The 110,645-nt window shown below is 61.6% G+C and carries 111 protein-coding genes, 1 tRNA gene and 1 riboswitch (1 of these 113 running past the window's edge); of the genes, 62 read left to right on the forward strand and 50 right to left on the reverse strand.

Annotated elements, in window-relative coordinates; all coding sequences use genetic code 11:
• Nucleotides 1-1,063, forward strand: a 1,063-nt coding sequence (locus RWK44_RS26540) for a PhoX family protein (RefSeq protein ID WP_316029614.1), incomplete at its 5' end; no start/stop codon positions are given.
• A gap of 354 nt (nt 1,064-1,417) precedes the next feature.
• Here the strand turns inward: RWK44_RS26540 and RWK44_RS26545 are convergent.
• The 5 genes from RWK44_RS26545 to RWK44_RS26565 all read right to left on the reverse strand — a co-directional run bounded on the left by RWK44_RS26545 (nt 1,418) and on the right by RWK44_RS26565 (nt 3,997).
• Nucleotides 1,418-2,002 (reverse strand): class I SAM-dependent methyltransferase, encoded by a 585-nt coding sequence (locus RWK44_RS26545; protein ID WP_077978712.1) that lies wholly within the window; start codon nt 2,000-2,002, stop codon nt 1,418-1,420.
• A complete protein-coding gene (locus RWK44_RS26550; RefSeq protein ID WP_011652706.1) occupies nt 1,992-2,327 on the reverse strand; it encodes a type II toxin-antitoxin system RelE/ParE family toxin in 336 nt (111 codons plus the stop codon). Before RWK44_RS26550 ends, RWK44_RS26545 begins: the two co-directional genes overlap by 11 nt.
• On the reverse strand, nt 2,311-2,562 hold the full coding sequence (locus RWK44_RS26555) for a ribbon-helix-helix domain-containing protein (protein WP_026158760.1): 252 nt from the start codon (nt 2,560-2,562) through the stop codon (nt 2,311-2,313). Before RWK44_RS26555 ends, RWK44_RS26550 begins: the two co-directional genes overlap by 17 nt.
• Nucleotides 2,563-2,680: 118 nt before the next feature.
• Complete coding sequence (locus RWK44_RS26560) at nt 2,681-2,857, reverse strand: type II toxin-antitoxin system VapC family toxin (protein ID WP_245503928.1); 177 nt, start codon at nt 2,855-2,857, stop codon at nt 2,681-2,683.
• A 39-nt stretch (nt 2,858-2,896) separates the two neighbouring features.
• Complete coding sequence (locus RWK44_RS26565) at nt 2,897-3,997, reverse strand: branched-chain amino acid aminotransferase (protein ID WP_131666352.1); 1,101 nt, start codon at nt 3,995-3,997, stop codon at nt 2,897-2,899.
• 205 nt (nt 3,998-4,202) lie between these two features.
• Between RWK44_RS26565 and RWK44_RS26570 the strand changes: the two genes are divergently transcribed.
• On the forward strand, nt 4,203-5,423 hold the full coding sequence (locus tag RWK44_RS26570) for an aminotransferase-like domain-containing protein (protein ID WP_222012024.1): 1,221 nt from the start codon (nt 4,203-4,205) through the stop codon (nt 5,421-5,423).
• Nucleotides 5,424-5,725: 302 nt separating this feature from the next.
• Here RWK44_RS26570 and RWK44_RS26575 read toward each other — a convergent pair whose 3' ends face one another.
• From RWK44_RS26575 to RWK44_RS26585, 3 genes are all read right to left on the reverse strand, one after another.
• Nucleotides 5,726-6,769, reverse strand: coding sequence for a DUF2278 family protein (locus RWK44_RS26575; RefSeq protein ID WP_131666350.1), 1,044 nt, complete (start codon nt 6,767-6,769; stop codon nt 5,726-5,728).
• Nucleotides 6,770-6,867: 98 nt separating this feature from the next.
• Nucleotides 6,868-7,926, reverse strand: a complete 1,059-nt coding sequence (locus RWK44_RS26580; RefSeq protein WP_316029615.1) for an aldo/keto reductase — start codon at nt 7,924-7,926, stop codon at nt 6,868-6,870.
• Nucleotides 7,927-8,141: 215 nt separating this feature from the next.
• Complete coding sequence (locus RWK44_RS26585; protein WP_131666348.1) at nt 8,142-8,612, reverse strand: MarR family winged helix-turn-helix transcriptional regulator; 471 nt, start codon at nt 8,610-8,612, stop codon at nt 8,142-8,144.
• Nucleotides 8,613-8,842: 230 nt separating this feature from the next.
• On the opposite strand from RWK44_RS26585, the gene RWK44_RS26590 reads away from it, so the two are divergent.
• From RWK44_RS26590 to RWK44_RS26635, 10 genes are all read left to right on the forward strand, one after another.
• Entirely contained in the window at nt 8,843-9,610 is a 768-nt protein-coding gene (locus RWK44_RS26590) for an alpha/beta fold hydrolase (RefSeq protein WP_131666347.1), read from the forward strand.
• Between the two features lie 192 nt (nt 9,611-9,802).
• Nucleotides 9,803-10,780: an ABC transporter substrate-binding protein gene (locus tag RWK44_RS26595; RefSeq protein WP_020050723.1), complete on the forward strand. Its 978-nt coding sequence runs from the start codon at nt 9,803-9,805 to the stop codon at nt 10,778-10,780.
• 7 nt (nt 10,781-10,787) lie between these two features.
• A complete protein-coding gene (locus RWK44_RS26600) occupies nt 10,788-12,482 on the forward strand; it encodes an ABC transporter permease (protein WP_025395201.1) in 1,695 nt (564 codons plus the stop codon).
• The gene (locus RWK44_RS26605; RefSeq protein WP_131666345.1) at nt 12,470-13,489 is read left to right on the forward strand and encodes an ABC transporter ATP-binding protein; all 1,020 of its coding nucleotides are present in this window, start codon (nt 12,470-12,472) and stop codon (nt 13,487-13,489) included. The genes RWK44_RS26600 and RWK44_RS26605 overlap by 13 nt, the downstream gene beginning before the upstream one ends.
• Before the next feature lie 179 nt (nt 13,490-13,668).
• Nucleotides 13,669-14,778: an endonuclease/exonuclease/phosphatase family protein gene (locus RWK44_RS26610; RefSeq protein WP_131639414.1), complete on the forward strand. Its 1,110-nt coding sequence runs from the start codon at nt 13,669-13,671 to the stop codon at nt 14,776-14,778.
• Nucleotides 14,775-15,548: an NUDIX hydrolase gene (locus RWK44_RS26615; RefSeq protein WP_131666344.1), complete on the forward strand. Its 774-nt coding sequence runs from the start codon at nt 14,775-14,777 to the stop codon at nt 15,546-15,548. The genes RWK44_RS26610 and RWK44_RS26615 overlap by 4 nt, the downstream gene beginning before the upstream one ends.
• Nucleotides 15,549-15,713: 165 nt before the next feature.
• Nucleotides 15,714-16,625 carry a PhzF family phenazine biosynthesis protein gene (locus RWK44_RS26620; protein ID WP_316029616.1) on the forward strand — a complete coding sequence of 304 codons (912 nt, stop codon included), beginning with the start codon at nt 15,714-15,716 and terminating at the stop codon, nt 16,623-16,625.
• Between the two features lie 327 nt (nt 16,626-16,952).
• Nucleotides 16,953-17,028 (forward strand) — tRNA-Lys (locus RWK44_RS26625).
• A 155-nt stretch (nt 17,029-17,183) separates the two neighbouring features.
• A complete protein-coding gene (locus RWK44_RS26630) occupies nt 17,184-17,480 on the forward strand; it encodes a hypothetical protein (protein WP_020050710.1) in 297 nt (98 codons plus the stop codon).
• A 204-nt stretch (nt 17,481-17,684) separates the two neighbouring features.
• A complete protein-coding gene (locus tag RWK44_RS26635; protein ID WP_017961165.1) occupies nt 17,685-17,987 on the forward strand; it encodes a hypothetical protein in 303 nt (100 codons plus the stop codon).
• A 241-nt stretch (nt 17,988-18,228) separates the two neighbouring features.
• On the opposite strand, the gene RWK44_RS26640 is transcribed toward RWK44_RS26635, so the two are convergent.
• The gene (locus tag RWK44_RS26640) at nt 18,229-18,537 is read right to left on the reverse strand and encodes a hypothetical protein (RefSeq protein WP_003541169.1); all 309 of its coding nucleotides are present in this window, start codon (nt 18,535-18,537) and stop codon (nt 18,229-18,231) included.
• 383 nt (nt 18,538-18,920) lie between these two features.
• On the opposite strand from RWK44_RS26640, the gene RWK44_RS26645 reads away from it, so the two are divergent.
• Both RWK44_RS26645 and chrA read left to right on the forward strand, forming a co-directional pair.
• Nucleotides 18,921-19,736, forward strand: coding sequence for a chromate resistance protein ChrB domain-containing protein (locus tag RWK44_RS26645; protein WP_222000800.1), 816 nt, complete (start codon nt 18,921-18,923; stop codon nt 19,734-19,736).
• Between the two features lies 1 nt (nt 19,737).
• Nucleotides 19,738-21,159, forward strand: a complete 1,422-nt coding sequence (gene chrA / locus RWK44_RS26650) for a chromate efflux transporter (RefSeq protein ID WP_316029617.1) — start codon at nt 19,738-19,740, stop codon at nt 21,157-21,159.
• A gap of 13 nt (nt 21,160-21,172) precedes the next feature.
• Here chrA and RWK44_RS26655 read toward each other — a convergent pair whose 3' ends face one another.
• Both RWK44_RS26655 and RWK44_RS26660 read right to left on the reverse strand, forming a co-directional pair.
• Nucleotides 21,173-22,504: a hemolysin family protein gene (locus RWK44_RS26655; RefSeq protein WP_316029618.1), complete on the reverse strand. Its 1,332-nt coding sequence runs from the start codon at nt 22,502-22,504 to the stop codon at nt 21,173-21,175.
• Nucleotides 22,505-22,746: 242 nt separating this feature from the next.
• Nucleotides 22,747-23,130, reverse strand: a complete 384-nt coding sequence (locus RWK44_RS26660; protein WP_012758163.1) for a VOC family protein — start codon at nt 23,128-23,130, stop codon at nt 22,747-22,749.
• A gap of 474 nt (nt 23,131-23,604) precedes the next feature.
• On the opposite strand from RWK44_RS26660, the gene RWK44_RS26665 reads away from it, so the two are divergent.
• Nucleotides 23,605-23,931 (forward strand): RcnB family protein, encoded by a 327-nt coding sequence (locus RWK44_RS26665; protein WP_316029619.1) that lies wholly within the window; start codon nt 23,605-23,607, stop codon nt 23,929-23,931.
• A gap of 279 nt (nt 23,932-24,210) precedes the next feature.
• Here the strand turns inward: RWK44_RS26665 and RWK44_RS26670 are convergent, their stop codons facing one another.
• The 3 genes from RWK44_RS26670 to RWK44_RS26680 form a co-directional block, all read right to left on the reverse strand.
• Nucleotides 24,211-24,390: a hypothetical protein gene (locus RWK44_RS26670; RefSeq protein ID WP_221942344.1), complete on the reverse strand. Its 180-nt coding sequence runs from the start codon at nt 24,388-24,390 to the stop codon at nt 24,211-24,213.
• Complete coding sequence (gene zigA / locus RWK44_RS26675; protein WP_316029620.1) at nt 24,387-25,592, reverse strand: zinc metallochaperone GTPase ZigA; 1,206 nt, start codon at nt 25,590-25,592, stop codon at nt 24,387-24,389. Before zigA ends, RWK44_RS26670 begins: the two co-directional genes overlap by 4 nt.
• 146 nt (nt 25,593-25,738) lie before the next feature.
• A complete protein-coding gene (locus RWK44_RS26680; RefSeq protein WP_316029655.1) occupies nt 25,739-26,782 on the reverse strand; it encodes a zinc ABC transporter substrate-binding protein in 1,044 nt (347 codons plus the stop codon).
• A 101-nt stretch (nt 26,783-26,883) separates the two neighbouring features.
• Between RWK44_RS26680 and RWK44_RS26685 the strand changes: the two genes are divergently transcribed.
• The 6 genes from RWK44_RS26685 to RWK44_RS26710 all read left to right on the forward strand — a co-directional run bounded on the left by RWK44_RS26685 (nt 26,884) and on the right by RWK44_RS26710 (nt 31,709).
• Nucleotides 26,884-27,795: a metal ABC transporter ATP-binding protein gene (locus tag RWK44_RS26685; protein WP_316029621.1), complete on the forward strand. Its 912-nt coding sequence runs from the start codon at nt 26,884-26,886 to the stop codon at nt 27,793-27,795.
• Nucleotides 27,788-28,603, forward strand: coding sequence for a zinc ABC transporter permease subunit ZnuB (gene znuB / locus RWK44_RS26690; RefSeq protein WP_020050700.1), 816 nt, complete (start codon nt 27,788-27,790; stop codon nt 28,601-28,603). The genes RWK44_RS26685 and znuB overlap by 8 nt, the downstream gene beginning before the upstream one ends.
• On the forward strand, nt 28,600-28,998 hold the full coding sequence (locus RWK44_RS26695; RefSeq protein WP_011652680.1) for a Fur family transcriptional regulator: 399 nt from the start codon (nt 28,600-28,602) through the stop codon (nt 28,996-28,998). Before znuB ends, RWK44_RS26695 begins: the two co-directional genes overlap by 4 nt.
• 334 nt (nt 28,999-29,332) lie before the next feature.
• On the forward strand, nt 29,333-30,328 hold the full coding sequence (locus RWK44_RS26700; protein WP_316029622.1) for a hypothetical protein: 996 nt from the start codon (nt 29,333-29,335) through the stop codon (nt 30,326-30,328).
• A 317-nt stretch (nt 30,329-30,645) separates the two neighbouring features.
• The gene (locus RWK44_RS26705) at nt 30,646-31,221 is read left to right on the forward strand and encodes a transglutaminase-like cysteine peptidase (RefSeq protein WP_132610085.1); all 576 of its coding nucleotides are present in this window, start codon (nt 30,646-30,648) and stop codon (nt 31,219-31,221) included.
• Nucleotides 31,222-31,310: 89 nt separating this feature from the next.
• On the forward strand, nt 31,311-31,709 hold the full coding sequence (locus RWK44_RS26710) for an ester cyclase (RefSeq protein ID WP_077978688.1): 399 nt from the start codon (nt 31,311-31,313) through the stop codon (nt 31,707-31,709).
• A 29-nt stretch (nt 31,710-31,738) separates the two neighbouring features.
• Here the strand turns inward: RWK44_RS26710 and RWK44_RS26715 are convergent, their stop codons facing one another.
• Entirely contained in the window at nt 31,739-32,095 is a 357-nt protein-coding gene (locus RWK44_RS26715; RefSeq protein ID WP_077979237.1) for a hypothetical protein, read from the reverse strand.
• 440 nt (nt 32,096-32,535) lie between these two features.
• Between RWK44_RS26715 and RWK44_RS26720 the strand changes: the two genes are divergently transcribed.
• Nucleotides 32,536-32,937: a hypothetical protein gene (locus RWK44_RS26720; RefSeq protein WP_032992104.1), complete on the forward strand. Its 402-nt coding sequence runs from the start codon at nt 32,536-32,538 to the stop codon at nt 32,935-32,937.
• An 89-nt stretch (nt 32,938-33,026) separates the two neighbouring features.
• On the forward strand, nt 33,027-33,734 hold the full coding sequence (locus RWK44_RS26725; RefSeq protein ID WP_183594419.1) for a methyltransferase family protein: 708 nt from the start codon (nt 33,027-33,029) through the stop codon (nt 33,732-33,734).
• A gap of 40 nt (nt 33,735-33,774) precedes the next feature.
• Here RWK44_RS26725 and RWK44_RS26730 read toward each other — a convergent pair whose 3' ends face one another.
• Both RWK44_RS26730 and RWK44_RS26735 read right to left on the reverse strand, forming a co-directional pair.
• Nucleotides 33,775-34,305 (reverse strand): gamma carbonic anhydrase family protein, encoded by a 531-nt coding sequence (locus tag RWK44_RS26730; protein ID WP_131643000.1) that lies wholly within the window; start codon nt 34,303-34,305, stop codon nt 33,775-33,777.
• Between the two features lie 10 nt (nt 34,306-34,315).
• Nucleotides 34,316-35,011 carry a fumarylacetoacetate hydrolase family protein gene (locus RWK44_RS26735; RefSeq protein ID WP_316029623.1) on the reverse strand — a complete coding sequence of 232 codons (696 nt, stop codon included), beginning with the start codon at nt 35,009-35,011 and terminating at the stop codon, nt 34,316-34,318.
• 284 nt (nt 35,012-35,295) lie between these two features.
• On the opposite strand from RWK44_RS26735, the gene RWK44_RS26740 reads away from it, so the two are divergent.
• Nucleotides 35,296-36,048 carry a nucleotidyltransferase domain-containing protein gene (locus tag RWK44_RS26740; protein ID WP_316029624.1) on the forward strand — a complete coding sequence of 251 codons (753 nt, stop codon included), beginning with the start codon at nt 35,296-35,298 and terminating at the stop codon, nt 36,046-36,048.
• A 31-nt stretch (nt 36,049-36,079) separates the two neighbouring features.
• Here the strand turns inward: RWK44_RS26740 and RWK44_RS26745 are convergent, their stop codons facing one another.
• Nucleotides 36,080-38,062 carry an adenylate/guanylate cyclase domain-containing protein gene (locus RWK44_RS26745; protein WP_316029625.1) on the reverse strand — a complete coding sequence of 661 codons (1,983 nt, stop codon included), beginning with the start codon at nt 38,060-38,062 and terminating at the stop codon, nt 36,080-36,082.
• Nucleotides 38,062-41,820 carry a FecR domain-containing protein gene (locus tag RWK44_RS26750; RefSeq protein ID WP_316029626.1) on the reverse strand — a complete coding sequence of 1,253 codons (3,759 nt, stop codon included), beginning with the start codon at nt 41,818-41,820 and terminating at the stop codon, nt 38,062-38,064. The genes RWK44_RS26745 and RWK44_RS26750 overlap by 1 nt, the downstream gene beginning before the upstream one ends.
• Before the next feature lie 130 nt (nt 41,821-41,950).
• Between RWK44_RS26750 and RWK44_RS26755 the strand changes: the two genes are divergently transcribed.
• Nucleotides 41,951-42,490, forward strand: a complete 540-nt coding sequence (locus RWK44_RS26755) for a Pycsar system effector family protein (RefSeq protein WP_131643004.1) — start codon at nt 41,951-41,953, stop codon at nt 42,488-42,490.
• An 80-nt stretch (nt 42,491-42,570) separates the two neighbouring features.
• Here RWK44_RS26755 and RWK44_RS26760 read toward each other — a convergent pair whose 3' ends face one another.
• Both RWK44_RS26760 and RWK44_RS26765 read right to left on the reverse strand, forming a co-directional pair.
• Nucleotides 42,571-43,059 (reverse strand): RidA family protein, encoded by a 489-nt coding sequence (locus RWK44_RS26760; RefSeq protein WP_131643005.1) that lies wholly within the window; start codon nt 43,057-43,059, stop codon nt 42,571-42,573.
• Entirely contained in the window at nt 43,053-43,778 is a 726-nt protein-coding gene (locus RWK44_RS26765; RefSeq protein ID WP_131643006.1) for an SDR family NAD(P)-dependent oxidoreductase, read from the reverse strand. Before RWK44_RS26765 ends, RWK44_RS26760 begins: the two co-directional genes overlap by 7 nt.
• A 191-nt stretch (nt 43,779-43,969) precedes the next feature.
• Here RWK44_RS26765 and RWK44_RS26770 point away from each other — a divergent pair, with 191 nt between their 5' ends.
• Nucleotides 43,970-44,872, forward strand: a complete 903-nt coding sequence (locus RWK44_RS26770) for a LysR family transcriptional regulator (protein ID WP_131663768.1) — start codon at nt 43,970-43,972, stop codon at nt 44,870-44,872.
• Between the two features lie 112 nt (nt 44,873-44,984).
• Nucleotides 44,985-45,761, forward strand: a complete 777-nt coding sequence (locus RWK44_RS26775) for a DUF1194 domain-containing protein (RefSeq protein WP_131643008.1) — start codon at nt 44,985-44,987, stop codon at nt 45,759-45,761.
• 8 nt (nt 45,762-45,769) lie between these two features.
• On the opposite strand, the gene ampC is transcribed toward RWK44_RS26775, so the two are convergent.
• Nucleotides 45,770-46,927 (reverse strand): class C beta-lactamase, encoded by a 1,158-nt coding sequence (gene ampC, locus RWK44_RS26780; protein ID WP_131663767.1) that lies wholly within the window; start codon nt 46,925-46,927, stop codon nt 45,770-45,772.
• Between the two features lie 123 nt (nt 46,928-47,050).
• Between ampC and RWK44_RS26785 the strand changes: the two genes are divergently transcribed.
• Nucleotides 47,051-47,935: a LysR family transcriptional regulator gene (locus tag RWK44_RS26785; RefSeq protein WP_316029627.1), complete on the forward strand. Its 885-nt coding sequence runs from the start codon at nt 47,051-47,053 to the stop codon at nt 47,933-47,935.
• Nucleotides 47,936-48,037: 102 nt separating this feature from the next.
• Here RWK44_RS26785 and RWK44_RS26790 read toward each other — a convergent pair whose 3' ends face one another.
• Nucleotides 48,038-48,406, reverse strand: a complete 369-nt coding sequence (locus RWK44_RS26790; RefSeq protein ID WP_206103079.1) for an antibiotic biosynthesis monooxygenase family protein — start codon at nt 48,404-48,406, stop codon at nt 48,038-48,040.
• Nucleotides 48,407-48,504: 98 nt separating this feature from the next.
• On the opposite strand from RWK44_RS26790, the gene RWK44_RS26795 reads away from it, so the two are divergent.
• Together RWK44_RS26795 and RWK44_RS26800 are read left to right on the forward strand one after the other, a co-directional pair.
• Nucleotides 48,505-48,981 (forward strand): MarR family winged helix-turn-helix transcriptional regulator, encoded by a 477-nt coding sequence (locus tag RWK44_RS26795; protein ID WP_131663766.1) that lies wholly within the window; start codon nt 48,505-48,507, stop codon nt 48,979-48,981.
• Entirely contained in the window at nt 48,962-49,495 is a 534-nt protein-coding gene (locus RWK44_RS26800) for a cytochrome b (protein ID WP_131663765.1), read from the forward strand. Before RWK44_RS26795 ends, RWK44_RS26800 begins: the two co-directional genes overlap by 20 nt.
• A 205-nt stretch (nt 49,496-49,700) precedes the next feature.
• Here the strand turns inward: RWK44_RS26800 and RWK44_RS26805 are convergent, their stop codons facing one another.
• Both RWK44_RS26805 and RWK44_RS26810 read right to left on the reverse strand, forming a co-directional pair.
• The gene (locus RWK44_RS26805; protein ID WP_131663764.1) at nt 49,701-50,390 is read right to left on the reverse strand and encodes a VOC family protein; all 690 of its coding nucleotides are present in this window, start codon (nt 50,388-50,390) and stop codon (nt 49,701-49,703) included.
• A gap of 238 nt (nt 50,391-50,628) precedes the next feature.
• On the reverse strand, nt 50,629-51,063 hold the full coding sequence (locus tag RWK44_RS26810; RefSeq protein ID WP_131663763.1) for a 6,7-dimethyl-8-ribityllumazine synthase: 435 nt from the start codon (nt 51,061-51,063) through the stop codon (nt 50,629-50,631).
• A 78-nt stretch (nt 51,064-51,141) separates the two neighbouring features.
• A riboswitch (FMN riboswitch) is annotated at nt 51,142-51,284 on the reverse strand.
• Between the two features lie 246 nt (nt 51,285-51,530).
• Between RWK44_RS26810 and RWK44_RS26815 the strand changes: the two genes are divergently transcribed.
• Both RWK44_RS26815 and RWK44_RS26820 read left to right on the forward strand, forming a co-directional pair.
• The gene (locus tag RWK44_RS26815; protein ID WP_020050677.1) at nt 51,531-51,977 is read left to right on the forward strand and encodes an SRPBCC family protein; all 447 of its coding nucleotides are present in this window, start codon (nt 51,531-51,533) and stop codon (nt 51,975-51,977) included.
• Nucleotides 51,978-52,151: 174 nt separating this feature from the next.
• Nucleotides 52,152-52,460: a GCG_CRPN prefix-to-repeats domain-containing protein gene (locus tag RWK44_RS26820; RefSeq protein WP_131643014.1), complete on the forward strand. Its 309-nt coding sequence runs from the start codon at nt 52,152-52,154 to the stop codon at nt 52,458-52,460.
• A gap of 114 nt (nt 52,461-52,574) precedes the next feature.
• Here RWK44_RS26820 and RWK44_RS26825 read toward each other — a convergent pair whose 3' ends face one another.
• Nucleotides 52,575-52,799, reverse strand: coding sequence for a hypothetical protein (locus RWK44_RS26825; RefSeq protein WP_131643015.1), 225 nt, complete (start codon nt 52,797-52,799; stop codon nt 52,575-52,577).
• 216 nt (nt 52,800-53,015) lie between these two features.
• On the opposite strand from RWK44_RS26825, the gene RWK44_RS26830 reads away from it, so the two are divergent.
• The 5 genes from RWK44_RS26830 (at nt 53,016) to RWK44_RS26850 (ending at nt 58,129) form a co-directional block, all read left to right on the forward strand.
• Nucleotides 53,016-54,119, forward strand: a complete 1,104-nt coding sequence (locus RWK44_RS26830) for an adenylate/guanylate cyclase domain-containing protein (RefSeq protein ID WP_131663762.1) — start codon at nt 53,016-53,018, stop codon at nt 54,117-54,119.
• Nucleotides 54,120-54,275: 156 nt separating this feature from the next.
• Nucleotides 54,276-55,244 (forward strand): ABC transporter substrate-binding protein, encoded by a 969-nt coding sequence (locus RWK44_RS26835; protein WP_222000776.1) that lies wholly within the window; start codon nt 54,276-54,278, stop codon nt 55,242-55,244.
• 19 nt (nt 55,245-55,263) lie between these two features.
• Nucleotides 55,264-56,268, forward strand: a complete 1,005-nt coding sequence (locus RWK44_RS26840; RefSeq protein ID WP_316029628.1) for a FecCD family ABC transporter permease — start codon at nt 55,264-55,266, stop codon at nt 56,266-56,268.
• A complete protein-coding gene (locus RWK44_RS26845; RefSeq protein ID WP_131643019.1) occupies nt 56,265-57,302 on the forward strand; it encodes a FecCD family ABC transporter permease in 1,038 nt (345 codons plus the stop codon). Before RWK44_RS26840 ends, RWK44_RS26845 begins: the two co-directional genes overlap by 4 nt.
• 8 nt (nt 57,303-57,310) lie before the next feature.
• On the forward strand, nt 57,311-58,129 hold the full coding sequence (locus RWK44_RS26850) for an ABC transporter ATP-binding protein (RefSeq protein WP_131663759.1): 819 nt from the start codon (nt 57,311-57,313) through the stop codon (nt 58,127-58,129).
• Here the strand turns inward: RWK44_RS26850 and RWK44_RS26855 are convergent.
• Nucleotides 58,110-58,793: a class I SAM-dependent methyltransferase gene (locus RWK44_RS26855; RefSeq protein ID WP_131663758.1), complete on the reverse strand. Its 684-nt coding sequence runs from the start codon at nt 58,791-58,793 to the stop codon at nt 58,110-58,112. The genes RWK44_RS26850 and RWK44_RS26855 overlap by 20 nt on opposite strands.
• Nucleotides 58,794-58,951: 158 nt before the next feature.
• Between RWK44_RS26855 and RWK44_RS26860 the strand changes: the two genes are divergently transcribed.
• Nucleotides 58,952-59,602, forward strand: coding sequence for a winged helix-turn-helix domain-containing protein (locus RWK44_RS26860; protein WP_131663757.1), 651 nt, complete (start codon nt 58,952-58,954; stop codon nt 59,600-59,602).
• Nucleotides 59,599-60,825 (forward strand): MFS transporter, encoded by a 1,227-nt coding sequence (locus RWK44_RS26865; RefSeq protein ID WP_131663756.1) that lies wholly within the window; start codon nt 59,599-59,601, stop codon nt 60,823-60,825. The genes RWK44_RS26860 and RWK44_RS26865 overlap by 4 nt, the downstream gene beginning before the upstream one ends.
• A gap of 11 nt (nt 60,826-60,836) precedes the next feature.
• Here the strand turns inward: RWK44_RS26865 and RWK44_RS26870 are convergent, their stop codons facing one another.
• Both RWK44_RS26870 and RWK44_RS26875 read right to left on the reverse strand, forming a co-directional pair.
• Complete coding sequence (locus RWK44_RS26870; protein ID WP_131663755.1) at nt 60,837-61,736, reverse strand: LysR family transcriptional regulator; 900 nt, start codon at nt 61,734-61,736, stop codon at nt 60,837-60,839.
• A gap of 276 nt (nt 61,737-62,012) precedes the next feature.
• Complete coding sequence (locus tag RWK44_RS26875; protein WP_131663754.1) at nt 62,013-62,936, reverse strand: phytanoyl-CoA dioxygenase family protein; 924 nt, start codon at nt 62,934-62,936, stop codon at nt 62,013-62,015.
• A gap of 97 nt (nt 62,937-63,033) precedes the next feature.
• On the opposite strand from RWK44_RS26875, the gene RWK44_RS26880 reads away from it, so the two are divergent.
• Genes RWK44_RS26880 through RWK44_RS26890 form a run of 3 tightly spaced genes read left to right on the forward strand, consistent with a single transcriptional unit; the run spans nt 63,034 to nt 65,610 of the window.
• On the forward strand, nt 63,034-63,858 hold the full coding sequence (locus tag RWK44_RS26880; RefSeq protein WP_316029629.1) for a helix-turn-helix transcriptional regulator: 825 nt from the start codon (nt 63,034-63,036) through the stop codon (nt 63,856-63,858).
• Nucleotides 63,773-65,164 (forward strand): AI-2E family transporter, encoded by a 1,392-nt coding sequence (locus RWK44_RS26885; RefSeq protein ID WP_246644890.1) that lies wholly within the window; start codon nt 63,773-63,775, stop codon nt 65,162-65,164. Before RWK44_RS26880 ends, RWK44_RS26885 begins: the two co-directional genes overlap by 86 nt.
• Nucleotides 65,161-65,610 carry a potassium channel family protein gene (locus RWK44_RS26890; RefSeq protein ID WP_316029630.1) on the forward strand — a complete coding sequence of 150 codons (450 nt, stop codon included), beginning with the start codon at nt 65,161-65,163 and terminating at the stop codon, nt 65,608-65,610. The genes RWK44_RS26885 and RWK44_RS26890 overlap by 4 nt, the downstream gene beginning before the upstream one ends.
• 40 nt (nt 65,611-65,650) lie before the next feature.
• Here the strand turns inward: RWK44_RS26890 and RWK44_RS26895 are convergent, their stop codons facing one another.
• The 4 genes from RWK44_RS26895 to RWK44_RS26910 all read right to left on the reverse strand — a co-directional run bounded on the left by RWK44_RS26895 (nt 65,651) and on the right by RWK44_RS26910 (nt 69,887).
• Entirely contained in the window at nt 65,651-66,673 is a 1,023-nt protein-coding gene (locus tag RWK44_RS26895) for an LLM class flavin-dependent oxidoreductase (protein ID WP_131663751.1), read from the reverse strand.
• Nucleotides 66,674-66,770: 97 nt separating this feature from the next.
• Nucleotides 66,771-67,652 carry a transglutaminase-like domain-containing protein gene (locus tag RWK44_RS26900; protein WP_131663786.1) on the reverse strand — a complete coding sequence of 294 codons (882 nt, stop codon included), beginning with the start codon at nt 67,650-67,652 and terminating at the stop codon, nt 66,771-66,773.
• A gap of 83 nt (nt 67,653-67,735) precedes the next feature.
• Nucleotides 67,736-68,449, reverse strand: a complete 714-nt coding sequence (locus RWK44_RS26905; RefSeq protein ID WP_168259884.1) for a DNA helicase — start codon at nt 68,447-68,449, stop codon at nt 67,736-67,738.
• 286 nt (nt 68,450-68,735) lie between these two features.
• A complete protein-coding gene (locus RWK44_RS26910) occupies nt 68,736-69,887 on the reverse strand; it encodes an ROK family transcriptional regulator (RefSeq protein ID WP_168287147.1) in 1,152 nt (383 codons plus the stop codon).
• Nucleotides 69,888-70,094: 207 nt separating this feature from the next.
• On the opposite strand from RWK44_RS26910, the gene RWK44_RS26915 reads away from it, so the two are divergent.
• The 7 genes from RWK44_RS26915 to RWK44_RS26945 all read left to right on the forward strand — a co-directional run bounded on the left by RWK44_RS26915 (nt 70,095) and on the right by RWK44_RS26945 (nt 77,206).
• Nucleotides 70,095-71,402, forward strand: coding sequence for an extracellular solute-binding protein (locus tag RWK44_RS26915; RefSeq protein ID WP_168287146.1), 1,308 nt, complete (start codon nt 70,095-70,097; stop codon nt 71,400-71,402).
• Nucleotides 71,403-71,533: 131 nt separating this feature from the next.
• The gene (locus RWK44_RS26920; protein WP_017961110.1) at nt 71,534-72,424 is read left to right on the forward strand and encodes a carbohydrate ABC transporter permease; all 891 of its coding nucleotides are present in this window, start codon (nt 71,534-71,536) and stop codon (nt 72,422-72,424) included.
• Nucleotides 72,425-72,428: 4 nt separating this feature from the next.
• Nucleotides 72,429-73,346 carry an ABC transporter permease subunit gene (locus tag RWK44_RS26925; protein ID WP_316029631.1) on the forward strand — a complete coding sequence of 306 codons (918 nt, stop codon included), beginning with the start codon at nt 72,429-72,431 and terminating at the stop codon, nt 73,344-73,346.
• 2 nt (nt 73,347-73,348) lie between these two features.
• Complete coding sequence (locus RWK44_RS26930) at nt 73,349-74,455, forward strand: ABC transporter ATP-binding protein (protein ID WP_131643034.1); 1,107 nt, start codon at nt 73,349-73,351, stop codon at nt 74,453-74,455.
• A gap of 10 nt (nt 74,456-74,465) precedes the next feature.
• A complete protein-coding gene (locus RWK44_RS26935) occupies nt 74,466-75,296 on the forward strand; it encodes a glycerophosphodiester phosphodiesterase family protein (RefSeq protein ID WP_316029632.1) in 831 nt (276 codons plus the stop codon).
• On the forward strand, nt 75,293-76,123 hold the full coding sequence (locus RWK44_RS26940; RefSeq protein WP_168287143.1) for an inositol monophosphatase family protein: 831 nt from the start codon (nt 75,293-75,295) through the stop codon (nt 76,121-76,123). The genes RWK44_RS26935 and RWK44_RS26940 overlap by 4 nt, the downstream gene beginning before the upstream one ends.
• Nucleotides 76,124-76,564: 441 nt before the next feature.
• Nucleotides 76,565-77,206 carry a metallophosphoesterase family protein gene (locus tag RWK44_RS26945; RefSeq protein WP_131642779.1) on the forward strand — a complete coding sequence of 214 codons (642 nt, stop codon included), beginning with the start codon at nt 76,565-76,567 and terminating at the stop codon, nt 77,204-77,206.
• A 296-nt stretch (nt 77,207-77,502) separates the two neighbouring features.
• On the opposite strand, the gene RWK44_RS26950 is transcribed toward RWK44_RS26945, so the two are convergent.
• Both RWK44_RS26950 and RWK44_RS26955 read right to left on the reverse strand, forming a co-directional pair.
• Complete coding sequence (locus tag RWK44_RS26950; RefSeq protein WP_316029633.1) at nt 77,503-77,850, reverse strand: hypothetical protein; 348 nt, start codon at nt 77,848-77,850, stop codon at nt 77,503-77,505.
• A gap of 5 nt (nt 77,851-77,855) precedes the next feature.
• Nucleotides 77,856-78,653, reverse strand: coding sequence for a DUF899 domain-containing protein (locus tag RWK44_RS26955; protein ID WP_316029634.1), 798 nt, complete (start codon nt 78,651-78,653; stop codon nt 77,856-77,858).
• A gap of 119 nt (nt 78,654-78,772) precedes the next feature.
• Between RWK44_RS26955 and RWK44_RS26960 the strand changes: the two genes are divergently transcribed.
• The 3 genes from RWK44_RS26960 to RWK44_RS26970 all read left to right on the forward strand — a co-directional run bounded on the left by RWK44_RS26960 (nt 78,773) and on the right by RWK44_RS26970 (nt 81,811).
• Nucleotides 78,773-79,993 (forward strand): helix-turn-helix domain-containing protein, encoded by a 1,221-nt coding sequence (locus tag RWK44_RS26960; protein WP_316029635.1) that lies wholly within the window; start codon nt 78,773-78,775, stop codon nt 79,991-79,993.
• 40 nt (nt 79,994-80,033) lie between these two features.
• Nucleotides 80,034-80,690, forward strand: a complete 657-nt coding sequence (locus RWK44_RS26965) for a Vgb family protein (RefSeq protein WP_316029636.1) — start codon at nt 80,034-80,036, stop codon at nt 80,688-80,690.
• A 206-nt stretch (nt 80,691-80,896) separates the two neighbouring features.
• Entirely contained in the window at nt 80,897-81,811 is a 915-nt protein-coding gene (locus RWK44_RS26970) for a phosphotriesterase family protein (RefSeq protein ID WP_131642776.1), read from the forward strand.
• A gap of 55 nt (nt 81,812-81,866) precedes the next feature.
• Here RWK44_RS26970 and RWK44_RS26975 read toward each other — a convergent pair whose 3' ends face one another.
• Both RWK44_RS26975 and RWK44_RS26980 read right to left on the reverse strand, forming a co-directional pair.
• Nucleotides 81,867-82,721 (reverse strand): alpha/beta fold hydrolase, encoded by an 855-nt coding sequence (locus RWK44_RS26975; protein ID WP_316029637.1) that lies wholly within the window; start codon nt 82,719-82,721, stop codon nt 81,867-81,869.
• On the reverse strand, nt 82,718-83,299 hold the full coding sequence (locus RWK44_RS26980) for a glutathione S-transferase N-terminal domain-containing protein (protein ID WP_131642774.1): 582 nt from the start codon (nt 83,297-83,299) through the stop codon (nt 82,718-82,720). Before RWK44_RS26980 ends, RWK44_RS26975 begins: the two co-directional genes overlap by 4 nt.
• 318 nt (nt 83,300-83,617) lie before the next feature.
• Between RWK44_RS26980 and RWK44_RS26985 the strand changes: the two genes are divergently transcribed.
• Nucleotides 83,618-86,497 carry a helix-turn-helix transcriptional regulator gene (locus RWK44_RS26985; RefSeq protein ID WP_168287138.1) on the forward strand — a complete coding sequence of 960 codons (2,880 nt, stop codon included), beginning with the start codon at nt 83,618-83,620 and terminating at the stop codon, nt 86,495-86,497.
• Between the two features lie 171 nt (nt 86,498-86,668).
• Here RWK44_RS26985 and RWK44_RS26990 read toward each other — a convergent pair whose 3' ends face one another.
• Complete coding sequence (locus tag RWK44_RS26990; RefSeq protein ID WP_316029638.1) at nt 86,669-87,205, reverse strand: GNAT family N-acetyltransferase; 537 nt, start codon at nt 87,203-87,205, stop codon at nt 86,669-86,671.
• 135 nt (nt 87,206-87,340) lie between these two features.
• Between RWK44_RS26990 and RWK44_RS26995 the strand changes: the two genes are divergently transcribed.
• Both RWK44_RS26995 and RWK44_RS27000 read left to right on the forward strand, forming a co-directional pair.
• Entirely contained in the window at nt 87,341-89,038 is a 1,698-nt protein-coding gene (locus RWK44_RS26995; protein ID WP_316029639.1) for a sensor histidine kinase, read from the forward strand.
• Between the two features lie 9 nt (nt 89,039-89,047).
• Nucleotides 89,048-89,449 carry a response regulator gene (locus RWK44_RS27000; protein ID WP_003560657.1) on the forward strand — a complete coding sequence of 134 codons (402 nt, stop codon included), beginning with the start codon at nt 89,048-89,050 and terminating at the stop codon, nt 89,447-89,449.
• A 240-nt stretch (nt 89,450-89,689) separates the two neighbouring features.
• Here the strand turns inward: RWK44_RS27000 and RWK44_RS27005 are convergent, their stop codons facing one another.
• Nucleotides 89,690-91,099: an aminotransferase-like domain-containing protein gene (locus tag RWK44_RS27005; protein ID WP_316029640.1), complete on the reverse strand. Its 1,410-nt coding sequence runs from the start codon at nt 91,097-91,099 to the stop codon at nt 89,690-89,692.
• Nucleotides 91,100-91,187: 88 nt separating this feature from the next.
• Between RWK44_RS27005 and RWK44_RS27010 the strand changes: the two genes are divergently transcribed.
• The gene (locus tag RWK44_RS27010; RefSeq protein WP_221948941.1) at nt 91,188-92,051 is read left to right on the forward strand and encodes a DMT family transporter; all 864 of its coding nucleotides are present in this window, start codon (nt 91,188-91,190) and stop codon (nt 92,049-92,051) included.
• Between the two features lie 191 nt (nt 92,052-92,242).
• On the opposite strand, the gene RWK44_RS27015 is transcribed toward RWK44_RS27010, so the two are convergent.
• On the reverse strand, nt 92,243-92,578 hold the full coding sequence (locus RWK44_RS27015) for an antibiotic biosynthesis monooxygenase family protein (protein ID WP_062943321.1): 336 nt from the start codon (nt 92,576-92,578) through the stop codon (nt 92,243-92,245).
• A gap of 452 nt (nt 92,579-93,030) precedes the next feature.
• On the opposite strand from RWK44_RS27015, the gene RWK44_RS27020 reads away from it, so the two are divergent.
• Nucleotides 93,031-93,768 (forward strand): phosphotransferase family protein, encoded by a 738-nt coding sequence (locus RWK44_RS27020; protein ID WP_316029641.1) that lies wholly within the window; start codon nt 93,031-93,033, stop codon nt 93,766-93,768.
• 77 nt (nt 93,769-93,845) lie between these two features.
• On the opposite strand, the gene RWK44_RS27025 is transcribed toward RWK44_RS27020, so the two are convergent.
• The 3 genes from RWK44_RS27025 to RWK44_RS27035 all read right to left on the reverse strand — a co-directional run bounded on the left by RWK44_RS27025 (nt 93,846) and on the right by RWK44_RS27035 (nt 96,625).
• Nucleotides 93,846-94,373: a cupin domain-containing protein gene (locus RWK44_RS27025; protein ID WP_316029642.1), complete on the reverse strand. Its 528-nt coding sequence runs from the start codon at nt 94,371-94,373 to the stop codon at nt 93,846-93,848.
• A gap of 290 nt (nt 94,374-94,663) precedes the next feature.
• Nucleotides 94,664-95,050 (reverse strand): cupin domain-containing protein, encoded by a 387-nt coding sequence (locus tag RWK44_RS27030; RefSeq protein ID WP_027668673.1) that lies wholly within the window; start codon nt 95,048-95,050, stop codon nt 94,664-94,666.
• Nucleotides 95,051-95,407: 357 nt separating this feature from the next.
• Nucleotides 95,408-96,625 (reverse strand): ROK family protein, encoded by a 1,218-nt coding sequence (locus RWK44_RS27035; protein ID WP_316029643.1) that lies wholly within the window; start codon nt 96,623-96,625, stop codon nt 95,408-95,410.
• A gap of 197 nt (nt 96,626-96,822) precedes the next feature.
• Between RWK44_RS27035 and RWK44_RS27040 the strand changes: the two genes are divergently transcribed.
• From RWK44_RS27040 to RWK44_RS27060, 5 genes are all read left to right on the forward strand, one after another.
• A complete protein-coding gene (locus tag RWK44_RS27040; RefSeq protein WP_131663727.1) occupies nt 96,823-98,097 on the forward strand; it encodes an ABC transporter substrate-binding protein in 1,275 nt (424 codons plus the stop codon).
• 256 nt (nt 98,098-98,353) lie between these two features.
• Nucleotides 98,354-99,238: a carbohydrate ABC transporter permease gene (locus RWK44_RS27045; RefSeq protein ID WP_027668894.1), complete on the forward strand. Its 885-nt coding sequence runs from the start codon at nt 98,354-98,356 to the stop codon at nt 99,236-99,238.
• The gene (locus RWK44_RS27050; RefSeq protein ID WP_131663726.1) at nt 99,238-100,089 is read left to right on the forward strand and encodes a carbohydrate ABC transporter permease; all 852 of its coding nucleotides are present in this window, start codon (nt 99,238-99,240) and stop codon (nt 100,087-100,089) included. The genes RWK44_RS27045 and RWK44_RS27050 overlap by 1 nt, the downstream gene beginning before the upstream one ends.
• Nucleotides 100,090-100,147: 58 nt before the next feature.
• Entirely contained in the window at nt 100,148-101,293 is a 1,146-nt protein-coding gene (locus tag RWK44_RS27055; protein ID WP_131663725.1) for an ABC transporter ATP-binding protein, read from the forward strand.
• Nucleotides 101,294-101,310: 17 nt separating this feature from the next.
• The gene (locus tag RWK44_RS27060) at nt 101,311-103,488 is read left to right on the forward strand and encodes a beta-galactosidase (protein ID WP_221997840.1); all 2,178 of its coding nucleotides are present in this window, start codon (nt 101,311-101,313) and stop codon (nt 103,486-103,488) included.
• Nucleotides 103,489-103,657: 169 nt separating this feature from the next.
• On the opposite strand, the gene RWK44_RS27065 is transcribed toward RWK44_RS27060, so the two are convergent.
• The 7 genes from RWK44_RS27065 to RWK44_RS27095 all read right to left on the reverse strand — a co-directional run.
• Nucleotides 103,658-104,305 (reverse strand): hypothetical protein, encoded by a 648-nt coding sequence (locus RWK44_RS27065; protein WP_168285163.1) that lies wholly within the window; start codon nt 104,303-104,305, stop codon nt 103,658-103,660.
• Between the two features lie 279 nt (nt 104,306-104,584).
• Nucleotides 104,585-104,923 carry a slr1659 superfamily regulator gene (locus tag RWK44_RS27070; RefSeq protein WP_131663722.1) on the reverse strand — a complete coding sequence of 113 codons (339 nt, stop codon included), beginning with the start codon at nt 104,921-104,923 and terminating at the stop codon, nt 104,585-104,587.
• Nucleotides 104,924-104,930: 7 nt separating this feature from the next.
• Nucleotides 104,931-105,491, reverse strand: a complete 561-nt coding sequence (locus RWK44_RS27075; protein WP_131663721.1) for a slr1658 superfamily regulator — start codon at nt 105,489-105,491, stop codon at nt 104,931-104,933.
• A 3-nt stretch (nt 105,492-105,494) separates the two neighbouring features.
• Nucleotides 105,495-107,852 carry a SpoIIE family protein phosphatase gene (locus RWK44_RS27080; RefSeq protein WP_206116997.1) on the reverse strand — a complete coding sequence of 786 codons (2,358 nt, stop codon included), beginning with the start codon at nt 107,850-107,852 and terminating at the stop codon, nt 105,495-105,497.
• Nucleotides 107,852-109,024, reverse strand: a complete 1,173-nt coding sequence (locus RWK44_RS27085) for a class I SAM-dependent methyltransferase (RefSeq protein WP_221997841.1) — start codon at nt 109,022-109,024, stop codon at nt 107,852-107,854. Before RWK44_RS27085 ends, RWK44_RS27080 begins: the two co-directional genes overlap by 1 nt.
• Nucleotides 109,021-109,512, reverse strand: coding sequence for a hypothetical protein (locus RWK44_RS27090; RefSeq protein WP_131663718.1), 492 nt, complete (start codon nt 109,510-109,512; stop codon nt 109,021-109,023). The genes RWK44_RS27085 and RWK44_RS27090 overlap by 4 nt, the downstream gene beginning before the upstream one ends.
• Before the next feature lie 67 nt (nt 109,513-109,579).
• Nucleotides 109,580-110,645, reverse strand: the 3' portion of a protein-coding gene (locus tag RWK44_RS27095) for a putative bifunctional diguanylate cyclase/phosphodiesterase (RefSeq protein WP_131663717.1). Its footprint extends 581 nt past the window's final position; only the last 1,066 of its 1,647 coding nucleotides appear in the window; its start codon lies off the right edge, out of view; its stop codon occupies nt 109,580-109,582.

Below are 110,645 nucleotides of genomic sequence, written 5' to 3' on the forward strand. Positions count from 1 at the left end.
TTCCAAGGAGCCGAACGAGCCGAACCGTTTCGGCTGGATCGTCGAGGTCGACGTCATGGACCCGACGTCGGCGCCGAAGAAGCGAACCGCGCTCGGCCGCACCAAACACGAGGGCGCCGAGTCGATCGTCGCCAAGAACGGCAAGGTCGTCTTCTATCTCGGCGACGACGAGCGCTTCGACTACGTCTACAAGTTCGTGACATCAGCAGCGTTCAACCCGAATGATCGCGCCGCCAACATGAACCTGCTCGACAGCGGCACGCTTCATGTCGCCAAGTTCAACGAGGACGGCACCATGCAGTGGCTGCCGCTGGTCTTCGGCCAGGGTCCGCTGACGGCGGAAAACGGTTTCACCAGCCAGGCTGACGTGCTGATCGAATGTCGTCGCGCCGGTGACGCGCTCGGCGCCACCAAGATGGACCGCCCGGAAGACGTCCAGCCGAACAGCGTCAACGGCAAGGTCTATGTCATGCTGACCAACAACACCCGCCGCAAGGCCGACCAGGTGGATGCCGCAAATCCGCGCGCGGAAAACGCCTTCGGCCACATCATCGAGATCTCTGAAAACGACGGCGATTTCACTGCCACATCGGGCAAGTGGGAAGTGCTCCTGAAGTGCGGCGATCCCTCGGTTGCGGCCGTCGGTGCGACCTTCTCCACCGAAACGACCAAGAACGGCTGGTTCGGCATGCCCGACAACTGCGCCGTCGATGCTGCCGGCCGCCTCTGGGTTTCGACCGACGGCAACAACAACAAGGCCACCGGCCGCACCGACGGTCTGTGGGCCGTCGATACGGAAGGGGCGGCGCGCGCCACTTCGAAGCTGTTCTTCCGCGTGCCGGTCGGCGCCGAAATGTGCGGCCCGCTTTTCACGCCGGACGACGAGACCGCCTTCGTCGCCGTGCAGCATCCCGCCGATGGCGGCGAGGACTGGCCGGGCCATGGCCGCCCGTCCTATTACGAGGACCTTTCGACCCGCTGGCCGGACTTCAAGCCCGACATGCCAGTGCGGCCTGCGGTCGTCGCCATCACCAAGGTTGGCGGTGGCAAGATTGCCGTCTGACGGTTGAACACGGAGGCTGCCACCTCGCTGTAAATGCCCTCTGGCGGCCGTGGATGAGCCCATCTTCCGGCCGCCTGTCGCCGCGCCCGTATGTGCGTTATGTAGCTCTCATTTTGAGCACGGGCGTGGCCGTCGTATCGGTGGGAAACTCAAGGTCATCCCGACCCATTGAGAAGTAGCCTGCTATGGATGCAGGGTTTCTTGAAGCACGGTTTGGATTTCAGATAGCAGCCGCAAAAATTGACGGGGCAAAGCGAGACATAGACCTCCGTCAACTGCAGAGAAATCCGCCTCTACGAATAAGATCATGATCTCAACCGGGAATGGACGCTCAGCCCGGAAAGCAAGCAGCCTCTACCGATGCGCCATCACCGTGATCCACCGTGTCGGCTCACCGTCATAACCGCCGCCGTCGTTTTCCTCGATGGTGATGTCACGCCAGCCGCCTTTTGTCAGAAGCGCCAACAGTCCGTCGGCAGAGGGATAGTTGTAATAGCGGCCGAAGCCGTCATGGCCCTCCGCTTCCCCTGCCTTGAAGGTCGCGTGAATGATGCCGCCCGTCCTCAGCGCGCGCCGGATGCGGGCGAAGACGTCGGGCAGCTCAGATCTTGGAACATGGAGAAGGCTTGCATGCGCCCAGACGCCGTCGAAGGCGCTGTCGGCGTCGAGCTCCTGGAACAGCATGACCCTCACCGGCCTGCCGATCAGCGCCTCCGCTTGTCTTGCAAGCTCGGTCGAGCCATCCGTCGGCGTCACGTCGAAACCGTGCGCTAGCATGTAGGCGCTGTCCTGCCCGCCGCCGCAGCCGAGCTCGAGGATTGCCGCACCCGGCGCAAGCCCGGCGAGGAAGCCATCGAGCTGCTTCGGCAGGCTGCGCACCCGCTTGGCGTATGTCTCGGCATTTTCCTCATAGAAGGCGGAGGTGCGGTCAAGAGGCATGCTGTTCGGCCGATCGCGGGCGTCGGTTGGATTGGAGATGTCTTTCAGGAAGCCGGTCGGCGTCGATGATGTCAATGACGACAATCCCTTCCGACGTCACCCGGTAGAAGGCGACGTGGCGCATGTGGAGGAGGCGGCGAAGGCCAGCGCCGAGTTCGTCGCACTCTTCTCCCATGGAGGGAGCATGCGAAAGAAGCACGAAAATCCTGTCCCAGTCGAGAAGATAGGCGTCTGCCTGCGCCTCGCCGAAATTGAGGCAAGCATATTCGTCGATGCCCGATAGCACGGAGTACGCGGTTCGGGTCAGCCTATAGGTGGTTGTCACGCAGCTTTGCCTTCGTTTCCGACAGGATGTCGGGAATGCGTCGCTCGCTCGGGCCGCTTTCCTCAGCCTGTCTCAGAATGTTGCGCAGTTCTTCGTCGTCAAGCTTATGATGGAGCTGATCCTTCAGAACAAGCTCCGCCAGGAATGCGTCGGCACTGCTGTATCTACCGCTTGCGACACGGTTTTCGACGTATTCCGCCAGATTATCCGGAAGCGAGATCGTCATTTTCGCCATTGGATTCGGTGCCGCCTGCACATGCCGGTTATCAGCCATTCCAGATGCCAGATTATCATTTCCCAGTTTGTGATAGAAGCGTTGTGCCGCGCCGTCGAGGGCTTGGGTCACATGCGGATCAGTCTTTTTTATCGATATAGATGACGCGTTCGAGACCCTTGAAATGGGCGTCGCAGGTCAGGATATCGGCATCGTGGCACTCCGCGGTGGCGAGTTTATGAATTGCCGCGGCGAGGGCGGAATAGATCGTCAGCCCGACGGCTTTTCTGGGCGAGGCGGAGGCGGTGTCCACCAAGCCGGTGTGACGCCGCCATTCGCGTGAAGCGTCGGGAGTTCAGGCCGGAATAAGGCGCGTCCAGCCGCGCTCATCGTTGGTTACGCCTTTCTGCAGACTGACGAGTTGCTGGCGCAGTTCGCTGGTCAACTTACCGGTCTGTCCGTCTCCGACCAGAAACTCGCCGCCGGCATGTCGAACCAGGCCGATGCCCGCCAGGACCGCGGCAGTGCCGCAAGCGAAGGCTTCGACGAGCTTGCCGCTGGTTGCGTCCTGCCGCCATTCTTCGAAGGAGTACGGACGCTGCTCGACGCGCAAGCCCTTTTCTTCGGCGAGCACGATCACCGAGGCCCGGGTGATACCCGGCAGGATCGTGCCGCCAAGAGGCGGGGTGACCACCGATCCGTCATTCATGACGAAGAAGACGTTCATGCCGCCGAGTTCCTCGACCCAGCGATGCTCGGCTGCATCAAGGAAGACGACCTGATCGCAATCCTTCTTCGCGGCTTCCGCTTGCGCCACGAGGCTGGCTGCGTAGTTTCCGCCGCATTTTGCAGCACCGGTGCCACCGGCGGCAGCACGGGTGTATTCGGTCTCGACCCATAGGGAGACCGCCTTCGCTCCGCCTTTGAAGTAGGCGCCGACCGGAGAGGCGATGATGCAGAAGACATACTCCTGAGCCGGACGAACGCCGAGAAACGCCTCGTTGGCGAACATGAAGGGGCGAAGGTAAAGACTGGCGTCGCCGGATGGAATCCAGGCCTTGTCAACGCGGACCAGTTCTTCGACCGCCTTCAAGAAGAGTTCTTCGGGCACAGGAGGCATCGCCATGCGGGTCGCCGACTGCGCGAAGCGGCGGGCGTTTTCTTCGGGCCGAAAGAGCAGAATCCGGCCATCGTCTGCCTTGTAGGCTTTCATGCCTTCGAAAATTTCCTGAGCATAGTGCAGCACGGCGCTCGCAGGATCGAGCTCCAGAGGACGCCTCGGCGTAACCTTGGCATCGTGCCAACCCTTGTCGGCAGTCCATCGTGCCAGGACCATATGATCCGTGAAGACCTTGCCGAAGCCGGGCGTCTCCAGTGCCTGGATGCGATCGGCGTCCGAGACGGGAGACTTGTGCAGTTCGATTTTGATTTCAGGAGAGGTCGTCGTAGCGGTCATTGCTGGCACCTTGGTAGTACATTGAATAGTGGCGGCGACACTACCGCCGCCGGGCTGGTCTTGGAAAGGCCTGAATCAGCCGGTTTCGGCATCGATCAGAGGAATCATCGCTTTCTTGTCACCATGACAAGAAAATAGGTCAGTATTATTGACATAATTCCGGCGGCATGGTTTGTCGGCGGTATAGAAAATATGAGGAAACTCCATGCTGAACTGGGACACCATGATTGCGTCGCGCTCGTCGCGCATGCGCGCATCCGAGATCCGCGAGCTCTTGAAGCTTCTCGACCGGCCGGACATCATCTCATTTGCCGGCGGCATTCCGGATCCGGCGCTCTTTCCCGATCAGGAATTCAAGCAGGCCTATGCCGATATCTTCGACGGCGCCGCCGTCAACGCGGCGCTGCAATATTCGGTCAGCGAAGGCTACAAGCCGCTGCGCGAATGGCTGGTCGGGCAGATGGCGGCTCTCGCCATCCCCTGCGAACTCGACAACGTTTTCATCGTGTCCGGTTCGCAGCAGGGCCTCGATTATCTCGGCAAACTCTTCCTGTCGCCTGATGACACCGCACTCGTGACATGGCCGACCTATCTCGGCGCGCTGCAGGCCTTCAATGCCTATGAACCGGTCTACGACCAGCTGACGCCGAACGGCAACCGGACGCCCGAGTCCTACCGTGCGTCCGCTTCCGCTGCCGGCGGCAAGGTAAAGTTCGCCTATCTCTCCACTGACTTCTCCAATCCGACCGGCGAGACCGTCGATCTTGACGGCCGCAAGAAGGTCCTGGCGCTGGCGGAAGATCTCGACATCGCCGTCATCGAGGATGCGGCCTACCAGTCGCTGCGTTACGACGGCGATCCGATCCCGCCGATCCTGGCGCTGGAGATAGCCGAGAAGGGCCATATCAACGATACGCGCACGATCTATTGCGGCAGCTTCTCGAAGACGCTGGCGCCCGGCCTTCGCGTCGGCTTCATCGTCGCCAATGCGCCCGTCATCCGCAAGCTGGTGCTGATGAAGCAGGCGGCCGACCTGCATTCTTCGACGATCAACCAGATGGCGATATCAGATGTCGCCGAGCGCGGCTTCGATGCGCAGGTCGCCAAGATCAAGGGCGCCTATAGCCAACGCCGCGACTGCATGCTGACCGCACTTGAGAAATACATGCCGGAAGGCACCAGCTGGACGAAGCCGGAGGGCGGCATGTTCATCTGGATCACGCTGCCGGAGGGCATGGACGGCGCCAAGTTGCTGGCGAAATCGCTCGAAACCGCCAAGGTCGCCTTCGTGCCCGGCAAGGCGTTCTTCGCCGATGGTTCCGGCGCCAACACCTTCCGCCTCAGCTTCTCCTGCGCCAACGAGCAGATGATCGAGGACGGCATAGGCCGCCTGAGCGCGCTGATCTCGGCCGAGATCGGTAGCTGAGCGTGAGAGGTTGAGGAGAGGGCGTGCCGTGCGGCCCTTCATCCGACCCTTCAGGCCACCTTCTCCCCGCTGGGGAGAAGAAGAAGCAAGCCGTAAGCTCTCGCTTCCATGACGAACGCTTTCGAGGAGGCGAGGCGTCGCCACAAATCTCTTCTCCCCAGCGGGGAGAAGGTGGCGGCAGCCGGTTGAGGGGTGAGCGGCAGAGCCGCGAATGCACGGAGCGCAAGCGAAGGGCAACATGTGGGATATGCCATGCAGCTCCCTGGACTTCCCGTTTTGCAAAACAGCAGGCAGGGCGCCGATCAGAAGATCGTCGTCCAGCCTTCGTTCGCCGTCTCGCTCTTGCCGTAACCGACCCGATCGGCGACGGCGCCGTCGGCGTTGCGCAGGATGATGTCGCCGCCCCGGTTGGCAAGCTGCGGGCCGCCGGCTGCGGCATCGAGCGCTATGGTGCGCAGCTCGCCTGCGCTAAGCGATCCCGACAGCGTCTGGGTTCTGCCGTTTTCGTCCTCCAGCTTCCAGCCTTCGAGCGATGCCTCCATGTCGGAGCGGTTGATGATCGTCACCGTTTCGGCCTCGGTGCCGCCTTCGCCGTTGACCGGGTTGATCAGCGCGGCGACGATGCGCAGCGACGAGGCGACGATCGGCTGCGGCCGGCGTGTGCCTTCGCCGCGGCCCTGGCCGCCGCGGTTCTCCGAAACGGGATGGCCGGTCGCCGCATCGGTGTTCCAGTTCTGGGACTGGAAGCAGAGGAAGATCGCCGCCCATTCGTCGGTATCGTTGAAATGGACGAGCAGCGCGCCGTCCTGGTTCGGCCCATTGGTGGCCTTGAAGCTGCCGCCGTCGCCCTGGTTCATGTGGATGTCGTGGATGCCGTTGCCAGGCTCGAAATCGAAATATTGGTCGGGCTTGTTATGCTCGGGGCCCCAGGCCTCGCCGAAGGCATAGAAATGGATGTCGGGATCGGCAATGCCTTCCTCGACGATCGGTTCGATGAATTCCCTGAGATCGTTCTTCGGGCCGGAAAGCTGGAAGGGCGCGACATTCATGTCCTCGCGCTCGATCAGCCCGCCGCGGACGTAGTCGATCGCAAGCTCCGGACGGTCCTTGCGGATGTCGGTCAGGCCCATCGGCAGGGCTTCGAGCGCGTCCGTCAGTGCCGGATGCTTGAAATCGACGATATTGGCGTAGAGGAGGTCGTGCGGTGACATCTTCGAGCGGACGTTCAGCGCGATGCGGTAGCTGACGCCGTCCGCCTCGATGCGGATCTCGATATGGGGATCGTTGTCGTCATCAAGGGCGAGTGCGCTCGCCGTACCCTTCAGGACCTTGTAGTTCTTCAGCATGGAAACCCTCGCTGCGGTGGCGGGATCTCATGGTAGCACGGTGAAAGTGCATCTTTTGTGACGCATATCTTTCACCGTGCAAGGGAGGAGCGCCGACGCTATTGCTGAAGATGCGGTCCGAAAAGCTCGAGATCGGCTTCACCAAGCCTGTCGCTCACCGTGTTCAGCTGGTGCCAGTAGGGATAGATCACCGGCGGCAGGCTGACCGCGTCGAGGCGCTTGCGCTCCTCGTCCGTGAGCTTCAGCTCGGCGGCTGCGATGTTGTCGCGGAACTGGGCTTCGGTGCGGCCGCCGATGATGACCGACGTCACCGCCTTGCGGCCGATCAGCCAGGCGAGCGCCACCTGTGCGGCGGAAACGCCGCGTTCCTCACCGATCGCGACCAGCGTCTCGACGATATTCCAGAGGCGGTTCTCGTCGCGGATCGGCGGTTCGGTCCAGCCGGCGAACTGGCGCGTACCTTCGGGCGCTGCCTGGTTGCGGCGATGCTTGCCGGAGAGCAGGCCGCCGGCGAGCGGGCTCCAGACCAGCACGCCGAGGCCCTGGTCGATCGAGATTGGCAGCAGCTCGTATTCGGCGTCGCGGGCTTCCAGCGTATAGTGGATTTGCTGGCTCACGAAGCGCTGGTACCTGTGCTCGTTGGCGATGCCGAGCGCCTTCATGATGTGCCAGCCGGAATAATTCGAGCAGCCGACATAACGCACCTTGCCCTGTCTGATCAGGGTGTCGAGCGCTTCCATCGTCTCTTCGAGCGGCGTCTGGCCGTCCCATTCATGCACTTGGTACAGGTCGATGACATCGGTCTTCAGGCGCTTGAGGCTCGCCTCGCATTCGCGGATCAGGTGGTAGCGCGACAGACCCTGGTCGTTCGGGCCGTCGCCCATGCTGAAGCGGGCCTTGGTGGCGAGCAACACGCCTTGCGGCCGCTTACCGCAGAGCACGTCACCGATGATGTTTTCGCATTCGCCTGATGAATAGGCGTTGGCGGTGTCGATCAGGTTGATGCCGGCATCGATGCACATATCGATCATCTTTTTCGCCTCGGAGGTGCCGAGATCGCCGACCATCTTCGCCCAACCGACGCCGCCGAAGGTCATCGTGCCCATGGTCAATGTGGAAATCTTCAGGCCGGAACGGCCAAGCAAACGATATTCCATTGGAACTCCTCCTTTAAACGAGACTGACGTACTTCAACGCTCCGAGATGGCAATGGCGGCGTGTTCGCGAGGCTTAGGTAAAGATTCCTGAGCGCCGGCATCTTCCGGTCATGTGGCGGCTATGGCCGATCACGAGCCGGGCGGCAGATCGTACAATATGTCATCGGCTTGTCGACGGAAATCGTCTTGGCGCAGTCGACGCGCCGGAGGCCGCATCAGCTCTCGTGCTTGTCCTTGTTGTGAATATTGTCGCGAAGCGAAGCAATCGTGTCCCGAATCTTGTTGACAGTCTCGGCGTCGAGACCGACGGCCTTGCCGATGCAGTCGAACACATGAGTGGCACGGCTCTTGAGAGCCAGTCCCTTCTTCGTCAGGCGCAAGAGCACCTGGCGCTCATCAGCGGGATTTCGGTTGCGTGTGACGAGCCCAACATTTTCCAGCCGCTTCAGCAGCGGCGTGAGGGTGCTGGAGTCGAGAAAAAGCGTCCCGCCGAGATCCTTCACCGTGCGTTCGTCGCGCGCCCACAAAGCCGTCATGACAAGGAATTGCGGATAGGTGAGTTCCAGCTCGTCGAGCAGGGGACGGTAAAGCTGGTTAAAGACGTGGCTTGCCGAATAGATCGAAAAGCAAAGCATTTCATCGATCTTGGGCACGTCAGCGAGATCATTTGATCTGGTTTCTTTCATCACGCTCTCCTTTGATCTCAATATAATTTGTGCGCGATCTATTTGCAAGCTATTGACTCGGCAAGTGAGGCGGCCTAATTAGATAGCGTACAAAGAAATCGCTCACAAAGTATACGCCAAACACGGAAAGCTGCAGAGGTTTGCTGCGTCAACGGATGCGCAAGCACATGAATCCCTTGTGGCTCCCGATTCGGTTCCTTTGAAACTCAACCGACGAAAGGAAATGACCAATGTTCAAGTTTGCTGCTGCCGTCGCCCTGGCAGGCGCTCTTCTTTCCGGTGCTGCTGTTGCCCAGCCGGCCAAGCCGACCGTTGTCCTCGTCCATGGCGCCTTTGCCGATTCATCCAGTTGGAACGGCGTCGTTGAAATCCTGCGCAAGGATGGCTTTTCTGTCGTGGCAGCGGCCAATCCGCTGCGTAGCGTTGCGAATGACGCTGCCTATGTCTCCGACGTGGTCGGCAGCATCGCCGGCCCCGTGGTCCTCGTCGGCCATTCCTATGGCGGCCAGGTCATTTCGACCGCGGCCAACGGCCACGACAACGTCAAGTCGCTGGTCTATGTCGCGGCCTTCGCCCCTGATGCAGGGGAATCGGTTGCCGATCTTGCCGGCAAGTTTCCGGGCGGCACGCTGAGCGGAGCGCTGGCGGCCCCGGTAAAGCTCAGCACCGGCGGTGTCGATCTCTATATCGACCAGGCGAAGTTCCATGATCAGTTCGCCAGCGACGTGCCGGCCGAGCAGGCGGCCCTGATGGCGGCTGCCCAACGTCCAGTCACCGAGGACGCCCTGACCGACAAATCCGGCGAACCCGCCTGGAAGAAGCTGCCGTCGTGGTTTGTCTACGGCACCGGCGACAAGAACATCCCGGCCGCAGCCCTAGGCTTCATGGCCGAGCGGGCAGGCTCCAAGCGGACCGTGGTGGTCGATGGCGCCTCCCACGTCGTGATGGTGTCGCATCCCGAGAAGGTGGCTGAACTGATCGAAGAAGCTGCAAAGTAGTATTCGATCCGAGGGGCCACGGCGTGTGAGCGCCGTGGTCGGCCGCTGCGGAGGTTTTGTCCGCGCATGGCGAGGTCACGACCGGTCGATGGGAAAGCTGTGGCGCGGGGCGTGGACCAACCGCGGCGCCCTGTCACATCTCTGTCAACGACCCCTAATAAGGGAGGGGTATCGAAATCGAGGACCCCTCCCATGAAAACGATCGTCTCCGCCGCAGCACTTGTCGCCGCGAGCCTCTTTGCCATTCCGGCTTCGGCCGCAAACCTGGTTCTCTACACCAGCCAGCCGAACGAAGACGCGCAGGCGACGGTCGATGGCTTCATGGCCGCCAATCCCGATATCAAGGTCGACTGGGTACGCGACGGCACGCCGAAGATCATGGCGAAACTCCAGGCCGAGATCCAGGCCGGCAACCCGGTCGCCGACATTCTCCTCATTGCCGACATGGTGACGCTGGAGCGCCTCAAGGAAGACGGCAAGCTCTTGGCCTACAAGTCGCCGGAAGCCGCAGGGTACGACGCCGCCCTTTATGACGCCGACGGCTATTACTACTCCACCAAGCTGATCACCACCGGCATCATGTACAATACCTCGGCCGCGATGAAACCTGCGAGCTGGAAGGACCTGACGAAGCCGGAAGCCAAGGGCCTCGTCACCATGCCGAGCCCGCTTGCCTCGGGTGCGGCCCTCATCCACGCCCAGACGCTTGCGGCCGTTCCGGGACTCGGCTGGGACTTCTACAAGTCGCTTGCGGAAAACGGCGCGATTGCAGCCGGTGGCAACGGCGCCGTGCTGAAGTCGGTCGCCTCGGGCGAAAAGGCCTATGGCATGGTCGTTGACTACATGCCGATCCGCGAGAAGGCCAAGGGCGCGCCCGTCGAGTTCGTATTCCCGAGCGAAGGCGTTTCGGCCGTCACCGAGCCTGTCGGCATCCTCGCCAGCACCAAAAATGCCGATGCCGCCAGGAAATTCGTCGATTACGTGCTCTCCGAAACGGGCCAGGAAGGCTTCCTGAAGCTCGGCTACATCCCGGCCCGTAACGGCATGAAGCTGCCGGAAGGCTTTCCGGCGCGCGACACCATCAAGGTCCTGCCGATCAAGGCGGCCGAAGCATTGAAGAATACCGACCAGGATCTCAAGACCTTCTCGGGCATCTACGGCTCGAACTGATCCTTTCATGTACGGATACATCAAAACCGGAAACAGCCAGCCCGCCTGGCTGTTTCCTTTTGTCGTCATCATCGTCCTGATCCTCAGCGTGCTGCCGCTCGCCCGCCTCGCCTTGGTCGGAATGGCGGCCTTCGCCGATGGCGGCGTGATTGATGTTTTGAGCGAGGCGTCGCTGTGGTCGGCGACCTATTACACCGTCGTCACCGCCATCCTGGGCACGATCATCTCGCTCGTCATCGGCTGCCTCTTTGCCTTCCTGCTGACGCTGACCGATATCCGCGCCAAGGGGCTGCTCAGCTTCTTCTTCGTGCTGCCGATGATGATTCCGCCGCAAGTGACGGCGCTTGCCTGGGTGCAGATGTCCGGCCCCTCCAGCCCGTTGCTGAAGGCGCTGCACATCGCCCCGCCACTCGGTTCGCCGCAGCCGCTCTATTCGGTGGGTGGCATCGCGCTGCTCTATGGCGTGCAGCATGCGCCGCTGGTCTATCTGGCGCTCCGAGCCGGGCTGATGACGCTGCCGCGCGATGGCGTCGAAGCCGCACGGCTTTCCGGCGCTTCCAGCTTGCAGGTGTTCCGCGATATCATCTTGCCGCTGTCGCTGCCCGGCATCATTGCGGGTGCGGCGATCTCCTTCGTCTCCTGCACCGGCAATTTCGGCATTCCCGCCATTCTCGGCATTCCGGCCTCGATTTTCACGCTGCCGACGTTGATCTTCACCAAGTTCTCCGCCTTCACCAGCCGCACCTTCGGTGATGTCGCCGTGCTCTCGGCGATCATCGCCATCATCTCGGTCGTCGGGCTGATAATACAGGACCGGGCGTTGCGCGGCCGCGACTACCGCGTCATCGGCTTATCTGGAGCGAGTGCGGCCTTCGAGCTCGGCGCCTGGCGCCTTGCTTTCACACCGCTCGTCTGGGCGATCCTGTTCTTCATGCTGGCAGCACCCTTCTTCGCGCTGGTCGCCGGCGCGCTGGTGCCGGCCTATGGCGTGCCGCTCACCTTCAAGACCATGTCGCTGCATGCCTTTGAGGAGATCCTGTTCCGGCAGGCGGTGACGCGCACGGCCTTTATCAATTCGCTGTCGCTCGCCGGAGCCACAGCGCTTGGTCTCCTCGTGGTGACGGTGCTTGCGGCCTACGCGCTGACGCGGCGCAGGGATGCGGCTTCCCGCATTGTCTCCAGTCTGATCGAGATACCCTATTCGCTGCCCGGCATCGTCATGGCGGTCTGCTTCATCCTGGTGTTCGCAGCACCGATCCCGATCCTCCACCTGTCGCTCTATGGCACGATATGGATCATCCTGATCGCCTATTTCTCCTCGTTCTTCGCCGTCAGCCTAAAACCAGTGGTCAGCGCCTTCCACCAGCTCGATCCGGCTCTGGAAGAGGCGGCGCGGCTTTCCGGCGCCGGCTTCTTCCGCCGGCTTGCCGATATCATCGTGCCGCTGATTGCGCCGGCCGCCGGCGCCTCCGTTATTCTTGTCTTTCTGATTGCCTGCAACGAGCTGACGATCTCGGCGCTGCTCTGGTCGGCGGGCACCCAGACGCTCGGTGTCGCCATCTACAATCTCGACGACAGCGGCAGTTCCGATCTCGCCTCGGCGCTTTCGGTGCTCGTCGTCCTCATGGTCGTCGTGCTCATGCTGCTGCTCGAACTTCTGGCGAAACGCCTGCCGAAAGGAGTGGTCCCATGGCGAGGTTGATCCTCAACCAGCTCGGCAAGGATTTCGGTACCGGGCGCGCTGCCGTCAGCGGCTTTTCGCTCGATGTGCGCGAGGGCGGCTTCCTGGCGTTGCTCGGGCCTTCCGGTTGCGGCAAGACGACAGTGCTGCGGATGATCGCCGGTTTCGAGACGCCGAGCGACGGCTCGATCCATCTCGGCGAGAGATTGCTTGCCGATGCCGCACAGTCGCTGCCGCCGGAAAAGCGCAACATGGCGATGGTGTTTCAGTCCTACGCGCTGTGGCCGCATATGAGTGTTGCCGACAATGTCGGCTATCCTCTCAAAGTGCGCGGCATCTCGGGCGAAGCCTACCAGGCGAAGGTGCGCGATGCGCTCGGCACCGTCAGGCTCGCCGACTACGCCGAACGGCGCCCGGCCGAGCTTTCCGGCGGCCAGCGACAGCGCGTGGCGCTTGCCCGCTGCCTGGTGACATCGCCTGACGTCGTGCTGCTTGACGAGCCGCTTGCCAATCTCGACCGGCACCTGAAACAGGAGATGGAGGAGACTTTTCGCGAGTTCCACCAGCGCTCGGGCGCGACGATGATCTACGTCACCCACGACCAGAGCGAGGCGATGGCACTCGCGACCGACGTCGCCGTCATGTCGGAAGGGCGGCTGCTGCAGGTGGCGGCGCCCGCCGAGATCTACGCGCGGCCTGAAGGGCGCATCGTCGGCGGCTTGATCGGGCGCGGCGCGATCCTGACACTGTCGGTAATGGGCGGCGAACGCCAGCTGGAATGGGATGAACTGCAGGATGCGCTCCAGGCCACCAATATCGATGGCACCGATATCCTCGTGCGGCCGGAGGATGTGATCATCGGCGGCGAGGGGGCTCCGGCAACCGTCGAATCCGCGCTTTTCGAGGGCGAGCGTTATGCTGCGAAACTGACGCTCGGCAACGGCCAGACGCTGCGCGCCTTCAGCCGCGTCCCTGTCGTGCCCGGTGAAGTCGTACACATCGTCATCCGCGCCGGGTGGCGGCTTTGAGAGGTCTAAAGCATGTCGCGCAAAAGTGGCCGCGGCTGCGGGAAAATGTCAGCGGCCTAAGTCACAGGCAATCACGTCCGAGGCTTCGAAAGCCACGGCCATTCGCACTTTTCTTGCGGCATCCATCTTTTCCTCCTGCTTCTACTGGTTAAGGTACTGCCCGCAACCGGACTCATTCCATGTCGTTTCGCCTCGCCACCTTCAATGTCGAAAACCTGCTTACTCGTTTCGATTTCACCGGCTTCCGCAACCAGCTGCGCCAAGACCGCGTCATCAAGCTTTTCGAAGTGTCGAGCGAGGGCGTCTACCAGCAGCTCGAGCAGGCGCGGGTAGTCGCCGCGACCGACGACACAAGGCAGATGACGGCGCTGGCTATCGCCGATGCGGATGCCGATATCCTCTGCCTGCAGGAAATCGACAACATGGCCGCCCTTCAGGCCTTCGAATACGGCTACCTCTTCCGCATGGTTGGAAACGGCTACCGGCAGAAATTCCTGGTCGAGGGCAATGACGGCCGCGGCATCGATGTTGCCGTCGTCATGCGCGAGGAAACGCGCGACGGCCAGAAGATCGAGCTGCGGGATATCAGAAGCCATGCGATGACGACCTATCGCGATCTCGATCTCTTCAATGAGGAGCTGATGCTCACCAACCGCATCGACGACAAGATCTTCAAGCGCGACTGCCTGGAGCTTGACCTTCTGATCGGCGGCCGGCCGTTTTCGCTCTACGTCGTGCATTTCAAGTCGATGGGCAATCCGCGCGACGGGCTGGACGGGCGGCAATCGACCATGCCGATCCGCCGCGCCGAGGCGCGCGCCGTGCGCCGCATCATCGAGGATCGCTTCAGTGCGGAGCAAGCCGGTACGAAGAGCTTCGCCATCTGCGGAGACATGAACGATTATCAGGAGCGTGTCGATGTCATCGGCCGCCGGGGCACCGGCTATCGCTTCGAATATCAGAACGAGACCGAAAGCGCGCTCGACGTTTTCAGTCGCGACGGCTTTGCCGAAAATGTCGTGCGCCGCCGCGACCCCCTCGACCGCTGGACGCTTTATCACGCGCGCGGGCCACAGGAGCAGTGGCTTTGCCAACTCGACTATCTCTGGCTTTCGCCAGCACTTGCCGCCCATAATGCCGGCCGCCTGCCCGAAATCATCCGCAGCGGCCAGCCCTACCGCACCGTCTTCCCGCCGGGGCAGGAGGTGGAGCGTTATCCGCGCACCGGCTGGGACAGGCCGAAGGCGTCCGATCACTGCCCCGTCGTCATGACACTGGATCTCCCATGAATGCAAATTTGAACGCGAATTTCACCAACATCAATTTTTCCGATGATTTCGCCGGCTGGCCGCCGGAGGCGACGATCTTTCCGATTGCCGGCGTGGATCTGCGCATTCTGCCCGGTCCCCATCCCCTCGTCGCCGCCGAAGAAGCGGCGATCCGGGAGAATTGGGTCAGGGAGACCGCTGCCAATCCGGCGCTGTTCGACGGGCGCATGGTGTTCCAGCGGTTGGTATCGCTCGGTGAAGACGGGATTGCCGGCGAGGGCCACGTCATTCCCTTTTCCGCTTTCATGTGGTGGCGCCGGCAGCCGCAGCGCCAGGGCGGCATTCACATCTTCGCCTATCCGGTGCTCGAGACCTCCGACGGCGCACTGGTGGCGATCCGCATGGGCGCCCATACCGCCAATCCCGGCCAGGTCTATTTCGCCGCCGGCTCGCTGGAGCCGGAGGATATCGTCGAGGGGCGCTGCGACATCGAGACGAACATGCGCCGCGAAGTCCACGAGGAGACCGGGCTCGATCTTGCCGAATCCGTCGCGGGTGAGGGGCTGTTCGCCACCCATAACAAGCGCACGGTGACGCTGCTGCGGCTATTCCGCTTCGACATGACGGCGGACGAGATGATCGAGCGGATCGAGCGGCATATGCTCGTCGCCGAGGATCAGGAGATCGCGGGTGCGGTGGCGATCCGCTCGGCCGATCCCTCCGCCCATGCCTATAACATCGCCATGTTGCCCGTGATCGACTGGTATTTCGGTAAGGCCGAGCGGAGTTGATGTATGCCGCCCAAAGCCATGTAGCGTTTCGGGATAACGACACGCATCACGTAAAGATCGAAAGCGCGTTGTGTGAATCCGGTTGACGTGACGCGTTTTAGCGCCTTGCACTCGCTCGCGTGGTCGGGCAGGTTGGCGGCGCGATGACGATTCAAGGAGGCCGATGTGGCGCGAAGCTACAGCGTCTATGACGTGTTCACCGATCGAAAGCTTGCGGGCAATCCGCTGGCGGTGATCTTCGACGGAGACGATCTCAGCGACGAGGCGATGCAGGCGATCACCCGGGAGATCAATCTCTCCGAAACGGTCTTCGTGCAGCCTTCGACCAATCCCGCCTATGCGGCGAAGCTCAGGATCTTCACGCCGGGGCGCGAACTGCCCTTTGCCGGCCATCCGACGGTCGGTACGGCGGTGGCGCTGGCCGAACGGGCGCATGGTGCTGCTACGCGCGATCTTGTCTCGGTGCTCGAGGAAAATGTCGGGCCGGTGCGCTGCGCGGTGCGGCTGAGAGAGGGGGAGGCGAGTTTTGCCGAATTCGACCTGCCGCGCAAATCGCAGCCGGCCATCATGCCGCTCGACAAGCTCGGCATCGCCGATGCGCTATCGCTGAAGGTGACCGAGATCGGCTTCGAAAATCATGTGCCCTCCGTCTGGAGCGCCGGCGTTCCCTTCCTGCTCATTCCGGTGCACGATGTCGGAGCCACGCAGCGGGTGGAATTCGATCCGCAACTCTGGGAAAAAATCGTGCCCTTCGTCGACGGCGCGCTTGCCTCGGCCTATGTCTATTGCCGCGGCGGCGTCAACCACGTGGCGAAGTTCCATGCGCGCATGTTCGCAAGCGGCATGGGCATCGCCGAAGATCCGGCCACCGGCTCGGCGGCGGCCGCACTCTCCGGTGCGATCCACCATTTCGACCGGCTGACGGACGGGCATCACCCGATCATGATCGAGCAGGGCGTCGAGATGGGCCGGCCGTCCTTCATCCACCTGCATATCGATGTCGACGGCGGGATAATCTCCAACGCGCGGATCGGCGGCCAGGCAGTGCGGCTGGCCAGCGGCACGCTCGACCTTTGATTTCGTTAAAGCGCGTCGCGTCAATCCGGATTCATGCGACGCGCTTTAAGTCTTTGTTTTATGCAAGTCGTTATCCCAAAACCGCTGCGCACTTTTGGGCGACATGTATTGGAGCGCCGCGCCCAAGGACGCGCTAAGCGACGCTCTATCACTTTGAATCTGCGCATAATCCTTTCCGAAAATCGATTCCGATTTTCGGGGTAATGGGCTGAATTTCAGCCAAACCGAAAAATCTTCGCGATTAACCAAAGAAATTTCGGCTATGCGCTGGACAAGGCTGCCGATCCTGTTTATACGCCCCGTCACACCGCGCAGCCAAGCGCGAACGGGTGATTAGCTCAGTTGGTAGAGCAGCTGACTCTTAATCAGCGGGTCGTAGGTTCGAGCCCTACATCACCCACCAAATTTCTTGAAAAGATTGATATATTCGAATTCAGGCCGGATTTTCCGGCCTGCCGGAAACTGTTCTCGAAGCGAGCGGCATGGTTCGCGCTGTCCGCGGGACTGGCCGCGTCGGTCCGTGCGCCCTATCTCCCTCTCGCGTATCGGGAGGGGGCTATGAGAAGCGTTATTTTTGCCGTCGCATTGTCTCTGCCGTTGCCTGCCTTTGCCGCAGGCGTCATGAACGTCAAAGCGAGCGAGCATAGCTGCAGTGAGCTTACGCAGATCATCCGCCAGAACAAAAAGGTCTTTGTCCGCGTCGGTTTCGGCGGCCGCAGTTTCCGCTATCCGCCCGCCCAATGCAGCATGGGCGATAAGCGCACCACGACCAGTTTGCGCGATGCGCTGGGAAAGCAGTGCATCCTTGACTATTCCTGCGTCTTCGACCCTGCGTCGCCCTATAACTTTCCCTAGCGCATCGCGCTTTCCGAAAATCGTTCTTTGTGTGTCCCTCAATCGCCGCCGCTCAGTCTCATGCCTGCGAGCCAGAGGCCTGCGACGATGAAAAACGAGAGGTAAAAAGGCAGAGCTGTGCTCAGTGTATAATTGCGGCGGTTCCCGCACTGGCGGCACGCGGTGCGATGCCCTACCTTCGCTCTCTCTCATTCAGGAGTTTCCATGAAAAGCGTTGTTCTGGCCGTCGCACTGTTGTTTCCGTCCGTCGCTCTTGCCGCGGAGGCGGTGGAGGTCAATGCCAGGGATCACAATTGCGAAGAGCTTGCGCAGATCATCCGCAAGGACAAGGCGGTTTTTGTGCGCATGGGCTTTGGCGGCCGCAGCTTCCGTTATCCGCCGGCCAGATGCAATCTCGGCGACAAGTACGACACCGCGAGAGTGAGGGATGCCAATGGCAAGCTTTGCCTCCTCGACTACGAGTGCGTGTACGATCCGCAGTCCTTCTATAATAGGATTCCCAAATAATATTCTGATCCAGGCGTTGCCGGTAGCCTGTTCGGCATGGATGACGAGGTCAAGAAAAAAGGCCGGGCGAAACTCGCACCGACCTTCCTCGATCAGTCTCGATAACGGCTGCCAGTACCTCCGTCGTCAGCCGTCAGAGACAGATTTAGTATCCCTTAAATAGGGTTTGCTTAAAAATCTTCAAGAGCTCGCAGCCGAGAGGAAGCCGGCACTGGGTCGGCTTCTTCTGACCGGGCAGCGATTACTGCTGTGCAGGGGCAGCCGGCGGGGTGGCCGGTGCTGGTGCCGGTGCAGGCGTTGCGCTGTTGTCGGTCGGAGCGATCGGCTTGGCCGGCGCCGGCTCTGATTGGGTCGTGGAGGCTGTCGTGTCCGGGGATGTGCCGGGGGTGCTCCACTGCGAATAGGCGAATGCAGCGACAGCGATCACGGCCAATGCAGCGACCCAGACAACCCACGTATTACTGCTGCGCGCGCTCGGCGTGGTGCGCAGATCCAGATTTGGGTTCAGCGGGCGGTTCGGGTCGTTGGCATTATTGGGGTCGTACGTCATGGTACTTTCTCCTCTTTCGGTGACAGAAGAATGCCGAAGTGGGCATTTTGTTCCGTTCTGGGCCGAAGCGCTTGTGCTGATTGGGTTTTCGTACTCATTATTCTCGCTTTACTGGCGCTCCGCGCATTCGCGGGCTTTGTCGCTCACACCCCTTGCTCATCTGCTTGGGGACGACCAGCAGGGACCCGGCAGTAGAGCTGCCGGCTGATCGGGTGCGTTGGTGGATGGCAGCCCGCCGGTGCGGACGGCAGCCGCCTGGGCGCAATGCGCTTGACACCACGGGGTCTGTTTGCGAATGATTTCTGCATGGGGTCGCGATCACCCCACGAGGCGTCATGCTGAAGAATCGCGTCCAGTAAAACCGATCAACGGAGGGACGCGTCATGCCGTCATTTCTAGAAATCTCACCTGAAAAGCTCAGCCGTCTCATCGGGACACCTGGGGCTCCCATGATTATCGACGTGCGCACGGAGGAGGACTTCGCGCTCGATCCGCGCCTGGTGCCGGGCTCGATCCGGCGCGCCCATGCCGGCGTCGCGTCTTGGGTTGGCAGTGTCGATGCCGAAGCCGTGGTCGTGGTATGCCAGAGAGGCGGCAAGCTCAGTCATGGTGTTGCCGCCTATCTCCGCCATGCCGGGCTCGACGCGGAAAGCCTCGAAGGTGGCTTCGAGGCGTGGATCGCGGGCGGACCGGCCGTGCCCGATGCAAAGCTGCCGCAACGCGACGCTGAAGAGCGCACCGTCTGGGTGACGCGCGCACGGCCGAAGATCGATCGTATCGCTTGTCCTTGGTTGATCCGGCGCTTCGTCGATCCGAACGCCGTGTTCCTGTTCGTGCCGGCGCCTGACGTTTTAGCCGTCAGCGAGCGCTTCGCGGCGACGCCCTTCGATATCGAAGACGTGTTCTGGAGCCATCGCGGCGAACTCTGCACCTTTGATGTCATGGTCGAGGAGTTCGGGCTGGCATCGGAGCCGCTCCTGCGCCTGGCGCGGATCGTCAGGGCAGCGGATACCGCAAGGCTCGATCTGGCGCCCGAGGCGGCGGGCCTGCTGGCTGCCTCGCTCGGCCTCTCCAGGATGTATTCCGACGATCTGGAACAGCTCGAGGCCGGGATGCTTCTCTACGACGCCTTCTTCCGCTGGTGCCGCGATGCGACCGAGGAAACCCACAATTGGCCGGCGCCGAAGAAGAGAGCATGAGATGGTCGAGATGACGGATAATGCGCCCAGTGGCAAAATGGCAGAGGAAGACGCGGGAGAGGGGCATCATCACGGCGTCTCGTTTGGTGATGCCTTCAGGGTGTGGCTGCGCGTCGCCGCCCTGAGCTTCGGCGGCCCTGCCGGCCAGATCGCCGTCATGCACCGGATCATCGTCGACGAGAAGCGATGGATCGGTGAGCACCGTTTTCTGCATGCGCTGAACTATTGCATGCTGCTTCCCGGACCCGAGGCGCAGCAGCTCGCCATCTATATCGGCTGGCTGATGCATCGGACAGTGGGCGGTCTCGTCGCCGGCCTGCTGTTCGTACTGCCTGGGTTCCTGTCGATCCTCTGTCTCAGCTATATCTACGCGGCTTACGGCAACGTCGCCATCGTCGCCGGCCTATTCTTCGGGCTGAAGGCGGCGGTGCTCGCTGTCGTCGTGCAGGCCGTCATTCGCATCGGCAGCCGCGCGCTCAAGAATCGCGTCATGGTCAGTATCGCGGCCGCGGCCTTCATCGCCATCTTCTTTCTCCATGTCCCGTTCCCGCTGATCGTACTTGCCGCCGGCATTATCGGTTTTTTCGGCGGCCGGGCCGGGATCGCCGCCTTCAGGACTGGTGGCGGACACAAGGCGGGCAGCGGGGCGGTGTTGTCGGATGCCGATTCAGTGCTGGGCGAGGACATACCGGCGCATGCTCGTCCAAACCTCGCTTGGTCGTTGCGCATGTCGAGCGTGTTGCTTGCCCTCTGGCTCGTCCCGGTCGCCGGGCTCTATGCATTCGTCGGGCCGGACAGCGTCTTTGCCGAAATCGGTCTGTTCTTCAGCAAGATGGCCGTCGTCACCTTCGGCGGGGCCTATGCCGTGCTTGCCTATGTCGCACAGGAGGCCGTGCAGCATTTCGGCTGGCTGAAACCCGGCGAGATGCTCGATGGTCTCGGCATGGCCGAGACGACGCCGGGACCGCTGATCATGGTCGTGCAGTTCGTCGGCTTCATGGGCGCCTACCGCGATCCCGGATCGCTGGATCCCATGTTAGCCGCCACGCTGGCGGCGATGCTGACGACGTGGGTCACCTTCGTGCCCTGTTTTCTCTGGATCTTCCTCGGTGCGCCGTTCATCGAAAAACTGCGCGGCAACATCGCGCTCGCCGGCGCGATGTCGGCCATAACAGCGGCGGTGGTTGGGGTCATCCTCAACCTCGCGATCTGGTTTGCCCTGCACACGCTGTTTGCCGAGGTTGCGACCGTCCAGCTTGGCGGCTTGCGGCTCGATATTCCCGTGCTGCAATCGGCCGTGCCGGCGGCAATGGCGCTGTCTGCCGCCGCGGCGATAGCGATCTTCCGCTTCAAGGCTTCCGTCATCGCGACGCTGCTAGCCTGCGCAGCCGCGGGAATGCTCTGGACGCTGGCGGTGAACTAGAGCATTTCCGGCTTTAGGCCTCCGCCCCATCCATGGAAATGCGCGTCGCGAGCATCTTGTCGATGCGCATGCCGTCCATGTCGAGCACCTCGAAGCGCCAGTTGTCGAAGACAAAGGTTTCGCCGGCTTCGGGGATGTGCTGAAGTTGATGCAGCGCGAAGCCCGCCAGCGTATGGAAATCGGCATCCGGACGATCGCGCAGGCCGAGCCGTTCGAAGGCGTCGAAGGCCGGCATCATCGCATCGATCAACAGCGACCCGTCTTCCCTGACGACGATATCGGGCTCTTCGTTGGACCCCGGCAGATCGCCGGCGATGGCTTCGAGCAGGTCTGTCTGGGTGACGATGCCTTCGAGACTGCCATATTCGTCGATGACGATCGCGAGGCGAACGGGTGAGGCCTTGAAACTGTCGAGCACGCGGACGACCGAGGTGCCCTCATGCAGCACCAGCGGCTGCTTGATCACCTCCATCGGCCGGACCTTGCCGCCGTCGAGAACCTGATCGAGAAGGTCCTTCTTCAACACCATGCCGATTGGCTCGTCGATTGAGCCGCGGGCGACCAGCAATTGTTCGTGGCTGCATTCGCGGATGGTCTTCAGGATTTCGGCCTCGCTGTCGTCGGCGTCGAACCATTCGATATCGAGACGCGGCGTCATGATGTCGGAGATCGGCCTGTCGCCGATGTTGAAAACCCGCTCGACGAGCTGCTGCTGCACGTGGTTGAGAAGGCCGGCCTCCTGGCTCTCGGCAACGAGCAGCTTGAGCTCCTGCGGCGAATGGAACGACGATTCCCCGGTTCCGGCGCGAAGACCGACGCCTCGCAGCACCATGTTGCCCATGCCGTTCAGGACAAAGATCGCCGGCTTGAACAGCACCAGGAACAGACCGAGCGGGCGCACCACGGCAAGCGAAGTGGCCTCGCTGCGCTGAAGTGCCAGGCTCTTCGGCGCGAGCTCGCCGAGCACGATATGAAGTGCTGTGATAATGACGAAGGCGATGACGACGGCAACAGTATGCGCGCCCGCCGTCGCCCATTGCCCGGGCAGCCAGGACAGCAGCGGCTCGATCAGGTGGGCAAGCGCCGGTTCTCCAACCCAGCCGAGGGCGAGCGACGAGATGGTGATGCCGAGCTGGGTGGCTGCAAGGTTGGAGTCGAGATTGTCGACGGCGCGCTGAAGTGCCGAGGCGTTCATGCGGCCTGCCGCAGCGAGTTCGGCGACGCGGCTACGCCTGACCGACACCAGGGCGAATTCGGCGGCAACGAAGAAGCCATTGGCGGCGACAAGAAGAAACACGGCTAGTATCCCAACATAGTCGGAGAGCCCGCCGGCGGAATCGGACATGTTTTCCCTGCCTTCGAATTGATGGGAATCCGAAACTACACGCTCGCACACCGGTGGCAAGGCGTTCCGGCTAGTCCTGGGGCGAGAGATGCCGAAGCCGGGCTGCGTAATCGGAAATACTGCGTCGGTTTGCTATGCTGGCCGCAAAATGCGTGGCAAACCGCATGACCGGGATCATACGTGCGGTTCATCGATGCGAAGCGTAAAACGCGTGGTGAACCGCATGACCGACGTCGCCTCGTTCACCTCTTGGGCGCTTCGAAGAGTTCGATCGGGTTTCCAGCCGGATCATCGAGCAGGATCTGCTTGCCGCCGATGCCCTGCACGATCTCGTTGCGGAAGCGCGCACCGGCTTGGCGCAGTGCGGTGACTTTCGCCTCCAGATCTCCGACCTCGATCTGGATACGATTCCATCCGCCAGGCTCCGGTTTTCGCCCGTCGGGCATTGCTTGAGATGCTCCGCCCGGTCCCGTCATGCCGCTGACGAACAGACGAAACCCGTCCCTGGTCAGGATGGCGAAACTCGGTGCGGGACGAAGCGCGACGGAGAAGCCGAGATGTCTCGTGTAGAATTCCACCGCGGCGTCGACGTCGTCGACGATATAGCGCATGCTGATACCGGGCATGTTTTCCTCCATTGTTGTCTTGGTCTGATCGTCCCCTCACCAGATATGCAGAACTCCTGTGCCCAAGATACGTCGCTTCGAAACTCGATTATGCGCCCGTTTCAAGTTTTTTTATGCATCTCGTTATGCCAAATCGCTGAGCACCTGCCGCCGTCAGCAGCAGGACATCCCTCCACGACGGCGCCTTCCAGGCGATGAGCACCGGGGGCGTCGCCCAACCTCATCCTCAGATGCTCGGCAAATATCTTTTCTTCGGTCATGCTTTGAGGTGCTGCCAAAAGGACGAAACTGACCGGCGGCGCCGATGCCTCGTCTATGGCGACGAAATATTCGTCACAGTGCATAAGTTTAATCTAAAATATAAGCGTCTTCCCCTAGCTATTGGATTTCATTACAAAAGTTTAATTTTTATTTCAGTTTCGGTTCATCTTTTCGGCCCTAGTTTGGTCTCGTGCCCAACATGAGGAACCCCACATGAAAAAGATTCTTGCAGCTCTTCTTTCCGCTTCCTTCCTTCTTGCCCCGATGGTTGTTTCCCAGGCCAGCGCCGACGATTATCGCCGTCCGCCTGTCGTCGTGCAGAAGAAGGTGGTCGTCAAGAAGACGGTCGTCCGGTCGCATTGGAAAAAGGGATACCGCGTCAATGCCAGCGAGCGTCGCCGGTTCTCCGATGTCAACGACTACCGCCGCTACCGTCTCGCGCCTCCGCCGCGCGGGTATCGCTGGGTGCGGGCCGATAACGATTACCTGCTGATCGGCGTCACCAGCGGCGTCATCTCCAGCATTATTGCCGGTCGCTGATCGGCGGATGGATGAGAAGAGGGCGGCTTCGGCCGCCTTTTTGACTCTGGGGCGGCAAGCGCCTCCGTCTCGGATAAGATCGTCGCTCTCTGTCCTCCCTCATTCCTGTGCTCGTCACAGGAATCCAGCCACGGCGCGTCTGCGCCGTGAATGTTTCCTCTGAACGAAGTGGTCTCTCGCGCCCAAGGGCTTGGGCGCACTGGATTCCTGTGACGAGCACAGGAATGAGGGAGGGTGAGGGGACGTTCCCGCCAGACTCGCGGTGTCGATTATGATCACTTAGTCCTGCCGACGCAATGCTACCACCCGTTCAGCAATGATGCCGAGAAAACCTCTTGGTCTTCCGACTTCAGCGTCGGTATCCTCCTCATGCGTAAACGGATGAAGCCCTTCGATCGGCGGCAGCGGTTCGCATTCGGTACAGACGCAGAGAGTGCGTTTGATTGCCTTGGCCGTCATGCCGCCTGCCTGTTCCAGCTGGCGAAGGGGTCGGGCAGGTTGCGCCAGCGCTCCGGCGCAAACACCGTGCTGTCGACCAGACAGGAGTCGAGTTCCTTCCTGATCCAGGCTTCGTCCATCGGATCGGCGCCGATGAAGACGATTTCCTGGCGGCGGTCGCCCCAGACGGGGTCGAGATAGGGGCCGATGGCGGGCATGAAGGCCGGCTCCTCAGGCCATTGTTCGCGGGGTACGGCCGCCCACCAGAGGCCCATCTTGCCGGTGCGCACGATCGCGCCCGCCTGGCTGATTTCGCCGACATGGTGCGGGCGCGTCGCCAGCCAGAAGAAGCCCTTCGTGCGCACCACGCCTGGCCATGTCCGATCGAGGAAGGCCTGCAGCTTTGCCGGATGGAAGGGCCGCTTCTCGCGATAGACGAAGGAGCGAATGCCATATTCCTCGGTCTCCGGCACGTGATCGCGGAAACCGTGCAGTTCCTTGTACCAGAGCGGATGGGTTTCGGCCTTGTCGATATCGAAGCGGCCGGTGCCGAGCACGTCTTTCAGGACGATCTTGCCGAAATCCGCCTCGATCAGCTTCGCATCCGGGTTGAGGCCGGTGATGATCTTGCGCGCGGCGTCGCGCTCTTCCTTGGTTGCCGTGCCGATCTTGTTCAGCACCACGACGTCGGCGAATTCGATCTGTTCGACCAGCAGGTCGACGATGGTTCTGTTGTCGCCGTCGCCGGCCGTTTCTCCGCGGTCGGCGAGGAAATCGGCCGAGGCATAATCGGCAAGAAGATTGGCGGCGTCGACGACGGTTACCATGGTGTCGAGCCTTGCGACGTCGGAAAGGCTTTGGCCATTCTCGTCGCGAAATTCGAAGGTGGTGGCAACGGGCAGGGGCTCAGCGATGCCGGTCGATTCGATCAAGAGGTAGTCGAAGCGGCCCTGATCGGCGAGCTGGCGCACCTCCTTCAGCAGATCGTCGCGCAGCGTGCAGCAGATGCAGCCATTGGTCATCTCGGCGAGCTGTTCCTCGGTGCGGGAGAGATTGGCGCCGCCGTCGCGCACCAGGGCGGCATCGATATTCACCTCGCTCATGTCGTTGACGATAACCGCGACGCGTAAGCCTTCGCGATTGCTCAGCACGTGGTTGAGCAGCGTCGTCTTGCCGGCGCCGAGGAAGCCTGAAAGCACCGTGACGGGAAGTCTAATGTCCATGGGAACCTCATCAGAGTCTTATTAATGTTATATCATTACATTTGACGATCCGAAAAAAGGCGGAACCGGGTTGTCCGCCTTTTTCCGCCTCAGCTCTCCCTTGAGCGTCGCGTGTCCGGCAGGACGCGCGGAGCAGCGCATGTGAGTCATGCGCTGGAGAGGCAGTCCTTCATGTTGTTGGCGATGCCGCGCATGAGGTTGAAGTAGAGATCGGGACCGGCCTTCAGCGTGGCAGCCTCCGGATCGAGCACGCCTGACTTGGCGCTCGTGCCCTCGATGACGACACCGATGAGGCGCGGCTCGAACTGCGGTTCGGCAAAGACGCAGGTGGCGCCGAGTTCGCCGACCTTGCGGTGGATTTCCGAGACGCGCTCGGCGCCGGGAATGGTTTCCGGGCTGACGGTGATCGAGCCGGAGACGCGGATGCCGTAGCGGTGCTCGAAATACTGGTAGGCGTCGTGGAAAACGATGAAGGGCTTGTCCTTGACGGGAGCGACCATGCCCTTGATCTCGGTATCGAGCGCATCCAGCTTGTCGTCCAGCGCCTTGGCGTTGCCCTGATAGGTCAGAGCATTGGCAGGATCGGCGGCGACCAGTGTCGTGGTGATCATGGCCGCCATGGCCTTGGCATTCATCGGGTCGAGCCAGAGATGGGTGTCGAATGCGCCGTGGTCGTGGTCGTCGCGCCCATGGTCATGGTCAGCTTCGGCGCCATGCGCGGCTTCGGCCTCATGGTGAGCGGAAGCACTTTCGTGCTCCGGGGCGTCATCATGCGGCTCGAAGGCGCCGCCTTCGCGGAAGGGCAGCTTGACGAGACCAGGCGCGTCGTCGAGGGCGGCGATGTTGGCATCCCGGCCCAACGCCTGCAGCGGCTTTTCGAGGAAGGCCTCGAGGCCGGGGCCGACCCAGAAGATTACCTTGGCGTCCTGCAGGGCGCGGGCATTCGATGGCTTTAGATTGTAGGTATGCGGAGAGGCGGCGCCATCGACGATCAATTCGGGTTCGCTGACACCCTGCATGATCGCTGAAACCAGCGAATGGATCGGCTTGATCGAGGTGACGACGACGGGTGCATCGGCTGCCTGCATGGCTCCGGCAAAGAGCAGTGCCGGGATCGCCAGCGCCGGGATCGCCGCCATCGGGATTACGGAGGCCGGCATTTTAAGGACAAGCCCCTTCGCACGTTTCATCATATGCTCCGCTTGAATTGCGATTGTTATGTTATTACATCAATTGCGTTATGCTATAACGTGTGCAATAGCAGGACGCAACAGCACTTTCGGAAAATTTGATGCTCTCTCCCGCAAAGACCCCCGCTGGTATCAGGGCCGAACCGCTGGTTTCGCTTGAAGATGTCGGCATTCTGCGCAACGGCCGCTGGCTGGTGCGCGGCGTCGACTTTTCCGTCGCGCGCGGCGAGATCGTCACGCTCATCGGGCCGAACGGCTCGGGCAAATCGACCAGCGCCAAGGCGGCAATCGGTGTGTTGAGGCCTGATGAGGGCAGGGTGGAGCGCAAGCCAGGCCTCAAGGTCGGCTATGTCCCGCAGAAACTGTCGATCGACTGGACGCTGCCGCTTTCGGTGCGCCGGCTGATGACGCTGACAGGACCGCTGCCAGAACGCGATATGCTCTCGGCGCTCGAATCCGCCGGCATGGCGCATATGCTCGATGCCGAGGTCCAGCACCTCTCCGGCGGCGAATTCCAGCGGGCGCTGATGGCCCGGGCGATTGCCCGCAAGCCCGATCTGCTGGTCCTCGACGAGCCGGTGCAGGGGGTCGATTTTTCCGGCGAGATCGCCCTCTACGACCTGATCAAGTCGATCCGCAATGCGACGGGCTGCGGCATACTGCTGATCTCGCACGACCTGCATGTCGTCATGGCCGAAACCGATACGGTCATCTGCCTCAACGGACATGTCTGCTGCCGCGGCACGCCTGAATCCGTCAGCCGCAGCCCGGAATATGTGCGCCTGTTCGGCAGCCGGGCGGCGCAGACGCTGGCCGTCTACAGCCATCACCACGATCATACGCACTTGCCGGACGGCCGGGTGCAACATGCCGACGGCACGGTAACCGATCATTGCCACGCCGACGACGGCCATCACGCGCACGAGCATGGGCATGCCGGTCATGAACATAGTCACGATCATCCCGACCATGCCCATCCGCACGCGCATGAAGCGGGAGAGCGCCATGTTTGACGATTTCTTCGTGCGCGCCATCCTTGCCGGCGTCGGTCTGGCGCTGACGACGGGGCCGCTCGGCTGCTTCATCATCTGGCGGCGCATGGCCTATTTTGGCGATACGATCGCCCATTCGGCGCTGCTCGGTGTGGCGCTGTCGTTGCTCTTCGAACTCAACCTGACACTGGCTGTCTTCGCCGTCGCCGCCCTCGTGTCGGTGCTGCTGCTCTTCCTGCAGAAGCGCCAGGCGCTGTCGGCCGATGCGCTGCTCGGCATCCTCTCGCATGCGACACTGGCGATCGGCCTCGTCATGGTCGCCTTCATGAGCTGGGTGCGGATCGATCTCATCGCCTTTCTGTTCGGCGATATTCTTGCCGTTTCCACCACCGACATCGCACTGATCTGGGGCGGCGGGCTGTTCGTGCTCGTGGCAATGGCCTGGCTCTGGCGGCCGCTCTTGGCTGCGACCGTCAATGCCGAGCTCGCCGAGGCCGAGGGGCTGAAGCCGGAGCGGGCGCGGCTGTTCTTCATGCTGCTGATGGCCGTCGTCATTGCCATTGCCATGAAGATCGTCGGCATCATGCTGATCACCTCGCTGCTGATCATACCGGCGGCTGCGGCGCGGCGCTTCTCACCGACGCCGGAGATCATGGCAGTGCTCGCCTCGCTGATCGGGGCGGCGGCCGTCGTTGGCGGTCTGTTCGGCTCGCTCACCTACGATACGCCCTCCGGCCCCTCGATCGTGGTCGCGGCGCTGATCCTCTTCATGCTCAGCCTGCTTCCCGTCAGGCGACACCGCGCGGTCATGCAAGGACAAGGCTCATGACGACACCGCAATTGACCAAGAACCAGTCGCTGGTCTTCGATGTGCTTGAAAAGGCCGAAGGGCCGCTCAGCGCCTATACCATTCTCGACAAGCTGCGCGACCACGGTTTTCGCGCGCCCCTGCAGGTCTACCGGGCGCTGGAGAAGCTGCTCGAATATGGCGTGGTGCACCGGCTCGAAAGCATCAACTCCTTCGTCGCCTGCGCCCATCCGGGCGACGACTGCCACAGTCACGGCATCGTCGCCTTCGCCATTTGCGAAAGCTGCGGCCAGGTGACGGAGTTCCACGACCACGAGGTCGACCACCGACTGATGGAATGGGTGCGCGGGCAGAAGTTCAAGCCTGAAAAGACGACGATCGAGATCCGCGGATTGTGCGAGGCCTGCGCGGCGTAAGCTTCTTCGCATTCGCTAGACGATCGCCTCGCGCTCACTAAAGGGGTCGTCGTCATCAAAGTCGCGGGCGCGGATTTGGTCGTTCCCCCTTTTCGCCGGCTTCTTTGCATTCTTACGGTATCGTATTCCGTTTTCACGGATGCCGCTCGGCGTCGACGGCCATATCTGTTGGGACATGAGCTGCCAAGGTGCTCGCTGGAAGCGATGCTATAGCCCACATGGGCGACCGCGATGGCTGAGCCCGCAGGGGTCCCGGACTGTATTAGACGCCCATTGATACACAAAGCGGCGATCAAAAAGGTGAGGCCGGTTACCCGGCCTCACGTCCATTTTCATGTCGCCGATCAAGTTAGTTCGGTTTAGATTCCGACCCGCCCTTGCCCGAACCGTTATTGCCACCGTTGTCGCCGCCGCCGCCATTGTCGCCGCCATGGCCGCCACCGTTGCCGCCGCCATTGTCGCCGCCATGGCCGCCACCGTTGCCGCCGCCATTGTCGCCGCCATGGCCGCCACCGTTGCCGCCGCCATTGTCGCCACCATTGCCGCCGCCGTTGCCGCCACCATTGCCGCCGCCGTTGCCGCCACCGTTGCCGCCACCATGGTCGCCGCCGTTGCCGCCGCCGTTGCCGCCGCCGTTGCCGCCACCATGGCCGCCGCCGTTGCCGCCGCCGTTGCCGCCACCATTGCCGCCGCCGTTGCCGCCACCATGGCCGCCGCCATTGCCGCCACCGTTGCCGCCGCCATTGCCGCCGCCGTTGCCGCCGCCGTTGCCGCCACCATGGCCGCCACCGTTGCCGCCGCCATTGCCGCCACCATGGCCGCCGCCATTGCCGCCGCCGTTGCCGCCGCCGTTGCCGCCACCATGGCCGCCACCGTTGCCGCCGCCATTGCCGCCACCATGGCCGCCGCCGTTGCCGCCACCATGGCCGCCGCCGTTGCCGCCACCATGGCCGCCGCCATTGCCGCCACCATTGCCGCCACCGTTGCCGCCACCATGGCCGCCGCCGTTGCCGCCACCATGGCCGCCACCGTTGCCGCCGCCATTGCCGCCACCGTTGCCGCCGCCGTTGCCGCCGCCATTGCCGCCGCCGTTGTCGCCACCGTTGCCGCCGCCGTTGCCGCCGCCGTTGTCGCCGCCGTTGTCGCCACCGTTGCCGCCGCCGTTGTCGCCACCATTGCCGCCACCGTTGCCGCCGCCGCTATTCCCGTTGCTGGCGACGGAGCCGGTGCTGGACGTCTTCTGGCCGCCGCCAATGTCTCGGCTGCCGCGATCCTTATCGTTCGGACTAAACTTGTTATCGGCACGAATTGCTTTGGTCGGCATGCATAGTCTGTATTCGAGTGTGCCGCGAACTGCGGCCTTGCAATTAACGACTGCCGGGGCTGCCGTTGCCAAGCTGCTGCTTGCCAGAAGGGAAGCAATGGCGATGCTAAATTTCGCGGCTCTGCTGATCATTTCAATCGTCTCCCAAGGTTAACTAAATGTTAACTGGGAGAACTCTTACACTAACGATCAATTAACATGAAGAATAGATAATGGTTAATCTGTCTCATTCATCAAATAGAGTTAAAATCGCAAGTATAAAATTTTACTAAATTTTTATTAAGCCTATGTTATCGTCTCGCAACAACTAAAGGGAATCGGCTATGAAGCGCGTCTTTTCGCTTGCTGCCTTTTTATTCATTCTTCTGCAATTTCAAGCTGTTGCGGGATCATCACTTCCTGTGACGCGAAGCATCGGCGCACCCGTGGGATTCGCCGCAGCCTGCGCCAAGTACAAGTGGCTGTGCGGCAGGATGGCGGCGCAACAGCTGAATGATCAGACAGGAATAGCGCTTCTTCAAAAGGTCAATCGCGCCGTAAATGGACGTATCATTCCCGCGGAAGATCGCCCGTCTTCCCGAAATAAGGATATTTGGTCTCTGCCGGTTGCCGGCCGTGGCGACTGTGAGGACTACGCTCTTCAGAAGATGAAGGACCTGATCGAAGCTGGTTTTCCATCGAACAGGTTGGCGCTTTCCGTGGTGATTGGACCGCAGGATCAAAACCACGTCGTTCTCATTGCCCGGACGGACGGCGGCGATTATGTGCTCGACAATCTGACCAGCGCGGTGAGGCTCTGGCGCACCACAGGCTATACGTTTCTGGCCACCCAGGATTTCCAATCGCGAACGGGCTGGCGCGTGACGCTTGCTGGTCCCCGTGCAGGCGAATTCTCTTGAACTGAAACTCTCGAGGCGGCGCGTTCGCTGCTGGCAAGTGCTGATCCCGGCGCTATCTTTGCCTGAGAAACCAAGCCGGGGGCGATCGCGTGACGAAAACCGAACTCGCGGAGATATACCGCGGCTACATCGCCTGCCTGAACAGGCAGGACTGGCACAATCTCGGGCAGTTCGTCGGCGACGATGCGGTTCATAACGGCCGGCGGCTCGGGCTGCCGGGTTATGTCGGCATGCTCGAGCAGGACTTCGATGAGATTCCCGATCTCTATTTCAAGGTGCTGATGCTGCTTTGCGATCCCCCATACATCGCCTGCCGGCTCGGCTTCGATTGCAGGCCAAAGGCAAAATTCCTCGGCCTCGATGTGAACGGCAGGCGCCTTTCCTTCACCGAGAACGTCATCTACGAATTTCGCGGCGGCAAGATCGTCGAGGTCTGGTCGGTCATCGATAAGTCGGCGATCGAAGCCCGGCTTGCGGGCTCGAATTGACGGCGCGGACGGTTTCCGGTCTGCGTCGATCAGATGATGGCGACGCGCTCGCCGAAGGGTGTGTCGTCGTCGAAATTCCGGGTGCCGATCCGATCGCTTTCACCTGACAAGACCGGCTGTTCCGCCTGTTCGCCGGCCTCTTCCCCGTCGTCCGATGCCGCATGCCCGTGCCGCTTTTGCGGATGCTCCTCGTTTTCGACGATCAGATCCGCGTGCGGGATGAGACCTTTTGCGGCCTTCTTCGCTGCCAACTGATCGGCCGTGATCTGCGACTGGCGGGCGGCGACCCAGGCATTGTCTGGTTCGGAGCCGATCGAGGTGCTGGTGCCGACCTTGGTGGGTTCGGACGCGGCGGTGGCGGAGATGGGGTTGATCGCGTCGACCATGATGCTCTCCTGCTGGAACGGGATCATTTTAGGTCCGGTCGACCTAAAGCCTGAATCCTGTTCTAAATTAAAGAGTAGAGCATGATGTCATCCGAAAACCGCTTACACTTTTCGGCATCATGCTCATGGCGAACCGGCGAACCAGCCGCCCGCTTCCCGGGATGAAAACGGCGCGGTCTTCGGGCCGATCAGGGAGACATATCGAGCCCGCGCCGAAAAACACAAGGGGACATTGACGTGACTGCCACTTCGGACAATGACGAAATCGGTGGCAGGTTGCGGGAAATTCGACGAAGAATTGTGTGCACAAGGGGTGCTCGGCGCGTGGTTAATGTAAGAATCGGAAACACTTTGTGACTAAGTGTCTCCAAAAGCTGCGTTTTTTGACTTGCTGCGCGCGAAGACATGACGGATATTGTTTAAACGTTGAGGAAGCCGTCATGATTAGAATGATTGAAAACCCTGCCGAACTGGCTGGCGAAGATATCACCGGCAAATATATTCTCCGGAGGCTGAACTATCACTGGTTCGCCTACGGCAAGGCGGCTATCGTGACCGCCTGCAAGGGAACGATCCTGCAGCTCGAGCGGGAAGAGACGGTCTATTCCGAGCGTTGGGGACGTCGCGCCTATACGGGCGCCGGCAGGCGTTATCCCGGCGGCATCTGTCCGATTTCTGCGGTCGCCTGCGTTTGCGATACGCCTGATGACGTCAATGCCGTCATTCAGCTGGATGTCGAAGCGCAGGACGAATTCTATCAGCTGATCGCCAAGGCCGAGGCCAGGGTTCAGGCTCTTGCCTCATCCTCACGAAACAGCCAGTTTCTCGAAGCCGCCGAGTAAGGCGATTTTTTTTATGAAATCCGCCATGCGCAGCATCCTTCTGCGCGTCCAAGAGGACGCTCGGCGCCGTAATGGAACGGAGAGCGATCATGACGCAGCGGGACACTCGGCCCGGTCACTCATTCGCCGCGGCGCCGTCGCTCGGATCGCTCGCCATCACCATTGCCGTGATGTTTGTAGCGCTGTTCTGGCCGGCCGGCACGCTCGACTGGCCGCGCGGCTGGATTTTTCTCGGCCTGTTCCTTGTGCTGACTGCTGTCGCAATCATCTGGATCTGGCGGACGAATCCGGAGTTGTTTGCGGCGCGCAGCCGATACCAGAAGGGTACCAAATCCTGGGACGCCGTGGTGGCGACGCTGACGATCATTCTCTTTGCTGCCATTCTTCCGGTCGGCGCATTCGATGACGGACGTTTCCACTGGGCGCCGCAGCCCGATTGGGTCGTCTTTATCGGCTATCTCCTGATGACATCAGGTTATCTCGGCCTGACCTGGGCGCAATCGGTCAACCGGCATTTCGAGCCGACGGTGCGCATTCAGACCAACCGCGACCACAAGGTGATCGACACCGGACCCTACGCCGTAATCCGCCATCCCGGGTACGCAACCGCCATCGTGCTCAGCGCCGGCATGGCGCTGTCGCTTGGATCGCTCTACGCGCTGATCCCCGCCGGCCTGCTCGTCGTCGTCCTGTTCGGCCGCACGCTCGGCGAGGAAGCCGAACTGCGCAAGGGCCTCGAAGGTTATGCGGAGTACATGGAGCGTGTGCGGTGGCGCTGGATTCCGGGAGTCTGGTGAGCGGAGAGGGTGCTTCGCCACCCGCCGCCGACTTATCCGATCACCCGATCTGCCTGAGATCCCTGGCGAAGCGTTGCCAGTTGGCGACGTAGTTTTCTGCCGAGCGGCGGATGCCCTCGACCGCCGCTTCGTCGAGCTGGCGCACGACCCGCGCCGGTGCCCCGACGATCAGCGAGTTGTCGGGGAATTGCTTGCCTTCGGTCACCAGAGCATTGGCGCCGACGAGGCAGTTGTTGCCGATCTTCGCACCATTCAGGATGGTGGCGCCCATGCCGATCAGCACGTTGTTGCCGATGGTGCAGCCATGAAGGATGGCGTGGTGGCCGATGGTGCAGCCGTTTCCGATCGTCAGCGGGAAGCCCATGTCCGTATGGGCCATCACGCCTTCCTGGATGTTGGTGCCTTCGCCGACGCTGATCGGCTCGTTGTCGCCGCGCAGCACGGCGCCGAACCAGATGCCGACATTCTCGCCGAGTTCGATTTGGCCGATGATGCTGGCATCCGGGGCGATCCAATAGAGGCCGGCAGCGGGCAGTTTCGGCGTCGCTCCGCCAAGCGCGTAGACGGGCATGGCTCTCTCCTCAGACGACCTCGATCGACAGCGTGGCGACGCCGTCGATGCCGCAAGTGATGCGATCGCCCCTGGCCACCGCGCCGACGCCGGCGGGCGTGCCGGTCATGATGATATCGCCGGCTGCGAGAGTGAAGAGCTTCGACAGCTCGGCGATGATCTCCGGCACCTTCCAGATCATCTGGTTGAGATCGCCGTCCTGCACGCGCTTGCCGTTCTGTTCCAGCCAAATCGTCGCCTGCGCGGGGTGGCCGAGGCGGCTGGCCGGAACGATTGGGGAGATAGGGGCGGAATGTTCGAAGGCCTTGCCGACCTCCCAGGGACGACCAAGCTTCTTTGCCTCGCCCTGGAGGTCGCGGCGGGTGAAATCGATGCCGACGGCATAGCCATAGACGCAGTCGAGCGCGTCCACGGCCTCGATGTTTGCGCCGCCTGATTTCAGCGCCAGCACGCATTCCACCTCGTAATGCACGTCGTTCGACAGCGACGGATAGGGAAAGGCCTTGCCCGCCGGCAGCAGGTTGTCGGCATTCTTCTGGAAGAAGAAGGGCGGCTCGCGGCTGGGATCATGCCCCATCTCGATCGCATGGTCGGCATAGTTTCGCCCGACGCAATAGACGCGGCGCACCGGAAAACGCTCGGCGCTGCTTTCGACCGGCAACAACACCGGTTGCGGAAGCGGGATGACGGTGGCGGGATCGGACATTGGCGGGCTCTTCCTGTTTCGAATCTTGATGCATCTTAGACGCAAAACATCGCGCCGGGAAAGCCGTCCTTGGCGTCCGGCTTCGGTGCATTGACGCTATCGCGGCTGCGCGTTAACCTTAGCCATGAGCAGGATTTTTACAGTTTCGACGACGTCTACCACCACCGCGTCGCGGTGGGTGGTAGACGCGTGAATTGAATTCCGTTCATTGCTGCTGAAACCAACCCGCCGGAAACGAGCGGGTTTTTTGTTCCCGCCTGTGCCCCGTATTCGAGGACGAGATCGTGGACGATATCCAGAAACATGTTCTTGCGGAGCGGGCGCTGGCCGTCGCCCGCCACTGCATCGCCAGCCGCTATGCCGGAGCTGCATTCGCCTATGTCGCCGGCTCCATCATGCGCGGCGAAGGCACCGTCCTTTCGGATATCGATCTGGTCGTGGTGTTCCCGTCGCTCCAAAGAGCCTGGCGGGAGTCGTTCAGCGCGGATGGGTTTCCGGTCGAAGCCTTTGTCCACGATCCGCAGACGCTGGCGCATTACCTCCATCAGGACGTAGACAGCGGCTATCCCATCATGGCCAACATGGTCGCGACAGGCTGTATAGTGGGATCGGATATCGACAGCGCGCACGTCATCCAGGCCAAGGCGGCAAGTATGCTGGCGGCAGGACCGAAACCTCTTGCCGGGGCAGACTACGACATGCTGCGCTATCAGGTCAGCGATTTGGTCGACGATCTGCGCGGAACGCGCCCGCCCGAAGAGATCGCCGTCATCGCCGCACTTCTCTACCAGAAGCTCGCCAATCTGATTCTGCTCGGACGCGGCGCATGGTCCGGCCGCGGAAAATGGGCGCCGCGCCTCATGAAGAAGCTCGATGCGCAATTGGCAGCCGAATTCGACGCGGCATTCAAACTGGCGGCAGCGGGCGACGGCGCCCGGTTGCTGGCTTTGGCCGATCGGGAGCTTGCCTTGCATGGCGGCCGTTATTTCGAGGGGTTCAGACAGGACGCGCCGCTGGAAGCGCGCCGCCTGGGATAGTATCGATTTGCGTTGACTGCGTTCTGCGCGGTTATTCCTCGCCGGACTCGACCAGCGCCTCCCGGACGATCACGTAATAGGGGGCAAGCTCGGGAATATCGGCGGCCAGCCTGTCGAAGGCGGGGTCGGATGGCGCAAGGGTGCCGGCGTATTTCGCCGCGATGAAGGCCTGGTGGGCGGCAAGGGCTTCGGCTTCGGCCCTGTGCACGACGGTATAGACCGGCGAAGGTACGGTGCGACCTTTGACGATGATGCGATCGAGCTCGACGACCGTGTAGGTGCCGGCGACCAGCCTTGCGGTCTCCTCGCCGAGCAGCAGGGCCACGCCATAATTCTTCGAGGCGCCTTCGAGGCGGGAGGCAAGATTGACGCTGTCGCCGAGGCAGGAATAGTCGAAGCGGCGGGTCGAGCCCATATTGCCGACGATGCATTCGCCGGTGTTGATGCCGACGCCCATCTTCAATACATGCGGCCTGCCGCCGCGCATCGCCGCCTCCCGCTCCAGCTCACGGTTCAGGCTCGATATCGCTGCCTGCATCGCGAGCGAGGCTTTGACGGCGTGCAGGGCATGATCGGGATCGTCGAGCGGCGCGTTCCAGAAGGCCATAATGCAATCGCCCATATATTTGTCGATCGTGCCGCCATGATCCATCACCACGTCGGAAAGCGGCGTCAGCAGCCGGTTGATCAGGCCGGTCAGCTGCTCCGGATCATCCTTCAAGGTCTCGGCGATGGTGGTGAACCCACGCACATCGGAAAACAACACCGACAGCGTGCGCCGCTCGCCGCCGAGCTTCAGCTGCGAGGGATCCTGCGACAGGCGCCGGACGAGATCGGGCGAGATATATTGTGCGAAGGCGCGGATGATCTGGCGCTTGTTGCGGCGCTCTTCGGCGTAGTCGAAGGCGGCTTGGCCGAAGACGACCGAGATATAGGCGACCGTCGGCCCGAGCGGCGCGACGAAGATATGGGCAAGCCGGATACCGGCAAAGCTGAGGGCCGCGAAGGCGAGAAGGGCAGCTGCGCTGGTCACGATCGTCAGCCATCCCGTCGAGCGCCAGACGGTGGCGGCGGCAAGCAGGACCGATATGAGGATACAGGCGGCCACCACCGGGAGGCGAGCTTCTTCGATCGACAGGCCACGGCGGATATTGTCGTAGATCGTCGCTTGGATTTCGACGCCCGAGGTCAACGTGCCGGTGTGGACGGTATAGGACGTGGCAAAGGCATCGACGCCGCCCTTATCGATCACCGGCGCGTTCTGCAGGCTGAGGCCAACGAGCACGACGCGACCCTTGAAATAATCCGGCGGCAGAAGATGTGCGGGATCGAGCGCCTGGTAATAGGAGACCGTGGGATAGGAGCGGGCCGGGCCGAATGATTGGATAAGCTGGCCCGCCGGCAGGGTTGCCGAAATCGTTCCAGACGCTTTCGCCAGCGTTGCGGCAAACCCGTCCTCATAGGCCGGAATCCGCCGGAAAGTGCCATCGCCGCCAAGATCGACGGAGGCAATGCCGGTCTTCGCTCCCGCTTCGGTCAGTTGCTGCAGCGGGGTGACGCGGATGAGTTGCGTGGCTTGCGGCGTCTCGATCAACGTCTCGTCGCCGGCAAGGACGACATCCGGGCCGACGGCGTTAGTGATCGCGTTGTCGTTCTCCGGGGTCGAGGGTTCTGCCAGGATGATGTCGAGGCCGATGACGCGGGCGCCGGCGGCGCGCAACTGGGTTACTAGTTGGGCATGAAGGCTGCGCGGCCAGGGCCATTGCGCGTTGATATCGGCAAGCGACGGTTCGTCGATCGCGACGATGACGGGTCCGCCGGGTGGCGGGCGGGGATCGTCGACGGTCGAGAGATAGTCGAAGCTTCTGAGCTCCAGCAGCGACCAGGCGGGCAGGCGCGACAGAAACGAGATGGCGATCAGGACGGTAAGCGACAGCACCAGCAGACGGAGGCGGCGGCTTTCGGCCTGCCCGCGGGCCGGTCTGACCTGCCGAGGCTTTTTCTGCGCCCGCATCAGAAGCGGACTTTGAGCGTGCCCTTGAAGGCGCGGCCCCAGCCGGGCACGCCGGGGGTGATCTCGAACTCCTCGTCGAGCAGGTTATAGGCGGCTGCCTCCAGCTCGATGCGCTTGTCGAACGGTTCCCAGACCAGGTGGGCGTCGAGGCTCCAGTAATCGTCGAGCTTGGTGCCGAGATCGTCGCCGTCGCGCTCGCCGATATAATTGGCCGCCACCGTCGCCTTGACCTTGGCTTCATTGACCCAGGTCAGTGCGATCTGGCCGGAATTCTTCGGGATGAACGGCAGGGAACCGCCGTAATTCGGTTCCAGCGGGTCCTTGTTCTCCGATTCCATGTAGGCGTAAGTGGCGGAGAGGCCGAAACCGTAGCCGAGCGCGACGTTGGCAGTCACGGCGGCGCGGTCGACGCTGCCGCGCGACAGCGGCAGGCTGTCGGCCGCCGGAAGCGAGATCAGCGGAAAGTCAATCGAGAAATCATGCAGTTCCTGGTGCTGGTATTCGACCGAGGTGAAGAAACGGTCGGTCCACTCGGCGTCCCATTGCAGCGCGACTGTATCGCTATAACCTTCGATGCCCACCGAATACTGGTTGGTCTGCAGGCCGAGGATGCCGACCGGGGCGAGAGTGGGAACGCCGGTTTCCACGCTCTGGCGCATGAAGGCAGCACGCAGCCAGTGGTTCTGGACCGGCGCCCAGGCAACGCCGAAACGTGGCTCTAGCCGGCTGACATCGACACCGTCGCCCGTCAGTTGCGTGCCGAACAGCGCATATTCTGCCTTCAGATCGGGTGTAATCTCGTGCAGGACGTCCACATAAGCGCGGCCGATGTCGATCGTGTTGCTCAGGGTATTGGGACCATCGATGATTTCCGGAAGGATGAGCAGACGCGGAAAGAGTTCATGAAGGCGTGAGGAGGTGGTCGTGCTGGCATCGATCCAGCCGCGCTCGATGCCGTACCGCCAGGTCAGCGGGCCTGTATCGATAGAGTGATTGAGAGCCCAGATGTAAGTTTCCGAGCTTGTGTCCTCGGTTGCATCGAGGAACGGAATGATATCGGGATCGCGCAAACCTAGAACAGGCGCATCATCAACCCTCAGGAAATTGTCCGTCTGCGATTTTCTTTGGGAATAGAAAAACGCGCCGTTCAGGATGTTGTCATAGCTGAAGGTGTGGCTCCAGCCGATACCGGCATTCGTTAACTCGCTCTCATTGTAGCGGTCGGAGAATTGCGATGAGATCGACGTTGGAATGCCGGCGCCGAGAGCGTTCAGAAAATCCGTCAAGGCGCTGCCTTGCGAAAGAGCGTTCAGCGCTCCGTCGCTCTTGGCGTGGTTGACGAAGGCCACCACGCGATCGTCCGGCGTGATCGTCGCGGTGAGATAGCCGTTGCCGCTGAGGATCTTGTTGTCGGTGGAGAAGCCGCCGAAGTCCGTGTAGTTGCCGTCACGCGCAATCTCTTCCCAGTTGAGGTTGCCGTAGAAGCTGATCGGGATCGTCGCGTTCGAATAGCCCTGGATTTCGGCTTCGCCGATACGCCTCGTATGGCCGTCGACACTGTTGATGCCGCCGCCGAGCGAGCCTTCGATGAAGGGCACGTCAAACAGGGTTACCGAGCGTGAGCGGCCGGAAAGCATGTGCGGCGAAAGCAGCAGGCCCTGGATGAAGGATGAGTAGCTTGACGCGTTGCCGCGGTTTTGGATGATATTGTCGTCGCTGAAGCTGGTCGCGTTGACGAAAGGAAAGATGCTGCCCTTGATCGACTGATCGATATAACCGGTGCCGTTGAAAGGATCGAAGACGGCATCGCCGTAATAGCGGCCCCAGGCATCCAATCCTTGCAGGCGGAAGGCGTCGTTCAGTGTCGAACCGGCGCTCGCATTGGCGCCGAGGCCGCTGTAATCGCCGCCGCGGGCGCGCGAGCGGCGCAGGAATTCTTGCGCGTTGCGGATCGCGCCATCCGCATCGTAGTCGTCGATATCGATCGCGGTGCGGAAGGACGAGATAACAGGATCGTCATCGTCGAGGCGGTCGGCGTTGTCGAGCGCCTGTTCGGACGGAAGCCGGTCGCCCTTTTCGTAATGGGCGGCCGCAAGCATGAACTGCGATTGCGAATGCGCGGGATTGGCGGTGCTGGCGGCGAGCAGATCTGCCAGCGCCTTGTCGCGCTCGCCGGTCTGCAGGTAATAGCGGCCGCGAGCAAGCAGGGCGTGATCGAAGGACGGATCGAGAGCGATCGCGGTGTCGATCTCGCGCTTGGCTTCCTTCATGCGCGCCTGATCGAGATAGAGGATTGCGAGGTTCGCGTGCAGCAGCGGGTCCTGCGGATCGAGCTCGATCGCCTTCTTGAACGCCTTTTCCGCTTCGCCATTGGCATCGCGCGAGCTTTGCAGCAGGCCGAGAGAATTCAGTGTGCCTGATGCGCCGGGGGCAAGCGCGATGGCGCGGTTCAGGTCCGCAAGCGCGCCGTTGATATCGCTTTCATAGGTCGCCTTGTAGCCGGCACGGGCCGACAGCGCCATCGGATGATCGGGGTCGAGCGACAGCGAGCGCTCTATCGCTTCCTTCATCTGCTCACGGTCGTCGGTGAGCTCCGCCAACTGGGCGCGAACCGCCGGCAGGGTCGGATCATCGGGATAACGCTGCTCCGCTTTCTTTATGATATCGAGCGCTGCGCGCGGGTTTTTTAGGAAGCCTGTCGTATAGGCCTCCATGATCGCGCCATAGGGGCCAGTGGTGTTGGCCGGCGGCTGTTCGGCATGGGCGGGGTCGGCCAGTGAACGGGCGAAATATCCGCCATATTGAGCCATGTTGCGGCGTGTCGGGTCGAGGTGCGGCAGGGCCTTCTGAAAGAGCTTGGCGGCATCGCCATAACGCTTTTCCGAGCCGGCGATGGTGGCGTCGATCAGGTCGACACGCGCCTGCTGGGCTGTCGTCAGTTTGCGATCGCGGATATTCTTCAGCGTTGCGGCTGCAGCATGGCGTCCGTCGAAGGCGCTCTGCACTTCGGCAAGTTCAAGCCAGTCTTCGGTGGTGCGGCGCTCCGGCGGCAGCGCCAGCAGGCGGCGGCGTTCCGTCGCCATGCGGTCGGCCCGCAGCGGCGAAGTCGGCATCAGGTCGAAGCCGTCGCGCAGGTCCAGATAGAAGAGCATCTGTTCGCGGTCATCGGGATTGACGCTGATGATCTTGGTCGGCGCCTGGCCAATGGTGGCGACCGCTCCTTCGCCCTCGTTCACCTCGACGCTGCCCTGCGGGTTGCTGAGCGCCACGCGGCCTTCGAGCACGATCATCGAGGTCTTGGCGCCCTCGACGGTCATCGTCCAGTCCGTGCCGCGGATGGCGGCGGCGGCGGCCGGTGTTTCCACCGTCAGGCCCTGGCCACCGCGCTCGGCGCGTGCCCAGATGGTGCCGGATTGGAGATTGAGTACGGTATCGCCGCCGGCAGCCATCTTCTTGACCTGAAGCGAGGAATTGCGGCCGAGGCGGACCTGAGTGTGATCGGAAAAAACGATGGCGAGCTGGCCGTTGGCATTGGTGCGCAGCACGTCGCCGGTCAAAAGATCCTGATTGATATCGACGACGCGCCAGTCCGACACGTCGATGAAGCGGACTTCCTCGCCGATCTTGCGGGCGATGACGGAGCCGGCGACCGGCGTGGCACGCGGCACGGGATCGGCCATCGCCGGCAGCCCGAAACCGGGCACGGCAAAAGCCAGCGCCATCCCGACGCGACAGATGTTACTGGAATAACCCCGCATGTCCTCGACCCCATACCCCGCTCCCCCTTTGTCCGTGTAGAGTGGAAAAGTCAAGCATGTTGCACACGTGTTCTTGCTTTCGTCGCGAAGTGTAATATCAGGGAAACACTTTAGGGTATGGAGTATTCAGGTGAGCGAATTCGAAAATGCCACTGAGGTTATGCTGAGCAAGCCCTCGAGCGGGGACGTCAGCACCGAGTATTTCGATCATATCAAGAAAATCAACGACATATTTTATGATCAGATCAAGATATCCGACCAAAAGGCCGCCTATATCTTTACTTTCATGCTCGCTTTTCTGGTAAGCTCCAGCGAGGTGAGGGCCGTGTTCAGCCTGACGCGTTACACCGGCGGCACACCGGGCAGCATGCTCTTTTCCGGCCTGCTTGCGGCAGCCTCGGTCTTCTCGATCCTGTCGGCAATTCTTGTCGTGCTGCCGCGGCGTCTCGGCACCTCCACCTCGCTATTCTGGGGCGCCTGGCCTGATCATCGCGATATGTTCTTCGAGGCCGCGCTACGCCGTGACGAGCGCTACCTCTTCGACCAGTATCTCGAAAACGCCAACATTCTATCGGCCATCGCTCGCAACAAATACCGCTGCGTCACCTTCGCGTTTCGTGGGCTGATGGTAAGCGTGATCGCCTATGTGCTGCTGTTGATTGCTGTGTGAGGGAGTAAGCGGCGAACCAGCGAACGCTCTGAGCGCAGGCGGCCAAGAATGCAGGGCGCGCCGAGGGCGCGCCCGTCCGTTCAATCTTCGATCTCGAGAACGAGCTCGAGCTCGATCGGCACGCCTAATGGCAGGCTGGCCACGCCGAGGACGATTCGGCCGGAGAGTTTATCTTCGCCGAAGACCTGGAGCAGCATTTCGGATGCCCCGTCGGCGACCTTTGGGTGGTCGCGAAAATCGCCTTCGGTGGCGATGTAGACGCCGAGCTTGACGACCTTCGCCACCCTGTCCAGCGAACCGAGATATTCCCTGGCGGCCGCAAGGGCGCTAAGGGTCGCTGTCTCGGCGGCCTTCCTGCCGTCTTCGGCCGTCAGCGCGCCGCCGACGCGGCCGATATAGCGGGGCTTGCGGTCGACGACCGGCAGCATGCCGCTGAAGAAGACCAGCTTGCCGGTTCTGACCGCTTCGATATACGCGCCCAAGGGCGTCGGCGGTGGGGGAAGGGCGATGCCGAGGTCCTGCAGCCGCCGTTCCGCGCCGGCTGCCTCAGCTTTTGCATGGTCTACCATTTGCCCAGATGTGCGCCGCCGTCGACGTGCAGCACCTCCCCGGTGACACGCGGAGCTTCGGTGAGGAAGACGACTGCATCGGCGATCTCCTCGACATTGGAGATGCCTGCCATCGGCGACAGCGTCCTCAGGAAGTCCTTTGGGTTGTCTTTGTGCAACGGCGTGTCCACCACGCCGGGAGCGACGATATTGAAGCGAATTCCCTCGTTCGCATATTCCATCGCGAGGTTCTTGGAAATCGCGTTGATGCCGCCCTTTGTCATCATCGAAACCGAGGCGGAGAAGCCGGCGATCGGATGGTCGGTCAATGGGGTGGTAATGCTGACGACGCTGCCGCCGGTTTTCTGCGCAAGCATCTGCCTGACGACCTGTTGCGTCAGATGAATGAAGCCTTCGAGATTGGTGGAGGACAATTTCTCGAAGTCGGCCATCGTGAAATCGACGAACGGCTTAGCCAGGAAAATGCCGGCATTGTTGACGAGCGCGTCGATCGAGCCGAAGCGATCGATTGCGGTCCTTGCCACCCGCGCTGCGGTTTCGGCATCGCCAATGTCGCCGTCGACGAGCGCCAGCTTGTCGGAGGCTTGGAAGGCGTTCGAAGCGCTGACTTGGCGCGAGGTAGCGACGACATTATAGCCGCGCTGGATGAAGGCGTTGACAAGGCCGGCTCCGATACCCTGGGAGGCGCCTGTGACGATGACTGTTTTTCTCGTAGTCATGTTGATCTCCATAATCTGGTTCGGGCAACGCGGGCCTTACGGTTGCAAAGGCGGGGTTGCTCGAGATGGGGCTGCTGCGAATGCGCCTCCATCCGGTTGTTGTTTTCGCAAGGTGAATATGGCGAAAACTCAATTCCTCGATTAGATGGAAATATCTGGATTCTCTTTTGCGTCCATGCAAAAATCAGCGCATGGCCGATCTGAACGACATCGCCGTTTTCGTGAAGGTGGCGCAGTATGGCAGCTTCAGCCGTGCTGCCCATTCCCTCGGCATGCCGGTATCGACCGTCAGCCGGAAGGTGACGTCGCTGGAGGAGCAGCTCGGCGTGACGCTTATACAGCGCACGACCCGCAAACTGAGCCTGACCGCGCAGGGGCGGGCCTATTGCGACAGGTGCAGCGAACCGCTCGCTCATCTCGTCGACGCCGAGCAGGCGCTCACCGAGACACAGAGAAAACCGGAAGGTCTGCTGAAGATCTCCGTGCCTGTCATCTTCGGGCAGGAGGTCTTCTACGAATTCATCTCAGCCTTCCTGAAGACCTATCCCAATATTCAGATCGATCTCTTCGTCACCAACCTGTTCCTCGATCTGGTCGCCGAGAATGTCGATCTCGGCATCCGCTTCGGCGAACTCAAGGATTCCTCCATCGTGGCGCAGCGGCTCGGCAAGAGCGTGCGCTATCTGGTCGCCGCACCGGAGTATCTGAAGGGCAGGGTGCTTCCCACCAAACCCGAAGAGCTGAAGGACCATCAGTGCGTTCTCTTGAATGGCCGCAACGGCGAGGCGGAATGGCATCTCGTGAGCGGTCGCAAATCGGTTCGCCTGCATGTGTCGGGGCCGGTATCGAGCCGGGATTTCGATGCGGTGAGCGCCTTTACCTATCGCGGACACGGCATCGGCCTGCTGCCTTCGACTTATTGCGACGAGCAGATCAGAAGAGGCGAACTCGTCCGCCTGCTGCCGGACTGGTCGTCCGAGGAAATTTTCGTGCACGCCGTCTATCCCACGCGCCGCTTCCTGCCCTCCCGATTGCAGGTATTTCTCGAGGCGCTGAAAGCATGGAAGACCCCCTTGTGGCTTCCCCTGCATTGAGGCCTCCAATTCCATCACCGAAAATTGAAGCCGTACGCGGGGCCGAGCGATCTGCGTCGGCCAAGCTGTGTTAGAGTTCGCCGGCTTGGATGGCGCAGGGATTGGATTGCCAATGCTGACGACACTTGCGGTGCTTATGGGTCTTTCCGGCCTCGTCCCTATCGCGCAGGCGGCGGGAAGCGAAGTCGATGTGACCCTCGTGCTTGCCGTCGACACTTCGCGGTCGATGGACTTCGAGGAGATCGGCATCCAGCGCGAGGGTTATGTCGAAGCGCTCAAGCACAAGGAATTCATTGACGCGGTGAAGGGCGGGCTGACCGGCCGCATCGCCATCAGCTATTTCGAATGGGCTGGCTATGTCGTCCAGGATTCCGTCATCGACTGGCAGGTGATCGAGACGGAAAAGGACGCGATCGCTTTTGCCGACAAGCTCGAAGCCCGGCCGATTGCCACGCAGCGGCGCACATCGATCTCCACCGCGATCGCCCAGGGGGCCAGCATGATCGTTTCCAGTCCCTTTCAGTCCAGGCGGCAGGTGATCGATGTCTCCGGCGATGGACCGAACAATTCCGGCGATCCCGTCACCCCCGCCCGCGACAAGGCGATAGAAGCCGGCATGATTATCAATGGCCTCGCCATCATGCTGCGGCCTTCCGATGCGCCCAACGGGCTCGATAAATATTATGCGGATTGCGTGATCGGCGGTCCCGGCGCCTTCGTGCTGCCGGTCCGCAAGATCGAGGATTTCGCCGTTGCCGTGCGCCGCAAGCTGGTGCTGGAGATCAGCGGCATTTCCCCGCCGGCGACGGTGCAGAAAACAGCCGGCGCCGAGACGGGCGCCGACTGCCTGATCGGTGAGAAGCAATGGCGGGACATCTTCGACCGTTGATGCTCGGATCAACGCGCCGAAGTTATTTCAGTCAGTATCTGGTAAGCGGCGGAGACGCGGTCCTCGTTGGGATAGTTTTTGTTGGCCAGAATGACGATACCAACCCGCTCTTTCGGGACGAACGCTACATATGCGCCGAAACCATTCGTTGAGCCGGTTTTATTGATCCACACATCGTCGCGCGGTTTCATTGCCGGCATCAGTTGCTTGACGGGAATGGTCTTGAGCATCGCGCCGGAATTGTTGTCCATCAGCGTCGTCAATGTCGCGGGATAGGAATACTGTTCCCAAATAAGGTCTTGGGTCATCGCGCCGACATCGAAGTATCCCCTGTGCGTATTGGTGATCGCCTGCTGGAGCTTTCCGTCCAATTCGACCAGTCCCATGTTTGCGTCGATGAACCGGATCATGTCGCTTGCTGTGGATTTCACTCCATAGGCCTCGGACGAAAGAGTGGCGGGTGTCATCCGAGCCGGCTCGCCGCTTCGCTTGTAGCCTTGGGCATAGTCGGCCATTTTCGATTTCGGCACATTGATATAGGTGCTCGTCAACCCGAGAGAAGCAAACAATTGGTCTTCCATAAGAGCTGCGAAGTCTTTGCCCATGCTTTTTGCCGTTATATATCCGAGCGCGCCGATGCTTGGATTGGCGTATGTTCGGTGCGTTCCGGCGGCATGTGATGGTTTCCAGCCTGCGAAATACTCCATCAGCTGTTTTTCGGTTTTGACTTCATCGGGAACTTGCAGCGGAAATCCGCCAGCCGTGTGCGTGCCCAAATTCATCAGCGCGACATCGCCGAAGGGTCTTCCTTTCATAGCCGGAAGATATTTGCTTGCCTTGTCCGACAGCGAAAGTTGGCCGGTCACGTCCGCGTAAGAGGTGAGGGTGACTGTAAAAGTTTTGCTGATCGATCCCAGTTCGAACATGGTTGCCGGGGTGACGGGCCTGCCTGTGTCCTTCGACTCGACACCGTAGTTGAAGATGTGGTCCTCTCCGTCAACGGCGATGGCGACGGCCATGCCCGGAATGCCGTATTTATCCATGATCGGCTTTACCGCTGCGTCCGAGATGGCTTTCAGTTTCATCTCGTCGGCCGCAAAGCCGCTTGTGGAAATGCATGTCGAGACCAAGGCGGCCGATAGAGTTTTTATCCAGTTCCGATTCATTCTCATCCTCCGCACGCAGCTTTTAATCAGCGCAAAAGCGCATGAGGACGGCATTTAACGGCACTGTTTTGTGGCGGCAAACGATGATATCTCGGAGGAGATCCAAGAAAATCTAGGGCTAAGATGGTTCGGCAATTCCTCCCTTTAAATGGCCTGAGGGCTTTCGAAGCATCGGCAAGACATCTCAGCTTCACCCGGGCCGCCATCGAGCTTTGCGTTACCCAGGCGGCTGTAAGCCAGCAGGTCAAAAGCCTGGAGAAGCGATTGGGGGCTGCGCTTTTTCAGCGCCTCCCAAGAGGCTTGAAAATCACCGCAGAAGGCGAAGCTCTTTTGCCGACCCTGACCAATTCCTTCGATCAGATGGCGATCACGCTGGACCGGATTGAAGCCGGGCAGGTTCGGGAATTGCTGTTCCTGGGCGTGGTCGGGACGTTCGCCGTCGGCTGGTTGTTGCCAAGGCTTTCGGATTTTCAACGACAGCACCCGTTCATCGATGTGCGCATTTCGACAAACAATAATCGCGTCGATATGGCGGCCGAGGGGCTGGACTTTGCCATTCGCTTCGGCAGCGGCTCCTGGCATGGCACAGAAGCGCTGCGTCTGTTCGACGCTCCGCTCTCGCCTCTGTGCACGCCCAAATTGGCCGAGCGTTTAAGGTCGCCTGCAGACATGATCGAGGCGACGCTTTTGCGAAGCTATAGGGCGGACGAATGGAGCACCTGGTTTGCGGCAGCGAACGTTCCGCCGGCGGCACAGATAAACGCAGGTATCGTCTTCGACTCTTCGCTTGCCATGATGGAGGCCGCCCTGCAAGGACTGGGGATCGCTCTGGCACCGCCGTCGATGTTTTCCAGGCATCTGTCGTCAGGGGCTGTCAGACAACCTTTTCCTACGACCATATCGTTGGGGAGCTACTGGCTAACCCGACTGCAATCGAGGCCGCCAACAGCGGCCATGCTCGCATTTTCCGATTGGATAACGTCGCAGATGTCTCCCGCATCGCAATGACGGCTTCCGGCGAGCCGGAGGCCGAGATCATCCGACGCTCAAGAGGTCGGCGTCAGCCTCGTGGCGCGCTCCTCCCGCCATGCCTCTACGCTGCAGCTTTGCTTACGCCACACAGATGCCCGGCACGGCGATCTTCTGGAAGAGATGCGGTGAGGCGACCGCCGAGGACGGATAGACCGAGAGCTTCGCCCGAAACTCCGGATGCGAAAATGCCGCCCGGAAATCGGCGGTCGATTCCCAGACGGCATAATTGAGATAAGCGGGACTTTCGCCGACGGCGCGGTGCATCTGGGTCGAGATGAAGCCCGGCTGCCGTTTCATGAAAGCCGCATCGGCCTGCCAGGCATCAAGGAAGGCCTGCTCGTCGGCCTTGTCGAGCGTGAAGAGGTTGATGAGGACGATCGCGGAGGCATCGATCGCGATTTGGCGATCGATCGGGAAGGCGGGGTCCATCGGGCGCATGAGCGACATGGTCGACTCCATCTGGTTTGGTTACATGATGTCAATCTGGTGATACGGATACATATTCAATTTGACACTATGATGTCAATATAGATATATGGTGACAAATGCGAGAACCCCGACGGACCCCGGCTGGAACAGCCTTGACCGACCTCATTCTGGATCTCTTCCGGCTCAACAACCGGATGATCAACGCGGGCGACAAGCTTGTCGACGGGCTCGGCCTGACCAGCGCCCGCTGGCAAGTTCTCGGCACCGTCGTCACAGCCGGTCGGCCACAGCCGGTCGCGTGGTTGGCGCGCGACATGGGGGCCAACCGCCAGAACGTCCAGCGCATCGTCAACGATCTGGAGAAGGAAGGGCTTCTGGCGTTCCAGCCCAACCCGCACCACCGACGGGCACAGCTCGTCGTGCTGACGGACAAGGGAAAACAGGCATACGAAACCGCCATGCGCCTGCAGGCTCCCTGGGTCGACATGCTCTCGGAAGGGCTTCAGGTCGAGGATCTCAAAACCACGCATGCCGTCATGAAGGCGCTGCGCAGCAAACTGGAAGGACATGGAGATGTTGAAGAGCAGGCCTGATCGCTATGGCGCAATAGCGGTCTCGATCCACTGGTTGAGTGCGGTTCTGATCCTGGTGCTGCTCGGCTCCGGCTTCCGGGCCGCCAACGCCATGGATGCCGCGACCAAGGCAGGGCTGCTGCGCTTCCACATTCCGGTGGCGATCGTCGTCCTGCTTCTCACGGCTCTCCGCATCGTCTGGTGGTGGCGTTTCGATCGCAAGCCTGCGCCGGTGGCGGCATCACACCGTTGGAAGGAGCGGCTGGCGGGCTTTGTTCACGTCGCCTTCTACATCTTCATTCTCGGCATGGTCGCCAGCGGCATCGGGATGATCATCCTCAGCGGGGCTGCTCCCGCCGTCTTCGGGGCAGCTGGTGCCACGCTCCCTGATTTCACCGCCTATCCGCCGCGTGGCCCGCATGGGCTCGGCGCCTTCCTGCTCGTCGGCCTGCTGGTCTTCCATGCCAGCGCTGCGCTCTATCACCAGTTCGTCCGCTGCGATCACCTGCTGCGGCGGATGTGGTATGGCGGCTGAGATCCAGCCCCGCAGACTGGCGAGCCGGCAAAGGAGCTGGCTACTGCCAATTCCAATCCGATGATCAATGCTCACCAGGACGGGCTCGATGGTATGGTGGTCGTTGCACGCGGAAAAGACACACGATGAAATCCCGGCGCGGTACGTGCGGTACCCGCCGGGATGTTTTTCTCAAATGATGTCGCCGTCTGGTCGCCGCCCTTGCCTATAAGGGCAGCTGCTTGCCGGCCTGTTCGCTGACCATGTATTCGGCGTACCAGTCCGGCCAGTTCTCGTCGTGTTTGCCGCCGTTTCGCTTCTCGTGTTCACCGTGCGCGGTCGCAGCACGGCGCATGGCTGACGCGAGATCGGTCGAGGTGGTGAACGTCGTCCCGTCGGCGTCGATGCGTCCCGGCAGGCGCGTGGTGACTTCCTGGAACAGCCAGCCGTTGCCATCGGGATCCTTGAAGGAGGCAAAGGAGCGGTAGCTGCGGTGATCGGGATCGCGGCCGGCAATGCGGAGCCGCCCGAACAGATAGGGTTCGTCCTTGCCGGCATAGATGCCGGCCGCGTCATGAAACACTTCGCTCACCTCGACGCCGCGGGCGATGAGATCGCGGCGGGCGGCCTCGATGTCGGAGACGATAAGATAGAGCCCCTGGGCTGAGCCGGGGGCTGCGGCGGTGACGTTCTTGCCGAAGATGATCGCGCAGCCGGAGCCGGGCGGAGTAAACTGGATCACCCGGAAATCGGCATCATTGGCGAAGTCGGCGTCGAGCCGCCAGCCCAGGCCGTCGTAAAAACGTTTGGCGCGGTCGACGTCGGAAACGGGGATGACGACCACCTCGAGCTTGGTGTCGACGGGCTGTGTTCTCGGGGTTTCAATGGGGGTTTCGCTGCGCAGTGCATTGCTCATCTTAAGCTCCTTGGGTTCTGGATGTCTTGAGAATTGCGGACACGTGACGGGCCAAGTTGACCACGGCGCGGTGGGGTCGTCGAATCAATTATTGGCGGATTCCACTACGACACACGGCGCGTCGCTCTCGATTCGTGCGGTTGGTGAGGTCATGTCGATCCGATGAGGCGGCGGGGTCGGTTTCCCGCCACCTTCGTCTGTCGTCCTGCGGCTCGTCGAGCCGGCGTGCAGGAAGTTCCTACGCGGCGAGAGCGGCGCGGGTCTTGCCGATCGTTAGAGCCGCCTTTGCTGCCTCGCGCCCTTTCTCGACGAAATGTGCGCGGTAGATCTGTTTGTGGTGCTCGGTTTCCTGATACTGATGCGGCGTCAGCGAAACCGACAGCACCGGCACACCGGTATCCATGCCGGCGCGCATCAGCCCATCGACGACGGCCTGGGCGACGAATTCGTGGCGGTAGATTCCCCCGTCGACGACGAAGGCGGCGGCAACGACAGCGGCATAGCGTCCGGTTGCCGCAAGATCGCGCGACAGCAGCGGGATCTCGAATGCGCCGGGAACATCGAACACATCGATCTGCTCGGGCGGAATAAGCTGATGGAAGCCATCTAGGGCGCGGTCGACGATGTCGGCGTGCCAACTGGCTTTGACGAAGGCATAGCGGGTGGGTGTCATGGTAATCTCCTTTGGCGAACAGACACATCACCCAAGGCGATCACGAACGTCCCCGACAGCCGCAAGGGCGGCAGGAACGCACGTTCTCTTTCATCCGGACTATGACCGTCGGCTCAGGCATCTCACCTGATCTGCTGACCCTTCCGAAGAAGGCGCTCGCGGGCTCGCAATCTAAATTGCATACCGCCGGTAGGGACTTGCACCCCGCCCTGAGAACGGCGCGAACAATAGGGGGAAGGTGACGGGCTGGCAATAGGCCGAAATGCTTCGCGACTAATGCTGGATCAGCGCTCCCGACACGGCGATTTCGCTTGTTGGTCGATCGCAACGGGCAGTCCCTCTTGCGGAGGATGGGCTTGCGCCTACATGCTGTGCGTGAGGACATTCACGTCAGAATAACACGGCAAGACAGGCTGCGCCGTCTCCACCGGAGACGGGCAGGGCCGTGGAAACCATGGGAGAGAGAGATGCAAGACCCCTTCGTCGTCCACCGGGAGGCGCATATCGCGGCGCCGCCGGCCGCGGTGTTCGCGTTGATGACCGACCCGGAAAAGATCCTGCGCTGGATGGGAACGGAGGCGCAGGTCGAGCCGCAGCCCGGCGGGCTCTATCTCGTCAACGTTACCGGCGCGCGCTTTGCGCGCGGCTCGTTTCGAGAGGTGGTGCCGGTTCATCGCCTTGCCTACAGCTTCGGCTGGGACGGCAGCGAGGTGGTGCCGCCGGGGTCGAGCCTGGTCGAGATCGATCTGATCGAACAGGGAGGCGGAACGCTGCTGCGACTCACCCATAGCGGCCTGCCGAGCGCCGAGCAATGCGCCGGCCATGCGGAAGGCTGGGCGCATTACCTCGGACGGCTGACCGAGGTCGCCGCCGGGGGCGATCCAGGGCCCGATCCTTTTTACGGCAGGACATGAACAATTTTTGCGGGCGGCGGGGCGGTTCTGTAGCGCTTGCCGTTGCGACAACAGCGCTCGGACCGGCCGTGCGGAAGCGCTTCTTTTTCTCCCGCAAACATGAACGCGCAATTCATCTCCAGTTCAATTCGGCGGTCATAAGGTGTGGACGGCTGGTTTGAAATGGAGTTCTCGATGAAGGCACTTTCTATCGCGGCTGCCTTGCTCGCTGGCAGCCTCTCGTTCGGCACAGCGCAGGCGATGCCGATTGGGACAATCAATGTCCAGAGCAATATCACAAAGGTCGACTACGCCTGCGGTCGCGGCTGGCATCTGACGCGCTGGGGCGAATGCCGACGAAACTGGAGACGCCCGCCGCCGGTAGCTTTTTACGGTGGCCCGCCCCGCTGGGGCTGGGAGCGGCGTCACCGGGATTGGGATGGCCCGCGCTGGCGCCATGAGAGGCGCTGGGATCGCGACCGCCGTTGGCGGGATTATGACTAAGGGTCTCGCCTAGTTGTAGATGGACGAAGGCCGGAGCGATTTTCGCCCGGCCTTTTCTGATGAGACAGCTTCGCGACGCTGACCGGCAGCGTCCTCCCGATTTGTCCGGTACGGTCAGATCCTGCTGGCGAGCCAGTACTTGTCGTCGATCAGTTCTTCGAGCTCGACCGGATCCTTGACGCCGAATTCGAACCATTCGACGAGTTCCTTCGCCTTGCGGCTGCTCTCCTCCGCCGTCAGCTCGACCTGATATCTTTCGCACCATCGCCGAAGGATCGACGTCAGCAGCGTCATGTCATTCCCATCCAACGGATCTTTCGGCCAGCATATCGTGCCCATCGTACCCCTCAATCACACGATGACGAATGACCCTACAATGGAACCAAAATCGCGCAAGTTTAAAGTGTTTATTTTTTTGTTTTCCACCGCGCCGAATGGTTTTCGACAGTCGATGCGGACGGCCTTTGCGGGCGACAGGCCGAGTCGCTGGAAGCGTCGCCACGATCACCCAGGGATGTCCTTGCGGACGTCCACGTGGGCGTGCGATGTTAAGCGATGGATCTGCCGTCTCCTCTTGCCTGGCTGGTTGACGAGGCCGGAGCCTCGCTTGGTCCCGAACGGTTTCTGGCCGAGCTCGGGTGCCGGCTGCTGGCCGACGGACTGCCGCTTTCCGGCGGCACGCTGACGCTTTCGGTGCCGCATCCGATCATTGCGCGGCGCACCTGGCTATGGCGGGCCGAGACCGGTGCTGTCATCGAGGCGCTGGCCTTTGCCGCGGCTCCGCAGAGCGAGGCCGGGCGCGACTGGCTGGCCGGGCTCGGGCCGGTATGGGAGGAGCGAATAGGGCCTTCGCAGGATAGTCCCATGCTCGGCTGGGCGGGTATCAACAACCGGGCAGGGTCGGGCGCATTCGCTCCGGCTGAAGCCGACCGGCTGCGCGAGGTCGCGCGATTTGCCGCCGCGCCGCTCGCAGCACTCGCGGCGCGAGAGGCGCGGGCAGCGCTGCTTGAAGCCTATCTCGGCCGGCGCAGTGCCGCCCGGGTACAGGCCGGCGCGCTTGCTCGCGGCACCGGCGAGACCATACGTGCCGCTCTTCTCTGCGCCGATCTGCGCGATTTCACCGCGCTTTCGGAGGTAACCGAGCCGCACGCAATGATCGCGACGCTCGACGCCTGGTTCGACCGCGTCGCAGGCGCCGTGCATGCTTTCGGGGGCGAGGTGCTGAAATTCATGGGCGACGGTGTGCTGGCGATCTTTCCGGTCACGGCTGCGTCGGTCGAGGCAGACGCTGCCCGAGGGGATCGCGAGGCCTGCGAGGCCGCCCTTCGTGCGGTTGCCGCGAGCCGTGCCGGCATGGCCCATCTCGACCAGGTGCGCCAAGCGCAGGGGCTGGCGCCGCTGCCCTTCGGCGCAGCATTGCATTTCGGCGAAATCCTGTGGGGCAATATCGGCGCGGCCGACCGGCTGGATTTCACCGCCATCGGCCCCGCCGTCAATCTGGTCAGCCGGCTGGAAGGGCTCTGCAAGCCGCTCGGCCGAAGCGTGCTGATCTCGGGCGCGGTGGCAGCGAATACGGCGACGGCGCTGACGCCGCTCGGAGAGCATACCTTGCGCGGCATTGCCGACCCTTGTGCGGTGTTCACGCTGCCGGCGGATTGAGCCGTCAAGAGGACACTGCCCGATGGAGTCGGATATGCGACGGTTTCTCCCAGTTGCGATTTTGTCCAGTCGGGAAATCGTACCGCAAAATCATGATTGTGAAACTCCGCTTTTTTAGCTAAAGCCTGTCCGCACATTGGATGGGAGGTTTCACACATGGCTCGATACGCACGCACATTTTTCTCTGCCCTGGGGCTATCGGCACTGCTGATGGCAGGGGCCACTTACGCCGACGACGACAAAAAAGTCTCGATTGTGGATGACCGCGGCGTTACGGTGGAAGTCCCGGCACAACCGAAGCGGATCGCCTCGATTTCCTATTTCGCCGATGACGTCGCCCTGGCGCTCGGCATCAAGCCCGTTGCGAGCACCTATATGACGGCGGGCCGCGAACCCGATTTCCTGCTCGGCCTGACCTCCGGGATCAAGCAGATCGGCCAGCGTGCCAAACCCAATCTGGAACTTCTTTCCGAAGCCAAGCCGGACCTGATCATCGCGATCCGCCGCTATACCGTTGGCAACGCGGCGCAGCTGCAGAACATCGCCCCCTATGTCGCTTACAATATGGAACTGCTCGAAGAGAGCTACAGCGAAACCGCCGCGCTTTCGATGCTGCTCGGCAAGACCGAACGCGGCGAGCAGCTGAATGCCGATTTCCGCAAGCATCTTGCAGAGTACGCAGGCAAGGCGCCGAAGGATGTTAATCCCCGCTTCCTGATCATGTGGGGCGGCGCAACACCTTTCGCTTTCCACACGGAAAATACCTCGGCTTCGATCGTCGCCGCAATCGGCGGTGACAATATTCCGGGGCCGAAGAGCCCAGGTGGTGAATTCGGCATCGATCTCAGCCTCGAAACCATGCTGGAGAAGGACCCCGAGGTCATCTTCATCTATGATTCCGGCCCGGATCGCCCGCATGAGAGCAATCCTATCTGGTCGCAGCTGTCGGCGGTCAAGAACAACCGGGTCTTCTATGTCGGCGACCAGTGGGTCGAGACCAATGGCCCGATCGCCCGCGAAATCGTCCTGCGCGAGGCCGCACATTATCTCTATCCCGACACGTTCCCGGCCGTCGACGTCAAGGCGGAGGCCGCCAAGTTGATCCCCGCCGAACTGCAGAACTAAGCAGCGGAAAAGACTTGCGATGAGCTCGCGGCAATCGTCTCTGGCTATAGGGCTCATCGTTACCGCCTCCATGCTGGCGGTGATGCTTGGGTTGCTGGTCGGCGCAAAGCCGCTTTCGATCGAGACCGCGGTCCGCGTGCTTCTAGCGCCTGACGGGAAAATCGAATCCATTCTGGTCTGGACGCTGCGCCTGCCGCGCAGCCTGACCGCGGCGGCCGGTGGGGCGGGACTAGCCGTCTCCGGCTACGTGCTGCAGACGTTGACGCGCAATCCACTTGCCGATCCCGGCATCACCGGGGTGACATCGGGGGCGGTTGCGCCGATCGTCTGCTGTTTCGTGTTCGTGCCCTGGCTTTCGGCCGGCTATTATCCCTTCATCGGCCTTGTCGGCGGGCTTGCGGCGGCCTCCGTGACATTCTGGGCGTCGCGCGGCGGGCAGGGGCGGCCCTTGCAGCTCGCGCTCGGTGGCGTCAGCATCTCGCTCTTCCTCGGCGCGATCACCACCTACGTGCTGCTGCTGACCGGCCCGCAATCGGCCTCGCTGCTCTTCTGGCTTGCCGGCGGCTTCCAAGGGCGCACCTGGTCGCATCTCCTCTACATGCTGCCCTGGACGATCGCCGGCATCGCCGGTGCGCTCGCTCTCCGGCGCGTGATCGGCATGTTCATGCTGAGCGATCATGCGGCGGCCGGCATGGGGCTTCAGCTCGGCCTGTGGAAGCCGCTGATCCTCATTCTCGCCGTCATCCCGGTGGCAGGCGTCGCGCCGGTCGCCGGGCCGGTCGCCTTCGTCGGCCTTGCCGCTCCCCATATTGCCCGGTTGCTCAAACCGCAGGGCACGGGATGGGAGATCGGATTATCCGCCGCCCTCGGCGCGCTGATCGTCACGCTCGCCGACGTTATCGCCCGCAGCGTCGCGATTCCGCGCGAGCTGCCGGTCGGCATCATCACCGCGCTGCTCGGCGGTCCCGTCTTCATTTACCTCATCCAGCGCGGGCAGCTCAACCTTGCAGGTGAGACACGATGACCGCTTCGGTTTCGGCAAAGGTTGGCTTCTCGGCCGCATGGATGGTTGCCGCGCTCGCCGCATTGGCGGTCTTGTCGCTTGCCGCCGCGATCTTCCTCGGCGTCGCCGATATTCCGATGGCGGATGTTGCAGCCGTGCTGACCGGCGGCGGATCCTCCGAAGCGCGTTCGATCATTCTCGATATCCGGCTTCCGCGCATCGTCACCGGCATTCTGGCTGGCATCCATTTTTCGCTAGCGGGATATCTGTTACAAACCATCACCCGCAATCCGCTTGCCGATCCGTCGCTGATGGGTGTGTCGCAAGGGGCGACGCTCTCCGTCACGATCTTCCTGCTGTTCACCGTCTATATCTTCCAGCCCGGCTCGAACACGCTTGCCGAGTTGCCGGTCGCCTGGCTGCCAGCCGCCGGCCTTGCCGGCGGTCTGCTTGCCGGCGGCGTCATCTATCTGCTTGCCTTTCGTCTCGGCTTGAGCGCCCTGCGCATCACGCTCTGCGGCGTGGCGGTCGGCGCGGTGCTGCATGCGCTGGCGATCGGCCTCATCGCCGGATGGGGGTCGGCCCGCATCGAAATCATCCTCGAATGGCTGTCGGGCAGCCTTTATGCCCGCAGCTGGGATCACGCGCTCTTCCTGCTGCCGTTCACGATCGCCGGACTGGCAATTTTGCCGGTCATTTACCGACCGCTGATGCTGCTGCAATTCGATGCGCCCGTCGCCCGGTCCTTCGGGCTTGCCTATCGGCGGCAGTTCACGCTCGTGCTGATCGTGTCTTGCGCACTTGCGGCGAGCGCCGTCGGCGCGGTCGGTCCGGTCGTCTTCGTCGGACTCATCGTGCCGCACCTCGCCCGCTTTTTGGCGGGGACGAATTTCATCCTGTCGCTTGCCCTGACGATCGTGCTCGGCGCCATCATCGTCACGCTCGGCGATCTCGCCGGCCGGCTGCTGGGACAGGCGGAGGAAATCCCGATCGGGGTGGTGACGGCTGTTTTCGGCGTGCCGCTTCTGCTCGCGCTGCTGCGCAAAACCATGTGAGGCCGAGAATGCCATTGTCCTGCTCTGACCTGTCGGTGATGTACGGCCAGCGAAAGGCTCTCACCAGCTTCAGGCTTTCGCTTGAAAAGGGCGAGATTCGAGCGCTGATCGGACCGAACGGCTCGGGCAAGAGCACGGCGCTGCATGCGCTGGCAGGCCTGATCAAACCGGCGGAGGGCAAGGCGTCGCTGGATGGCGTTGCCGTCACCTCGATGTCGCGGCGGATGCTGGCGAGGAGGTTGGCATTCCTGCCGCAACAGCCGGCCGCACCTGACGAGATGACTGTCGCCCAACTCGTCCGGCAGGGCCGCTATCCGCATGTCGGTCTGTTCCGCTCCTATGACGGCGGCGACGAGAAGGCGATCGAATGGGCGCTCGAAAGCACCGGACTTACAGGACTTGCCGATCGCAGCCTTCGGGAACTGTCCGGGGGCGAGCGGCAAAGGGCGTGGATATCAGCCGCCCTTGCGCAGGAAGCGGAGGTCCTGTTGCTCGATGAGCCGACGTCCTTCCTCGATATCGGCTATCAGGTCGAAGTGCTCGACCTGGTGCATCGTCTGAGCCGGGAAAAGGGCGTCACCGTCGTCATGGCGATCCACGACATCAACCAGGCAATCGCCGTCAGTGACCGCATCTCGCTGCTCGAAAAGGGACAGCTCAGATTTGACGGCGCACCGCACGAGCTGGCCGAATGCGACCTGATCCAGCAAATCTTCCGCGTCAGGGGCCGCTTCGTCCAGGTCGCTCCGGACAGCCCGCCGCATTTCGACGTCGAGCTCATGAGGCTTCAACGATCCGAAACTGGGATTAGCGCTTCACCAGCCTGAAGACGATTTTAGTCTGGGTATAGTAGGTCAGCGCATCGGCGAAGTCCGGCGTCCATCCGTCCGCGACGAAGGGGATGAAGCCATCATATTCGAGCTTGCGGGCCGAAACCTGAAAGCCCGCCTTTTCGAAGGCGCGGCCATAATCGGTGATCGATCGATCCTGAACGACAGTATTCGTACGGTTGGCGACGAGCTCGCGCCATTTCGGCCAGAGCGGGTTGTCGGTATGGCATCCCGTCACCGCATAATAGACGCCGCCTGACTTCAGCGCCCGCCAGATATCGGCGGCGTGGGAGTCGATATCGGGAACGAGGTAGATGACCTCGTGGCTGATGGCCAGATCGAATTCCTCAGCCCAGCCTTCCAGCTGGCCGCCGACCTGGTGCTGGATCGGCAGGTTGCCTTTCAGCGTCTCTGCCTTGGCGATCGAGGTTTCGGCGATGTCGATGCCGAGCGCCTTGCGGAATGGGCGCATCGCGTAGAGATGTCGCAGCAGGCCGCCCTGATTGCACCCGAAATCAAGCACGCTCTTGTCGGTCAGGTCTCGCTCGACGATGAGCTCGATCAGGTGGCGCCAGATTGGCGCATGCCCATCGGCCATCCTGTCTTCGGCATCGGGATCGATATACCACGTGCCGATGTTTTTCTGCGCTTCCTCATCCATCCTCTTGCCCCTCGCATCATGCCGATCACGGTGACGGTCTTAAAATGCGTGGTCATGCTTGGCTAGATCAGAAGCCGGTTTTCGAGCGCCTTCCACAGCAGTCAAATTTTTGCAAAGAAAGTTTTGCAAAGATATGTTTGCGATTATATGCTTCGCGCATGAAACATCCGCACACCAAACCTGCCGCAGATGCCGCCGCTGCCCGCACCGTTAGCCGGGTCGTGCCCGAGCCGACCGCGCTGAAGGCGCTGGCGCATCCTGTCCGACTGCGCATGCTCGGCATGCTCAGGATCGATGGGCCTGCCACGGCGACGCAGCTTGCCGCGCGGCTCGGCCTGAACAGCGGCGCGACGAGCTATCATCTGCGCCAGCTTGCCCTGTACGGCTTCATCGAGGAGGCGCCGCATGCCTCGCGGCGCGACCGCTGGTGGCGCGCCAGCCATGAGCTGACCTCGGTGCCGCCAAGTGAAGCCGAAGGGGAGGCGCTCGATCTCGACATCGCCTTCAACCAGGCCGCACTCTCGCTGCAGGTCGGCCAGATGCAGCAGGCGCTGGAGGAATATGCCGAGCTGCCGGCTGAATGGCGCAAGGCGACGGCTGCCGACGACATCATCATCCCGATGACGGCGGCACAAGCCGGGGCCCTGACGAAGCGGCTGAGCGACATCATCCTGGAGGCGATGCGGGCGGCCCCGCCGCTCGGGGAGGCGGCGTCGCAGGTTCCCGGCATGGTTCCCTTCTATGTCATGTTGCACGCCTTTCCCTATCCGGGCCGCGTTCCGCATCGCGAAGGGGAGGATAAGCAGTGAGACGGAGCGGGCCGTTCCTGGCGCTCGCGGCTGCCGAGACATTCTCGCTCTCCGGCACGCGGCTTTCGACCATCGCAATTTCCTGGCTGGTGCTGAGCACGACGGGCAGCCCGGTGCTGACAGGCCTGACGGCAATGATGGAGATGCTGCCCTATGTCATCGCCAAGGCGCTCGGCGGACCACTGATCGACCGCGCCGGCGCCAAGAGCATCGCCATCATCTGCGACACCGCTTCGGTGCTCGTGGTCGCTCTGGTGCCGGTTCTCGATCTCTTCGGCATGCTCGGCATGCCGGTGCTGCTGCCGCTCGTCTTTGCCATGGGCGTGCTGCGCGGCCCCTCCGATGCGGCCAAGCAGGCGATGGTTCCCGATATCGCCACGCTCGCCAATGTACCGCTCGAACGAGTGACCGGCGTTGCGAGCGCCATCGAACGGCTGGCCTCGACGGCGGGCGCGGCCGGCGCCGGCGCTTTGATCGGGCTGATCGGCCCCGGCCAGGCGCTGCTCGTCAATGCCGCCACCTTCGCCGCCGCCGCGCTGATCGTTGCCGCGGGCATACCCGGGACGCGACGAACGCCCGCGCTCGAGACTCGACCGGTCGAGCGGGCTTCCTATATCGAGGATCTGCGCGAAGGCTGGCGCTTTCTGCGCGGCGATGCCGTGCTCGTCAGCATCGTCGCCATGGTGGCGGTTACCAATCTCTTCGACCAGGCCTATCATGCCGTGCTGCTGCCGGTCTGGACACGGGATGCCGGCCATGGCCCGGAGCTGCTCGGTGCGATGTTCGCCGCCTTCGCCGGCGCCTCGATCGCAGGCGCGGCGATTGCCGCGGCGATCGGCGAGCGCATGCCACGATTGATGGTCTATACGGTGGCCTTCCTCCTGACCGGTTTTCCGCGATTTCTCGTTCCGGCGCTGGACGCGCCCATCGGCCTCGTCTTTGCGACGCTCGCCATCGCAGGATTCGCGTCGGGCTTCCTCAATCCGATCCTGTCGGCGGTCATCTTCGAGCGCATCCCCAAGCCGCTGACTGGTCGCGTCACCGCATTGAACACCGCCCTTTGCTTCGCCCTCATCCCTTTTGGCGGCCTCGCCGGCGGCGCGCTGATCAGCACGCTCGGCCTTGCCGCGGCGCTGTTCCTGATGGGGATTGCCTATCTCGCGGCAACGCTTGCGCCGCTGGCGCTGAAGAGCTTTCGCGGGTTTGACAGGGGCCTCGCCTGAAGCGTCTAGCTCTAGCCGCGCCCAAGCTCCTCGACGATCAGATCGATGAAGCGGCGGACACGCGGTTCCAGCAGGCGCTTGTCGGGATAGAGCGTAACGATCTTTGCGTCGTCGGTTTCGAAGTCGGCCAGGATCTGCCGGAGGCGGCCGGCGGCGAGATCGTCGGTGACGAGAAAATCGGGAAGCAGCGCGATGCCCAGTCCCGCCAGGGCGGCGTCGCGGATTGCCTCTCCGCTGTCGAGCCTCAGGCGGCTGCGGCCCTGCGCCTTGATCCAGGAACCGCCTTCCCCGCGAAAACGCCAGCCCTGCCTTTGATTGCGGCCGGCGAAGATCAGGCAGTCATGGACCGCGAGATCGTCGATATCGCGTGGCTCGCCGCGCCAGGCAAGGTAGGACGGCGAAGCGCAGAGCCGCGCCTTATAGGTGGAGATCACGCGTGAGACCAGGCGGGTGTCCGTCGCCGTCGCGCCGACCCGGATCGCCAGATCGAAGCCTTCCTCGACAATGTCGGCCAGGCGATCGGTGAAGCTCACTTCGACTTGGATGTCGGGCCAGGCCCGAAGATATTTTTCAAGCAAAGGCAGCACGACGAGCCGCCCGAAAGCATCGGGAACGGTAAGCCGGAGCACGCCGCGCGGCGTGCTGTTCTGCCCCGCCACGCTCGCTTCCGCCTCGTCGACCGATACAAGGATCTGCAGCCCGCGCTCGTAAAACATCCGGCCTTCGTCGGTCAGGCTCAATGTCCTCGTCGTGCGGTTCAGCAGGCGCGCGCCGAGCCGGTCTTCCAGACGGGTGACAGCCTTGCCTGCCGCCGAACGCGACAGGCCCATGGCCTGGCCGCCGGCGATAAAGCTTCCGGCATCGACGACGGCCATGAAGATCAGAATATCATTCAGGTTCGTACGCGGCATCAGGCAACTCGAGCGGTTCGGCTACAGCCATAAGTCGGTCAGTCATGGGATCGATTCAAGGTTCCGACCATCAACGCCTAACGCAGTAGTAAGGTCCGACCGCTTCGCTTCTGTGTCGACATCCCTTCGTGAGCCATCGGACCGGCCGCCGGTCAACAAAGGTGGCCGGGCACGACAAAAAGGAAGGAAACGAACATGGCCGCGAATCTCGGCTAACGCGCGGCCGGCATCGACGTCAGACGATCGGGCTCTGCCGAACGGGCCCTGGAAGCCGGATTACAGCATGTCGCCGAGGCTCCAATGGTTGTTCCATCGGACGTCGATCTCGTCGTCGACATTCTGATATCTTATGTCGGTGGAGAGGCGCAGCCGCCGGCTGCGGTCCTGGTTGGTGGTCGAGGCGTGGATCATGTAGGGCGAGTGGAGCACCACGTCGCCGGCCTCATAATCGGCGGCGAGCCAGCGGGTTTCGAAGCGCTCCGCCATATCGGGCAGATCCTTCGAGATCCAGCCGCCTTCCGCCATATGGCGGTTATAGGCACTGACCCGTTCTTCCGCAGAAAGATCCCCGCTTGCAGCCTGGAACTCGGCCTCCATCCTGACGCCCAGCGCGTGCGAGCCTTCGAGATAGACCAGGCCGCCCATCTCGGTGGGGATATCGCCGATCGGAATCCAGGCCGTCACCAGGCGGCGGGTGCCGCCGCGGAGATAGACGAGATCGTAGTGGGCGGGTGTGGCCGTCGGCGTTCCCGGCTGGACAAAACGCATGATCTTGCGCTTGTGCAGATAGGAAATACCCTGCAGGAAATCGTCCAAGAAGCGGGCGAGTGGCGGTTGCGCGCAGAAGCCTTCATAGGCGGCGGAGCGGACGAGCGACATCAGGCGCCTGTCCGCCAGGCTCCTGTCGAAGCCATCGGCAGCCGCCAAGCCCCGCGAAAAATCGCTTCCGGGCTCGACCAGCCCGGTTTCGGCGAGGCGTTCGAAGACCCAGCGGCGGAAATCGATCACATCGGCCCGCGGCAGAAGGCCTTTCAGCCAGACATAACCATCGTCCTGATAGCGGCGGCGGATGGCGTCGATGCCGATGCCGGGATCGGTTGGCGCGAGCCAACCGACCCGCTCAACGGGCAAGGTCCTGCCATTTGCTGCAAGAGGAAATTCCATCTTGCGAGCTTGTATGACCTCGGCAGCAATTGACATTTCACTCCTCCGTCGCTTGAGTTGGCTTGTCATCAATTACCTGATCCGCCATACAAACGGACATAGAGGAAATCCATAGCTGGACTTTTCGCTCACCATGAGAGACGCTGAGGCCATCTATAGAACACCGCTCAGCGCGGCCGGCGGACTGGCAGTCGCCGGCAGCGGCAGGCAGCATGCCCGCCGTGCGGTGACGGACCGCAAACTACCGAGTTTCGCCGTCGTGCTGGTGGAGCGGGGACAGGGCTGGCTGGAAACCGCCGCCACCGGCCGCATGAGCCTGACCGGACCGGCTCTCTTCTGGCTGTTTCCCAACCGCGTGCATTCCTATGCCCCCGACGAAGACGGCTGGGACGAGCGCTGGGCGCTTTTCGAAGGGTCGTTCACGCGGGACTTCGTGAGGCTGGGGATCATCGCGGAGCGACATCCCGTCGTGGCCCTGCATCATCTCGACGAGGTGGTGCGGCTCTTCGGCAAGCTTCATGCCGATCTGCTTGACGACACCAACCTCGGGCAGGCGTCGGCGGCATTGATGCTGCATCGCATCGTCATATCAGCCGCCAGGCGGGCAAGCGGCGCGGCCGATCGACGCCAGGAGAGGCGGGATATAGCCGACATCGTGGAAACGCTACGGCGGCGGGCGATGCAGCCGTTGGACCTTGCAGCCTTTGCCGCCGAGCACGGCATGTCTCCCGCCACGCTGCGCAGGCGGTTCACGCTCGAGACTGGACTTCCTCCCAAGGCATTTCAGCTTCGGGCGCGCATGGATCATGCCAAACAACTATTGGTAACCACCGACGAAAAGATCGAAACGATAGCCGCCATGGTCGGCCTGGATGACCCGTTTTATTTTTCGCGGGTCTTTCATGAACGCGAGGGCTGCAGCCCTCGCGAATTCCGTGCGAGATATCCGCGGGTTTGAGAGCCCGGCAGCGGCGGCCGTATCCCGTTTTCACGAAGTCGTGTATGATGACGGGGCGTTGGAGACGACCTTTCATGGCGTCGGTAATATTTTCGCCGAACCACCAATTACGGCGTGTTACCGGCAGGAAGGTTTCGTTGTCCGATTGGGGAACGTCCGGCTTCGCTCATTCGCGAACGTTCCGGATCGGGAGGGGAAAATGACGTCCAGCGCATTGAACGCCGACCTTGCGTCGTCGAGACCATCCATCATCCATGCGGCGGTTCAATTGGGCCTCGTCGCGCTTCTGGTCTATGTCTGTGCCAGGATCATATTGCCGTTCATGGGCATTCTGCTTTGGTCGGTGATCCTGGCGGTCATGCTTTATCCCTTGCATCTGCGCCTGTCCGGTCGGATCGGCAATCGGTGGTCGGCATTTCTCATCGGGATGGTCGGTGTTGCCGTGGTGCTGGTGCCCATGCTCGTCGTGGTCACATCGCTTGGGTCTTCCATTTACTGGCTTGTTTCCGGCTTGCAGAACCACAGCCTGACGATCCCGCCGCCGCCAACGTGGCTTGCCGACCTGCCGGTGATCGGAGCGAAGCTCTCGGAGGGCTGGTCGCTCACTGTCGCTAATCTGCCGTTGGCGCTCAGTCAATACGGCCAGATGCTGAGCAAGCCCGCTGCGTGGCTCGCATCTTTCGCCGGCGGCCTGGCCACTGGTGGCTTGTCCTTCGTTCTTTCCATCGCGATCGCCGCCGTGCTTGTCGCTTATGCCAAGGGTGCTGCGGCATTTGCCCTCCGTCTGCTGGAGCTCATTACCAACAGCAAGGCGCGGGGTGCCCGGCTCGTCCATCTGACCGCCGCTACCATCCGGGGAGTGGCGGTCGGCGTGGTCGGCGTGGCGGTGATCCAGTCGATGCTCGTCGGCATTGGCTTCTTCGCTATCGGCCTTCCGGCTGCCGGCGCTCTGACGCTTGTCACGTTTCTCTTGGCAGTCGTGCAGATACCGCCGCTGCTGCTGACGCTGCCCGTCATGGCCTATGTCTTTGCCACGGAGGCGACAACACCGGCAATCATCTTCGCCATATGGTCCTTGATCGCCGGGCTGAGCGATAATTTGCTCAAACCATTGATGCTCGGCCGTGGATCGGACGTGCCGATGCCGGTCATCTTGGTGGGTGTCATCGGAGGGATGATAGCCGACGGCCTTCTCGGTATATTTGTCGGCCCCGTGCTGCTGGCTGTTGGCTTCGTGTTGCTGATGGAATGGCTGCATCAGCGGCCGGTTGAGGACGGACCCCAGATCGAAGGTCCGGCCCCATGATTACAGTCATTGGTCTCGGCCTGCTTGCGATGTCGATGTGCCTCGCGCTCCAGGCACTGGCTTCAGTGCTGGCCGCGCGTTATTTTGCTCACGCGCGCACGCAACCCGTGGGCCGAAAGCCTCGGCGGAGGATCTTCCTGCAATTCGCGGTCCTGATGATCGTCCTCATGCTGGGCAATATCTTGCAAGTCGCTTTCTGGGCGCTGTTATATCGTGCGCTCGGCGCCTTCGAGGATTTCGAAACGGCCATGTATTTTTCGGGCGTCACCTTCACGTCGCTTGGTTATGGCGACGTGGTGCTTGACGGCCGTATCCGGCTGCTTGCGCCGCTGCAGGCAGCCAACGGGCTGATGATGTTCGGGATCACGACGGCGCTCTTCTTCTCGACCATCCAGCAGGCCATGGGGAAATTGGCTGCGGCAAATCAAACCGCGCATGAGCCGTAATGTGCTGGAGCCGGCGAAGACAGCTCGCCGGGAAAGAACATCAGCGCCAACCCATCGCAGGCGCGACATGGGTGAGGATCGCTTCAATGACATGGGCGTTGTAATCGACGCCAAGCTGGTTGGGGACGGTGAGCAGCAGCGTGTCGGCTTCGGCAATCGCCTCGTCGTCGGCGAGCTGCTTGATCAGGGCGTCGGGCTCGGCGGCATAGCTGCGACCGAAGATTGCGCGGGTCTTCTCGTCGATGAAACCGATCTTGTCCTCACCGTCGTTGCCGTAACCGAAATAGGCGCGGTCGCGATCATCGACTAGCGCGAAGATGCTGCGGCTGACCGAGATGCGCGGCTGGCGCGTGTGGCCGGCTGCTTTCCACGCCTCGCGGTACGCCCGGATCTGGTCGGCCTGCTGGACATGAAAGGGCTCGCCCGTCTCGTCGTCCTTCAGCGTGGAACTCTGCAGGTTCATGCCGAGCTTGGCCGCCCAGACGGCGGTGGCGTTGGAACTTGCGCCCCACCAGATCCGCTCGCGCAGGCCCTCGGAATGCGGCTCGAGGCGCAAGAGGCCGGGCGGATTGGGAAACATCGGCCGCGGGTTCGGCTTGGCAAACCCTTCGCCGCGCAGCACTTCGAGGAAGACTTCGGCATGGTGGCGAGCCATGTCGGCCTCGCTATGGCCTTCGGGCGGGGCATAGCCGAAATGGCGCCAGCCATCGATCACCTGTTCAGGCGAACCGCGGCTGATGCCGAGCTGCAGTCGGCCGCCGGCGATGAGGTCGGCCGCACCGGCATCCTCGGCCATATAAAGCGGGTTCTCGTAGCGCATGTCGATGACGGCGGTGCCGATCTCGATCCGGTTGGTTCTAGCACCGACCGCTGATAGCAGCGGGAAGGGAGCGGCCAGCTGTCGGGCGAAATGATGCACGCGGAAATACGCTCCGTCAGCCCCGAGTTCCTCGGCTGCCACCGCAAGCTCGATCGACTGCAGCAGCGCATCGCCGGCGGAGCGCGTCTGCGATTGGGGTGAGGGCGTCCAGTGCCCGAACGAGAGGAAACCGATCTTCTTCATGCCGATGCCGCACCTTGATCTGTTGTATCTGGGGTCGACCGGTCATCGCACAGTTTCGGCCCGGAAGACAATCGGGACCGGAAGTTCCATCTCAAGATCACGCGCCGCCAACATTCTCCATCTGCTGCCGCACGCCGTTGAAGACCTGCGCCGGCACGCGCAGCCCGGCATCGTCCTGGTAGAGGGCCTGCAGCTCGCCGAAGCGTTGGTCTACGTCGACCGTCAGCGCAGCGAGACGATCGAAGCGCGCCAAGCCATCCGGAGATATTTCCTCCTCGGGCTGCGGCATCGCTCCCCAATCGTCCCAGGGAAGCATCTCCATGTTGTTGAGGGCGGCGAAGTCGCGCACGAGGTTCATGGCGATGAACCAGAAACCGAACTCGTCGAAGATGCCGAATTTGCCGGGGTCGGCGGCGCCGGCGCGACAGCGCTGCCAGGTTTCGCCGGCGCTGAGGAATTTGCCCGGCGGCTGGTCGAGGGGATCGAAATCGAGATACAAGGCGGCGCGCTGGAGATTGTCGATCTGGAAATCCGCAGAGACCCAGCGCTCTCCGTCCCAATATTCGGCGATCCAGTGATCGATGCCCTTGCCGGCCTCGAAATACATGCCGAAGCCGCAGCGGGCGCGTGCCGGGACGCCCTGGGCCTTGAGTGCCGCGCAGGCGAGAACGGTGAAATGGCGGCACACGCCGATGCTGCGCCTCTCCGGTGGGCGCGGGATGTCGAGCGGGGCGGGATCGATCCCCATGATCGTATCGAGTATCTCTTGCGCCGGCCGCGTGTGTGACTGCGCCCTTCGCTCCGGGGTCAGCACCTGATCGTAGTGTTGCGCCCAGGCATCATGCAGCAGCGTGCCGTGCACGGCCGCTGCAACGGTTTCGACGCCCTTGAGCGCTGCAAGGGCAAGGGCATGCGGCCCGGCCGATGTCATCTGGCCGGGGCGCGTGTAGAAATCGACAGGGCTCTCATATCCGCTCATGCCGGGCAGTATGATAAAACCGGCGTGGCAGGGCAAGGTCCCGCTGGCCATGCGTGAGGCCCGCGAGCGATCACGGCAGGTCCTTATCGCGCAGCCTGAAACGCTACCTGGCCGTTGTTCAGGAAGCACGTCTTGTCGAACAGTTTCAAGTCGAGCGGGTTCGGCAGCCTGATATCGGCGATATCAGGCAGGGGCTTTTGAGATCGCTCGTAGGATCGGTCGATCTGGGAGATGAAGACCACGATCAGACCGCGTTCGCGGGCGAAAGCCTTCAGAGTGCGGACCTGGACGGAGAGTTCGGGGTTCTCCCGCTTCTGGTCGAGCAGCTGGAGATAGTCGATGACGACGAGCGCGCCGGGCGGTGCGGACGCCAGTCTCTCGGCGATGTAGGCGGCGCTGATAGCGTCGGAGCCGTCGAATTCGAACAGGTGTTGGAATTGCGCCCGGTCGACGCCGATGGCGCGAAAGCGATCGGCAATATCCTCTTCCGTATATTCCAGCGAGAAGAATACACCGGGACGGCCTGATTTCATCGCCTCGACGGCGAGTTCGAGGCCCATCAGGGCCTTGCCGTGGCCGGGCCGGGCGCCGACGAGCAGGAGGTCGCCGGGCAGCAATTGCTGAAACAGCTTGCCGGCAGGTGCTTCCGCCGCTGCTTTTGCCGCAAGCAGGCTCCAGCCGCCGTAGCCTTCTTCCAGGGCTATGCGGTCGAGCGCCTGATGCAAGGGTATGTCCTCGGCTCGGGAGAGCTTTCTGGCTTTACGCTTCAGGTGATAGATAGGCGCAGACATCTTCATTCATAAACCTCCTATTGCGAGCGGTTTTCGCAATCCCTCCTTATGCAAGATGCTCGAACAGTCGGTTCGGTTCAGGTGGCCCCGCATGAAGTCTGCTTTCCCGATGGAGGGGGGAGGCGTGGGCTGCGCCAGAATCAGATCATAGCGCAGGAACGGCCGGCCGAAAATCGCCTGCGTTGCCTCCGGGCGAAAAATGCCAGATCTCCTCAAGCGGAAGTAGAGGGAATTGCCGTAAACGGCTGAGAGCGAGCCGATTTCTGCCCGACGGGCCGCGAAGTCGCTCGGATCAATAATAGGCCGATTTGAACGGGGCGATGGCGGCTCCCATGGCCGATGCGTCGCTTGCTATCTCGGAGATGATCAGCTTCGGCCGGGGGCGTGGCACGCCGTAGCGGGGGCGGTCGAAGATCTCGGTGCGGTCGATCAAAAGCTGTGCCAGGGCGGAGGGAATTTGGCCGCCGAACACGATCCCCTGCGGATCGAAGATCGCCCAGATCGCGTTGATGAGGCGGCTATAGGCGGGTGTCACTTCGTCCACCCATTCCACGACGCCCGGCCATTTGGCATCGAAATGCTTGCGCATGTAACTGATCGAGGGAACGTCGACGCCATTGCGGTTGAGGTTTTCGATCAGATATTGCAAAGCCGGCCGGCGCTTATTCTCCTCGGCGTCATACATGCCCGAGAATTCGCCGGCATTGCCGATGCCGTTATGCAGCAGCTCGCCGTTGCTGACCAGGCCACCGCCGAAGCCGTAGTTGAAGCTCAGATAGGCGAAGTGCTTGATGTAGCGGCCGGCACCGAACATGGATTCGGCGACCGTTCCCGCCTTGCCGCCATTGTGCACCCAGACCGGCTTGCCGAAAAATTCCATCAAGAGTGGCCCGAGTTCGATGAGCGACCACTCGTGCAGCGGCAGCGGGGCATTGTAGCGGGTGCCGCTGACGTGGAAGCCAGCGATGGCAAAGCCGATCCCGAAGAAGGTCTCCTCGGAGAGGTTGTTCATCCTTTGATGTTCGATGAGCTGCTCACGAACGAGATCGAGTGCCTGGGCCATCGAACGTTCGCGCAAGGTGACGCTGCTCTCGGCCAGCACGTTGCCGGCGAGATCCATCAGGCAGATGCCGATCACGTCGGTATTGACCGAGATGCCGCATGAATAGGCGTAGCGGCCGTCGAGCCGGAGTGTCGGGCTCGGCTGGCCGCGGCCGGCGCCGGGTTTCGGCGAGCCGAAGGAAATGATGCCGCGCTCCTCCAACTGGTCGATGATGCGATAGATGGATTGCTGGGTGAGGTCGGTATGGCTGGTGACTTCGGAGCGTGAGAGACCGGGATTGCGCCAGATCAGCCGCAGGAGATCGCGTTCGTTGGAGGAGACGACGCCGCCGCCTTCGCGCAGGAAACGTGGCGCAATCAGATGCTCCGGGAAATAGGCCATATCCAACACCTCTGCCGTCAATAATTACCATAGGTGTGTAGTAATTAGTGTCGCCACCGCCGCCGTATCCGATGTGCAGCCTATAGCAGCAGCTTCACCGCGCTACAAGCGTTTGCGACCGTCACCAAATTGTTACACACTGTGTGTAGTAACCCGCCGTCACCGTGCCGGGCTCGAAGCCGGCCGATCAAATCAGGCGAGGGCAAGATGAAGATTTCCATTCTGGCGGCTGCGGCCGCGCTGATGGCGGGCGCGTGTTCCGCGCAGGCCGCCAATATCGAATTCTGGTACGGCAATACCGGTGTCGTCGAAAAGGCGATCCAGGACCAGTGCAGCGCTTTCAATGCCGCGCAATCGGAGCATCACATCACCTGCGTCGGTCAAGGCAGCTACGAAGTGTCGATGCAGAAGGCGATCGCCGCCTTCCGCGCCAAAAAACATCCAGTTCTCATCCAGTTCTTCGACGCCGGCACGCTCGACCTGATGCTGTCTGATGCCGTCGTGCCGGTCCAGGAGGCGCTGCCCGAGGTTAAGTGGGACAATTATATCGCCGGCGCGCGGGCCTATTACGAAACTTCCGGCGGCGCGCTTTTCGCGCAACCCTACAATGCCTCGACGTTGCTGTTCTACACCAACAAGACCGAGCTCGAGAAAGCCGGCATCACCAAGACGCCGGCGACCTGGAAGGAGATCATCGAGGCCGCCCGCAAGCTGAAGGCTTCGGGTCATGCCTGCCCCTTCACCACCGATGGCGACACCTGGCGCGTGCTCGAACAGTTTTCCGCCCGCCATGGCCTGCCGATCGCCTCAAAGCATAACGGCTATGACGGTCTCGACGCCGAATATGTGTTCAACACCACCTTCGCCGCCAAGCATCTCCAGAACCTGGTCGACTGGCGCAAGGAGGGCCTCGTCAAGCTCAATGCCGATACCAAGGCCGGCAACTTCACCGCCGCCTTCAACACCGGCGAATGCGCGATGATGGAGAATTCCTCGGGTTCTTACAGCGCCTCGGCCAAGGCGTTCGAAGGCAAATACGAGATGTCAGTCGGCATGGCGCCGATGTATGAGGGTTATGAGCGCCACAACACGCTCGTCGGCGGCGCATCGATCTACATCATGAAGGGCCACGACAAGGCCGAGGTCGAAGGCGCCAAGGCCTTCCTCGACTTCCTACGCCGTCCCGAACAGCAGATGTTCCTGACCGCCGCCACCGGCTACGTGCCCGTCACCAACGACGTGATGGATGCGATCGCGAAAAGCGGCGAGGCGAACGCGCCAAAATATGCGACGGCCGCCATCGGCATCGAGTCGATGAACCAGCCGCGCACCCCGGATACCCGCGGCGTCCGTCTGGGCTTCTATGTGCAGTTCCGTCAAGTCTTCGTGGAAGAGACGCAGAAGGCCTTTGCAGGCCAGGAGACCATGCAGGTGGCGCTCGACAATGCCAAGAGGCGTGGAGACGAGCTGCTGCGCCGCTTCGAGCAGACCTACAAGGGCGTGAGGATGCAGTGATCTCGACATCTCGCGCGCGGGACGTTTGAACGTCCCGCGCGTCCCACGCACCGGGGGCGTCCTAAGCGCTCCCGTGCGTCAGGCATGGGACCCATACGCCCGTGCCGGTCTTCCCAATGCAGGGCTTCTCCATGACGTCGGAATCTTCTCTCTTCAGCCACCGCTGGCTGCCGCTTCTGCTGGTAGCGCCGCTTATGCTGCTGATCGCACTCTTCTTCTACGTGCCTGTTTTTCAGGCCTTCTACTGGTCATTCTTCCTCGAGCGCCCCTTCGGCGGTGGCTCGATGTTCGTCGGCTGGGATAATTTTGCCCGCGTGTTTTCCGATCCGGAGTTCTGGAAGAGCTGTTGGCGCACCATCGTCTTCATGGTCACTGCCTCAGCGCTTGCGGTCGCGGTCCCGCTGATCCTTGCGGTCGCGGCCGACCGGAAGATCCGCATGTCGCAGCCGGCGCGCAATGTGCTCGTGTGGCCGAAGGGGGTTGCCGGCGCCTCGATCGGCGTCGTCTTCGCCTTCATCTTCAATCCCTTCGTCGGCGTGCTCGCGCCACTCAACTCAGCCTTTCCTGGCATCTGGGCGCCCGGCATCGACGGTACAGACGCCTTCATCACGCTGATTGCAGCGCATGTCTGGGGTGGTATCCCGTTCAATTTCGTCATCCTGCTCGCCGGCCTGCAATCGATCCCGAAGACCATGCACCAGGCAGCCGCGATGGATGGGGCAGGCCCCTGGCGGCGGATTTTCGACGTGCAACTGCCGCTCATCATGCCGCAGCTCTTCCTGACGCTGGTGCTCGAGTTCACCGAGAGCGTCACCTCGGCCTTCGCGCTGATCGATACGATCACCGATGGCGGTCCTGGCGGCGCCACGACGCTGCTTGTCTACAAGATCTATACCGACGGCTTCAGCGGCTACGACCTCTCCGGCGCCTCGACCCAGACTGCGATCCTGATGGTCTTCGTCGTCCTCCTCACCGCCGCCCAATTCCTCTTCCTCGGCCGGCGCATCAACTACGAGCGGTGACCCCATGATCGAAAACGCACGTTCCCTCAACATCGCAGCCAGCCTCGTGCTCATGGTCGGCATCGTCTATATCCTCGGACCGCTCTATTTGACGGTGGCGACGGCCTCGCAATCCTATGAATTCATGCTGCGCAACGGGCTCGCCTGGTATCCCGGCGACCAGTTTTTCACCAATGCGGCGCATATCTTCACCGAGACATCAATCCCAATCCAGATGTTCAACAGTCTGGTGGTCGCCTTTGGCGATGCATTGGCGACCTGCGTCCTGTCGCTTCTGTCGGCCTATGCCATCGTCTATTTCAGGGTTCGCTGGGCGGGCGTGGCCTTCGCGCTGATTCTGGCGACCATCATGCTGCCGATCGAGATCCGCGTCATCACCACCTACCAAGTGGCGTCGAATGTGTTTTCGCCGTTCAACGCGTTGCTCGATATCACCGGCCTGAACGGGCTGATCGCCGAATATTTCGGCGCGCCGGTGAAGCTCGAATGGAGCGTGCTGAACACGCATTTCGGACTGATCGCGCCGCTTGTGGCGCATGGCACCGGCACCTTTCTGTTCCGTCAGTTCTTCCTCACCCTGCCCAAGGATCTGTTCAAGGCGGCGCGCATGGATGGGGCAGGGCCGATCCGCTTTCTCTTCGATATCCTGCTGCCCTTGTCGCGCACCAGCTTCGCCGCGCTCTTCGTGCTGACCTTCCTCAGCGGCTGGACGCAATATCTCTGGCCGCTGGTCGCCGCCTCGACGTCAGACATGCAGACCGCCGTCGTCGGGCTGGCGCGGCTCGTGCCGGATTCGGACGGAGAGATCCCCGACTTTCCGATGATCATGGCCGGCGCCGTCATAGTTTCCATCATTCCGTTCGCGATGATCGCGCTCCTGCAGCGCTATCTGGTCCAGGGCCTCGCTCTCACGGAGAAATAGGCATGAACGCCATCGACATGGCCATCCGCGCCGCTGCCGCCAACATCACGCTATCAGGCGTCACCAAGGCCTATGACGCCGAGACCGTCGTCATCCCGCCGATGGATGTCGAACTCCGAGCCGGCGAATTCACCGTCGTGCTCGGTCCCTCCGGCTGCGGCAAGTCCACGCTGTTGCAGATGATCGCCGGGCTGGAGCGGGTGAGCGGCGGCACGATCGTCATCGGCGGCCGGCAGGTGCAGGATCTGGAGCCGAAACATCGCGGCTGCGCCATGGTGTTTCAGAACTATGCGCTCTACCCGCATATGAGCGTCTTCGACAACATCGCCTACAGCCTCAAGGTATCAGGCATGGCGAAGGCCGAGCGCATCGAGCGGGTCGGCGCGGTGGCGAAGATGCTCGGGCTGTCGGACTTCCTCGGCCGCAAGCCCGGGCAGCTTTCCGGCGGCCAACGCCAGCGCGTCGCGATCGGCCGCGCCATCGTACGCGAGCCCGGCGTGCTTCTATTCGACGAGCCGCTCTCCAACCTCGACGCTCAGCTCAGGCACGACATGCGTGTCGAGCTTGCCGAACTGCACCGGCGCATCGGCGCCACCACCGTCTTCGTCACCCACGATCAGGTGGAGGCGATGACGCTGGCGGACCGCATCCTCATCCTCAACAAGGGGCGGATCGAACAGTTCGACACGCCGAAAGCGATCTATCACCAGCCGGCCTCGGTCTTCGTCGCCAAATTCATTGGCGCGCCGCCGATGAACATCCTGCCTGTCATCGGCGACGGCACGGTACTCAGGCTCGCCGACGGGCAGGTGGTGGCGCAGGCCCGGCTTACCGGCGCCTATCAGCTCGGCATCCGGCCAGAGGATGTCCTGATTGACGGCGGGGCCGACGGACATGTGGTCACGTCAGCTCTGCGGTTTCGCGAGGATCTCGGCTCGCACGCGATCCTGGCAGCCGAGCTGGGCGGCTCGGTCGTCAGGATCGCGACGCCCTTCGGCGTCGAGATACCGGATCACAGCCAACTCCTTCTCAATCTCCCGGCTTCCCGCCTGCATCTCTTCGATGCAGCGAGCGGCAGGGCCATACCCGGCGCCCTCAGCGCAAACTAAAGGAAGTCCCATGAAATACATCGACCACATTGCCGATCCGTCGCGTTCCTGCGCCATCGTCGCCCATCGCGGCGCCTGGCATCAGGCTCCGGAGAACAGCCTTGCCGCAATCGAGAATGCGATTGCCGGCGGCTATGACATCGTCGAGGTGGATATCCGCCAGAGCGCCGATGGCGTGCTGTTCATCCTGCATGACGACACGCTCGAGCGCATGGCCGGCATCGATCGCATCCCCGAGGAGATGACGATCGCCGAGATCACCAGCCTGCGGCTGCGCATGGCCGATGGCGGGCCGGACCAGCCGTTCACGCGCGAGAGCATTCCGACGCTGGAACAGGTGCTCGAAACCGTACGTGGCCGCATCTTCGTCGATCTCGACCTCAAGGACCTCGAGATGATTGATATCGTCGCGGCTAAGGTCAAAGAGATGGGCATGGCCGACCAGGTCGATCTCAAGGCTCGCGCCGATACGCCGGAGGCGCTGGCCTGGCTCGCCAGGCAGCCCGGGATCGACGGCATTCCGTTCATGGGCCAGGCGTTTTTCAGGGTCGGGAGCGCCGAAGAGACAGCCAAGGCAGTCATCGCGGCGCGCCCCTTCATGTGCGAAGCCAAGTTCGATGAGCTTGAGACGCTGGCCGGCCAGCACGAACGTCTGCGCAACGCCGGGATCTCCCTCTGGGTCAACACACTCGATCTGGTCTCCTGCTGCGGCCTGACCGATAGTGCGGCCCTTGAAGATCCCGATGCGATCTGGGGTCGGATGATGGCGGCCGGCATCAGCGTCATCCAGACCGACCAGCCCGCCGCGCTTAAGGCCTATATCGAGGCGCGCCGCGCATGAGGGACGTGTCGGACGACATATTCTTCGCCGTGATGGAGGATATGCGCCGGGCGGCGGAGGCGGAAATCCTGCCCCGCTTCCTCGGCGTCACCGCCGAGGGTATTCGCACCAAGACCGCGCCTGACGATCTGGTGACCGATGCCGATATCGGTGCCGAGCGGCGGCTCACCGAAGCGCTGTCGGCGCACTTTCCCGAGGCGCTGCTGGTCGGCGAGGAAGCGGTCTCCGCCGATCTGTCGATTCTGACGCGGCTTGCCGACGCCGATCTCGCCGTTATCATCGATCCTGTCGACGGCACCTGGAATTTCGCCCATGGCCTGCCGCTGTTCGGCATGATCGTGGCGATCGTCTCTGCCGGCGAGACGGTGGCCGGGCTGATCCACTATCCCGTGACCGGCGATTTCCTCGCCGCCCGGCCGGGGCGAGGGGTGTGGCATATTGCCCGTGATGGCACGCAGACCCGGCTCAGCGTCGCGCCACCGGGGCCGATCGGGGAAATGCACGGCTTCGTGCCGCTGCATATGTTTCCCGCCGAGGAGCAGTCGGTCTATGCTCAGAGCATGCTGCACTTTGCCCGCACCACCACGTGGCGCTGCTCGGCCTATGAATACCGGGCGGTGGCAACAGGCGCTATGAGCTTTTCGCTGAACGCCGAGCTCAAACCCTGGGACCACGCCGCCGGCGTGCTGATCCATCACGAAGCCGGCGGCTATGGGGCATTGCTCAGCGGCGAAGCCTATCGTCCTGCGATGACCAAGGGCCGGCTGCTACTGGCGCCGGATGCGGAGAGTTGGGAGGCGATCCGGCGGGGTTTTGTCGAGGGGTGATAGCGGTTGTGGTTCGGCAGGACGCTCTGGCGCGCCGCGGCTTGCGACGCGCCATTCCGGCCATGCAGTTTCCAGCATTCGGCGTGCTGTTCCTAGTGTGCCGACGCGATCTCAGGCGAAACGCCATCCCAATCTCCGTCATTCCTGTGCTTGTCACAGGAATCCAGCCACGGCGTGTCCACGCCGTGAGGGACTCTCATATGACGAAGCCCTTCTCCCGCGCTCAAGGACTTGAGCGCACTGGATTCCTGTGACGAGCACAGGAATGACGGAGGAGAGGTCCTCGATGGCCGATGCGGCGATCAATATGTGAACTCAAGCCAAAGGCGAGGCAATTGCCGTAAGTGCAGGGAAATGAGCCGGATTTTCTGTCGGCAGTATTGAGATCCGCCGCGGCGATCCGGACTTCACCTGGCCCCCGACAGGCGCTAAAAATGAAACATGCGCTACACATTCGCCATAGGTGATATCCACGGCTGTATCGATCCGCTGAAAAGGATGATCGATCGGATCGAGGCTTATGCGTCTGAAGGGACGGTCGTCTTCGTTGGCGATTACATCGATCGCGGGCCTGACAGCAAAGGTGTCCTCGACCGGATCATTGCCGGTCCATCGGAGCCGTGGAGATGGATCTGCCTGAAAGGCAATCATGAGGATATGATGGTCGCTGCCTATGCCGACGGTCAGAGCAGAGCCGTGTGGCTTGGCAACGGCGGGCTGGAGACCGAAATATCCTATGGCGGCAGGGTTTTGCCGCAGCATCTGCAATGGGCGACCGATCGTCCGCTCATGCATGTCGATCGGCATCGCATCTTCGTCCATGCCGGCGTCGATCCGGCATTTCCGTTGGACCGGCAGAGCCAGGACGATCTTCTATGGATGCGGTTCGTGGCCGGTGAGCCAGGCGAATATTGGGGCAAGCACCTCGTCCACGGCCATACCCCATCGATGTCCAATCCCATGACGACAGGAAACCGCACCAACATCGACAGCGGCTGCGTCTTCGGCGGCAAGCTTTCCTGTGCGGTCTTCGACGACGATGTTGCCGGCGGGCCGATCGACTTTATCGAGGTGAGGGCGTGAACTGGGTCGTGTCGGTAAGGGTATAAAGCCGGAGATGGCGGGTGGAGCATTGCGGAGTGGGGAGGCCTATCGCCCCGCCATGACTCGTCAGCAGAAAGTTTGGCGAGACGCCACCCCAATCTCCGTCATTCCTGTGCTTGTCACAGGAATCCAGCCACGGCGCGTCGGCGCCGTGAATGACTCTCAGAAGGAAGTCGTTCTCCCGCGCCCAAGGACTTGGGCGCACTGGATTCCTGTGACGGGCACAGGAATGACGGAGGAGAGATGTGGCGGCGCTTGGGACCATCACCGCCCATTCAGGCCCGCCAGCCGGCGGCGAGCCGCAGCCAGGGCGCCAGGTGGAAGCTGCTCATCAGCAGGTACATGGGTACCATTCCGCCGATCGGGAAGGAATCCGGCGTCGTCGTGCAGATCATGTCGGCGCCGGTCGTGGCTGTCAGCAGCGCCATGATCGCGAATGTCGGGGCAGCGGCGAGCGACAGCCAATCAGCGACGCGGCCGGCGATCCGGCCGCCTGGGCTCGCCATGCCAGCGCTCGGTTTAGCAACTGATCCGTCTGCGGCGGCAGCCAGCGAGAGCCATTCGGCGGCGTTGAGAGCGGCGTTGCCGTCGCCTCGCTCGGGAGTGTGGGCTGAAAGCAGCATCGGCGTCACTCCTTGCCGTACCGGTCGTGGTGGCGCCACCAGATGCCGGTTTCGTTGCGGCCCTTGGGTGCGCGGTCGAGCCATTGATACATGCCCCAGAGCCCGTCCAGCCCGCGCGCATAGCTGGAATAGCTGTGGTAGACGGCGCCATCGATAAGTTCGAAGGCGCTGACGCCCGGCCGGTCGCGGGTATAGGTGGGGACATCGGTGCCGGTCATGGCAGCGATCTGGGTGATCGGGGCCTCGCTGTCGCGCGGCTGCCATTCCTGGACAGTCCTGCCTGGGAGCGGTTCGGGAGCGGGCGGTTCCCGGCGGTAATTATAGTCTACCTCGCCCTGGTGCTGCTGCTCGGCAGAGAACCAGACGCTGAAATCGCCGTTGAAGTCGCTGCCGAAGGAGGAGGCCCAGGGAAAGCTCCAGTCCATCCGCTGCTTGAACGCTTCGAGCTTTGCGAGCGGCGCCCGCGAGACCGCCCAAAAGGCGACGTCGTGGTTCTCCAGGTGAACGAAGAAGCCGTTGAAACCGTCAGCGATCGAGGAGCAGGAGGGGCATCCCGCGGTATAATCCGGCCCGAACATGAAGTGATATACGAGAAGCTGCGAGCGCCCGCCGAAGAGGTCTTTCAGCGAGATGCTGCCGGCGTCGGTGTCGAAGCGGTATTGCTTGTCGATCCTCACGCGCGGCAATTGCTGGCGCTTGATCGCCAGCGCGTCGCTCTGCCGGGTCAGCGCCTTCTCCTCTTCGAGCAAATCGAGGCGAGCCGGCAGCCATTGCTGCCGTGTTGCGTTCAGCTCTGTCGTCATGGGTCTTCTCCTTTGCCTGTCTCTCGTCGTAGCATCCGGCGCAGGCTTGCTTGCCGGTCGACGACAAATCTAAGGCCGGGTGGGGAAATGGTGGGAGTGACAAGTGTGACGGGATTTGAATGGACTCGCTGATCACGGCAGCGGCGCGGGCGCTGGCAGTGGGAGATGCGCTCGGCGCGCTGAAGCGTGTGGCGCTGCGCGATGATGCGCCGGCGCTGGCGCTGCGCGGCATTGCGATGGCGCAGCTCGGCGATCTCGTCCGTGCCAAGGCGCTGTTGAAGAGTGCGGCGCGTGCTTTCGGTCCGCGGGAGGCGGTGGCGCGCGCCCGCTGCGTGGTCGCCGAGGCCGAGATCGCGCTGGTCTCGCGCGATCTCACCTGGCCGCCCAAAGCGCTGGAGGGCGCGCGCAAGGTGCTCGAAGCGCACGGCGACAGGGTCAATGCCGCCCATGCCAGGAATGTCGAGCTTCGCCGGCTGGTGCTGATCGGCCGGCTCGACGAGGCCGAGCGGGCGCTCGAAACACTCGACCCGACGCCGCTGCCGCCGGCGGCAAGGGCTGCCCACGAGCTGGTGGTCGCGGGCATCGCGATCCGGCGCCTGCAGACGAAAGCGGCGCGTGCGGCGCTTGATAGGGCGAGGCAGGCGGCGCGCGAGGCCGGTATGCCCGTATTGACGGCGGAGGTAGAAAATGCCGCCGACGTACTCAACGCACCGGTGGCACGGCTGATCTCGCGCTGGGGCGAAAGCCCGCTGCTGCTTGAGGAGGTGGAAGAATTGCTAGGCTCGGGCGCGCTCGTCGTCGATGCCTGCCGTCATATCGTGCGAGACGATCAGCTTTCCGTGTCGCTGGCAACGCGGCCGGTGCTCTTCGCGCTCGCCCGCGCGCTCGCCGAAGCCTCGCCAGGGGATATGGCCAGGGGCACGCTCGTCGCGCGCGCCTTCCGCGGTAAACATGCCGATGAATCGCATCGCGCCCGGCTGCGCGTCGAGATCGGCCGGCTGCGGGCCGAGCTGCGGGCGCTCGCCGAAGTCTCGGCAACGAAACGCGGCTTTGCGCTTTCGCCGCGGCGCGCCGGCGAGACCGTCGTGCTGGCGCCGCTGGTCGAAGGCCAGCATGGGGCGGTGCTTGCCTTTCTCGCCGATGGCGAGGCCTGGTCGAGCTCGGCGCTGGCGATCGCGCTCGGCGCCAGCCCGCGCACCGTGCAGCGGGCGCTGGATTCGCTTGCCGGGGAGAGCAAGGTGCAATCCTTCGGGCGCGGGCGGGCAAGGCGCTGGATGAGCCCGCCACTGCCCGGTTTCCCGACGATCTTGTTACTCCCGGGACCTTTGCCGAGTGATTAGTATGACCTGACTGATGAGGATGGCAAACAGGATGGAAGAGATGAAAAAATCGGCTGCAGCGATCATCCGTGAATATGGACCCTTTCCCGGCGCCGAGCGCGTCAACGGTGTCACCTTCGATGGTGAACACGTCTGGTTCGCCTCAGGCGACAGGCTGAACGCGCTCGATCCCGCAAGCGGCGAGGTGGTGCGCTCGATCGAGGTTGCGTCTCATGCCGGAACGGCTTTCGACGGCGAGTTCCTCTATCAGATCGCCGAGGATGTCATTCACAAGATCGACCCGAAGACCGGACGTATCGTTTCGACCATCCCGGCGCCCGGCAATGGCGGTGATTCCGGCCTTGCCTGGGCCGAAGGCTCGCTCTGGGTCGGCCAGCATCGCGGCCGCCGGATCCATCAGATCGACCCGGAGACGGGCAAGATCCTCCGCACCATCGAATCCAACCGCGTCGTGACAGGCGTCACCTGGGTCGATGGCCAGCTCTGGCACGGTACCTGGGAGGGCGATGACAGCGACGTCAGGCGCATCGACCCCGAAACCGGCGAAGTGCTGGAGCGGCTGGAGATGCCCGAGGGAACCGGCGTTTCCGGCCTCGAATCCGACGGCGCCGACTGCTTCTTCTGCGGTGGCGGCGCCAGCGGCAAGGTCCGCGCGATCCGCCGGCCGGCGCAGGGCAAGGAGGGGAAGGGGAAGTAGCCGCGATGCGACGTTGAAGAGGCCAATGCAGCATATCCTTCCCCAGCGACAGGCGGCCTGCCAGCAAGTCGGAAGTCGACATCAAGGATCAGGTTGCGGGAATTTCAACCGAGTGAGCGATTGATTTCGTTACGTGACGATCTACTTTGGCGGCAGTGTCAGTCGATGCCTGTAGGCAAAGCCGGTATGATCGCGGGGGAGAGACTTTGAAACATCTGCGCACGACGCTCGGGCCCAAGAGCAAATCCGAACTTGGGATGATCCTGCCGCACGAGCATGTCTTCGTCGACCTCAGGACGCCGGACCAGCCCGGTTATGCTGAAGCAGAGATCGAAGACGTCGTTCGGCTGATGGCCCCTGAGATCGAACGGATCAAGAAGCTCGGTGTGACGGCATTGGTCGAATGCTCGACGGGCGGCGTCGGGCGCCGCGCGGATATCGATCTTGCCGTGTCGCTCGCGACGGATTTTCCGATCGTCGTTCCCACCGGCAATTACCGCGAGCCCTGGATTCCCGAATGGGTTCGCCATGCTTCCGAGAAGGAACTGGAGGCGTGGATGCTTGCCGAGCTGACCGAGCAGATCGGCGAGACCGGCTTCCAGGCGGGCTGGATCAAGCTCAGCGCCGGCGATGACGGCATGACGGCGCTCGAGACGAAAATCCTGCGCGCAGCCGCGCGCGCGGCGGCGCAGACGGACGCCGTCATCGGCAGTCATACGATCAGAGGACGGGTCGTCATGGATCAGCTAGACGTCATCGAGGCGGAGGGCTACCGGGCCGACAGGTTCATCTCGATCCACACGCAGGAAGAACAGGATTTCGCCGTTAATGTCGCCGTCGCCGAGCGCGGCGCCTGGATCGAGTATGACCATGTCGGCCGGGCCGGGGACAACGAGGTGGCGGAGCTGGTGATCAAGGCGCTGGAGGCGGGCTGCGGCGACCGCCTGTTGCTGAGCCATGACCGGGGCTGGTTCGATCCGGCGCTGCCGATGGGCGGGATACCCAAGCCTTACACCCATCTTTCCACGGTCTTGCTGCCCGAGTTGAAACGGCGGGGCATCGATGACGGGACCCTGATGCGCCTGACCCATGAGAATCCGTTTGAGGCTTTCGCCCGATAGGGGAGTGGCCGGGCACGACCCAATATCTCAATCCCCAATTGGCTTGTCTCTGTTACTAGACGCACATCGATCTTTCGACATGTTCGTCGATGGCGGAAATGATCTCTTCCCAATCTCCGGGATGAAGTTCGTGGCCGCCACCTTCGATCTTCACGAACTTCGCATCTGTCACAGTCCGCGCGAGCGTCTCTCCGTGCATCGGCGGAAAGACCGGATCGGCGGTGCCGTGAAGGACGAGAAGCGGTACGTTCATCTCGTCGAGCCGGCCCCGCCATGTCTCGCCGATCTCAAAGAGGACGCTGTGGTTGGTGGCGCTCAGATAGCCTCCGGAGCGGTCGAAGTCCCGTTCGAGGAAGGCTCGAGTTCCGGCTTCGTCGAATGGACGTGCCGTTCCGGCGGTCAGGCGCGCATCCTCGACCAGGTACGCGACCGCGTCCGCCCGGTCCGACCAGTCCGCTTCCACGGCCGTATGTTCCAGCCAGGCCTCGCCGCTCGGAGGGAAATGGGACGTGTCCACACCGACCGGCGAGGTACTGATCGCCGTTAGGGAAAGCACGCGTTCCGGGCTCTTTAGTGCGGCCACTTGCCCGACCATGCCGCCGAGGGAAAATCCGACGATATGAGCGTTCGGGATTCCGTAGCCGTCGAGTACACGGAAGACGTCATCGACGGCGTCCTCGAAGGTGTAGCCGGGTCGACCGGGCGGATATTTGGTCGAAAGGCCGGAATCGCGCTGGTCGTAGCGGATCACGAAGCGACCCCGTTCGGCGAGCCGACGGCAGAATTCCTCCGGCCACCACAGCATCGACGCCATTCCGCCCATGATCAGAAGTAACGGCGGCTGGTTCGGATTGCCGAAGCTCTGCGTTGCGAGCTCGACCCCGTCAGTGCGGATCATCAGCCCACTCATGCGAGGCCCTCGCGGTGCAGCGCGGCTTGCACCGCAGGCCTTTGTTCGATCCGTGCGATGTATTCGCCTAACGGCTCGGGCAGAGCGAATCCGAGTTGAGCCGCGCCCCACGCGAGTTGGAAAAGATAGGCATCAGCGACCGTGAAGGTCTCTCCGAACAGATAGCCCCGCTCAAGTCGGCCGGCGACGAAGCCGAACCAGTGCACTATTTGCTGACCCGTCGGCTCCCTGACTTCCTCCGGAAGCGATAGGTAGGTGGGAAAACGCTTGTGAATCTCGGTCGCGATAAAGCTCAGCATCTCGAGTAGGCGGACGCGGCCCAGATGACCCTGCGGTGCCAACTCCGGTGCGCGCTCGGCGATCCAAGCCAGGATGGCAACATTTTCGGTCAGCACCTCTCCATCGTCGAACATAAGGGCGGGCACATAGCCCGTCGGATTGATGTCCATGTATCGGCCGCCCCCTTCAATCTGCTTCGTCTCCAGGTCGACCTTGACCAGGTCGAATTGAATTCCAGCCTCCAGCATGGCGATGTGGTCCGCCAAGCTGGTGAATCCGGGCGCAAAGTAAAGTTTCATCCAACCGCTCCTTTCTTCGTTTCATATGCCCTGGTCCAAGAAGAGGTGGGCAGCGTCAGGCGGTTACCCGATCGCCCGCGTTCAGACGTTCTCTTCATGTCCGCATACTGCGCCTAAGGTGGGGGTGCCGCATCGGGCATATTGAGTAGGACCGCTTTGAAATGCATGTCCGGGGGCAGAAAAATCCAGTCGAACCGACTGAGCGCATCTAGTCGGCGGCACTAACCGTCGGGATCGGGCAGCCTGCTGCCGGTTGTACACATGGGATGATTATGGCTTCATCTCTGCAATCTCGAATTTCAGGTATCGGAGCATTTTGTGTCGACTTTCCGTAAAAGGGCGCGGTTTTCGGGCAGAGCCGCAGAACTCAATTCCATGGAAACCGCTTTCCGAGATGTCTCTGGCGGTCGGCAATGTTGCATTCTTCTCGGGGCAGAAGCAGGTGGCGGAAAAAGCCGGCTGGTCGACGCGTTCGCCGATCGACTCTCAGGCCGGGCCCTGATCCTAAAAGGTGGGTGCATTGAGCACCAGGAATCGGCCTTACCTTACGCGCCTATTACAGCTCTTCTGCATGAATTGGTTCGCCTGCGCGGCCAGTCCGCAGTCGGATCGCTTGTCAGCGGCGAGGGTGCCCGAGAACTGGCGTGGCTTCTTCCCGAACTCGGCGAAACCTCCGAGCGATTTGATGCGGGCATCGCAAGGTCACGGCTGTTCGAGACACTTCGAATGTTGTTCGAGGAATTGGCGCGAGAGATGCCGCTCGTCCTGGTCATCGAGGACATCCACTGGGCCGATCAGGGAACCTGCGATTTGCTTCGCTTTCTTTCGACGCGGCTGAAGAAAATACGGCTCATGCTGATCGTCACCTATCGACCCGAGGAGGCGAACGGCCCCAACGCATTGCGGACAACCATCGTGGACCTCTCTCTTTCCGAGGGTTCTGAAGTGCTGAAACTTCCTCGCCTCACCCGCGCGGAGATCGCCATGCAGCTCCAGGGCCTGCTCGGATCGCCGCCAACGCCTGCTACAATTAACAGCGTGTATTTGCGGGGCTGCGGAATCCCGCTGTTTACCGAGGCACTTATCGATGCGAGCGGAAGCTTGCGCACAGATGTTCCAGGCTCGCTCAACGATTACCTGCTGAGAGGCGTGAGAGACCTGCCGGCATCCACGGCCAAGTTGTTGAAAGTGATGGCGCTCGGCGGACCGCATATTACCCATTCGCTACTTCGCAACGTGGCGAACAAACATGACCTCGAACTCGCAGAGTTGTTGCGCCCCGCGATTTCGGCGGGGGTCGTCGCGGCCGATCGTGATGGATATGCGTTCCGCCACGCACTCATCCAGGACGCTGTGCGGGGCGACCTGATCGCCGGCGAAAAGGTGGCCATCCATCGCTTCTATGCCGACGTGCTCGAACGCGGACCGGTTCCAAGCTACCGGATTTGGCATTCCGTAGCGCTCGCGCGTCATCTGCACGGCGCCGGCCAAGCAGAACGTTGCCTAAAATGGGCCTGGCATGCTGCGGCGGAAGCCGCTGCCACTTTCGCCTATGTAGACCAGATGGAGATGCTGAAGCTCGTGTTAGCGGCGTGGCCCGAGGTCGAAGATGCGACTGGATTGATCGGCGTGGACCATTGCAAGGTGTTGGAACTCGCTGCTGACGCCGCCTGCTGGGCAGCGGAGGCGGAGCAGGGGCTCGCCTTTGTCGAACGCGCGCTCGCCGAACTGGATGCCGACGGCGACGGCGAACAATTGGCGGCGCTTCTTCTGCAGCGCGCGGTAATGCGTCAGCACGCGCTTCTTCCAGGCGAGATCGCAGACCTTGAGCGCGCGCTCGATCATGCAGTCCGTCCCACAAGGTTGCGCGCTGATGCCCTCGGACAGTTTTCCCGTGCGCTGATTTTACGGGGAGAGTTCGATCGCGCCAGGTGCTTGGGCGAGGAACTGAGGGATTTGGCGGAGAGGCTCGACGATGAGGAATACCGTATCGAGGCCCTGATCATTGCGGCGTCGCTGGACATGACGCCGAACGTGTCTCGCATCGATGCCCATCGGACCGTCGCAATGCGGGCGGAGCAGGTGTCCATAGGCCGAGTCGAGATTCTTGCGGGCGCAGCACTGCTGCAGGCGCTGCTCGACGCAGGAGAATATGGTCAGATCATTGAGATCGGACCGGCGATTTTTGCGCGGACGGTCGAACTCGGGCAGGCACGGTATATAGGAGCACTGGTCGGTTCGCCCCTTTGCCGCGCCTTCTTGGTCTTGGGCCATGTCTCCGCAGCCACTGAGACATGCGAACGGATGGCGGCCCTGGATCCGCTGCCATTGGGGCTTGTTCACGTCTTCGAATGCCAAGCCGAGATCGCCTTGGCATTAGGGGATGCGGATCGAATTGCTGCAGCGGCAAGATCGTTGCGGGCTCTCCCCCCGGGGCCTCAAGTTGCCACCGGTATGGCAGCCAGCCTTCTGAAATTTGACATTGAAAGCTCAGCGTTATCAGGTGACATGGATCAGTCGGCGCTTTTGGTGAGATCTGCTCTGGCTCACCTGGAGAAGCGAGGGGGCGCCTCCTGGCCGCTCCTGGCTTCCGCCATCCGCGTTGCCGTCGATACGAACCAGAGAGACGTTGCTCTGGAACTGGCCGAGCTTGCCGCTCAGGTCCCATGCCGAAATATGGTAGAGCAGACCGAGAGGCTGGCGATTTTGGCTGAGATGTCGCGCGCCACGGTTTCTGATCTCGATGGATGGGCTGCGGTTGCCCAAAGCTGGGCTGGATTGAACCAGCCCTTTCGGCAGGCGTACGCCCTTATGCAGGCAGGTGCCGCCGCAGTGAGCGCCGGCAAGCGGACGAGTGGGGCGCGCCATTTCAGGCGCGGCGCGAAGCTTGCTCATTCGATCGGCGCCTGCCTTTTGGGCAACCAGATTGAAGCCATCGCTGCAAAAGCGCGTATTAGTTTACGAGATGAAGAGGATGAGGGGGCGCCGAAGGCGCCCCTCGGCCTGACAGATCGGGAATTCGAGGTCCTCCGGCTAGTCGCGGCTGGCCAGAGCAATCGGGAGATCGCGAAGAACCTATTCATTTCCTCGAAAACGGCGAGCGTTCATGTGTCCAACATTTTGAGCAAGCTTTCCGTCCCCAGCCGGGGCGCCGCCGCGGCGGTCGCACACCGGCTCAGGATCATCGATCTGGGATAGGGATTGATGGTTTGGATGCACAGTGCGCATACGGATTGGACAAGGAGATTCGGCTGGACCGGAGTGATCAAGCAAAATTGCGTCCTCAGCCGTCGGCTGCCGAGGGCGACGGCCGCTTCGGCTCTGTCGGCTTGCTGGAGCCTTTCCAAAAATCGACGGCGATACCAGGATCTATGAGAAGCCGCGCTCATCGAACAAAAGTGCCATGCTGATCGCATCGATGAACCGGCCATCGATGCACGCCGCACGCCGGACGATACCTTCGTGGGCAAATCCCGTCTTTTCGTAGAGAGCGATAGCACGGGCGTTGTCTTCATAAACATCGAGTTCGACCCGGGCAAAACCGCTTTTCTGTGCGGCTCTCAATGTCGTCTCGATGAGCCGTCGTCCGAGACCCTTGCCCCGATAGGCGGGAAGAATCCCCATTCCTAGCCTTCCGCGATGGGCGTGCGACGGGAAGAAGTGCCGGCTGATGTCGCACCAACCAACGACCTCGCCTTCAGCGGTGGCAACGAATTGCGGATTGCCTTTCGCAATCATGCCCATCACGAACTCACGCGTCTGCGGCAGGGGCGTTGCTTCCAGCATGGACAGGTATTTTTTCTCCCGCGCGACCATGTCGAGCGCATGATGAAAGCTGTCAATATGAACGGCAGCGATCGGCTCGATCCTGATGCCCGGCGTATCCGACAACGCTGCTGCATCCATGCGCTTCTCCTTCAACGATTGCGGAATGCCTATCTGAGACCTGCCGCAGACCGATACGGGAGCGCATAATTCACGCTCCGTCAACCTTTACGTGTCAACTTCCAGGCAGCGGGCGCCATCAAAAGGTTGCAGGTATTGAAGGTCGGGCTCACATCCCACATTACATTCGTCTTGGTGACGCTCACCTGCGCGGCGGCCGTGTTGCTGTGCGGGTTTGCGTGGCTCGCCGCGGTGAAGGTCGATGATCTCTCCTTGCGCCGGCAGGCCGACTTCGTCGGCCACGGATTGGAAGAGCAGATCGCGGCCCTTCCCCGGGAGCAGGAAAGCGTCACCAAATGGGACGATGCCTTCCTTTATGCCAAGCAGCGGAACCATGAATGGCTGCTTGATAATGTCGGCCGGTGGACGAGCCGGTATTTTGGTCACGACAGGACCTATATCTTCGACGATACCAATCGCCTGATGTTTGCGTTTCGCGACGGCGCGGATGCCATGCCGCCCCGGCTCGGTAATGACGACGGCCGAGAAATGACCGCGCTTGCCGCAGAGATGCGCGCCGTTCTCGTCGATCGGTCTGCGAAGCCCGGCACAGAGGCGCTCGGTAAACTGGCTGTGGTTCGCACGATCATGATCGGCAACAGGCCGGCAATTGCCAGCGCACGTCCCATTCTGCCGAGCTCGGCCCGGATGCAGATCGAGGCGGGCCAGGAGTTCATCGCCGTCTCGGTCAAGTTCATCGATGGAAAAGCTGCCGAAAGCATCGCCCATTATGCGCGGCTTGAAGGATTGCATTTCGCGCCTTCGAAGGGTGAGGACGAGCGGGCGCAGGTGCCTGTGCCGTCCCATGACGGCGGCACGATCGGCTATCTCGTGTGGCCGCCTATCCTGCCCGGATTTATGCTGCTTAAACAGATTGCGCCGGCGGGGCTCGGCTGCCTGGCGCTGCTAATCGCCGTCGTCTTCTGGCTCGGACGAGGTCTGCATCGCACCTCGTTGACCCTGCTGGACAGCCAGGCGCAGCTCACCCACCACCGCAACCATCTGGAGGAGATGGTGGCCGATCGAACGGCCGAGATCGAAAGGCAGAGAGAGGAGCTGGATCGCCTGCTGGTGCACGAACGCCAGGTGAATGCGCTCCAGCGCCAGTTCGTCGCCATGGCCTCTCACGAGTTTCGCACGCCGCTCGCCATCATCGATGCCGCTGCCCAGCGGCTCTGCCGCTCGATAACCAATGTCAGTGGTGATTACGTTCACGAAAAAGCCGGCGTGATCCGCAGCGCGGTGGTGCGCATGGTCGATCTGATGGAGAGCATCCTCGCCAGCGGCCGGCTCGAAACCGGACAGATCACACTGAAGCGGAGCGAAGGCGATCTGAAAGCGGTACTCGTCACCTGCTGCGACAGACAGCGCCAGCTCAGCCGCTCGCATCTGTTCCATCTCGATCTCAAGCCCATACCTGATGTATTGACATTCGACCGCAGCGCGATGGAACAGGTCTTCACCAATCTGATTTCGAACGCCGTCAAATATTCGCCGAACGCGCCTGATATTCATCTTCGCGCCCGGACCGACGAGAAGACGGTGGAGATTGCCATCTCTGACAGCGGCATCGGCATGGATGCGGAGGATCTGCCGAAGCTGTTCCAGCCCTACTACCGTGCCCGCAGCGCGACGGGCATTGCCGGAACCGGCATCGGCCTCAACGTCGTCAAGCAGGTCGTCGAACTGCATGGCGGTACCGTCGAGGTGACGAGCGACCTCGGCAAAGGCACAACGTTCACCATTCTTCTGCCAATAGCGTTTCTATTGTCGGATCAACAAGTCGCAGCTTAAGGAAGAGTCATGGTTACAGTTCTGTGCATAGAAGACGAAGTCGAGATCCGGAATCTCCTCGTCGAAGAATTGAGCGAAGCCGGTTACAAGACGCTCGAGGCCTCGAATGGCGCCGAAGGGCTGGAAATGATCCTGTCGAAATGGCCCGATATCGTCATCAGCGACATTTCGATGCCTGTCATGGACGGGCACCAGCTTTTGGCGGAAATTCAGATCAATCACCCGGAGCTCTCCAATATCCCCTTCATCCTGCTGACGGCGCTGACCGACCGGGAAAACACGCTGGCCGGCCTGCGCGGCGGAGCGGCGGACTATCTGACGAAGCCGCTCGACTTCGATCTGCTGCTCGCCAAGCTCGAAGGCTGCGTGACGCGTCTTGCCAACGACAAGGCGGTTCACCGGTCGTTCTGATGGTTGGGCGGCACCTAAGAGAGCCTCATCCTGAGGTGCCCCGCAGGGGCCTCGAAGGGCGAGGCGGGCGCGCCGGCGTGGATGCATGCAAGGAGCTGCGTTGCGGCGTGTCCTTCGAGGCTTCGCCCTCCGGGCTACGCGCCTCAGGATGAGGGACGTTGGTGAATACCGCTCCTAAACAATCACCGTTGGTGGACGCCGCGAGAAGAGGGCGCTTGATCCGTTACCGCCCACCTTCCATTATCCTCTTCTTGCCAGCGCATTGCCCAACACCTCGAACACTCGCGGATCGAGCATCTGAGACACGTTGAAGCGCATGAAATTCGTTGCCGATTGCGACAGGCTGAATGCGTTTCCGGGAGCCAGAACGATCCTCTTTTCGAGTGCGGCCCGCGCCACATCAGCCGCATCGATGCCGTTGGGGAGCCGGCACCAGAGGAACATTCCGGCCTGGGGCTCCAGCCAAGGCGTTATGCCGAGATTCTTCAGTCTGGCCGAGACCTCGCTCATCGCCCGGGAGAGCCGGTGTCTCAGCGTCTCCATGTGTTTGCGATAGCTGCCGTCGCTCAAGACGTTCAGCACCAGTTCCGCCGTCAGCCGGCCGCCGCCGAAGGAGGTGGCGATCTTCAGGTCTGTCAGGCCGTCTATCCATTCCGGTTTCGCCACGACGAAACCGCAGCGGGCCGAGGCTGACAGGGTCTTCGAGAAACTGCCGATGTGAATGACTCGCTCGAGCCCGTCGAAGGCGGCAAGGCGGGGTGCCGGCGTATATTCGAAATCGGCGAAGATATCGTCCTCGATAATGGTCAGGTCGAACTGGTCGGCGAGTTTTAGAACCCGGTGAGCCGTAACGGGAGACAAGGTTGCGCCGGTCGGATTGTGGATGGCAGAGTTGGTGATGTAGAGCCGCGGACGTTCATCAGCGACGATTTTGGCAAATACATCGATATCGGGACCGGACGGCGTGTAGGGCACACCGACGATCTTTGCCCGATGGGCGCGCAGCAGCGCATGGAAATTGAAATAGCAGGGATCGTCGACCAGCACGGTGTCGCCGGGTTCCAGCAGGAAACGGCAGAGCAGATCGATTGCCTGCGTGCCGGAATCGGCCAGCATGATTTGGTCGGGAGAGGCTTCGATCCCCCGTTCGCCCATGCGGCGGGAAATCAGCTGGCGCAGTTGCGGCAAGCCGAGCGGCGAGCCGTAGTCGGCAAGCGCCGGCCCATCGGCGCGGGCAAGTGTTCTGAGCCCGCGGCGCATGCCGTCTCCCGGCAGCCAGGAGGGCGGCAGCCAGCCGCAGCCGGGCTTCAGGTCGGCTTCGCCGGCCTCCAGCGATTGCCGCGATATCCAGAACGGATCGACCGCGCGGTCGAGCTTCGGGCCAGTCTCGGCAAGTGCAAAGGGCGCTGCCTGGTTGGCGACGTAGAATCCCGAGCCTGGTCTTGCCAGGATCGCGCCTTCGGCGACCAACCGCTCATAAGCGTCGACGACGGTCGAAGTCGACAGCTTCAACGTCGCGGCCAGCCCCCGGACGGAAGGCAGTCTTGCGCCCGGTGTCAGGCTGCGCCCGGCGATGCGCTGCCTGATCGTCGCGACGACCATCTCTACGCGTGTGCGTCCCTCGTTCATCTGTATTGCTTTCTGCATCACTACAGTTTCGCAAAATCGTATCAGATTGTCACTATCATGACCATCCGTGTTGGCCGATAAGAGTCAGAATGAAGGAGTGCAGCACATCATGGACCGCATGGCATCGGGATGGATCAATGGTTTTATCGGGGTGGTGATCTTCAGCGGATCGCTGCCGGCGACGCGCGTGGCGGTGATGCAGTTCGATCCGGTTTTCCTCACCGTGGCACGTGCGGCGATCGCCGGCTTTCTCGCGCTTGGCCTGCTGATTGCTTTCAGAGAGAAGCGGCCGAGCCGAGGTGATATCCTCTCCCTGGCGGTCGTCGCGCTCGGTGTCGTGGTCGGTTTCCCCCTGCTGACGGCGCTGGCGCTGCAGCATGTTACGTCGGCCCATTCGATCGTCTTCATCGGCCTGCTGCCGCTCGCAACCGCGATCTTCGGCGTGATCCGTGGCGGAGAACGGCCGAAGCCGGCATTCTGGGTCTTTTCGGTTCTCGGCAGCGCGCTGGTGGCGGGATTCGCATTGACGCAGGGCCTGACGGCCTCGCCGGTCGGCGATCTGCTGATGCTGGCGGCTGTCGTCGTCTGCGGCCTCGGCTATGCCGAAGGCGGCAGGCTGTCACGCACGCTCGGCGGGTGGCAGGTGATTTCCTGGGCGCTCGTGCTGTCGCTGCCGGTGACGGTCGCGGTGGCACTTTTCCATCGGCCGGAGACCTTCACCGGCATCGAAACGCCGGCGCTGCTCGGCCTTGCCTATGTCTCGCTGTTTTCCATGCTGATCGGCTTCATCTTCTGGTATCGCGGCCTCTCGCAGGGCGGCATCGCCGCCGTCGGGCAACTGCAGCTGCTCCAGCCGTTCTTCGGCCTGGCGCTTGCCGCAACCCTGCTGCACGAGCCCGTGACCTCAGCCATGCTCGCCGTGACCGTTGCCGTCATCCTCTGCGTCGCCGGCGCCCGCAGGTTTGCGCGGTAGGCCTGTCAGTCGCTTTACAGAGGATAAGTTTAGGAGGGCGAGACCGCTACCGCGTCCTCCTTGTAAGCGGGGAGGTGCCGGCAAGCGAATAAGGCGCTTCGCCAATTCGGCCGTGAAGTCACTCAGCATCTGAGCATGAGGAGATCGAATCTGCTCTTGGGCTGTCGTAGAACTCCCTTCGACAAGCCAACTCATGTCTCTTCAATATTGAATCCATAGGCTCGCTCGACGAGCGCAATACGGATTTCATACCGAGTATACCAGTCTGACCGACCGCGATTTTGCGCCTCAACGTGATCGACGACGGATTTCCAGGCTCGAATGCTGTCCTCATCCTTCCAATACGAAATGAGTATGCCGAAACCGTCGGCCCCGCGTGCGCTTTCGAAGCCCAGATAGCCCGGCTGCTGTTTTGCGAGTTCCGTCATCGCATAACCCATCTCGCCATAGCCGTTGTCGACCTTTGTTCGTTGAGAGGAAAAACTGACCATGTAGTATGGCGGTTCAGGCAAAGCGGCGATGGACATTTGGGCTCCGATCCGTTGAACGTCATCATGCGCGGCTCAGCGCCGCGATCGCAATGCTCTCGGCATACTGCGAAAACGAGTAATCTTAGATGCGGCGGATTGCCTTTCATCGTGGGGCATCCGCCATGGTGGCTCGATGTGGTTCCGCCATGGCTGCCCTGATATCGGAGCGCGGCCGCTGCCGAGAAGATATGCGGCGGGCCGATGTGCGACAAGGGAATGACACGTCCAACTGACGGGTTTTGTTTTGGCTTGACGGGGATGATCCTGTCAGCCTGCGCGATCGGCACTCCGCGATGCACTTTAATCCGGCGATAAAATCAGTGTGGAACTTGTGGCGGCGGGAGCAGGCCTCGACATTCGTTCCACTGTTTTCGGCGATATGGCAGATTGCGATGACGGTGATCGCGACAACTCCGCGAGCTGTCCTGACTTTAAATGGAGGCTCTGCAATGACCGAAATCGGTCGGATCCTTGGTTCGGGTAAAGAGGCCGAGGTTTTCGAATATGGCGCCTTGGCGCTGAAGCTGTACAGGCGAGCCGCCTCCAAGGCGTCGTCATTCAGGGAGGCCGCGAACCTGTCGATCCTTGAGAGGCTTGCGCTGCCGACGCCAAAGGTCCACGCGGTCGGTGAATTCGATGGGCGCTGGGGCGTGTTGATGGATCGCGCGCCCAGCTCCTGTTTTGCCGACCAATTCGTCTCGACGGCAGAAAGCGCGCCGCTTGAAGACATGGCGCAACTGCATCGAAGACTTCACGAAAAACCCGGCGACGGGTTGCCGTCTCTCATGGCCAGGCTTTCCGCCAGGATCCGGCGAGCCGAGGGCTTGGATGCTGCGTCCAGAAACCGGCTCCTGTTGGAACTCGATTTGCTTCCGGATGGCGACAGGGTGTGTCACGGCGATTTTCACCCCTGGAATATCCACGGCTCAGGGCAGGGGTTCATGATCGTCGACTGGCTCGACGCCTGCTGTGGCAATCCTTTGGCCGATGTCTGCCGAACATACGTGTTGTTGCACCATGCGATGCCAGACCGGGCGATGGGCTATGTCGAAGCTTACGCCTCGGTCACCGGATCGGAGGTCAGCGCCATTCTGGCCTGGCTTCCCGCGATTGCCGCCGCCCGGCTGACGGAAGGCGTTGCAAACGAAAATGACGAGCTGTTGCAGTTGGCTGGCGTGAGTAGATAACCGTCGAAGCTCCACGCAAGCGTTGGTCTCCGCTTTGCGCGAAGCCGCCATTGCGGCCGGCTATCGGCCCGGGTGACCTATTCGCTGTTTCCTCGGCCCTTGGCTTCCCGCACCAGATCCGGCATCCCGTCATGCGGACCGAGGGCGTGGGTGGGATGGTCATCCCACCAATCATCGTGCAGCGGTCGGCGGTGAGGGTGGAGGGGGTAGAAGATCCGGTTTTCGGCCTTATGGCGCTCGCCGACGACGAGGAGGTGCACCTCGGCTTGCGTGTTGTTGAGGAAACTATGGGCGATCCCGGTGCCGGCAGAAAATCCGACGGCGTCGCCGGGCTTCAGCCGATGGAGATGGCCATCGAGCCAGACGTCGGGCGCGCCTTCGATGACATAGACGAATTCTTCCTCGGCGCTCTCGGCATGCGGAAAGGATGTGCGCCGGCCAGGCGGCAAGCGCTCGTGATGAATGCCCAATTTCGCCAGGCCGAAATGGCGTCCGAATGGCGCGCCGATGCTCATCAATTCGTCGTCATCGTCATAGTGCGAGTCGTCTGGCCGTTCGATCTCGCTCCAGTGGACGACAAAGGAGGGGCGCTCCGAGGCTGCCATGGTAATCCTCCTGATGTGAGAGGTTTAGATGAGGACACGGACATGCTGCCGTGAATGGAAGGCGACCGCAAGGGTGAAACGGCGGCTCCCACGCAAGCGGCGTGGCTGTCTTCCCCATTTGGCTCGGGCGCCCTTCGAGCTAACCTCTTCCAATAAGCGGGTCCAGGGGCGGCGTCGGCAAAGCCAATTCTTATCAATGGCAGCCAAATCCACGTTTCCTCCATTCCTGCGACGAGCACAGGAATGGGAAGAAAGGTGGTGCCGGCCTGATCACTAGTTATACGAAAGGCTCACTTGGCGGGCACGACGAGCGGCGCCCCTTTGCGAACGATGTAAGTCGCCAGTTCCGACGCCTTGCCGCTGCCGACATTCTTCGCAGAGTGAGCGACGCCCGTGGGAATGAACAAGGATTGGCCGGCTTTAAGTGTAACCGGCTGCCTGCCCTCGAGTTGGTATTCCAGCGTTCCTTCGATGACGAAGGCGATCTCCTCGCCGGGATGCGAGTGACTGGGGGCGAGAACGCCGGGCGCGAAATCGACGCGCACCTGGACGACCTCGTGGCCGGGCACATCGATATCGTTCTTGATGAGATCAGTGCGCTGTAGCGGCTGTTCCGCGTGTGCTGTCACTGCGCCGCCGAGAACAAGGGCGAGCGCGATTGCCTGGATCATTTTCATGTCGTCATCCTTCCTGAATTAATCATTTCCGACCGATTGGCCGTATCGGGATTTAAGTCGATCATTGAACCAGGGATGTGTCTGCGGACCCCTATTTTTGTAAGCCAGTGTATCCTGCGGCGTGATCGGTCGTGAGGCTGCTCTGACGTGATCCTATTTAGAGGCGGTGCGGGTTGGCGAGAACGCCAACCCAATCTCCCTCATCTCTGTGCTCGTCACAGAGATCCAGCGAGCCCAGGTCCCTGGGCGCGGGAGACGTGTTCCTGCAGCAGAGTCAATCACGGCGCGGACGCGCCGTGGCTGGATTCCTGTGACAAGCACAGGAATGAGGGAACGTGGGTGACGCCATTGCCTGAGTTAGGCGGCCGACGATGAGTCCACGGGTCTCACGCCGGTAAGATTGGCAATGTCGGTGATGCCGCCGGAGGACTCGAAGTCGAATATTTTCTGGGTGACCAGGGCGGCGGCACCCCGGGCCCAGGAATTGTCCTCCCAGTCGGGCAAGAGCGGCGGGGCGGTTCGGAAGGTCCGGGCGGAAAGCGCTTCGCGCAGCGGCGTCAGGAAAGGGTCGCCGAGGGAGACGGCTTCGCCGCCGGCGACGATGACTTCGGGATCGGTAATGTTGACGAGATTGGCAAGGGCGGTGCCGATGCTACGGCCGGAATCGGCAACGAGGGCGAGGGCCGCGGCATCACCTGATGCGAGCGCAGCCGTCAGTTCCGGCAGTCCCAGTTGCTCGCGGCCGGTCGCTTCCCGCCAGCGCCGGAGCATCGAGGCTTCGGAGTGATAGGCCATCAGACAGCCGCGCTTGCCGCATTCGCAGAGCCGGCCGTTCTCCTCGTAAAGCGTGTGGCCGAATTTGCCGGCAGCACCATTGGCACCGCGATAGAGCTTGCCGTCGATGACGAGTGCGCAGCTGATGCCGACGCCGACGGCCAGAACGGCCATGTTGCGATGCTGGCGGCCGAGCCCGAAGAGCTGCTGGGCAATGGCATAGGCATTGGTGTCGTCTTCCAGCCAGACCGGTACAGGGATGCGGCTGGCGACCAGTGAGGCGAGAGGGACATTGTCCCATTTGAATCGGTAGCTGCGCACGCAGGCCGTCTGTTCGTGGTTGATGACGCCGGGCATGGAGATGCCGATGCCGGCGAGCTTGGCGTTCGGCCGGCCGGCGAGCTTCACCAGTTCGGGAACCGTGCCGGCCAGCAGGTCGGCGACCTTATCGGGGTCGTGGCTGTCGAGGCTTACCCGCATGGCGGCGACGGGGTTGGTGGCAAGGTCGGTTGCCACGCACTCTACCGAATCCACCATCAGCTTAAAGCCGACGGCAAGCGCGTGCTCGTAATTGATATCCACCGGAATCGGGCGGCGGCCGGTGAGGCCGGGTACGGTCTTCCCTTCGATGACGATGCCTTCTTCCAAAAGGTCTGCGACGACGAAGGTGACGGCGGCCGGGCTCAAGCCGATGACGGTGGCGATATCGGCGCGGCTCCTCGGCCCCTCGCGCCGGAGGAGATTGAGGATGAGGCGTCGGTTCATGGCTCTCGCCGTGGTCTGGTCGCCTTTCAGCTTCACGATTGAGTTCCTTAATTTTGTAAATTAATTATTGCAGGCTGGTTCGATCTATGCATAAGTTTGGCCGCCGATCAACTGAGCTAGGCGGATTATATGCCGGGATCGCGGGTGGATCGCAGCGTTGAATACCTGATCGAGCGCTTCGTGGAGGAGGTGCCGGGAAGGTGGTGTTTGATCGATCAACTGGGAGGAATTCAATGGCATTTTCGAAGCAATTTCCGTCGACGACCCGCAGAAGCTTCCTGAAAGGCGCGGGCATGGTTTCCGCCGCAGCGGTCAGCGGCAGCTTTCCCATCCCTGCGATCGCGCAGGCCCAAGAGGTCACGATCATCTCGGCCGAAAACAATGGCGCAGCGCTCGACGCGCTGAAGGCGATCGCCGCGAGCTTCAGCAAGGAAGCCGGCGTCAACGTCGTCATCAACAATATGGACCACGAGGCCCACAAGACGGCCATTCGCAACTATCTCGTCGCCGGCGCGCCTGACATTTGCTCCTGGTTTTCGGGCAACCGCATGCGCGCCTTCGTCAAGCGCGGCCTGTTTGACGACATCTCCGACCTTTTCGAGAAGGAGAAGTACAAGGACGTGCTGGGTGCCACGGCCGGCGCCGTCACCGACGGGGGCAAGCAATATGGCCTTCCCACCGGCGGCACGCTCTGGGGCATGTTCTACCGCAAGGATGTGTTCGAGCAGCATGGTCTGACCGTGCCGAAGACGGCCGACGAGTTCATGGCCTATGGCGACAAGTGCAAGGCCGCGGGCATCACGCCGGTCGCGATCGGCACCAAGGAATTGTGGCCGGCGGCCGGCTGGTTCGACCAGATGAACCTGCGCGTCAACGGTCTCGACAAGCATATGGCGCTGATGAACGGCGAGATGAGCTATGTCGATCCCGCGTTGACGGCGGTTTTCGACCAGTGGGAGGCGATGATTTCGAAGGGGTTCTTCACGGAGAACCATACGTCCTTCGGCTGGCAGGAGGCCGCGGCGCTGCTGGCGCAGAAGAAGGCCGGCATGATGAACCTCGGCGCTTTCCTGCGCTCGGCTTTCACCGCCGAAGATCTGCCGCAGCTCTCCTATGCAACCTTCCCGGTGCTCGACGCCAAGGTCGGCCACTTCGAGGAATTCTCGGTCAATTCGATCCACATTCCCGCCAAGGCCAAGAACAAGCAGGGCGCACGCGACTTTCTCGCCTATTTCTACAAGCCGGAGAATCTGGCGGCCTATCTGGAGCCGGGCGGAAACGTGCCGCCACGCAACGACCTGCCGCCGAGCAAGGATCCGCTGGTCAACGTCGCCGTCGAGACGATGAAGACGGTGCAGGGCACGTCGCAATATTACGACCGCGACAGCGACCCCGACATGGCCCAGGCTGGCCTCGTCGGCTTCCAGGAGTTCATGGCCAAGCCCGACCGGCGCAAGGCGATCCTGACGCGGCTCGAAGGCACGCGTAAGCGGATTTACAAGATTTAAGGGGCGGGGGTCGGCCCAGGCCTAGTTCTTCGCCTTGATGCTGCCCCTTACCCTAACTCTACCGGGGTCGAGCCACGGGTCTCGCCCCGTCCTTCGGACCCCCGTAAACGGGGCGAGGGGACGGGTCATACGGGAGGCCGGTGGGGAACCGAGAGGTTGCTGCATATCCCTTCGCCCCGTTTACGGGGAGAAGGTGGCGGCAGCCGGATGAGGGGCAGGTCGCCACTTGCTTTTTGCCGTAAATGAGGCTCCTGAGATGTTGATGTTATGGCGCCGCCAGCGTTGGTGGCTTACCCCGACTTTGCTCATCGCGCCCGCGATCGTGCTGTTCTTCACGGTCATCCTGCTGTCGGCGGTCAGAAGTCTCTGGATCAGCCTGCACGACTGGGATGGCTTCGGCCCGATGGTGTGGATCGGCTTCGGCAATTACGTCGAGCTTTACAACGATCCGCAATTCTACGTGTCGCTGAAGAACAACCTGATCTGGCTGGTGATGTTCATGGCGGCACCACCTCTCGGGCTCGCCATCGCGCTGCTGGTCAACCAGAAAATCCGCGGCATGCGCTTCCTGAAGTCGCTGTTCTTCATTCCGCTGGTGCTTGCCTCGGTGACGGTCGGCGTCGTCTTCACCTGGGTCTATACGCCGGAGTTCGGGTTGCTGGCGCTGATTTTCAGGGCGTTCGGGGCGACGGCGCCGGCGGTTCTCTCCGACGAGCATTTCGTCACCTTCGCCATCGTGATTGCCGCGCTCTGGCCGCAGATCACCTTCTGCATGGTGCTCTATCTCGCCGGCCTCAACAATTTGAGCGAAGAGCTGATCGGGGCAGGGCGCGTCGACGGGGCAAGGGGCTGGAACATGTTGCGGCACATCGTGCTGCCGCAGCTGACCCAGGTTACCTTCATCGCCATTGCCGTCACCGTCGTCGGGGCGCTCAGGTCCTTCGACATGGTGTCGGTGATGACGAATGGCGGCCCTTTCGGTTCGTCTTCGGTTCTCGCCTATCAGATGTTCGAACAGTCGATCTTCTCCTACCGCTTCGGTTACGGCGCGGCGATCGCCTCGGTGCTGTTCGTGATCATGGCCGTCTTCATCGTTTGGTATCTCAGCCGCATCATCCACACCGAAGAAAGGGGAGGCTGATGTATCCTCGTCCCATTCCCGATGTCGCCATCTGGCAGCGCCGCCTCTACGTGCTCGCCGTCGTCATCGTCCTGCTGCTCTGGCTCTGCCCGCTGTTTGCGATCATCCTCACCTCGTTCCGCTCGACCGAGGATGTGATGGGTGGCAATCTGTGGGGATGGCCGACCGGCATCGGCGTCATCGACAATTATACTGATGTCTTCACGCAGACGCCGATGGCCCGCTACTTCCTCAACAGCCTGACGATCACCATTCCCTCAGTGATCGGCGTGCTGGTGCTCTCCACACTCGCCGGCTACGTGCTGTCGCGCTATCGCTTTCCCGGCAACATGCTGATCTTCGCGCTGTTCGTCGGCGGCAATTTCCTGCCGCACCAGATCATGATGATCCCGGTGCGCGACCTGATGGTTCGGCTCGACCTGATCGATACGACGGCTGCGCTGATCATCTTCCACGTTGCCTTCCAGACCGGCTTTGCGACACTGTTCATGCGCAATTTCATCGCCGCACTGCCCGACGAGCTGTTCCAGGCGGCGCGCGCCGAGGGGGCGTCTCCCTTCCAGACGCTATGGCATGTGGCGATCCCGCTGGTGCGTCCGGCTCTTGCCGCACTCGCCATCCTGATCTTCACCTTCATCTGGAACGATTACTTCTGGGCCGTGGTGCTGACCGTCAGCGACTCCGTCAAACCTGTGACTGCCGGCCTTGCCAATCTTCGCGGCGAGTGGGTCTCGGCCTGGAACCTGATTTCCGCCGGCACCATCGTCGTCGCCGTGCCGCCCGTCGTCATGTTCTTCCTGATGCAGCGGCACTTCATCGCCGGTCTGACGATGGGCGCGGTGAAGGGATGAGCGATCTCGACAACAGGCCCTTGGAAGTTCCGATTTCAACAGCAGAGAGCCAGGACGCATGACCAGTCTCGAACTCCGACAGATCAACAAGAATTACGGCGCCTATCACGCGCTGCGCGGCATCGATCTTTCCGTCGCGCAAGGCGAGTTCATCGTCATGGTTGGCCCCTCCGGCTGCGGCAAGTCCACGCTTTTGAAGACGATCGCCGGCCTGGAGGAGATCTCCTCCGGCCAGATCCTGATCAACGGCCGCGACGTCAGCAAACAGGAGCCAGGGGATCGCGGCATTGCCATGGTTTTCCAGTCCTATGCGCTCTATCCGCATATGACAGTGGCGGAGAACATGGGCTTCGGCTTGCGCATGGCAAAGCGCCCGAAGGCCGAGATCGAGGCGGCGGTGGCGCGCGCAGCCAAGATCCTGAGGATCACCGACCAACTGGGGAAACGGCCGAAGCAGCTCTCCGGCGGGCAGCGGCAGCGCGTGGCGATCGGCCGGGCGATCACCCGTTCGCCCGACGTCTTCCTCTTCGACGAACCGCTGTCGAACCTCGATGCGGCACTTCGAACCCAGATGCGTGTCGAACTCAGCAGCCTGCACGCCGAACTCGGCGCCACCATGGTCTATGTCACCCACGACCAGGTGGAGGCCATGACCATGGCAAGCCGGATCGTCGTCTTGAACCAGGGGATGATCGAGCAGGTCGGCTCGCCGCTCGAACTCTACCGCAACCCAGACAATCTCTTCGTCGCGGGCTTTCTGGGCGCCCCGCGGATGAACTTCCTCGGCGTTACCGTCGACGAGGTGTCCGGCCGCAATGTCACGGTCTCCGCACCGGGCCTCGTGCCGGTGACGGTGGAACTGGCGGAGGCGACGGTGCTGGCGAAGGGCACCAGCCTGACGCTCGGTGTGAGGCCGGAAAACATATCGATGGTCGCCGACGGGGCGCAGGGCGGGGCGATCAACGGTGCGGTCCGGCTGGTCGAGCATCTCGGGCGCGAAACCATTCTCTATGTCGATGCCGGCAATCTCAGGACCATCGCCTCGGAAAGCGGCACCGGCAACATCACGGTGCAGCTGAGCTACGTCGCGCCTTTTGCCGCCGACCAGAACGTGGCGCTGAAGCTCGACGCCAACGAACTTTATCTCTTCTCACCCGATGGCGGACGCACGATCAGCGCCCGCAAGACGACCCTCGACAGATAATCACAGGAAACATCACCGTGTCCGACAAGACTCTCTCCGTATGGAACCCCGTCAACACCGACCGCTTCCTCGTCGGCGCCCCGCATTATCCCGAGCACGTCGATGAAAGCTACTGGGAGCGCGACGCCGAGCGCATGGCGAAGGCCGGCTTCAACGTGGTCAGAATGGCCGAATTCGCCTGGCATATTCTAGAGCCGACGCTCGGCACCTTCGATTTCGACCTGTTCGACCGTGCCATCGCCATGCTCGGACGCTACGGCATCGACACGATCATGTGCACGCCGACGGCAACGCCGCCGCGCTGGCTGACCGTGGCGCATCCGGAGATCTTAAGGGTCGATGGCAAGGGCCGGCCGATGAGCCATGGCTCGCGCCAGCATTGCGACACGGCAAGTCCGGTCTTTCGCGAACATAGCCGGCGCATCACCAAAGCGATGGCCGAGCATTATCGCGACAATCCTTTTGTCGTCGGCTGGCAGACCGATAACGAGCTGAACACCAGCATGCCGGAGAGCTTTTCGAAGGCAACGCTCACCGAATTCCAGGCCTTTCTTGCCGGCAGATATGGCGAGATCGGCAAGCTCAATACGGCATGGGGCGGCGATTTCTGGGCGACTGCCTATGACAGTTTCGACCAGGTGGTGCTGCCGATCGAGTTCGGCCCGACCTTCCCGAGCCCCGGCCATCTGCAGGATTATCACCGCTTCCTCGCCTTCTCGACGGCACGCTTCCAGCACGATCAGGTCGAGATCCTGCGCGCCGTGAAGCCTTCCTGGTTCGTCTTCCACAATCTCGGCGGCTTGAGGGATATCGATTTTCGTGGCCAGTTCAGCACGGATCTCGATTTCGTCGGCTACGACATCTATCCGATGCTCTATGACGAGTTCCAGCGGCTCGGAAACCATGCCAAGGTCCAGGCGCTGCACCTCGATATCTGCCGCGGCTTCTCCGGCAACTACATCGTGCCTGAGCAGCAGTCGGGCTTCGGCAGCCAACCGGGCTTCTGCACGCTGACGCCGGAACCGGGCGAACTGCGCCGCATGGCGCTTTCGTCGGTCGCCCATGGCGCCGACGGGTTGATGTTCTTCCGCTGGCGCCCTGCCCATTTCGGCGCCGAGATCTATTGGATGGGCATCATCGACCACGATGATGTCGCCCGCCATCGCTATGACGAGGCGAAACGCTTCGCAACCGAGATGACCGCGCTAGCGCCCAAGATCCTCGGCACCCATGTGCGCATGGATGTCGGCATTGCCGGCTCCGACTTCGACAATCAGGAAGCCCACAAGACGTATCCGATCGGCCTGCCGAGCCCACAGGACGATGCGATCCTGCTGCATCAATATTGCTACGACCGCGGCATTGCCTGCGGCTTCATTCATCCCGAGGACGATCTTTCCAAGCTGAAGCTGCTCTATGTGCCCCATTGGGTGATGTGGAAGGACGAATGGACCGAGAGGCTGAAATCCTTCGCCGAGCAGGGCGGCACCGTCGTCATCGGCGCGCGCACCGGCACGCGCAACGAAGACAACCACGTCATCCGCGAGACCGCGCCCGGCACCTCGCTGTCGCAGCTCACAGGCGTACGTGTCGAGGATTTCGGCCGTCTCGCCGCCCCGGGCGCCAATGGGCTTTTCGATGTGATGGAACGTTCGGGCGGGCTTGTCATTCCGCCCAACAAGCCGGCGGAATCGCGCCACCGCGAACGCCGCTTCAAGATCGGCAACCGCGAACTGGTCGGCGGCTATTTCTATGAAAACCTGGCGATCGCAAGCGATGTCGAGGTGGTTGCGGCCTGGTCCAACCGCTATGCCGAGGGCCAGCCGATGGCGACGTCGCGCGAGCTCGGCAAGGGGCAGGTGGTCTATGTCGGCACCTATCTCACCCCGGATCTGACGGCAGCGCTTGCCGAGCGGCTATTTGCACCCGTCGGCATCGAGCCGCTGATCGGCGACCTTCCCGAGGGCGTCGAGGTGACCATGCGGATGAATGACGACCGCCGGTTGCTGTTCATCCAGAACTATACCGACCAGCCGGCCGCCATTGGCGGCGTTCCCGCTGGCCGTGATCTCCTCGATGACGAAAAGCCCGTTGCCGGCAGGCTCGATCTCGAAGGCTACGGCTGCGCGATCATCGAACTCGCGGGTGAGGCGGCTTTCACGCGCAAGGCAGAGGCGGCGGCTAACCTGCCTTGATCCGATCGGCATCGGTTAGCGAGCGGCTCGTGCTCTTCATCCGCCTGGTTGAGTGTGCGCGAATGTCAAAAAAAGAGCATTTCCGCACTCAAACAAAACGGAAATGCTCTCTTAATTTAGTGCGGAGCTATACTTGTCAGCTCCACACTGCTCGCACCTGAAATCGCGGCTATTCGTCTGATGTCGCCGGCGCGGCGTTCTCCAGCGAGGTGCGAATTTGATCGATCTTTCCATTTGCGTCGCCAACCCCGAGGATGGTTTTGGCCTGGTCCAGAACCGCCGGACTGACTTCACCGGTTTTCGTTGCGGAAGCCAATGCGTCCTCGAGGGCCTCATCCCCCAACAGAGGGTCATCGGCCGCGGGCTCGATTCCGTTGTCGAGTTCATACTGGGCATAAGCCATGGCATAGGCCGCGATGGCGGTCATGCGCGGGTCCGACGTATGCATCAGCGCCCGGTAATTCCGCTTCAAGGAGTTCAGGCCTGCTAGCTGCGCCGACAGGTTTTTCTCTTTCGTAACCTTTTTGGTCTCGTCAGCCTTCGCGGACTTGGACTTGCTTGCCGCCTCGCTGGACTTGCCTTTCACGCTTTGAGATTTGGAGCTGCCATGGGTTGAACCGCTACCCTGGCTGCCGTTGCCATGACTGCCGCTATTTCCGTTGCCTCCGCCATGACCGCCCCCGTTGCCACCGCCATTTCCCCCGCCGTTCCCACCGTCTTTTGCCAGCGCGGCAATGTCGCTCCCGGCAATGGTTATCGGGCTTGCCGCAACAGCCAGCGAGAGCACGGCCAAGGACGTTAAGGTTGCTATCCGCATGTTTTCCTCCAAATCAGATCAAGCGCAGCTTAGATGCACAGCTTGAGCATGTTCGAGAGGTTAGACGGAGATCGCGCATCGCACATCGGACCGAGGTCCGATGCCGATCCCGGCTATGGTCCTAAGCGGCGTCAAATACTTAACGAATCCTTGCATTATCGGATTGAGCTGATTGTTGTTCGTGTTTTCCAGCTGTCTCGTCTGCCGACGCGTCGCGGGAGGGGTGCAACATGGCGGCGGCGAATCCGTCTCAGTTCGTAGGGCACCTCCGAAAGAGACTCACGCCAAGCGCAAATCGAGTAGCGGGTGTAACTTCTTGAGATTCGGCAGGGACTTCGCTTGCCAGGGATATTGATTGGTGCCTTTGACGACGAGCAGGAGGCTGTCCATCTTTCTGGCTTCAATCGTCAGCTTGGCCAGGAGATTTATGCCGGAGGAATTGAGGAACTCGAGACCCGTCAGGTTGAACGTCACCTGTTTGTGCCCCTCATGGAGCAGGCCGGATACCAGTGAGTAAATAGGCGCATAGGCGTCCGGTCCTGCCAGCCGGAATACGCCATCGAAATAGACTTCGTTTTTCTCAGCCCATACGCGGAAGTTTTCGTCGCTGATTTCCATTCTTCGCTCACAGATTGGAGGGGGGCGGCATCGCCACTGCTGCAGTCGTCGTCAGTATGATACGCTGGTTATCTTTCCCTTCGAATGCCCATGCCATTTTTGCATCGTAATCGCTCAGAAGGGTCAGTAACCCCAAGCCCGAACCGCTTTCTGCCGATATGGCATTGGTTTCGATTTGCTCAAGAAGAAGTTCGCCGGGGTCCCTCGATTGAAGGCGATGCAGCAGTTGCTGAAAGCGAGACGATGTCACGCCATCGATCGTGTTCTTCACCCTTATTAAAAAAGTACCGTCGAATATGCCGGCTTCAATGAGGATCTCCCCAGGCTGTCGAAACTTAACGGCATTTTCGATCAACTCATTGCTGAGATATCCGATGTCATGATGCGCCTGCACGTAATCTTTCCTTGAACGGGAATACCGCAGAGCCATGACTTCCGCTATAAAGTCCGAAGTCATTCCTGAGTGCTTCCACCCAAGCTGAAGCGGTCCGTCGCTCAACGTGAGGCGAGTGCTTAAATCCAAGCTTATGCCCGCCAGAGATTCGATACCATATACCGTTGGCGTCATGTCTCACCTATGTCGCACTGCGAGAAGCGTGATGTCGTCGTAAATCTTCTGCGATCCGATGAAGAGCATTAATGTCGCTATAATTCCGGCGACGACTTTCTCAGCGCTCTGGTCCTTCAAGCGCAGTGCTTCGCGGCACAGGCGCTCGATGCCAAACAGTTCTCCCGCGTCGTTTTCGGCTTCTGTTACGCCGTCCGTGTGCAGGAGTATGAGGTCTCCCGTCTCGAAGGTTATTTCACGGGTTTTAATGAAGGCAGAAATATCGGCTTCCAGCCCGATCGGTATACCCAGATCCATGGTGTCTATGCGCTCGACCTCGCCGTTCGCCCGCACGACGACAACTTCCTCGTGTTGTCCCGACAGGATCATCTCTTTGCCGTCATAGTCAAGAAACGCCAGAGTGAGATGCTTATCGATTTTAGTTCTCACGATATTTTTAAACAGGGCGCTGTTCAGGTCGGTGAGAAATTTGACTGCATCGGTGTTTCCGGCTTCCTGCAGCGCGCGCGCGACGGACTGAACCATCAGCATCAGCACGCCGCTTTCGAGCCCGTGTCCGGTGACGTCGCCGATGCCAATCTTCAATCGGCTTCCGTTCTTCAATACGTCGTAATAATCGCCGCCGACTTCTTCTGCAGGTCTCATATAGGCTGCGATCTCAAGGGCCTGAAATTCCTCAAGCTCCTGGTGCAGCGGAAGAACCATGAGCTGGATCCTCTCGGCGACGGCCAGCTCTGTTCCGAGACGTCTATTTTCTCGCTGGAGCTGTGCGTTCAGCGTCGAAATCTCTTCCTTTGCATCTTCGATTTGAGCCGTTCGCTCTTCGACAAGCTGCTCGAGATTTTCCGTGTGATAGCTGATCTGTTCGGCCATCCGGTTGAATGCTTCACCAGCCTCGCCGACCTCATCTTTGCTTGTTATGGCCACCCTGACCGAATAATCCTTCGCCTGAATCCGTTTGGCGGCATCTGCAAGTGCACTAATTCCGCTCGTTATTCGTTTCGAAGCCGCAATTACTGCTATAGCCACAACAAGCAGTGACATTAGGATCGCCAGGATTTGGTAGATCACGATCCGGTTGGTAGCTTCCGAAATTTTGGCTTGGGCCGCATAGAGGGAGGCCTGGATTTCTCGTTCAGGCACAACCACTCCAAGAGACATCGCCTCTTGCCGAACCGGGCCGCTGGACCAGAGATTGGTCGCGGGGAGTTTCTTGACGATAACGATATAGGGGACCTCGTTACCCTCCTGCTGCAACAACAAATGTTGGATGCCCAGTTCGCGATCAAGGGCCAGTTTTGCTATCGCAGGCTGGGAGCTTCCCTTCAGGGAGCGTTCCAGTCCGGTCACTCCGCTTCCGCTCGCATCGCTCGCAGAACGCAGACCGAGGGTTTTTTCGCCTGTGCTGTTGATCGCCACAACGTTTCCGTCGGACATAGCGAGAAATCCAAAGCCGGACTGAGCCACTTTCACATTTTCAACAGTCTGCGCGAGCTGATCGAGTGTGATGTCCGCGCCAGCCGTCCCGGCGACATCCTTCCTGTCGGCTGTCCATAGTGGTTGAAAGAAAGAAACGATCAGTTTCCCGGTAATCGCGTCCGTATAGGGTGCTGTCTGGGTTATATCGTCCGCGACCGGCCGCGTTTTCATATCCTTGGCCCAGCCCTGCCAGGACTCATAAAGTCCGGGAAAAAAGAAGTCCCAGAAATTGGCCTCGTTATGACCAGGATAAAGGCGGTCGAAGGTCTGAGCCTGGTCGGTATAGGGCGCTGTTCTGAAGATTGGCCGTTCTTTCGATCCGATGTAATACATCTGCAGCTTTGAAGCACCGTGCTGCAGCAAGCTCGGCGCAACAAGGTCCAGAACCGCGCTGGTCCGGATATCGGTCTGAACGTCGGGTCTTGGGTTGTGGTCTACTCCGAGCAAGTAACTCCAGACGCTGACAACGGAGACTGAGCCCGGAACGTTCTGAGACCAGTTCGCCTTTTGATCGTAAGAGAGGCTTACGCTGCCGGGAGATGTGCGGGCGATCGCCGCGCCGACATCGGAATTACGCTCGGGATCGTCGATCTGCGCCTGAAGTACACCCGCCAAGGTGCTGACGTCGTTGTGAACCTGCCGCAGGAGCAAACTCACCTGTGCTGCGGTGGAATCGGCATATGTGCGGATGTATTCCTGGCTTGCCGCTTCCAGACCCTGTCCGACTTCGAGGGTGGCGTCGCGCGACAGTCTCTGAACATTCCAAAGTGCCAGCCCACCGCTGACCAGCAAATCAAAGAGGACAGCGCCACCGACTACCAAGATGAACTTTGCCCGAAACGAGCCTAGTCTTGCCGACCTCTTTGATGATCTCCCCTCCATCACAGCGGCTTTCGGCCGGAAGCTGCCCAGATCGGCCAGCCTGCATAACCCTTGGGGTGAAGAGCAGCAAAGACATGATCCTTGAATCCTTGCCGGAACCTGCGAATGAAATCTGATGAGTCGCCCCGTCGAACGGCCATCTCACCTGCATAGACATTTTCCCAAGCTTCGATGATGTCTGCGAAATCCTGGGGATCGCCGTCAAGATTGGTGACCATAAAGCAATCGACCTTGATGTTATCAAACCCCGCGTCGGCAAGGAGATGGCGGCTTTTCGGTCCCATCTCGACATCCATGTCGAAGTGCTTGAACAGTTTGGCGACTTCCTCGTAAGTCCATTTTATGGATTCAGCATGTGGCTCGCCCAGACAATGCGAATTTTTCTCGTTGGTGATGTAGACACGGCCGCCGGGCTTGCAGATGCGGTAAAGCTCCCGCAGCAGCATCTCGGGACGGTTGAAAATCTGCAGCGAATGTCGGCAGGTCACGAAGTCGAATTGATTTTCCCGAAGCAGCATCTGAGAGGCGTCGCCATAGGTATACTCTATCCCCTGCAGATCGAAGTCGGCAGCGACCCTGCGAGCATATTCGAGGCTACGAACGGAATGGTCCAGGGCAACAAGGCGTGTGGGTTTAAATTCGCGTTGAAGCAAGGCTGCGAAATCACCAATTCCGCAACAGATGTCCGCGACGGCAAGACCATTGCGCAGACCATGGCGAGGCAACAGTTCGCGTTCGTGCCGCCATGTCATTTTCGTCTGGGTGCGCAGAATAGGAATGAAGCTCTCATCCTCGACAAAGCTCTGGCCTGGATAAAACGCCGAATCGTAGACTTCAACCGACAGGTTTGGTTGTGCTGCCGCCAAGGTCTGGAACAACGAGGTCGACCAAGCCACCACGCTCGACGTAACGATGACGATCTTCCGTTCCGGCCTGGTCCGGCAGCTTGCCGCGAGCACCTCGGAAAGGGCTGCGAACGCCGTCATGTTGATATGCGTCAGACGTTTGACATTGAGGTAAACGACGCCGCTGTATTTTTCCAAACTTTGCTGCACAAGCTCAAGGGCATCGGCAATCTCGTCGGGGCTTTCCGGCCGCATCTTGCCGGACAGCAACAGCTCCTGATTTGTCGGATCAAAATGGACGGTGAAGGGGCGGGCAAGCAGGGTCATTGGAAATCCTCGGCCGAGGGGAAATCCGCGATGATTTGCATCCCGCGGGCGCCGTCTTGTTCAATTCGGATAACGGCGCGGAATATGGTTGCCAGATCTCTGAGCAAAATCGTCCCGTCGGACTTCAGGCCAGACCCGGCGCCCGGTAGAGACTGGCGTTCACTTGATCCCATACTCGTGCTCTCGCGGTCCTCGCGGGCAAAGGCAATTCTCAGCCGGTTGAACGTCGCGCTCCGATAGAGACTGAAACTTATCCTTCCCGGCTCACTCGTCGAGCGGAAGGCAATTTCAACGAGCTCGTTGGCCGCGACGGAAAGAAAATTCGAATATCGAGCGGGATCGCTGTGACCTTGGCCGAGAATGTCTGAGAGATATTCGGTAATCCTATCGCAAAACTCCCACTGAGATTTGAACGTCGCAACGTTCAGTTCCAGCGATACCATCGGCGCCAATGCATGGTCATCGAAGCCAGATGCTTCCTCTTCCAATACAGCCTCCATCAGTTGTCTGGAGCGTCAGATGTCCTCACGAGCACGGCGAAAAATCGCTCGTTTGTTATACCAGCGCGTGGCTCACGGATGTTTCAGCCCGGTTGATGAACTCGCCGATCGCCTCGACCGGAAGCGGCCTGCTCACCAGATAGCCTTGAAGCCTATCGCAGCCCACACTGCGCAGCCATTCCGCCTGACCTGGCGTCTCGACCCCTTCGGCCGTCACCTGCATATCGAGGTCGTGGGCGAGGTTGACGATGCAGCGGACGATTGCTTGGCTTTTCAGATCGCTTTCGAGATCGGTGATAAAATATTTGTCGATCTTGATCGTGTCGAAAGGGAATGTCTTCAGATAGCTGAGCGAAGAATATTCGGTACCGAAGTCATCGAGCGAGATTCGTATCCCCAGCACGTTGAGGGTATTCAGTGTGTCGATGTTGTTGACGGTGCGCTCAAGCAACACGCTTTCGGTTATCTCAAGCTCCAGACGGTCGGGCGGCAAGCCGACCAGGTCCAACGTCTGGGAGATCCGATCGGTGAGGCCGCTTGTCAGGAATTCAGCTGGGGACAGATTGACGGCGACGATATAGTTCTCCGGCCACTTCATCGCCTCGCGACATGCCTGCTCCAAAACCCACGCGCCTATTTCCGGCATCATTCCATCGGCTTCGGCCATCGGAATAAATGCCGTTGGTGGAATTTTCCCAAGGAGGGGGTGGTGCCATCTCAGCAATGCTTCGAAGCCGACAATGCAACCGCCCTCGGCGATGGGTTGGTACTCAATAGAGAATTGTTGTTGGACCAGCGCCATACGAAGACTGCGGCGCAGCAGTTCGCGTTGTTCCAGCAACTCGAGCATTGAAGGATCAAACGGTCTTGCGCGACCGCGCCCGTCCTTCTTCGCGGCGTAGAGTGCGACGTCGGATGCCTTCATCAGCTGCTCCGGAGTTGTACCGTCCGCTGGAGCAGCAGATATGCCGATGCTGGCACCGACAAATAGCGCGATGCCATCTATCGTGAAGGGTTTCTTGAATGCATCAATCAAAGCTTCTGCTAGCTGGTGTCCTTTGGCGGGATGGCCCGGGCCCCTTGATATGACGGTGAATTCGTCACCCGCCAGTCGATAGGCT

The sequence above is a fragment of the Rhizobium sp. 25PS6 genome, from assembly GCF_032464655.1.
Lineage (GTDB): Bacteria > Pseudomonadota > Alphaproteobacteria > Rhizobiales > Rhizobiaceae > Rhizobium > Rhizobium laguerreae.

Excerpts from the sequence above, each read along its gene's own strand:
- RWK44_RS26845 (WP_131643019.1), top strand. The coding sequence starts at position 56,265 with ATGACCGCTTCGGTTTCGGCAAAGGTTGGCTTCTCGGCCGCATGGATG.
- RWK44_RS26930 (WP_131643034.1), top strand. The coding sequence starts at position 73,349 with ATGAACGCCATCGACATGGCCATCCGCGCCGCTGCCGCCAACATCACG.
- RWK44_RS26655 (WP_316029618.1), bottom strand. The coding sequence starts at position 22,504 with ATGTCCGATTCCGCCGGCGGGCTCTCCGACTATGTTGGGATACTAGCC.
- RWK44_RS26830 (WP_131663762.1), top strand. The coding sequence starts at position 53,016 with ATGGATCTGCCGTCTCCTCTTGCCTGGCTGGTTGACGAGGCCGGAGCC.
- RWK44_RS26750 (WP_316029626.1), bottom strand. The coding sequence starts at position 41,820 with ATGCGGGGTTATTCCAGTAACATCTGTCGCGTCGGGATGGCGCTGGCT.
- RWK44_RS26635 (WP_017961165.1), top strand. The coding sequence starts at position 17,685 with ATGAAAAGCGTTGTTCTGGCCGTCGCACTGTTGTTTCCGTCCGTCGCT.
- RWK44_RS26715 (WP_077979237.1), bottom strand. The coding sequence starts at position 32,095 with ATGGTCGACGCGATCAACCCCATCTCCGCCACCGCCGCGTCCGAACCC.
- RWK44_RS26880 (WP_316029629.1), top strand. The coding sequence starts at position 63,034 with ATGAGAGACGCTGAGGCCATCTATAGAACACCGCTCAGCGCGGCCGGC.
- RWK44_RS26555 (WP_026158760.1), bottom strand. The coding sequence starts at position 2,562 with ATGGCGAAAATGACGATCTCGCTTCCGGATAATCTGGCGGAATACGTC.
- RWK44_RS26955 (WP_316029634.1), bottom strand. The coding sequence starts at position 78,653 with ATGACGACAGAGCTGAACGCAACACGGCAGCAATGGCTGCCGGCTCGC.
- RWK44_RS26900 (WP_131663786.1), bottom strand. The coding sequence starts at position 67,652 with ATGAGCGGATATGAGAGCCCTGTCGATTTCTACACGCGCCCCGGCCAG.
- RWK44_RS26585 (WP_131666348.1), bottom strand. The coding sequence starts at position 8,612 with ATGAAAGAAACCAGATCAAATGATCTCGCTGACGTGCCCAAGATCGAT.
- RWK44_RS26640 (WP_003541169.1), bottom strand. The coding sequence starts at position 18,537 with ATGACGTACGACCCCAATAATGCCAACGACCCGAACCGCCCGCTGAAC.
- RWK44_RS26810 (WP_131663763.1), bottom strand. The coding sequence starts at position 51,063 with ATGACACCCACCCGCTATGCCTTCGTCAAAGCCAGTTGGCACGCCGAC.
- RWK44_RS26795 (WP_131663766.1), top strand. The coding sequence starts at position 48,505 with ATGCGAGAACCCCGACGGACCCCGGCTGGAACAGCCTTGACCGACCTC.
- RWK44_RS26665 (WP_316029619.1), top strand. The coding sequence starts at position 23,605 with ATGAAAAAGATTCTTGCAGCTCTTCTTTCCGCTTCCTTCCTTCTTGCC.
- RWK44_RS26670 (WP_221942344.1), bottom strand. The coding sequence starts at position 24,390 with ATGACGGCCAAGGCAATCAAACGCACTCTCTGCGTCTGTACCGAATGC.
- RWK44_RS26615 (WP_131666344.1), top strand. The coding sequence starts at position 14,775 with ATGAATGCAAATTTGAACGCGAATTTCACCAACATCAATTTTTCCGAT.
- RWK44_RS26875 (WP_131663754.1), bottom strand. The coding sequence starts at position 62,936 with ATGTCAATTGCTGCCGAGGTCATACAAGCTCGCAAGATGGAATTTCCT.
- RWK44_RS27020 (WP_316029641.1), top strand. The coding sequence starts at position 93,031 with ATGACCGAAATCGGTCGGATCCTTGGTTCGGGTAAAGAGGCCGAGGTT.
- RWK44_RS26600 (WP_025395201.1), top strand. The coding sequence starts at position 10,788 with ATGTACGGATACATCAAAACCGGAAACAGCCAGCCCGCCTGGCTGTTT.
- RWK44_RS27075 (WP_131663721.1), bottom strand. The coding sequence starts at position 105,491 with ATGACGCCAACGGTATATGGTATCGAATCTCTGGCGGGCATAAGCTTG.
- RWK44_RS26925 (WP_316029631.1), top strand. The coding sequence starts at position 72,429 with ATGATCGAAAACGCACGTTCCCTCAACATCGCAGCCAGCCTCGTGCTC.
- znuB (WP_020050700.1), top strand. The coding sequence starts at position 27,788 with ATGTTTGACGATTTCTTCGTGCGCGCCATCCTTGCCGGCGTCGGTCTG.
- RWK44_RS26695 (WP_011652680.1), top strand. The coding sequence starts at position 28,600 with ATGACGACACCGCAATTGACCAAGAACCAGTCGCTGGTCTTCGATGTG.
- RWK44_RS27000 (WP_003560657.1), top strand. The coding sequence starts at position 89,048 with ATGGTTACAGTTCTGTGCATAGAAGACGAAGTCGAGATCCGGAATCTC.
- RWK44_RS26730 (WP_131643000.1), bottom strand. The coding sequence starts at position 34,305 with ATGCCCGTCTACGCGCTTGGCGGAGCGACGCCGAAACTGCCCGCTGCC.
- RWK44_RS26840 (WP_316029628.1), top strand. The coding sequence starts at position 55,264 with ATGAGCTCGCGGCAATCGTCTCTGGCTATAGGGCTCATCGTTACCGCC.
- RWK44_RS27040 (WP_131663727.1), top strand. The coding sequence starts at position 96,823 with ATGGCATTTTCGAAGCAATTTCCGTCGACGACCCGCAGAAGCTTCCTG.
- RWK44_RS26980 (WP_131642774.1), bottom strand. The coding sequence starts at position 83,299 with ATGAAACTTTACTTTGCGCCCGGATTCACCAGCTTGGCGGACCACATC.
- RWK44_RS27070 (WP_131663722.1), bottom strand. The coding sequence starts at position 104,923 with ATGGAAATCAGCGACGAAAACTTCCGCGTATGGGCTGAGAAAAACGAA.
- RWK44_RS26645 (WP_222000800.1), top strand. The coding sequence starts at position 18,921 with ATGCCGTCATTTCTAGAAATCTCACCTGAAAAGCTCAGCCGTCTCATC.
- RWK44_RS26745 (WP_316029625.1), bottom strand. The coding sequence starts at position 38,062 with ATGCGGGCGCAGAAAAAGCCTCGGCAGGTCAGACCGGCCCGCGGGCAG.
- RWK44_RS27055 (WP_131663725.1), top strand. The coding sequence starts at position 100,148 with ATGACCAGTCTCGAACTCCGACAGATCAACAAGAATTACGGCGCCTAT.
- RWK44_RS26545 (WP_077978712.1), bottom strand. The coding sequence starts at position 2,002 with ATGCCTCTTGACCGCACCTCCGCCTTCTATGAGGAAAATGCCGAGACA.
- RWK44_RS26660 (WP_012758163.1), bottom strand. The coding sequence starts at position 23,130 with ATGCCCGGTATCAGCATGCGCTATATCGTCGACGACGTCGACGCCGCG.
- RWK44_RS26860 (WP_131663757.1), top strand. The coding sequence starts at position 58,952 with ATGAAACATCCGCACACCAAACCTGCCGCAGATGCCGCCGCTGCCCGC.
- RWK44_RS26905 (WP_168259884.1), bottom strand. The coding sequence starts at position 68,449 with ATGAAGATGTCTGCGCCTATCTATCACCTGAAGCGTAAAGCCAGAAAG.
- RWK44_RS26605 (WP_131666345.1), top strand. The coding sequence starts at position 12,470 with ATGGCGAGGTTGATCCTCAACCAGCTCGGCAAGGATTTCGGTACCGGG.
- RWK44_RS26590 (WP_131666347.1), top strand. The coding sequence starts at position 8,843 with ATGTTCAAGTTTGCTGCTGCCGTCGCCCTGGCAGGCGCTCTTCTTTCC.
- RWK44_RS26945 (WP_131642779.1), top strand. The coding sequence starts at position 76,565 with ATGCGCTACACATTCGCCATAGGTGATATCCACGGCTGTATCGATCCG.
- RWK44_RS26700 (WP_316029622.1), top strand. The coding sequence starts at position 29,333 with ATGTCGCCGATCAAGTTAGTTCGGTTTAGATTCCGACCCGCCCTTGCC.
- RWK44_RS27030 (WP_027668673.1), bottom strand. The coding sequence starts at position 95,050 with ATGAAAATGATCCAGGCAATCGCGCTCGCCCTTGTTCTCGGCGGCGCA.
- RWK44_RS26565 (WP_131666352.1), bottom strand. The coding sequence starts at position 3,997 with ATGACCGCTACGACGACCTCTCCTGAAATCAAAATCGAACTGCACAAG.
- RWK44_RS26770 (WP_131663768.1), top strand. The coding sequence starts at position 43,970 with ATGGCCGATCTGAACGACATCGCCGTTTTCGTGAAGGTGGCGCAGTAT.
- RWK44_RS26610 (WP_131639414.1), top strand. The coding sequence starts at position 13,669 with ATGTCGTTTCGCCTCGCCACCTTCAATGTCGAAAACCTGCTTACTCGT.
- RWK44_RS27065 (WP_168285163.1), bottom strand. The coding sequence starts at position 104,305 with ATGCGGATAGCAACCTTAACGTCCTTGGCCGTGCTCTCGCTGGCTGTT.
- RWK44_RS26820 (WP_131643014.1), top strand. The coding sequence starts at position 52,152 with ATGAAGGCACTTTCTATCGCGGCTGCCTTGCTCGCTGGCAGCCTCTCG.
- RWK44_RS26785 (WP_316029627.1), top strand. The coding sequence starts at position 47,051 with ATGGTTCGGCAATTCCTCCCTTTAAATGGCCTGAGGGCTTTCGAAGCA.
- RWK44_RS27045 (WP_027668894.1), top strand. The coding sequence starts at position 98,354 with ATGTTGATGTTATGGCGCCGCCAGCGTTGGTGGCTTACCCCGACTTTG.
- RWK44_RS26885 (WP_246644890.1), top strand. The coding sequence starts at position 63,773 with ATGACCCGTTTTATTTTTCGCGGGTCTTTCATGAACGCGAGGGCTGCA.
- ampC (WP_131663767.1), bottom strand. The coding sequence starts at position 46,927 with ATGAATCGGAACTGGATAAAAACTCTATCGGCCGCCTTGGTCTCGACA.
- RWK44_RS26805 (WP_131663764.1), bottom strand. The coding sequence starts at position 50,390 with ATGAGCAATGCACTGCGCAGCGAAACCCCCATTGAAACCCCGAGAACA.
- RWK44_RS26575 (WP_131666350.1), bottom strand. The coding sequence starts at position 6,769 with ATGCTGAAGAACTACAAGGTCCTGAAGGGTACGGCGAGCGCACTCGCC.
- RWK44_RS26720 (WP_032992104.1), top strand. The coding sequence starts at position 32,536 with ATGATTAGAATGATTGAAAACCCTGCCGAACTGGCTGGCGAAGATATC.
- RWK44_RS26630 (WP_020050710.1), top strand. The coding sequence starts at position 17,184 with ATGAGAAGCGTTATTTTTGCCGTCGCATTGTCTCTGCCGTTGCCTGCC.
- RWK44_RS26825 (WP_131643015.1), bottom strand. The coding sequence starts at position 52,799 with ATGGGCACGATATGCTGGCCGAAAGATCCGTTGGATGGGAATGACATG.
- RWK44_RS26870 (WP_131663755.1), bottom strand. The coding sequence starts at position 61,736 with ATGCCGCGTACGAACCTGAATGATATTCTGATCTTCATGGCCGTCGTC.
- RWK44_RS26775 (WP_131643008.1), top strand. The coding sequence starts at position 44,985 with ATGCTGACGACACTTGCGGTGCTTATGGGTCTTTCCGGCCTCGTCCCT.
- RWK44_RS26705 (WP_132610085.1), top strand. The coding sequence starts at position 30,646 with ATGAAGCGCGTCTTTTCGCTTGCTGCCTTTTTATTCATTCTTCTGCAA.
- RWK44_RS26835 (WP_222000776.1), top strand. The coding sequence starts at position 54,276 with ATGGCTCGATACGCACGCACATTTTTCTCTGCCCTGGGGCTATCGGCA.
- RWK44_RS26800 (WP_131663765.1), top strand. The coding sequence starts at position 48,962 with ATGTTGAAGAGCAGGCCTGATCGCTATGGCGCAATAGCGGTCTCGATC.
- RWK44_RS26960 (WP_316029635.1), top strand. The coding sequence starts at position 78,773 with ATGGACTCGCTGATCACGGCAGCGGCGCGGGCGCTGGCAGTGGGAGAT.
- RWK44_RS26765 (WP_131643006.1), bottom strand. The coding sequence starts at position 43,778 with ATGACTACGAGAAAAACAGTCATCGTCACAGGCGCCTCCCAGGGTATC.
- chrA (WP_316029617.1), top strand. The coding sequence starts at position 19,738 with ATGGTCGAGATGACGGATAATGCGCCCAGTGGCAAAATGGCAGAGGAA.
- RWK44_RS27050 (WP_131663726.1), top strand. The coding sequence starts at position 99,238 with ATGTATCCTCGTCCCATTCCCGATGTCGCCATCTGGCAGCGCCGCCTC.
- RWK44_RS26685 (WP_316029621.1), top strand. The coding sequence starts at position 26,884 with ATGCTCTCTCCCGCAAAGACCCCCGCTGGTATCAGGGCCGAACCGCTG.
- RWK44_RS26935 (WP_316029632.1), top strand. The coding sequence starts at position 74,466 with ATGAAATACATCGACCACATTGCCGATCCGTCGCGTTCCTGCGCCATC.
- RWK44_RS26850 (WP_131663759.1), top strand. The coding sequence starts at position 57,311 with ATGCCATTGTCCTGCTCTGACCTGTCGGTGATGTACGGCCAGCGAAAG.
- RWK44_RS27015 (WP_062943321.1), bottom strand. The coding sequence starts at position 92,578 with ATGTCCATCGCCGCTTTGCCTGAACCGCCATACTACATGGTCAGTTTT.
- RWK44_RS27080 (WP_206116997.1), bottom strand. The coding sequence starts at position 107,852 with ATGGAGGGGAGATCATCAAAGAGGTCGGCAAGACTAGGCTCGTTTCGG.
- RWK44_RS26855 (WP_131663758.1), bottom strand. The coding sequence starts at position 58,793 with ATGGATGAGGAAGCGCAGAAAAACATCGGCACGTGGTATATCGATCCC.
- RWK44_RS26915 (WP_168287146.1), top strand. The coding sequence starts at position 70,095 with ATGAAGATTTCCATTCTGGCGGCTGCGGCCGCGCTGATGGCGGGCGCG.
- RWK44_RS26680 (WP_316029655.1), bottom strand. The coding sequence starts at position 26,782 with ATGAAACGTGCGAAGGGGCTTGTCCTTAAAATGCCGGCCTCCGTAATC.
- zigA (WP_316029620.1), bottom strand. The coding sequence starts at position 25,592 with ATGGACATTAGACTTCCCGTCACGGTGCTTTCAGGCTTCCTCGGCGCC.
- RWK44_RS26570 (WP_222012024.1), top strand. The coding sequence starts at position 4,203 with ATGCTGAACTGGGACACCATGATTGCGTCGCGCTCGTCGCGCATGCGC.
- RWK44_RS26815 (WP_020050677.1), top strand. The coding sequence starts at position 51,531 with ATGCAAGACCCCTTCGTCGTCCACCGGGAGGCGCATATCGCGGCGCCG.
- RWK44_RS26990 (WP_316029638.1), bottom strand. The coding sequence starts at position 87,205 with ATGGATGCAGCAGCGTTGTCGGATACGCCGGGCATCAGGATCGAGCCG.
- RWK44_RS26580 (WP_316029615.1), bottom strand. The coding sequence starts at position 7,926 with ATGGAATATCGTTTGCTTGGCCGTTCCGGCCTGAAGATTTCCACATTG.
- RWK44_RS26595 (WP_020050723.1), top strand. The coding sequence starts at position 9,803 with ATGAAAACGATCGTCTCCGCCGCAGCACTTGTCGCCGCGAGCCTCTTT.
- RWK44_RS26735 (WP_316029623.1), bottom strand. The coding sequence starts at position 35,011 with ATGTCCGATCCCGCCACCGTCATCCCGCTTCCGCAACCGGTGTTGTTG.
- RWK44_RS27025 (WP_316029642.1), bottom strand. The coding sequence starts at position 94,373 with ATGGCAGCCTCGGAGCGCCCCTCCTTTGTCGTCCACTGGAGCGAGATC.
- RWK44_RS27010 (WP_221948941.1), top strand. The coding sequence starts at position 91,188 with ATGGACCGCATGGCATCGGGATGGATCAATGGTTTTATCGGGGTGGTG.
- RWK44_RS26910 (WP_168287147.1), bottom strand. The coding sequence starts at position 69,887 with ATGGCCTATTTCCCGGAGCATCTGATTGCGCCACGTTTCCTGCGCGAA.
- RWK44_RS26940 (WP_168287143.1), top strand. The coding sequence starts at position 75,293 with ATGAGGGACGTGTCGGACGACATATTCTTCGCCGTGATGGAGGATATG.
- RWK44_RS26725 (WP_183594419.1), top strand. The coding sequence starts at position 33,027 with ATGACGCAGCGGGACACTCGGCCCGGTCACTCATTCGCCGCGGCGCCG.
- RWK44_RS26965 (WP_316029636.1), top strand. The coding sequence starts at position 80,034 with ATGAAAAAATCGGCTGCAGCGATCATCCGTGAATATGGACCCTTTCCC.
- RWK44_RS27085 (WP_221997841.1), bottom strand. The coding sequence starts at position 109,024 with ATGACCCTGCTTGCCCGCCCCTTCACCGTCCATTTTGATCCGACAAAT.
- RWK44_RS26950 (WP_316029633.1), bottom strand. The coding sequence starts at position 77,850 with ATGCTGCTTTCAGCCCACACTCCCGAGCGAGGCGACGGCAACGCCGCT.
- RWK44_RS26890 (WP_316029630.1), top strand. The coding sequence starts at position 65,161 with ATGATTACAGTCATTGGTCTCGGCCTGCTTGCGATGTCGATGTGCCTC.
- RWK44_RS26760 (WP_131643005.1), bottom strand. The coding sequence starts at position 43,059 with ATGGTAGACCATGCAAAAGCTGAGGCAGCCGGCGCGGAACGGCGGCTG.
- RWK44_RS26895 (WP_131663751.1), bottom strand. The coding sequence starts at position 66,673 with ATGAAGAAGATCGGTTTCCTCTCGTTCGGGCACTGGACGCCCTCACCC.
- RWK44_RS26920 (WP_017961110.1), top strand. The coding sequence starts at position 71,534 with ATGACGTCGGAATCTTCTCTCTTCAGCCACCGCTGGCTGCCGCTTCTG.
- RWK44_RS26790 (WP_206103079.1), bottom strand. The coding sequence starts at position 48,406 with ATGTCGCTCATGCGCCCGATGGACCCCGCCTTCCCGATCGATCGCCAA.
- RWK44_RS26975 (WP_316029637.1), bottom strand. The coding sequence starts at position 82,721 with ATGAGTGGGCTGATGATCCGCACTGACGGGGTCGAGCTCGCAACGCAG.